The 111,429-nt window shown below is 67.8% G+C and carries 118 protein-coding genes (2 of these 118 only partly in view); 58 read left to right on the top strand and 60 right to left on the bottom strand.

The features are described 5' to 3' along the window. Positions 1-1,017 carry the 5' portion of an acyl-CoA synthetase gene (locus ACFVJ5_RS12390; protein ID WP_379220073.1) on the bottom strand. 627 nt of this gene lie to the left of the window's left edge, so 1,017 of the gene's 1,644 nt are visible here — the first part of the coding sequence; it begins with the start codon at positions 1,015-1,017; its stop codon lies off the left edge, out of view. A gap of 61 nt (positions 1,018-1,078) precedes the next feature. On the opposite strand from ACFVJ5_RS12390, the gene ACFVJ5_RS12385 reads away from it, so the two are divergent. Next, positions 1,079-1,861 carry a crotonase/enoyl-CoA hydratase family protein gene (locus tag ACFVJ5_RS12385; RefSeq protein WP_379220072.1) on the top strand — a complete coding sequence of 261 codons (783 nt, stop codon included), beginning with the start codon at positions 1,079-1,081 and terminating at the stop codon, positions 1,859-1,861. A gap of 52 nt (positions 1,862-1,913) precedes the next feature. Here ACFVJ5_RS12385 and ACFVJ5_RS12380 read toward each other — a convergent pair whose 3' ends face one another. Continuing rightward, the gene (locus ACFVJ5_RS12380) at positions 1,914-2,330 is read right to left on the bottom strand and encodes a VOC family protein (RefSeq protein WP_379220071.1); all 417 of its coding nucleotides are present in this window, start codon (positions 2,328-2,330) and stop codon (positions 1,914-1,916) included. A 149-nt stretch (positions 2,331-2,479) separates the two neighbouring features. On the opposite strand from ACFVJ5_RS12380, the gene ACFVJ5_RS12375 reads away from it, so the two are divergent. Continuing rightward, positions 2,480-3,478, top strand: a complete 999-nt coding sequence (locus ACFVJ5_RS12375) for a sigma-70 family RNA polymerase sigma factor (RefSeq protein ID WP_379220070.1) — start codon at positions 2,480-2,482, stop codon at positions 3,476-3,478. 13 nt (positions 3,479-3,491) lie between these two features. Here the strand turns inward: ACFVJ5_RS12375 and ACFVJ5_RS12370 are convergent, their stop codons facing one another. Both ACFVJ5_RS12370 and ACFVJ5_RS12365 read right to left on the bottom strand, forming a co-directional pair. Further along, positions 3,492-5,024 carry an acyl-CoA synthetase gene (locus ACFVJ5_RS12370; protein ID WP_379220069.1) on the bottom strand — a complete coding sequence of 511 codons (1,533 nt, stop codon included), beginning with the start codon at positions 5,022-5,024 and terminating at the stop codon, positions 3,492-3,494. Positions 5,025-5,045: 21 nt separating this feature from the next. Then, positions 5,046-6,083, bottom strand: coding sequence for an LLM class F420-dependent oxidoreductase (locus ACFVJ5_RS12365; protein WP_379220068.1), 1,038 nt, complete (start codon positions 6,081-6,083; stop codon positions 5,046-5,048). Positions 6,084-6,143: 60 nt separating this feature from the next. Between ACFVJ5_RS12365 and ACFVJ5_RS12360 the strand changes: the two genes are divergently transcribed. Genes ACFVJ5_RS12360 through ACFVJ5_RS12340 form a run of 5 tightly spaced genes read left to right on the top strand, consistent with a single transcriptional unit; the run spans position 6,144 to position 10,617 of the window. Then, positions 6,144-7,109: a Zn-ribbon domain-containing OB-fold protein gene (locus ACFVJ5_RS12360; protein WP_379220067.1), complete on the top strand. Its 966-nt coding sequence runs from the start codon at positions 6,144-6,146 to the stop codon at positions 7,107-7,109. A gap of 46 nt (positions 7,110-7,155) precedes the next feature. Then, complete coding sequence (locus tag ACFVJ5_RS12355; protein WP_379220624.1) at positions 7,156-8,151, top strand: thiolase domain-containing protein; 996 nt, start codon at positions 7,156-7,158, stop codon at positions 8,149-8,151. Next, positions 8,148-9,317, top strand: a complete 1,170-nt coding sequence (locus ACFVJ5_RS12350) for a thiolase domain-containing protein (RefSeq protein WP_379220066.1) — start codon at positions 8,148-8,150, stop codon at positions 9,315-9,317. Before ACFVJ5_RS12355 ends, ACFVJ5_RS12350 begins: the two co-directional genes overlap by 4 nt. After that, a complete protein-coding gene (locus tag ACFVJ5_RS12345) occupies positions 9,314-10,204 on the top strand; it encodes a TIGR03619 family F420-dependent LLM class oxidoreductase (RefSeq protein ID WP_379220065.1) in 891 nt (296 codons plus the stop codon). The genes ACFVJ5_RS12350 and ACFVJ5_RS12345 overlap by 4 nt, the downstream gene beginning before the upstream one ends. Beyond that, complete coding sequence (locus tag ACFVJ5_RS12340) at positions 10,201-10,617, top strand: nuclear transport factor 2 family protein (RefSeq protein ID WP_379220064.1); 417 nt, start codon at positions 10,201-10,203, stop codon at positions 10,615-10,617. The genes ACFVJ5_RS12345 and ACFVJ5_RS12340 overlap by 4 nt, the downstream gene beginning before the upstream one ends. A 61-nt stretch (positions 10,618-10,678) precedes the next feature. Here the strand turns inward: ACFVJ5_RS12340 and ACFVJ5_RS12335 are convergent, their stop codons facing one another. Further along, positions 10,679-11,968: a cytochrome P450 gene (locus ACFVJ5_RS12335; RefSeq protein ID WP_379220063.1), complete on the bottom strand. Its 1,290-nt coding sequence runs from the start codon at positions 11,966-11,968 to the stop codon at positions 10,679-10,681. 132 nt (positions 11,969-12,100) lie between these two features. On the opposite strand from ACFVJ5_RS12335, the gene ACFVJ5_RS12330 reads away from it, so the two are divergent. Next, entirely contained in the window at positions 12,101-13,264 is a 1,164-nt protein-coding gene (locus tag ACFVJ5_RS12330; protein ID WP_379220062.1) for a steroid 3-ketoacyl-CoA thiolase, read from the top strand. A gap of 365 nt (positions 13,265-13,629) precedes the next feature. Then, positions 13,630-14,046 (top strand): helix-turn-helix domain-containing protein, encoded by a 417-nt coding sequence (locus ACFVJ5_RS12325; RefSeq protein ID WP_019044759.1) that lies wholly within the window; start codon positions 13,630-13,632, stop codon positions 14,044-14,046. 129 nt (positions 14,047-14,175) lie between these two features. Here the strand turns inward: ACFVJ5_RS12325 and ACFVJ5_RS12320 are convergent, their stop codons facing one another. The 5 genes from ACFVJ5_RS12320 to ACFVJ5_RS12300 all read right to left on the bottom strand — a co-directional run bounded on the left by ACFVJ5_RS12320 (position 14,176) and on the right by ACFVJ5_RS12300 (position 18,912). Beyond that, positions 14,176-15,210: a hypothetical protein gene (locus tag ACFVJ5_RS12320; protein ID WP_379220061.1), complete on the bottom strand. Its 1,035-nt coding sequence runs from the start codon at positions 15,208-15,210 to the stop codon at positions 14,176-14,178. Continuing rightward, positions 15,207-15,722 carry an ImmA/IrrE family metallo-endopeptidase gene (locus ACFVJ5_RS12315; RefSeq protein WP_379220060.1) on the bottom strand — a complete coding sequence of 172 codons (516 nt, stop codon included), beginning with the start codon at positions 15,720-15,722 and terminating at the stop codon, positions 15,207-15,209. Before ACFVJ5_RS12315 ends, ACFVJ5_RS12320 begins: the two co-directional genes overlap by 4 nt. Before the next feature lie 11 nt (positions 15,723-15,733). Continuing rightward, a complete protein-coding gene (locus tag ACFVJ5_RS12310) occupies positions 15,734-16,966 on the bottom strand; it encodes a hypothetical protein (RefSeq protein WP_379220059.1) in 1,233 nt (410 codons plus the stop codon). A 202-nt stretch (positions 16,967-17,168) separates the two neighbouring features. Further along, positions 17,169-18,080, bottom strand: coding sequence for an SDR family oxidoreductase (locus ACFVJ5_RS12305; protein ID WP_379220058.1), 912 nt, complete (start codon positions 18,078-18,080; stop codon positions 17,169-17,171). A 55-nt stretch (positions 18,081-18,135) separates the two neighbouring features. Beyond that, on the bottom strand, positions 18,136-18,912 hold the full coding sequence (locus ACFVJ5_RS12300; protein WP_379220057.1) for an SDR family oxidoreductase: 777 nt from the start codon (positions 18,910-18,912) through the stop codon (positions 18,136-18,138). Positions 18,913-18,982: 70 nt separating this feature from the next. On the opposite strand from ACFVJ5_RS12300, the gene ACFVJ5_RS12295 reads away from it, so the two are divergent. From ACFVJ5_RS12295 to arcA, 6 genes are all read left to right on the top strand, one after another. Continuing rightward, positions 18,983-19,747, top strand: coding sequence for an enoyl-CoA hydratase family protein (locus tag ACFVJ5_RS12295; RefSeq protein ID WP_056818882.1), 765 nt, complete (start codon positions 18,983-18,985; stop codon positions 19,745-19,747). Further along, positions 19,744-20,634, top strand: a complete 891-nt coding sequence (locus ACFVJ5_RS12290; protein ID WP_266297857.1) for a CoA transferase subunit A — start codon at positions 19,744-19,746, stop codon at positions 20,632-20,634. Before ACFVJ5_RS12295 ends, ACFVJ5_RS12290 begins: the two co-directional genes overlap by 4 nt. Then, positions 20,631-21,377 carry a CoA-transferase subunit beta gene (locus ACFVJ5_RS12285; RefSeq protein WP_062982759.1) on the top strand — a complete coding sequence of 249 codons (747 nt, stop codon included), beginning with the start codon at positions 20,631-20,633 and terminating at the stop codon, positions 21,375-21,377. The genes ACFVJ5_RS12290 and ACFVJ5_RS12285 overlap by 4 nt, the downstream gene beginning before the upstream one ends. Further along, positions 21,374-22,459, top strand: a complete 1,086-nt coding sequence (locus tag ACFVJ5_RS12280) for an NAD(P)H-dependent flavin oxidoreductase (protein WP_379220056.1) — start codon at positions 21,374-21,376, stop codon at positions 22,457-22,459. The genes ACFVJ5_RS12285 and ACFVJ5_RS12280 overlap by 4 nt, the downstream gene beginning before the upstream one ends. A gap of 339 nt (positions 22,460-22,798) precedes the next feature. Next, entirely contained in the window at positions 22,799-24,238 is a 1,440-nt protein-coding gene (locus ACFVJ5_RS12275; RefSeq protein WP_379220055.1) for a basic amino acid/polyamine antiporter, read from the top strand. Positions 24,239-24,265: 27 nt separating this feature from the next. Then, a complete protein-coding gene (gene arcA, locus ACFVJ5_RS12270; RefSeq protein WP_379220054.1) occupies positions 24,266-25,516 on the top strand; it encodes an arginine deiminase in 1,251 nt (416 codons plus the stop codon). Between the two features lie 9 nt (positions 25,517-25,525). On the opposite strand, the gene ACFVJ5_RS12265 is transcribed toward arcA, so the two are convergent. From ACFVJ5_RS12265 to ACFVJ5_RS12245, 5 genes are all read right to left on the bottom strand, one after another. Further along, positions 25,526-27,487, bottom strand: coding sequence for a molybdopterin-dependent oxidoreductase (locus ACFVJ5_RS12265; RefSeq protein ID WP_379220053.1), 1,962 nt, complete (start codon positions 27,485-27,487; stop codon positions 25,526-25,528). Between the two features lie 138 nt (positions 27,488-27,625). After that, a complete protein-coding gene (locus ACFVJ5_RS12260) occupies positions 27,626-28,789 on the bottom strand; it encodes an acetyl-CoA C-acetyltransferase (protein WP_379220622.1) in 1,164 nt (387 codons plus the stop codon). A gap of 46 nt (positions 28,790-28,835) precedes the next feature. After that, complete coding sequence (locus ACFVJ5_RS12255; protein WP_378631645.1) at positions 28,836-29,456, bottom strand: TetR/AcrR family transcriptional regulator; 621 nt, start codon at positions 29,454-29,456, stop codon at positions 28,836-28,838. A 46-nt stretch (positions 29,457-29,502) separates the two neighbouring features. Further along, positions 29,503-30,309 carry an SDR family oxidoreductase gene (locus tag ACFVJ5_RS12250; protein ID WP_379220052.1) on the bottom strand — a complete coding sequence of 269 codons (807 nt, stop codon included), beginning with the start codon at positions 30,307-30,309 and terminating at the stop codon, positions 29,503-29,505. Then, on the bottom strand, positions 30,306-31,493 hold the full coding sequence (locus tag ACFVJ5_RS12245; protein WP_379220051.1) for an acyl-CoA dehydrogenase family protein: 1,188 nt from the start codon (positions 31,491-31,493) through the stop codon (positions 30,306-30,308). Before ACFVJ5_RS12245 ends, ACFVJ5_RS12250 begins: the two co-directional genes overlap by 4 nt. A 79-nt stretch (positions 31,494-31,572) precedes the next feature. Here ACFVJ5_RS12245 and ACFVJ5_RS12240 point away from each other — a divergent pair, with 79 nt between their 5' ends. From ACFVJ5_RS12240 to ACFVJ5_RS12205, 8 genes are all read left to right on the top strand, one after another. Then, positions 31,573-33,138 (top strand): FadD3 family acyl-CoA ligase, encoded by a 1,566-nt coding sequence (locus ACFVJ5_RS12240; protein WP_379220050.1) that lies wholly within the window; start codon positions 31,573-31,575, stop codon positions 33,136-33,138. Further along, a complete protein-coding gene (locus ACFVJ5_RS12235) occupies positions 33,135-34,004 on the top strand; it encodes an enoyl-CoA hydratase (RefSeq protein WP_379220049.1) in 870 nt (289 codons plus the stop codon). The genes ACFVJ5_RS12240 and ACFVJ5_RS12235 overlap by 4 nt, the downstream gene beginning before the upstream one ends. After that, positions 34,005-35,147: an acyl-CoA dehydrogenase family protein gene (locus tag ACFVJ5_RS12230; RefSeq protein WP_379220048.1), complete on the top strand. Its 1,143-nt coding sequence runs from the start codon at positions 34,005-34,007 to the stop codon at positions 35,145-35,147. It abuts the gene before it with no gap. Between the two features lie 49 nt (positions 35,148-35,196). After that, positions 35,197-36,213 carry an acyl-CoA dehydrogenase family protein gene (locus ACFVJ5_RS12225; RefSeq protein ID WP_379220047.1) on the top strand — a complete coding sequence of 339 codons (1,017 nt, stop codon included), beginning with the start codon at positions 35,197-35,199 and terminating at the stop codon, positions 36,211-36,213. A 66-nt stretch (positions 36,214-36,279) separates the two neighbouring features. Next, a complete protein-coding gene (locus tag ACFVJ5_RS12220) occupies positions 36,280-37,329 on the top strand; it encodes an acyl-CoA dehydrogenase family protein (RefSeq protein WP_379220046.1) in 1,050 nt (349 codons plus the stop codon). Between the two features lie 128 nt (positions 37,330-37,457). Then, positions 37,458-37,910, top strand: a complete 453-nt coding sequence (locus ACFVJ5_RS12215; RefSeq protein ID WP_379220045.1) for a MarR family winged helix-turn-helix transcriptional regulator — start codon at positions 37,458-37,460, stop codon at positions 37,908-37,910. A gap of 17 nt (positions 37,911-37,927) precedes the next feature. Then, positions 37,928-39,169 carry an MFS transporter gene (locus ACFVJ5_RS12210; RefSeq protein ID WP_379220044.1) on the top strand — a complete coding sequence of 414 codons (1,242 nt, stop codon included), beginning with the start codon at positions 37,928-37,930 and terminating at the stop codon, positions 39,167-39,169. Positions 39,170-39,253: 84 nt separating this feature from the next. Further along, entirely contained in the window at positions 39,254-40,003 is a 750-nt protein-coding gene (locus tag ACFVJ5_RS12205; protein WP_379220043.1) for a DUF427 domain-containing protein, read from the top strand. Here the strand turns inward: ACFVJ5_RS12205 and ACFVJ5_RS12200 are convergent, their stop codons facing one another. Beyond that, entirely contained in the window at positions 40,004-40,291 is a 288-nt protein-coding gene (locus ACFVJ5_RS12200; protein WP_378631628.1) for a hypothetical protein, read from the bottom strand. 199 nt (positions 40,292-40,490) lie between these two features. Continuing rightward, the gene (locus tag ACFVJ5_RS12195) at positions 40,491-41,666 is read right to left on the bottom strand and encodes a Rieske 2Fe-2S domain-containing protein (protein WP_379220042.1); all 1,176 of its coding nucleotides are present in this window, start codon (positions 41,664-41,666) and stop codon (positions 40,491-40,493) included. Between the two features lie 194 nt (positions 41,667-41,860). Between ACFVJ5_RS12195 and hsaA the strand changes: the two genes are divergently transcribed. The 4 genes from hsaA to hsaB are packed head-to-tail and all read left to right on the top strand — an operon-like array spanning position 41,861 to position 45,396. Beyond that, positions 41,861-43,024: a 3-hydroxy-9,10-secoandrosta-1,3,5(10)-triene-9,17-dione monooxygenase oxygenase subunit gene (gene hsaA, locus ACFVJ5_RS12190; protein WP_379220041.1), complete on the top strand. Its 1,164-nt coding sequence runs from the start codon at positions 41,861-41,863 to the stop codon at positions 43,022-43,024. 3 nt (positions 43,025-43,027) lie between these two features. After that, positions 43,028-43,897 carry a 4,5:9,10-diseco-3-hydroxy-5,9,17-trioxoandrosta-1(10),2-diene-4-oate hydrolase gene (gene hsaD / locus ACFVJ5_RS12185; protein WP_379220040.1) on the top strand — a complete coding sequence of 290 codons (870 nt, stop codon included), beginning with the start codon at positions 43,028-43,030 and terminating at the stop codon, positions 43,895-43,897. Next, a complete protein-coding gene (gene hsaC / locus ACFVJ5_RS12180; protein WP_379220039.1) occupies positions 43,897-44,802 on the top strand; it encodes an iron-dependent extradiol dioxygenase HsaC in 906 nt (301 codons plus the stop codon). Before hsaD ends, hsaC begins: the two co-directional genes overlap by 1 nt. A gap of 18 nt (positions 44,803-44,820) precedes the next feature. Further along, complete coding sequence (gene hsaB, locus ACFVJ5_RS12175; RefSeq protein WP_379220038.1) at positions 44,821-45,396, top strand: 3-hydroxy-9,10-secoandrosta-1,3,5(10)-triene-9,17-dione monooxygenase reductase subunit; 576 nt, start codon at positions 44,821-44,823, stop codon at positions 45,394-45,396. A gap of 66 nt (positions 45,397-45,462) precedes the next feature. On the opposite strand, the gene ACFVJ5_RS12170 is transcribed toward hsaB, so the two are convergent. After that, a complete protein-coding gene (locus ACFVJ5_RS12170; protein WP_379220037.1) occupies positions 45,463-46,659 on the bottom strand; it encodes a saccharopine dehydrogenase family protein in 1,197 nt (398 codons plus the stop codon). 31 nt (positions 46,660-46,690) lie between these two features. Here ACFVJ5_RS12170 and ACFVJ5_RS12165 point away from each other — a divergent pair, with 31 nt between their 5' ends. Both ACFVJ5_RS12165 and ACFVJ5_RS12160 read left to right on the top strand, forming a co-directional pair. Further along, positions 46,691-47,287, top strand: coding sequence for a TetR/AcrR family transcriptional regulator (locus ACFVJ5_RS12165; RefSeq protein WP_379220036.1), 597 nt, complete (start codon positions 46,691-46,693; stop codon positions 47,285-47,287). 48 nt (positions 47,288-47,335) lie between these two features. Next, positions 47,336-47,881 (top strand): YdeI family protein, encoded by a 546-nt coding sequence (locus ACFVJ5_RS12160; RefSeq protein ID WP_379220035.1) that lies wholly within the window; start codon positions 47,336-47,338, stop codon positions 47,879-47,881. Between the two features lie 49 nt (positions 47,882-47,930). On the opposite strand, the gene ACFVJ5_RS12155 is transcribed toward ACFVJ5_RS12160, so the two are convergent. Continuing rightward, positions 47,931-48,791 carry a MaoC/PaaZ C-terminal domain-containing protein gene (locus ACFVJ5_RS12155; protein WP_379220034.1) on the bottom strand — a complete coding sequence of 287 codons (861 nt, stop codon included), beginning with the start codon at positions 48,789-48,791 and terminating at the stop codon, positions 47,931-47,933. Between the two features lie 125 nt (positions 48,792-48,916). Further along, positions 48,917-50,620 carry a 3-oxosteroid 1-dehydrogenase gene (gene kstD, locus ACFVJ5_RS12150; RefSeq protein ID WP_379220033.1) on the bottom strand — a complete coding sequence of 568 codons (1,704 nt, stop codon included), beginning with the start codon at positions 50,618-50,620 and terminating at the stop codon, positions 48,917-48,919. A 172-nt stretch (positions 50,621-50,792) separates the two neighbouring features. Between kstD and ACFVJ5_RS12145 the strand changes: the two genes are divergently transcribed. Genes ACFVJ5_RS12145 through dmpG form a run of 3 tightly spaced genes read left to right on the top strand, consistent with a single transcriptional unit; the run spans position 50,793 to position 53,573 of the window. Next, positions 50,793-51,578: a 2-keto-4-pentenoate hydratase gene (locus ACFVJ5_RS12145; RefSeq protein ID WP_379220032.1), complete on the top strand. Its 786-nt coding sequence runs from the start codon at positions 50,793-50,795 to the stop codon at positions 51,576-51,578. A gap of 19 nt (positions 51,579-51,597) precedes the next feature. Continuing rightward, positions 51,598-52,503, top strand: a complete 906-nt coding sequence (locus ACFVJ5_RS12140; protein WP_194825625.1) for an acetaldehyde dehydrogenase (acetylating) — start codon at positions 51,598-51,600, stop codon at positions 52,501-52,503. Between the two features lie 14 nt (positions 52,504-52,517). Continuing rightward, entirely contained in the window at positions 52,518-53,573 is a 1,056-nt protein-coding gene (gene dmpG, locus ACFVJ5_RS12135) for a 4-hydroxy-2-oxovalerate aldolase (protein ID WP_379220031.1), read from the top strand. Positions 53,574-53,639: 66 nt separating this feature from the next. Here the strand turns inward: dmpG and ACFVJ5_RS12130 are convergent, their stop codons facing one another. After that, positions 53,640-54,407 (bottom strand): SDR family oxidoreductase, encoded by a 768-nt coding sequence (locus ACFVJ5_RS12130; RefSeq protein ID WP_379220030.1) that lies wholly within the window; start codon positions 54,405-54,407, stop codon positions 53,640-53,642. A gap of 70 nt (positions 54,408-54,477) precedes the next feature. Between ACFVJ5_RS12130 and ACFVJ5_RS12125 the strand changes: the two genes are divergently transcribed. Together ACFVJ5_RS12125 and ACFVJ5_RS12120 are read left to right on the top strand one after the other, a co-directional pair. After that, positions 54,478-54,825: a winged helix-turn-helix transcriptional regulator gene (locus ACFVJ5_RS12125; protein WP_379220029.1), complete on the top strand. Its 348-nt coding sequence runs from the start codon at positions 54,478-54,480 to the stop codon at positions 54,823-54,825. Positions 54,826-54,873: 48 nt separating this feature from the next. Beyond that, complete coding sequence (locus tag ACFVJ5_RS12120) at positions 54,874-55,725, top strand: GNAT family N-acetyltransferase (RefSeq protein WP_379220028.1); 852 nt, start codon at positions 54,874-54,876, stop codon at positions 55,723-55,725. Here ACFVJ5_RS12120 and ACFVJ5_RS12115 read toward each other — a convergent pair. From ACFVJ5_RS12115 to zapE, 6 genes are all read right to left on the bottom strand, one after another. Then, positions 55,709-56,185, bottom strand: a complete 477-nt coding sequence (locus ACFVJ5_RS12115; RefSeq protein ID WP_379220027.1) for a hypothetical protein — start codon at positions 56,183-56,185, stop codon at positions 55,709-55,711. The genes ACFVJ5_RS12120 and ACFVJ5_RS12115 overlap by 17 nt on opposite strands. Continuing rightward, complete coding sequence (locus tag ACFVJ5_RS12110; protein WP_379220026.1) at positions 56,182-57,456, bottom strand: DUF58 domain-containing protein; 1,275 nt, start codon at positions 57,454-57,456, stop codon at positions 56,182-56,184. Before ACFVJ5_RS12110 ends, ACFVJ5_RS12115 begins: the two co-directional genes overlap by 4 nt. Beyond that, entirely contained in the window at positions 57,453-58,415 is a 963-nt protein-coding gene (locus ACFVJ5_RS12105; protein WP_056818940.1) for a MoxR family ATPase, read from the bottom strand. The genes ACFVJ5_RS12110 and ACFVJ5_RS12105 overlap by 4 nt, the downstream gene beginning before the upstream one ends. Positions 58,416-58,432: 17 nt before the next feature. Beyond that, positions 58,433-58,927 carry a hypothetical protein gene (locus ACFVJ5_RS12100; protein WP_101464691.1) on the bottom strand — a complete coding sequence of 165 codons (495 nt, stop codon included), beginning with the start codon at positions 58,925-58,927 and terminating at the stop codon, positions 58,433-58,435. 64 nt (positions 58,928-58,991) lie between these two features. Then, entirely contained in the window at positions 58,992-59,921 is a 930-nt protein-coding gene (locus ACFVJ5_RS12095) for a DUF4129 domain-containing protein (protein WP_379220025.1), read from the bottom strand. Between the two features lie 138 nt (positions 59,922-60,059). Further along, on the bottom strand, positions 60,060-61,112 hold the full coding sequence (gene zapE, locus ACFVJ5_RS12090; protein WP_379220024.1) for a cell division protein ZapE: 1,053 nt from the start codon (positions 61,110-61,112) through the stop codon (positions 60,060-60,062). Between the two features lie 65 nt (positions 61,113-61,177). On the opposite strand from zapE, the gene ACFVJ5_RS12085 reads away from it, so the two are divergent. Further along, positions 61,178-61,807, top strand: coding sequence for a TetR/AcrR family transcriptional regulator (locus ACFVJ5_RS12085; RefSeq protein ID WP_379220023.1), 630 nt, complete (start codon positions 61,178-61,180; stop codon positions 61,805-61,807). On the opposite strand, the gene ACFVJ5_RS12080 is transcribed toward ACFVJ5_RS12085, so the two are convergent. The 7 genes from ACFVJ5_RS12080 to ACFVJ5_RS12050 are packed head-to-tail and all read right to left on the bottom strand — an operon-like array spanning position 61,780 to position 69,205. After that, positions 61,780-62,217 carry an NUDIX domain-containing protein gene (locus ACFVJ5_RS12080; protein WP_379220022.1) on the bottom strand — a complete coding sequence of 146 codons (438 nt, stop codon included), beginning with the start codon at positions 62,215-62,217 and terminating at the stop codon, positions 61,780-61,782. The two genes, ACFVJ5_RS12085 and ACFVJ5_RS12080, sit on opposite strands and share 28 nt — an antisense overlap. Before the next feature lie 25 nt (positions 62,218-62,242). Then, the gene (locus tag ACFVJ5_RS12075; protein ID WP_379220021.1) at positions 62,243-63,442 is read right to left on the bottom strand and encodes a lipid-transfer protein; all 1,200 of its coding nucleotides are present in this window, start codon (positions 63,440-63,442) and stop codon (positions 62,243-62,245) included. Then, entirely contained in the window at positions 63,439-63,861 is a 423-nt protein-coding gene (locus ACFVJ5_RS12070) for a MaoC family dehydratase (protein WP_056819362.1), read from the bottom strand. Before ACFVJ5_RS12070 ends, ACFVJ5_RS12075 begins: the two co-directional genes overlap by 4 nt. Before the next feature lie 20 nt (positions 63,862-63,881). Next, complete coding sequence (locus ACFVJ5_RS12065; protein WP_379220020.1) at positions 63,882-64,853, bottom strand: bifunctional MaoC family dehydratase N-terminal/OB-fold nucleic acid binding domain-containing protein; 972 nt, start codon at positions 64,851-64,853, stop codon at positions 63,882-63,884. Then, on the bottom strand, positions 64,850-66,013 hold the full coding sequence (locus ACFVJ5_RS12060; RefSeq protein WP_379220019.1) for an acyl-CoA dehydrogenase family protein: 1,164 nt from the start codon (positions 66,011-66,013) through the stop codon (positions 64,850-64,852). Before ACFVJ5_RS12060 ends, ACFVJ5_RS12065 begins: the two co-directional genes overlap by 4 nt. Beyond that, positions 65,998-67,077, bottom strand: a complete 1,080-nt coding sequence (locus ACFVJ5_RS12055; RefSeq protein WP_379220018.1) for an acyl-CoA dehydrogenase family protein — start codon at positions 67,075-67,077, stop codon at positions 65,998-66,000. Before ACFVJ5_RS12055 ends, ACFVJ5_RS12060 begins: the two co-directional genes overlap by 16 nt. 4 nt (positions 67,078-67,081) lie before the next feature. Then, positions 67,082-69,205, bottom strand: a complete 2,124-nt coding sequence (locus tag ACFVJ5_RS12050; protein WP_379220017.1) for an acyl-CoA dehydrogenase family protein — start codon at positions 69,203-69,205, stop codon at positions 67,082-67,084. Positions 69,206-69,352: 147 nt separating this feature from the next. Here ACFVJ5_RS12050 and kstR point away from each other — a divergent pair, with 147 nt between their 5' ends. The 7 genes from kstR to ACFVJ5_RS12015 all read left to right on the top strand — a co-directional run bounded on the left by kstR (position 69,353) and on the right by ACFVJ5_RS12015 (position 77,691). After that, complete coding sequence (gene kstR, locus ACFVJ5_RS12045) at positions 69,353-69,970, top strand: cholesterol catabolism transcriptional regulator KstR (protein ID WP_379220016.1); 618 nt, start codon at positions 69,353-69,355, stop codon at positions 69,968-69,970. A gap of 343 nt (positions 69,971-70,313) precedes the next feature. Beyond that, positions 70,314-72,884, top strand: a complete 2,571-nt coding sequence (gene otsB, locus ACFVJ5_RS12040) for a trehalose-phosphatase (protein WP_379220015.1) — start codon at positions 70,314-70,316, stop codon at positions 72,882-72,884. Positions 72,885-73,018: 134 nt separating this feature from the next. After that, positions 73,019-73,903: a metal ABC transporter solute-binding protein, Zn/Mn family gene (locus ACFVJ5_RS12035; protein ID WP_379220014.1), complete on the top strand. Its 885-nt coding sequence runs from the start codon at positions 73,019-73,021 to the stop codon at positions 73,901-73,903. A gap of 8 nt (positions 73,904-73,911) precedes the next feature. After that, positions 73,912-74,760 carry a metal ABC transporter ATP-binding protein gene (locus ACFVJ5_RS12030; RefSeq protein WP_379220013.1) on the top strand — a complete coding sequence of 283 codons (849 nt, stop codon included), beginning with the start codon at positions 73,912-73,914 and terminating at the stop codon, positions 74,758-74,760. Then, positions 74,760-75,626: a metal ABC transporter permease gene (locus ACFVJ5_RS12025; RefSeq protein WP_379220012.1), complete on the top strand. Its 867-nt coding sequence runs from the start codon at positions 74,760-74,762 to the stop codon at positions 75,624-75,626. The genes ACFVJ5_RS12030 and ACFVJ5_RS12025 overlap by 1 nt, the downstream gene beginning before the upstream one ends. Before the next feature lie 71 nt (positions 75,627-75,697). Then, positions 75,698-76,873, top strand: a complete 1,176-nt coding sequence (locus ACFVJ5_RS12020) for an acyl-CoA dehydrogenase family protein (protein WP_379220011.1) — start codon at positions 75,698-75,700, stop codon at positions 76,871-76,873. Positions 76,874-76,887: 14 nt separating this feature from the next. After that, a complete protein-coding gene (locus ACFVJ5_RS12015) occupies positions 76,888-77,691 on the top strand; it encodes an enoyl-CoA hydratase/isomerase family protein (protein ID WP_378631577.1) in 804 nt (267 codons plus the stop codon). A gap of 3 nt (positions 77,692-77,694) precedes the next feature. On the opposite strand, the gene ACFVJ5_RS12010 is transcribed toward ACFVJ5_RS12015, so the two are convergent. The 6 genes from ACFVJ5_RS12010 to carD all read right to left on the bottom strand — a co-directional run bounded on the left by ACFVJ5_RS12010 (position 77,695) and on the right by carD (position 82,392). Further along, on the bottom strand, positions 77,695-77,973 hold the full coding sequence (locus tag ACFVJ5_RS12010; protein ID WP_379220010.1) for a DUF4190 domain-containing protein: 279 nt from the start codon (positions 77,971-77,973) through the stop codon (positions 77,695-77,697). Positions 77,974-78,159: 186 nt separating this feature from the next. Beyond that, entirely contained in the window at positions 78,160-79,143 is a 984-nt protein-coding gene (rlmB, locus tag ACFVJ5_RS12005; RefSeq protein WP_378631574.1) for a 23S rRNA (guanosine(2251)-2'-O)-methyltransferase RlmB, read from the bottom strand. Then, entirely contained in the window at positions 79,143-80,546 is a 1,404-nt protein-coding gene (gene cysS, locus ACFVJ5_RS12000; RefSeq protein ID WP_379220009.1) for a cysteine--tRNA ligase, read from the bottom strand. Before cysS ends, rlmB begins: the two co-directional genes overlap by 1 nt. Before the next feature lie 132 nt (positions 80,547-80,678). Beyond that, positions 80,679-81,146, bottom strand: coding sequence for a 2-C-methyl-D-erythritol 2,4-cyclodiphosphate synthase (gene ispF / locus ACFVJ5_RS11995; RefSeq protein ID WP_358181067.1), 468 nt, complete (start codon positions 81,144-81,146; stop codon positions 80,679-80,681). Further along, complete coding sequence (ispD, locus tag ACFVJ5_RS11990; protein WP_379220008.1) at positions 81,143-81,889, bottom strand: 2-C-methyl-D-erythritol 4-phosphate cytidylyltransferase; 747 nt, start codon at positions 81,887-81,889, stop codon at positions 81,143-81,145. Before ispD ends, ispF begins: the two co-directional genes overlap by 4 nt. Before the next feature lie 14 nt (positions 81,890-81,903). Further along, the gene (carD, locus tag ACFVJ5_RS11985) at positions 81,904-82,392 is read right to left on the bottom strand and encodes an RNA polymerase-binding transcription factor CarD (RefSeq protein ID WP_019044685.1); all 489 of its coding nucleotides are present in this window, start codon (positions 82,390-82,392) and stop codon (positions 81,904-81,906) included. A gap of 351 nt (positions 82,393-82,743) precedes the next feature. On the opposite strand from carD, the gene ACFVJ5_RS11980 reads away from it, so the two are divergent. Then, positions 82,744-83,445 (top strand): hypothetical protein, encoded by a 702-nt coding sequence (locus ACFVJ5_RS11980; protein WP_379220007.1) that lies wholly within the window; start codon positions 82,744-82,746, stop codon positions 83,443-83,445. Between the two features lie 81 nt (positions 83,446-83,526). Continuing rightward, positions 83,527-84,927 (top strand): DNA repair protein RadA, encoded by a 1,401-nt coding sequence (gene radA, locus ACFVJ5_RS11975; protein WP_379220006.1) that lies wholly within the window; start codon positions 83,527-83,529, stop codon positions 84,925-84,927. A gap of 154 nt (positions 84,928-85,081) precedes the next feature. Here the strand turns inward: radA and ACFVJ5_RS11970 are convergent, their stop codons facing one another. Continuing rightward, complete coding sequence (locus ACFVJ5_RS11970; RefSeq protein ID WP_379220005.1) at positions 85,082-85,756, bottom strand: hypothetical protein; 675 nt, start codon at positions 85,754-85,756, stop codon at positions 85,082-85,084. Between the two features lie 82 nt (positions 85,757-85,838). Next, entirely contained in the window at positions 85,839-86,462 is a 624-nt protein-coding gene (locus ACFVJ5_RS11965; protein ID WP_379220004.1) for a carbonic anhydrase, read from the bottom strand. Between the two features lie 90 nt (positions 86,463-86,552). Between ACFVJ5_RS11965 and ACFVJ5_RS11960 the strand changes: the two genes are divergently transcribed. Beyond that, on the top strand, positions 86,553-87,431 hold the full coding sequence (locus tag ACFVJ5_RS11960) for an A/G-specific adenine glycosylase (RefSeq protein ID WP_379220003.1): 879 nt from the start codon (positions 86,553-86,555) through the stop codon (positions 87,429-87,431). Positions 87,432-87,479: 48 nt separating this feature from the next. On the opposite strand, the gene ACFVJ5_RS11955 is transcribed toward ACFVJ5_RS11960, so the two are convergent. Next, positions 87,480-88,223: an alpha/beta fold hydrolase gene (locus ACFVJ5_RS11955; RefSeq protein ID WP_379220002.1), complete on the bottom strand. Its 744-nt coding sequence runs from the start codon at positions 88,221-88,223 to the stop codon at positions 87,480-87,482. 166 nt (positions 88,224-88,389) lie between these two features. Between ACFVJ5_RS11955 and ACFVJ5_RS11950 the strand changes: the two genes are divergently transcribed. The 4 genes from ACFVJ5_RS11950 (at position 88,390) to ACFVJ5_RS11935 (ending at position 90,405) form a co-directional block, all read left to right on the top strand. Then, the gene (locus ACFVJ5_RS11950; RefSeq protein WP_378631562.1) at positions 88,390-88,713 is read left to right on the top strand and encodes an antibiotic biosynthesis monooxygenase family protein; all 324 of its coding nucleotides are present in this window, start codon (positions 88,390-88,392) and stop codon (positions 88,711-88,713) included. A gap of 226 nt (positions 88,714-88,939) precedes the next feature. Then, positions 88,940-89,140: a CbtB-domain containing protein gene (locus ACFVJ5_RS11945; protein WP_019044677.1), complete on the top strand. Its 201-nt coding sequence runs from the start codon at positions 88,940-88,942 to the stop codon at positions 89,138-89,140. Beyond that, positions 89,131-89,916: a CbtA family protein gene (locus ACFVJ5_RS11940; RefSeq protein WP_379220001.1), complete on the top strand. Its 786-nt coding sequence runs from the start codon at positions 89,131-89,133 to the stop codon at positions 89,914-89,916. Before ACFVJ5_RS11945 ends, ACFVJ5_RS11940 begins: the two co-directional genes overlap by 10 nt. Before the next feature lie 36 nt (positions 89,917-89,952). Beyond that, a complete protein-coding gene (locus ACFVJ5_RS11935; RefSeq protein WP_379220000.1) occupies positions 89,953-90,405 on the top strand; it encodes a hypothetical protein in 453 nt (150 codons plus the stop codon). A gap of 13 nt (positions 90,406-90,418) precedes the next feature. On the opposite strand, the gene ACFVJ5_RS11930 is transcribed toward ACFVJ5_RS11935, so the two are convergent. The 4 genes from ACFVJ5_RS11930 to ACFVJ5_RS11915 are packed head-to-tail and all read right to left on the bottom strand — an operon-like array spanning position 90,419 to position 92,385. Further along, the gene (locus tag ACFVJ5_RS11930; protein WP_379219999.1) at positions 90,419-90,856 is read right to left on the bottom strand and encodes an OsmC family peroxiredoxin; all 438 of its coding nucleotides are present in this window, start codon (positions 90,854-90,856) and stop codon (positions 90,419-90,421) included. Positions 90,857-90,912: 56 nt separating this feature from the next. Beyond that, positions 90,913-91,359, bottom strand: coding sequence for an SRPBCC domain-containing protein (locus ACFVJ5_RS11925; RefSeq protein ID WP_379219998.1), 447 nt, complete (start codon positions 91,357-91,359; stop codon positions 90,913-90,915). Between the two features lie 55 nt (positions 91,360-91,414). Then, a complete protein-coding gene (locus tag ACFVJ5_RS11920; RefSeq protein ID WP_379219997.1) occupies positions 91,415-91,735 on the bottom strand; it encodes a DMT family transporter in 321 nt (106 codons plus the stop codon). Continuing rightward, a complete protein-coding gene (locus ACFVJ5_RS11915) occupies positions 91,732-92,385 on the bottom strand; it encodes an FMN-dependent NADH-azoreductase (RefSeq protein ID WP_379219996.1) in 654 nt (217 codons plus the stop codon). The genes ACFVJ5_RS11920 and ACFVJ5_RS11915 overlap by 4 nt, the downstream gene beginning before the upstream one ends. A 103-nt stretch (positions 92,386-92,488) precedes the next feature. On the opposite strand from ACFVJ5_RS11915, the gene ACFVJ5_RS11910 reads away from it, so the two are divergent. Together ACFVJ5_RS11910 and ACFVJ5_RS11905 are read left to right on the top strand one after the other, a co-directional pair. Continuing rightward, positions 92,489-93,094 (top strand): TetR/AcrR family transcriptional regulator, encoded by a 606-nt coding sequence (locus tag ACFVJ5_RS11910; protein WP_379219995.1) that lies wholly within the window; start codon positions 92,489-92,491, stop codon positions 93,092-93,094. Between the two features lie 53 nt (positions 93,095-93,147). After that, positions 93,148-93,624 carry a DUF4240 domain-containing protein gene (locus tag ACFVJ5_RS11905; protein WP_379219994.1) on the top strand — a complete coding sequence of 159 codons (477 nt, stop codon included), beginning with the start codon at positions 93,148-93,150 and terminating at the stop codon, positions 93,622-93,624. Positions 93,625-93,696: 72 nt separating this feature from the next. Here the strand turns inward: ACFVJ5_RS11905 and ACFVJ5_RS11900 are convergent, their stop codons facing one another. Beyond that, positions 93,697-94,557, bottom strand: a complete 861-nt coding sequence (locus ACFVJ5_RS11900; protein ID WP_379219993.1) for an ABC transporter permease — start codon at positions 94,555-94,557, stop codon at positions 93,697-93,699. Beyond that, a complete protein-coding gene (locus tag ACFVJ5_RS11895) occupies positions 94,554-95,453 on the bottom strand; it encodes an ABC transporter ATP-binding protein (RefSeq protein ID WP_379219992.1) in 900 nt (299 codons plus the stop codon). The genes ACFVJ5_RS11900 and ACFVJ5_RS11895 overlap by 4 nt, the downstream gene beginning before the upstream one ends. Before the next feature lie 146 nt (positions 95,454-95,599). Here ACFVJ5_RS11895 and ACFVJ5_RS11890 point away from each other — a divergent pair, with 146 nt between their 5' ends. From ACFVJ5_RS11890 to ACFVJ5_RS11875, 4 genes are read left to right on the top strand one after another with little or no spacing between them, the layout of a single operon-like run. After that, positions 95,600-96,883, top strand: coding sequence for a sensor histidine kinase (locus ACFVJ5_RS11890; RefSeq protein ID WP_379219991.1), 1,284 nt, complete (start codon positions 95,600-95,602; stop codon positions 96,881-96,883). Continuing rightward, the gene (locus ACFVJ5_RS11885) at positions 96,880-97,575 is read left to right on the top strand and encodes a response regulator (RefSeq protein ID WP_379219990.1); all 696 of its coding nucleotides are present in this window, start codon (positions 96,880-96,882) and stop codon (positions 97,573-97,575) included. The genes ACFVJ5_RS11890 and ACFVJ5_RS11885 overlap by 4 nt, the downstream gene beginning before the upstream one ends. Positions 97,576-97,620: 45 nt before the next feature. Next, complete coding sequence (locus ACFVJ5_RS11880; RefSeq protein WP_378631542.1) at positions 97,621-97,977, top strand: type II toxin-antitoxin system RelE/ParE family toxin; 357 nt, start codon at positions 97,621-97,623, stop codon at positions 97,975-97,977. Positions 97,978-97,983: 6 nt separating this feature from the next. Then, on the top strand, positions 97,984-98,295 hold the full coding sequence (locus ACFVJ5_RS11875) for a helix-turn-helix domain-containing protein (protein ID WP_378631540.1): 312 nt from the start codon (positions 97,984-97,986) through the stop codon (positions 98,293-98,295). 2 nt (positions 98,296-98,297) lie between these two features. Here the strand turns inward: ACFVJ5_RS11875 and ACFVJ5_RS11870 are convergent, their stop codons facing one another. After that, on the bottom strand, positions 98,298-98,945 hold the full coding sequence (locus ACFVJ5_RS11870; RefSeq protein ID WP_379219989.1) for a VWA domain-containing protein: 648 nt from the start codon (positions 98,943-98,945) through the stop codon (positions 98,298-98,300). A 272-nt stretch (positions 98,946-99,217) separates the two neighbouring features. On the opposite strand from ACFVJ5_RS11870, the gene ACFVJ5_RS11865 reads away from it, so the two are divergent. Continuing rightward, positions 99,218-100,408, top strand: a complete 1,191-nt coding sequence (locus ACFVJ5_RS11865; RefSeq protein ID WP_379219988.1) for an MFS transporter — start codon at positions 99,218-99,220, stop codon at positions 100,406-100,408. On the opposite strand, the gene ACFVJ5_RS11860 is transcribed toward ACFVJ5_RS11865, so the two are convergent. Then, positions 100,385-101,236, bottom strand: coding sequence for a helix-turn-helix domain-containing protein (locus ACFVJ5_RS11860; protein WP_379219987.1), 852 nt, complete (start codon positions 101,234-101,236; stop codon positions 100,385-100,387). The two genes, ACFVJ5_RS11865 and ACFVJ5_RS11860, sit on opposite strands and share 24 nt — an antisense overlap. 130 nt (positions 101,237-101,366) lie before the next feature. Between ACFVJ5_RS11860 and ACFVJ5_RS11855 the strand changes: the two genes are divergently transcribed. Both ACFVJ5_RS11855 and ACFVJ5_RS11850 read left to right on the top strand, forming a co-directional pair. After that, positions 101,367-101,630, top strand: coding sequence for an SHOCT domain-containing protein (locus ACFVJ5_RS11855; protein WP_379219986.1), 264 nt, complete (start codon positions 101,367-101,369; stop codon positions 101,628-101,630). A gap of 2 nt (positions 101,631-101,632) precedes the next feature. Beyond that, positions 101,633-102,424: an LLM class flavin-dependent oxidoreductase gene (locus ACFVJ5_RS11850; RefSeq protein WP_379219985.1), complete on the top strand. Its 792-nt coding sequence runs from the start codon at positions 101,633-101,635 to the stop codon at positions 102,422-102,424. 75 nt (positions 102,425-102,499) lie between these two features. Here ACFVJ5_RS11850 and ACFVJ5_RS11845 read toward each other — a convergent pair whose 3' ends face one another. From ACFVJ5_RS11845 to ACFVJ5_RS11805, 9 genes are all read right to left on the bottom strand, one after another. Next, positions 102,500-105,067: an ATP-dependent Clp protease ATP-binding subunit gene (locus tag ACFVJ5_RS11845; RefSeq protein ID WP_379220620.1), complete on the bottom strand. Its 2,568-nt coding sequence runs from the start codon at positions 105,065-105,067 to the stop codon at positions 102,500-102,502. Positions 105,068-105,341: 274 nt separating this feature from the next. After that, positions 105,342-106,271 (bottom strand): lipase family alpha/beta hydrolase, encoded by a 930-nt coding sequence (locus ACFVJ5_RS11840; protein ID WP_379219984.1) that lies wholly within the window; start codon positions 106,269-106,271, stop codon positions 105,342-105,344. Between the two features lie 63 nt (positions 106,272-106,334). Continuing rightward, entirely contained in the window at positions 106,335-106,892 is a 558-nt protein-coding gene (locus ACFVJ5_RS11835; RefSeq protein WP_379219983.1) for a DUF1772 domain-containing protein, read from the bottom strand. 124 nt (positions 106,893-107,016) lie between these two features. Then, positions 107,017-107,628, bottom strand: a complete 612-nt coding sequence (locus ACFVJ5_RS11830) for an FHA domain-containing protein (protein WP_101464728.1) — start codon at positions 107,626-107,628, stop codon at positions 107,017-107,019. A gap of 290 nt (positions 107,629-107,918) precedes the next feature. Beyond that, positions 107,919-108,281, bottom strand: coding sequence for an Lsr2 family protein (locus ACFVJ5_RS11825; protein WP_067454241.1), 363 nt, complete (start codon positions 108,279-108,281; stop codon positions 107,919-107,921). 115 nt (positions 108,282-108,396) lie between these two features. Continuing rightward, positions 108,397-109,863 carry a lysine--tRNA ligase gene (gene lysS, locus ACFVJ5_RS11820; RefSeq protein ID WP_379220618.1) on the bottom strand — a complete coding sequence of 489 codons (1,467 nt, stop codon included), beginning with the start codon at positions 109,861-109,863 and terminating at the stop codon, positions 108,397-108,399. 272 nt (positions 109,864-110,135) lie between these two features. Further along, positions 110,136-110,558 (bottom strand): rhodanese-like domain-containing protein, encoded by a 423-nt coding sequence (locus tag ACFVJ5_RS11815; protein WP_378632437.1) that lies wholly within the window; start codon positions 110,556-110,558, stop codon positions 110,136-110,138. Between the two features lie 8 nt (positions 110,559-110,566). Then, the gene (locus tag ACFVJ5_RS11810; RefSeq protein ID WP_379219982.1) at positions 110,567-111,163 is read right to left on the bottom strand and encodes a cysteine dioxygenase; all 597 of its coding nucleotides are present in this window, start codon (positions 111,161-111,163) and stop codon (positions 110,567-110,569) included. 128 nt (positions 111,164-111,291) lie between these two features. Continuing rightward, on the bottom strand, positions 111,292-111,429 hold the 3' end of the coding sequence (locus tag ACFVJ5_RS11805) for a type III pantothenate kinase (RefSeq protein ID WP_379219981.1). Its footprint extends 645 nt past the window's final position; 138 of the gene's 783 nt are visible here — the last part of the coding sequence; its start codon lies beyond the right edge, outside the window; it ends in the stop codon at positions 111,292-111,294.

Genomic DNA, 111,429 nt, shown 5'->3' with positions numbered 1-111,429 from the left:
GAAACCGGTCTCCGAGGAGCCGATGGAGTCGGAGATCATCCGGTTGGGCAGCACCTCGAGGAACTTGTCCTTGAGCGACGGCGAGAACAGCGCCGCACTGCTGGCCAGCACGTACAGGGTCGAAAGATCGTAGGGCTCACCGGTTTCCGGGTTGCCTTCGGCGAGGGCGTCGAGCATCGGGCGCGCCATCGCGTCACCGGTGATGAAGATCAGGTTGATGCCGTGCTTGTCGACGGCCTGCCACACACCGTGCCCGCTGAACTCGGGGATCATCACGGCCTTGCCACCGCCGAACAGGCTGTGGAAGGTGGCCCACTGCGAGCCGCCGTGGATCATCGGCGGAATCGGGAAGCGCACCATCTGCGGGTTGGCCGCGCCGATCTTGGCCAGCTCCCATTCGTCCTTGGTGTACTCGCCGGTGACGAAGTTGATGCCGGCGCCGAGTACCCGCCAGACATCCTCGTGCCGCCACATCACGCCCTTGGGCAGTCCGGTGGTGCCGCCGGTGTAGAGCATGTAGATGTCGTCGGGCGAGCGCTCCCCGAAGTCACGTTCACCCGATGCGCCGGCGAGCGCCGTTTCGTACTCCACGGTGTCCGCGCCGGTGGGGCCATCGGTGCCGTCATCGACGACGATCACCGTCTTCAGGGCCGGCACCTTCTCCCGGACCGCCGCCACCTTGTCGGTGTAGCGGCGCTCGTGGATCAGCGCGACCATGTCGGAGTTGTCGAAGATGTGCAGTAACTCGTTCTCGACGTAGCGGAAGTTGACGTTGATCATCACCGCCCGCGCCTTGAAGACGGCCACCATCGCTTCGACGGCCTCGACGGTGTTCCTGGAATAGATTCCGACCTTGTCGCCGGGACGCACACCCTGTTCCAGCAGGTAATGGGCCAACTTGTTGGCCCGCTCCTCCAGTTCGGCGTAGGTCGACTCTCGATGTTCGCCGACCAGCACGATCCGGTCGGGCATCAAGTCGACGGCATGTTCGACGAGATCGGCTATGTTGTAGCTCACAAGAACAAAAATAGAACGTGTTACTGTTTCTGACAAGACTCAACTTGTCAGGAGTATCGAAATGGCCCACTGCCTGGTCGAGAAGCGCGACCATGTCCTCATCGTCACCATGAACCGGCCGGAGGCGCGCAACGCCCTGTCCGGCGAGATGATGGCGATCATGCGCGACGCCTGGGACCAGGTGGACAGCGATCCCGATATCCGCGTCGCGATCCTCACCGGTGCGGGCGGGGCCTTCTGTGCGGGGATGGATCTGAAGGCGATGAGCTCGCAGCATCCGGGGGACACCGCCTCCAGCGGCGCCTGGGACCCGGCCTACCTTCCCGCGCTGCTGAAGGGGCGGCGACTGGCCAAGCCGCTGATCGCGGCAGTCGAGGGCCCTGCCATCGCCGGTGGCACCGAGATCCTGCAGGGCACCGACCTGCGCGTGGCTGGGGAAAGCGCCAAGTTCGGCGTCTCCGAGGCCCGTTGGGGCCTGTTCCCGCTGGGTGGTTCCGCGGTGCGGCTGGCCCGGCAGATCCCGTACACGGTGGCCGCTGATCTGCTGCTGACCGGTCGGCATATCACCGCTGCCGAGGCCAAGGATATCGGCCTGATCGGCCATGTGGTCCCCGACGGAACCGCCCTCGACAAGGCCATGGCGCTGGCCGGCCAGATCGCCGACAACGGCCCGCTCGCCGTCCAGGCGATGCTGCGCACCCTGCGCGAAACCGAGGCCATGCCGGAGAACGAGGCGTTCCCCATCGAGGCGAAGATCGGCATCGAGGTGTTCAAATCGGCCGACGCCAAGGAAGGGCCACGAGCCTTCGCCGAGAAGCGCAAGCCGAATTTCACCGGTTCCTGAACGCCACTAGGGCGCCGGGCTCGAGGCCCCGCGCCCTGGTCGGCTGGGGTGCTTACGCGCCCGGGTAATCCATGTAGAACGGCTCCCACTGGTGGCCGTCGGGGTCGATGAAGGTGCGGCCGTGCATGCCGACCTGGGCCTCCTGGGCCTTCTTGTCGTCGTTGGTCTCCTCGGTGCCGCCCGCCGCCACCGCCGCGTCGGTGAGCACGTCGACCTCGGCCGCGCTCCCCAGCGACAGGGCGTAGGCGGCACCGATCTGGCCCGCCGTGTTCGCGATCGGGCGCTTGCTGAACGTGGTGAAGAAGTCCTTGGTCAGCAGCATCAGGCAGATGTTGTCGTCGACGACGATGCAGGCCGCGTTCTGATCGGTGAAGTCCTCGTTCACCTTCCAGCCGAGCGCCTCGTAGAAGCCTTTGGAGCGGTCGAGGTCGGCGACGGGGAGGTTGATGAAGATCATCTTGTTGCTCATGGGATCAGCCTTTCGGGGCGTCGTTGCGGTCTCGAACATGTAGACGTGGCGGTCGACGCGGATTCATCGCATCGGCGCGAAGTTCGCGAAATCGCGATAGTCCGTTTTCGCCCCTGTCGGCTGTCGGACCCCTGTGGCATCGTGAAACTATGAGCGACGCCACAACCGCCACCACCGGCCCAGATCCCGCTGTACTCGCCGAATTCGAGACGCATCGGCGCGAGTTGTGCGCGTATGCCTACCGCATGCTCGGCTCCTCGTTCGAGGCCGAAGACGCGGTGCAGGAAACCTTCACCCGCGCCTGGCGCTCCTACGATTCCTTCGAGGGCCGTGCGAGTCTGCGCTCGTGGCTCTACAAGATCGCCACCAATATCTGTCTGGACATGCTCGACCGTCCACAGAGTCGCGCCAGACCGATGGATCTCAACGGGCCCGGCCGCCCGGATTCACCGCTGCCCATGCCCCAGCCCGATTACGTGTGGATCGAGCCGATCCCGAACGCGCTGGCCTTCGGCGCCGACCCGGCCGACCACGCCTCCACCAGGGACACGCTGCGCCTGGCCTTCGTCGCGGCCTGCCAGCACCTGCCCGCCACCCAGCGCGCGATCCTGATCATGCGCGAGGTGCTGCGCTTCTCGGCGGGCGAGACCGCCGAGGCGCTGATGATGTCGCCGGCGTCGGTGAACAGCGCGCTCCAGCGAGCCAGGGCCACCATGTCGAAGGTGCAGCCGACCGTGTCCGACAGCTTCGACGAGACCGATCCGGATCAGCGCAAACTGATCGACGATTTCGTCAAGGCGTTCGAGGCCTACGACATGGACGCGCTCACCACCCTGCTCAAAGCCGATGTGGCGCTGTCGATGCCGCCGTTCGATCTGTGGATCTCGGGCCCGGAGAACGTGGCCGCGTTCATGCTCAGCACGGGCAGCGCGTGCCGCGATTCGCGGATGGTGCCGCTGGGCGGCGCCAACGGTTCGCCCGCCTTCGGCCACTACAAGCCGAGCGAGGAGCCCGGCGTCTGGGTGCCGTGGTCGATCACGGTGCTCGAACTCGAGGGCGACACCATCGCCGGCCTCAACTTCTTCCTCGACACCCAGCGCCTGTTCCCGCTCTTCGGGCTCGAGCCGGAGTGGCGCGAGCCCGTCTGAGCGGGAACGGTTTTCACAGCAGGCGACGCTTGTACAGCTTTCCGTTGGGATCGCGAGGCAGCTCCGCGCGGTATTCCACCGTGCGGGGCAGCTTGTACTTCGCGAGCTGACTCGCGGCGAATTCGAGGATGTCGGTGGCGAGTTCGTCGCTGCCCTCGGTGCCGGGCACCGGTTGCACGAACGCCTTCACCTGCTGACCCCAATCCGGGTCGGGCACACCGAGAACCGCCACGTCGGCGATCTTCGGGTGGCTCATCAGCACGCCCTCGATCTCGGCCGGGTAGATGTTCACCCCGCCGGACAGGATCAGGTCGGAGCGACGGTCACACAGGAACAGGTAGCCGTCCTCATCGAAGTAGCCGATGTCGCCGACGGTGAACATCTCACCGACGCGCGACTCCTCGGTCTTCTCCTTGGCCTTGTGATACTCGAAGCTGGACGCGCCCATCTTCATGTAGATCAGGCCCTCTTTGCCCGCGGGCAGTTCGGTGCCGTCCTGCTCGTCGAGCACCTTCACCACCGACCACGGCCACGCCTTGCCCACCGAGCCCGGCTTTTCCAGCCACTCGGCGCCGGTGATCACCGTGCCGCCGCCCTCGGTCGCGGCGTAGTACTCGGTGACGACCGGTCCCCACCACTCGAGCATGCGTCGCTTGGTGTCCGGCGGGCACGGCGCCGCACCGTGGATCATGCTGCGCAGCGAGGACATGTCGTAGCGGGCCCGCACCTCGTCGGGCAGGGCCAGCAGCCGGTTGAACTGCGTGGGCACCATGTGACTGTGGGTGACCTTGTACTTCTCGATCAGCGCGAGCATGCCCTCGGCGTCCCAGCGATCCATCAGCACGAGCTTGTGCCCCATCTGGATCGAGATAGTCGAGTTGTTCAGCACGGCCGTGTGGTAGAGCGGCGAGCCGCAGATGTGCACGTGATCGTCGTAGGGACCGAGGCCGAACAGGCTGAAGTAGGCCTGGTTCGCCGCGGGAACGACATCGGGATCCGCGCCGGTCAGCGGGCGGCGAACGCCCTTGGGCCGACCGGTGGTGCCCGAGGTGTAGAGCATCGGCGCGCCGATGGACCGCTCGTCCGGACGACCGGTGTCGGCGGCACCGAGCCACGACACCGGCCGGAACCCGGGGATCGTGCCCGCCGAGAAGCGGGCATCGGCGGAGAGTTCCGCGAGGTCGGCGGCTTCGGCCGCGGTGTCGGCGAACCTTTCACTGGCCAGGAACGCCGATGCCTCGCTGTCGCCGAGGATGTAGGCGATCTCCGGCGCGGTGAGGTGCCAGTTCACCGCGACGATATAGAAACCGGCTTGGTAGGCGGCGAAGTACGCGGCGATCGCCTCGACCCCGTTGTGCAGCATGCTGACCACCACGTCGCCGGTGCGCAATCCGATGCCGCGTAGCCCGTTGGCGTACCGGTTGGCGAGGGTGGCCAACTCTCGATAGCTGATCTCTCTACCGTCCGGGTCGACGAGGGCGATCCGTTCGGGATCGGCCTCGGCGATATTCCACAGTCCGAGGACTTCCGTTGTCTGCTGGCTCACCCTTCGAATTTAGAACGTGTTCTACATGGTGACAAGAGGTTGGAGCCGACGCATTTGTTCGGCATCCGACACCGAGATCAGCATCATCGTCACGCCCGCGTCCTCCCATTCCTTCAACCGGGAGCGGACATGGGCCTCGTCGCCGAAGATCGCGGTGTCGGTGATCAGCTCGTCGGGCACCGCCGCCGCGGCCTCGGCCTTGCGTCCCGCCTGGAACAGCGCGGAGATCTCGTCGACCTCGGCGCCGTAGCCCATCCGCTTGTACACCTGAGCGTGGAAGTTCAACTCGGGCGCACCCATGCCGCCGATGTAGAGCGCGCTCACCCAGCGCATCCGCTCGATTTCCGCCGCCGGATCGTCGGTGATCACCACCTGCGCGCTCGCCGCGATCTCGAAATCCGCGCGCGAGCGACGGGCGCCTGGGCGCGCGAAGCCCTCGTCGAGCCACTCGTTGTACATCCCGGCCAGTCGGGGTGCGTAGTAGATCGCGAGCCAGCCGTCGGCGATCTCAGCGGTCTGCGCGACGTTCTTCGGACCCTCCGCACCCAGCCAGATCGGCAGATCAGCGCGCAGCGGATGCACGATCGGCTTGAGCGCTTTGCCGAGCCCGGTCGCGGCGGGGCCCGTGTACGGCAGGGTGTAGTGCTTGCCGTCCGACGTCACCGGCGCCTCGCGGGCCAGCACCTTGCGCACGATGTCGACGTACTCCCGTGTGCGCCGCAGCGGCTGCGCGAAGGGCTGTCCGTACCAGCCCTCCACCACCTGCGGACCGGAGACGCCGAGGCCGAGGATGGCCCGGCCACCGCTGAGGTGATCCAGCGTGAGCGCGTGCATCGCGGCCGCCGCGGGGGTGCGGGCCGACATCTGGGCGACCGAGGTGCCCAGCCGCACGCGCTCGGTGGACGAGCCCCACCAGGCCAGTGGGGTGAAGGCGTCCGAGCCCCAGGACTCGGCCGCGAACACCGCGTCGAAGCCGGTTTCCTCGGCCGCGACCACCAGCTCGCCTGCGTTGGCGGGCGGCTGCGCACCCCAGTATCCGAGTTGCAATCCGAATTTCATGATCGGCGCCCTTTCGGCGAATCCTTGCGAGCAGAATAAGAACCTGTTCTACTCGATATCGTGACCCAGGGGAATACCGCAGTGGAAGTATTGAGTGCACCCCTGAGGGTGCGATTCGACTACACCAGGTCCGTCGGACCCATCATCGGCGCTTTTCTGACCGGACTGCGCGAACGCCGGATACTCGGCGCGCGCGGCAGCGACGGGCGAATACTCGTGCCACCGCCCGAATACGATCCACACACCAGCGCGCCGCTGGCCGAACTGGTCGAGGTCGCGGCGACCGGCACCGTCACGTCCTGGACGTGGGTGTCCGAGCCGTTGCCCGGCCAGCCGTTCGACCGTCCGTTCGCGTGGGCGCTGATCCAGCTCGACGGCGCCGACACGGCGTTGCTGCACGCCCTCGATGTGGCCGAACCCGGACAACTCAGCACCGGAATGCGGGTCAGCGCCCGCTGGGCCGACGAGCGCACCGGCCGCATCCAGGACATCGCCTGCTTCGAACCCGGCGAGCGCACCAGCCCCGCCGACTACTCCGAACAAACACCGATCACCATCCTGACCACGCCTGTCGACCTCGACTACAAGCACACAGCCTCTCCCCAGGAGAGCGTCTATCTGCGCGGGCTGGCCGAAGGCAAGCTCATCGGCGGCCGCTCCGAAGCGGGCGGGCGGGTGTACTTCCCGCCGCGCGGGGCCAACCCGACCGACGGCAGGCCCACCGACGACCTGGTCGAGCTGTCCGACAAGGGCACGGTGACCACCTTCTGCATCGTCAATGTGCCGTTCCTCGGCCAGCGGATCAAGCCGCCGTATGTGGCCGCCTATGTGCTCCTCGACGGCGCCGACATCCCGGTCCTGCACCTGATCCTCGGCTGCGAGGCCGATGAGGTGCGGATGGGCATGCAGGTCGAGGCGGTGTGGAAGCCCCGCGAGGAGTGGGGCCACACGCTGGCCAATATCGACCACTTCCGGCCCACCGGGGAGCCCGACGCTCCCTACGAGTCCTACCAGCACCACCTCTAGAGAGGCGACGTTGACCACATCAGCATCCTCCGGCGGCGACGCGAGCCTGCCCGAGATCGCGGTGGTGGGCTTCGCCCACGCACCACACGTACCCGAAACCCACGGCACCACCAACGGCGTCGAGATGCTCGTGCCGTGCTTCCAGCAGCTCTACGCCGACCTCGGCATCACCAAGTCCGATATCGACTTCTGGTGCTCGGGGTCCTCCGATTTCCTTGCCGGACGTGCGTTCTCGTTCATCTCGGCGATCGATGCGATCGGCGCCGTCCCGCCGATCAACGAGTCGCACGTGGAGATGGACGCCGCATGGGCCCTCTACGAAGCGTGGGTGAAGCTGCGTTCCGGACAGGCGCAGACCGCGCTCGTGTACGGCTTCGGCAAGTCGTCGGCCGGCACGCTGCGCCAGGTGCTGACCATGCAGCTCGACCCCTACCTGGTCGCGCCGATGTGGCCCGACGCGGTCTCGATCGCGGGTTTGCAGGCGCGTGCCGGTCTGGATTCCGGCCGGTGGACCGAGCAGGACATGGCGGCGGTCGCGGGCGGTGACCTCGGCGCACCCTATGTGGCCGACCCACTGCGCGCCCACGACATCGCGCCGATCACCGACGGCGCGGCCGCGATCGTGCTCGCGGTCGGCGATCGGGCGCGGGAGCTCTGCGAGCGTCCCGCGTGGATCACCGGAATCGCACATAACATCGACGCCCAGGCACTGGGCGGTCGCGATCTGACCCGCTCTCCCTCCACCACCAAGGCGGCCGCGGTGGCGACCGGCGGCAACACCGCCTTCGACATCGCCGAGCTGCACGCGCCGTTCAGTCACCAGCAGTTGATCCTCGCGGAAGCGATCGGGCTGTCCGCGGACACCCGCATCAACCCCTCCGGTGGCGCCCTCGCCGCCAACCCGATGTTCGCGGCGGGTCTCGAACGAATCGGCAGCGCCGCCCAAGCCATCATGTCCGGCACCGCGAACCGGACCCTCGCTCATGCGACCAGCGGCCCTGCGCTGCAACAGAATCTGGTCGCCGTCATGGAGGTCCAGTGAGCTTCCCCGCAGCGGTGCTCGGCACCGGCCAAACTCATCACGTGACAAAACGTACGGACGTGTCCATGTCGGGCATGTGCCGTGAGGCCATCGATCGCGCACTCGATGACGCGGGTCTGACCATCGCCGACATCGACGCTGTCGTGGTCGGCAAGGCCCCCGACTTCTTCGAGGGCGTCATGATGCCCGAGCTGTACATGGCCGAGGCGCTCGGCGCCGCGGGCAAGCCGTTGATCCGCGTGCACACCGCGGGCTCGGTCGGCGGCTCGACCGGCGTCGTCGCCGCCAACCTGGTGCAGGGTGGGGTGCACAAGCGCGTCCTCGCCGTCGCCTGGGAGAAGCAGTCGGAGTCGAACGCCATGTGGGCGTTGTCCATTCCGGTGCCGTTCACCATGCCGGTCGGCGCGGGCGCCGGCGGCTACTTCGCCCCCCACGTGCGCTCCTACATCCGTCGCTCGAACGCACCACTGCACATCGGTGCGATGGTGGCGGTGAAGGATCGACGCAACGGCGCGAAGAACCCGCTCGCGCACCTGCATCAGCCCGATATCACCCTCGAGTCGGTACTGGCATCCCAAATGCTCTGGGACCCCATCCGTTTCGATGAGACCTGCCCGTCGTCGGACGGCGCGTGCGCCGTGGTGATCGGCGATGCCGAGGCCGCCGCGGTGGTCGAAGCCGAGGGCAAGAAGGTGGCCTGGGTACACGGCACCGCGATGCGCACCGAGCCGACGACCTTCTCCGGTCGCGACCAGGTGAATCCGCAGGCGGGCCGGGACGCGGCCGCCGCGCTGTGGAAGGCGGCCGGGATCACCGATCCCCTGGAAGAGATCGACGTCGCCGAGATCTACGTGCCGTTCTCCTGGTTCGAGCCGATGTGGCTCGAGAATCTCGGCTTCGCGGCCGAGGGCGACGGCTGGAAACTCACCGACAAGGGTGAGACGGAGATCGGCGGACGCATTCCGGTGAACCCGTCGGGCGGCGTCCTCTCGTCCAACCCGATCGGCGCCTCGGGCCTGATCCGGTTCGCCGAAGCGGCCAAGCAGGTGATGGGCCGCGCGGGCGCGTGCCAGGTGCCGAATGCGCGCAAGGCCCTCGGTCACGCGTACGGCGGTGGTTCCCAGTACTTCTCGATGTGGGTCGTGGGAAGCGAGCGTCCGGCATGAAGTTCACCCTCGGTGTCGCACTGAGCCCCTTGGACCAGCTCACCGAGCTGGCCAAGACGGCCGAGGAATGCGGGTTCACCTCCATCGGCCTGCCCGACTCGCTGTTCTACATGAAGTCGCAGGCCGCCGACTACCCGTACACCCCGGACGGCAGCCGCTTCTGGGGCCCGGAGACTCCGTGGGTGGACCCGCTGATCGCCGCCGCGTCCATGGCGGCGGTCACCACGAACCTGCGCTTCTACACCAATGTCCTCAAACTCGGCTCGCGCAATCCGCTGCTGCTGGCCCGACAGGTCGGCTCGATCGCCAACCTGTCGGGCAACCGGTTCGGCTTCGGCATCGGGATCGGTTGGGCGCCTGAGGAATTCGAATGGTGCGGCGTCCCCTACGCGCGCCGCGGCGCGCGGGTCGACGAGATGATCGAGGTCATCCGGCTCGTCCTCGACGGCGGCATGGTCGAATTCCACGGCGAGTTCTTCGATTTCGACCAGCTGCAGATGAGCCCGGCGCCGAGCGAGCGGGTGCCGTTCTACATCGGCGGGCACACCGGTCCGGCGCTGCGCCGGGCCGCCCGCATCGGTGACGGCTGGACCTCGGCGATGATGAAGTTCGACGACCTGGTCACCACCATCGGCACACTGCGCGACCTGCGTGCCGAATACGGCCGGTCCGAGGAGCCGTTCGAGATCCAATCCGTCTGCATCGACAAGTTCGGCCGCGACGGCTATCAGGACCTGGCCGACGCGGGCGTCACCGACAACATCGTGGTGCCGTGGCTGTCCGACGGCATCGGGTTCGACGGCGAGCTGGCGGCCAAGCAGGACTCGCTGCGCAAGTTCGCCGAGAAGTACATCGCCGACCCCATCATCGCGAAGGTGCACCCATGACCACCATCGAACGCACCGCCCGTGCCGCGGGCCTGGCGTCTCAGGCCGCCGTCAAAGCGAAGGACCGGGCGGCCTGGGTCGCCCTGTTCGCCGAGGACGGCATCGTCGAAGATCCGGTCGGTCCTTCGGGTTTCGATCCCGAGGGCGTCGGCCACCGCGGCCACGAGGCCATCGGCGCCTTCTGGGACAAGGCCATCGCCCTCACCGAATCCATCGAATTCCGTTTCGAGGACTCTTTCGCCTGCGGGAACGAAATCGCCTTCACCGGCCTGATCCGCACCACCATGGCAGGCCATGTCATCGACGCCGAGGGCGTGTTCACCTACAAGGTCGACGCCGACGGAAAGATCGCCGCTTTGCGCGCCTTCTGGGAAGTCGACCGCGCGGTCGCGACCACGCGGCCCGTCGGATAGCGGTAAAACGCGAGAACAGCCCGGGACCTTTCGGTCCCGGGCTGTTCTCGTTGTCAGCGACTCAGTGCGCGACGGGGCAGCCGGCGGGCTTGTAATCGACCGGCAGCTCCTTGATCCCATTGAGCCAACCCGAACGCAGACGCTTCGGATCACCGATTTGCGTGATATCGGGCAGATGATCAGCAATCGCGTTGAAGATCAGATCGACCTCGAGCCGAGCCAGGTTCGCGCCGACGCAGAAGTGGGCGCCGGTGCCACCGAAGGCCAGGTGCTGGTTGTCGGCGCGGGTGATGTCGAACGTCTCCGGGTTCTCGAACACGTCCTCATCGAAGTTTGCCGAGCGGTACAGCATCACCAGCCGCTGGCCCTTCTTGATCTGCACGCCGCCGAGTTCGGTGTCCGCGAGTGCGGTGCGCTGGAAGGAGGTCACCGGAGTCGCCCAGCGGATGATCTCGTCGGCCGCGGTGGCGGGGCGCTCCTTCTTGAACAACTCCCACTGATCGGGGTTCTCCATGAAGGCGATCATGCCGTGGGTGATGGCGTTGCGGGTCGTCTCGTTGCCCGCGACAGCCAGGACGATCACGAAGAAGCCGAACTCCTCCGGCGTGAGATGCTCACCGTCGACGTCGGCCTCGATCAGCGTGGTCACCAGGTCGTCGGCCGGACAGGCCTTCCTGGCCTCGGCCATCTGGTAGGCGTAGCCGAGGATCTCCATCGAGGCGGCGACCGGATCGGCAGTGCTGTCCGGATCGTCGTAGCTGGTCATGTCGTTGGACCAGTCGAAGACCTTCATCCGGTCCTCCTGCGGCACACCGATCAGTTCGGCGATCGCCTGCAGCGGCAGCTCACATGCCACCTGGGTGACGAAGTCACCGCTGCCGGACTCGAGGGCTCGCTTCACAATGCCTTCGGCACGTGCCGAGAGTTCGGCGCGCAGGCCGTTGATCGCGCGCGGGGTGAAGCCCTTGGCGATCAGCTTGCGCAGCTTGGTGTGTTCGGGGGCGTCCTTGTTCAACAGGACGAAGCGCTGCAGTTCGATCTGCTCGCGCTGAATGTCGTCGTTGAAGCGCGGGATGGCGGTGTTCTCGAAGGTCGAGAACACATCGCTGCGGCGCGACACCTCTTTGACGTCGGCGTGCTTGCTCACCACCCAGAAGCCATCGTCATGGAACCCGCCCACCTCGGGCGACTGCTCGTTCCACCAGATCGGGGCCGTACGACGCAGCTCGGCAAACTCCTCGGCCGGAATTCGCTCGGCGTAGATAGCTGGGTCGGTAACGTCGAACCCGTCCGGCAGGTTCGGCCGGGCACCCGTCACAGGGCCGGCGTGTTCGGTGCTCGGGTTTACCACCAGATGTCTCCTTCGACAAACTGAAACACGTTCTATAATCATTCAAGCATAGCGGTCGCCGCGACGGAAGAACCTCGCGGTTTTACCCTGAGCTCAAGATCGGAACCTGTTGCAGTTATGAGGGAGAATCACATGGGCAAACCCGTGATCGTCGAGGCCGTGCGGACCCCGATCGGCAAACGTCGAGGGCAACTTTCGGGACTGCACGCCGCCGAATTGCTCGGCCTGGCCCAGCGCGGCCTACTCGACCGGGCGGGCCTCGACCCGGCCGAGGTCGAGCAGGTGATCGGCGGCTGTGTCACCCAGGCGGGCGAGCAGTCCAACAACGTCACCCGCGTCGCCTGGCTGCACGCGGGCCTGCCGTGGCAGACCGGCGCGACCACGATCGACGCCCAGTGCGGCTCGGCCCAGCAGGCCAACCACCTCATCGCGGGCCTCATCGCCACCGGTGCGATCGACGTCGGCGTCGCGTGCGGCGTCGAGGCGATGAGCCGGGTACCGCTCGGCGCCAATGTCGGCACCGAGGCGGGGCCGCGACGGCCCGCGTCGTGGTCGATCGATCTGCCCGACCAGTTCGGCGCCGCCGAGCGCATCGCCCGCAGGCGCGGGATCACCCGGTCCGATATCGACGAATTCGGTCTGCGCTCCCAGCAATTGGCGGCCAAGGCGTGGGCCGAGGGCCGCTACGACCGCGAGGTGCTTCCGGTCTCGGCGCCGGTCCTCGACAGTGAGGGCGTGGCCACCGGGGAAAAGGTGGAGGTCGCCCGCGATCAGGGTCTGCGCGCGACCACCCGCGAAGGACTGGCGGCGCTGAAGCCGGTCGTGGCCGACGGCATCCACACCGCGGGCACGTCGTCGCAGATCTCCGACGGCGCCGCCGCCGTGCTGCTGATGGACGAAACCGTAGCGCGCCGAAAGGGTTTGCGTCCGCGCGCCCGGATTCACACCCAGGTACTCGTCGGCGCCGAACCGGAGTTCCATCTGGACGGTCCGGTACAGGCGTGCACCCGACTGCTCGAGCGCTCCGGAATGAGGATTGGCGATATCGATCTATTCGAGATCAACGAAGCATTCGCGTCGGTTGCACTTTCGTGGGCTGCCGTACATCAACCTGACATGGAACGGGTAAATGTCAACGGCGGCGCGATCGCAATCGGGCATCCGGTGGGCTCTACCGGCTCCCGATTGATCACGACCGCGTTACACGAACTCGAACGCACAGGTCAGAGCACTGCCATGGTGCTCATGTGCGCCGGCGGCGCACTGGCGACGGGCACCATCATCGAGCGCCTGTAGACTGACCCATACCGAAACCGGGCGCCCAGGTTGAACATTCATCCCAGGGCGCCCGGAACGTGTCGTACGCCACAAAGTCACGGGGGGCAGGGGGATCATGAGATGTCAGCTATCTTCAAGCTATCATGGAGCTAGGGTGGAAGAACCCTGCGACGGGCACGAACCCGGGGACCCCGACGCTCCACAAGAGTCGTTGGCGCGACCCGCAAACGCGACCACCGCCGCCCCTGCACGCAGGTGAGCGTCGGAAATCGTAGAGAAATCCCCAATCAGGCGTAGGTTTTCAGTTACTGAGCCGCTAATATCAATGATACGTATCCGAGATAACGACTGTTAGTACAGTGAAGGGAATTGGGCGGCTCACAATGGCTGATTTCGCGGCGCGGCTGAACAAGCTGTTCGAAACCGTGCATCCCCCGGGGCGCAAGCCGCACACCAACGCAGAGGTTGCGGCTGCGCTGACTGCCTCCGGGCATCCGATCTCGAAGCCGTATCTCTCGCAGTTGCGGTCGGGACAACGAACGAATCCGTCCGATGAGACGGTGGCCGCCCTGGCGAAGTTCTTCAAGGTCAAGCCTGACTACTTCTTCAACGATATCTACGCGGCCAAGATCGATCACGACCTGGAGCTGCTCGCGCAGCTGCAGGGTTATGGACTTCGTCGACTGTCGAGTAGGGCATTCGATCTGTCCGAAGAATCACAGAATCTGCTCACCTCGATGGCGGAGAAGCTACGGGCCAGCGAAGGCTTGCCCGAAATTCCTCCGGACGGAACAGAATAGGATCCACACAGCGGCCGGCCTGACGCACCTGATGGTGTCCTGGGTACGGCCGTAAACACGTCGGATACGCAGACAACGGGCCTGAGACGGTGTAAACCACCAGCTCAGGCCCGTTTTCTGCGTATCGGCCTAGGTCGAGGAAGCGGCGTTCTGCGGTGCCGTCTTCGCGTCCGCCACCGCGTACTCGTACTGATTCGCGAGCGCCAGCACCCAGCCGCGGGGGCTGATGCCGGGCGGCGGTGCGATCCAGCGCGCGTCGACGAACAAGTCCCCCAATGGATTTCGCGCCCACTCGGCCACCACCGCGGCCCGCTGCGGCACCGAATTCGGCGGCTCACCGGCCGCCGGGATCACGATGCCGCTGCCCGAGAGCAGATACAGCGCGTCCATCACCTGGGCCATGTGATCGGAAGCCTTGAGCTGCGCCGAGGTGGCGTTCTGTTCGGGCGCGACCACCTCGGGGAACCGGCCGACCATCAACTGGTGCAGCGGACGGATCTTGCGCAGCAGGAGCTTGGCCCGCCACCACAGCTCGATCACGATCGACACGGCGCCGAGCGCGATCAGCAGCGCCGCGATCTCCCACGCGGCCCAGCCCCACAGCGGTTCGTTGGGCGGCGTCGGTGCGGCGTTCTGCAACGCGCGGCCCACATTGGCGACCGCGAGCACCGCGACCAGAGCGGTGCCCGTGATGTAGATGGCGATGCCGCGACCGAGGATGGTCCAGTCCAGGTTGCGCAGACCGGTGGTCACGATGAACACCGCGCCGAGCGCGACCGTGATCCAGCCGAAGGTGAACGACCACGCCAGGGTGATCGCGATCGCCACCGCACCGATGCCGTAGACGACCATCGCGACCTGGCGCAGATTGCGCCGCGAGACCACCGGCCACGCGGCCGAGGCCACCACCGAGGTGGCCGTGGTGAACAGGATCCAGGCGGAGATCACGAGGCCGGTGGACAGCCAGCCGCTGTGCACACCGCCCTTCATCAGATTGTCGATGGCGACAGCCATCTCGGGAATGGCGACGGTGACCGCGAGCGCCACGGCGGCGACCGCGACGACGATGGCCACGCGGGCGGTCGTCGCGGGCTTCACCAGCACGCGACCCACTCGCGCACCCGCGGCAACCCAGACCAGCAGGGCTGTCAACCAGAGTGTCATCCGAGTGCCTCATCGAATCGAAGGACCGAGACGCCTGCGCCCCGGTTGCTGAATACGCGCAGACGCGTCATGAGCATGGCCGCGAAGGTCTCGGCTTCCCATTCGGCGAGATCGTCGGCGCCGTCGTCGACGATCTGCGCGTGGGCGCGCTGGCTGAGCATGTAGGCGATCAGATCGTCGCTGACCTCGAGGGTGGTCTCCACCGCGGGCACGCCCTCGTGATCGAAGACGATGTGGCCCAGTTCGTGCGCGAGGGTGTGATCGCGGCTCGGGAGAGCGTCGGCGAGCACGATGATGTCGCGTTCGGGATAGAACCGGCGCTGACCGCACACGCCGGGGCCGAGGTTCGCGCTGGTGATCTCGATTTCGCGTTTCCGCTCCAGCGAGATGGCATGGACCACCTCGTCGAGACTGGTGGCGTCGGAGTCGGCGGCCACCGCGCACACCGCGTCGACGGCGGCGGCGACGCGGCGATAGGACCGGGAGGTGCTCTGGGTCTTGCTCTTACTCATCGAAGATCCCCTCACGACCTCGGTCCGAAGAACTCGGCACGCGCCGCGTTCACCCGTGCTTGGGCTGCCGCGGCACCTTGGAAACTCACTGCGCCCGAACCGGTTCCGGCCAGTGTGAGCGCGATCAGGCCGCCGATCACCGACAGGAGTTCGGGTTCGGGCAGGCCGCTGTTGTCACTGGTCGGCTTGAACTCGTGGTTCGGCTTGGCCGCCGGTGCCGGTGCTGCCGCGGCGGGCGGCGGCGCGGCAGGGGCCGGAGCCTCGGCGGCGGGTGGCGCCGGAATAGGCACTGCTACAGCAATATTCGGGACGCCAGGCACGGCAGGCGTGGGCGGGATCGCGATCGACGGCAGAGCCGGTGCGGCCGGGACCGAAGGGATCGGGATCAGCAGCAACAGCAGGGGCGAGGCCGAGCCGACCGCCGCCGAACCGACAGCGGCGGAACCGACAGCGGCCGAGCCCGCGCCCGCGGAACCTACCGCGGCGGAACCGGCGGCAGCGGAACCCACTGCGGCAGAACCTGTTCCGAGGACAGCCGAGCCCGCGCCGAGTGCGGCCGAACCGGTTCCCGCGGCGGCCGAGCCGACCGCGGCCGAACCGGTACCGAGGACCGCTGCGGCACCGGCCGAACCGGTACCGAGAACTGCTGCGGCACCGGCCGAACCGGTACCGAGAACTGCGGCCGCGCCTGCCGAGCCGGTGCCCAGAATGGCGGCCGCGCCCGCGGAACCGGTGCCGAGGACTACCCCGAGGCCTGCCGAACCGGTACCGAGCAGCACTCCGAGGCCTGCCGAGCCGGTGCCGAGGACCACGCCCGCGGCGGCCGAACCCGCGCCCGCCGCGGCGGAGCCTACGGCGGCTGATCCGGAGAGAGGGCCCGCGACGTCTTTCTTGGGGACGTCAGCGCTGGACTGGCCGGGGATGGTGAGCGGGGTCCATTCGCCTTCGTCGGCGACCGGGGCGCCCGACTGCGGGGAAACCGGGTCGGTACCGGGAGCCGGGTTGGTCGCCTGACCATTGCCCTGACCGGGCAGGCTCAGCTCACCGGGCTTGGGAGTCGGAGTGCTCTGACCGCCGTTACCGCCGCTGCCGTTGCCCTGCCCGGCGCTTCCGCTGCCGGGGGCCTGCGCGGCAGGCGTCGGCGGCTTTTCCGGGGCGGCCATGGCGACCGCGGGCCCTAACAGCGCACAGCCGGCCAGCACACTCGCAGCGGCAAACACGCGCAACATGCGACCAATGGCCATGCGCTAGATCATCCCCTTAGTTATTCAGCGCAGAATTACCCCCGGTCGCGACACATTCCGGGATCGACGAACAGTAGCCCATAGTAAACCCACGGTCACCTGACCGCAGAAGAGAGCAAGAGTCGTCCAGCCCCCTGGACGTGTGTGACATGCCATAAGCGCAGGCCGGGGAGTTTTCCCCGGCCGCACGCCTCAAAGTTTGCTATGCACCGTAAACAGGCTCCGGCGGGGTGCTCTTCTCGATCAGTTCCTTGACGACCGGACCCAGCTCGGCGGGGTTCCAGCGCGCGCCGCGATCGACCGGAGTGCCGTGCAGCCAGCCCTGCGCCAGCGCCACCTTTCCGCCCTCTACCTCGAACATCCGGCCGGTCACCCCGGCGGATTCGGTGCTGCCGAGCCACACGACCAGCGGCGAGACGTTCTCCGGCGCCATCGCGTCGAAGCCCGCGTCGGGAGCGGACATGGTGTCGGCGAAGACCGTCTCGGTCATCCGGGTGCGGGCGGCGGGGGCGATCGCGTTCACGGTCACGCCGTAGCGCCCGAACTCGGCCGACGCGGTCAGTGTGAGACCCGCGATACCGGCCTTCGCGGCGCCGTAATTGCCCTGGCCGACACTGCCCTGCAAACCGGCGCCGGAGCTGGTGTTGATCACGCGGGCGTCCACCGGGCGGCCCGCCTTCGACTCGCCCCGCCAGTACTCGGCCGCGTGCCGCATGGTGGCGAAGTGGCCCTTGAGGTGCACGCGGACCACGGCGTCCCACTCGTCCTCGCCGAGGTTCACCAGCATGCGGTCGCGCACGAAGCCCGCGTTGTTGACCAGCACGTCGAGGCCGCCGAAGGTGTCGACGGCCTGACGGATCAGCCGACGGGCGCCTTCCCAATCGGCGACGTCGTCGTAGTTGGCCACGGCCTCACCACCGGCCGCGACGATCTCGTCGACGACCTGCTGAGCGGGGGTTTCCGTGGTCGCGGCGCCGTCCAGCGCGGTGCCGACATCGTTGACCACCACGCGGGCGCCCGCGGCGGCGAAGGCGAGCGCGTGCGCGCGACCGATCCCCCGGCCTGCGCCGGTCACGATCACCGTGCGTCCGGCGCAGATCAACTGGTCATCCATTTCGAGCTCCTGTAGTTATCGGCAGCTGACGCCGCGGGGTTGGGCAGGTCATGAGTCAGTTGTCGGCGTTGGCCGCGTCGAGGAAGGCCGGGCGTTCGCCGCCGCCGTGGACGACCAGGGCAGCGCCGCTGATGTGGGCGGCCAGGGGTGAAGCCAGGAAGAGGGCGGCGTTGCCGACGTCGGCGGGATCGGCGAGGCGACCGAGCGGGACGGTCTTCGCTACGGCGGCCACGCCGTCGGCGTCGCCGTAGTGCAGGTGGCTGAGTTCGGTTTCCACGGGGCCGACCACTACTGAGTTGAGCCGGACCTTGGGGGCCCACTCGACGGCCAGCGAGGAGACCAGGTTGTCCAGGCCCGCCTTGGCCGCGCCGTAGGCGGCGGTGCCGGGCGAGGGACGGTGCCCGCTGACGCTGGTGATCATCACGATCGAGCCGCCCGCGTCCTGCTTCTGCATCAGCGCGTTCGCCTGCTGCGAGATCAGCAGCGGCGCGAGCAGATTCAGCTCCACGATCTTGGCGTGGAACTTGGGGCTCGCGGCGTCGGCCATCGCGAACGGTGCGCCACCGGCGTTGTTCACCACATGGTCGATCCGGCCGTGCCTGGCGACGATCTCGGCGAACATGGCCGACACCGCGTCGACATCGCGCACATCGCAGGTGAGGTGTTCGGTGCCGCGGTCCCCCACCGTGATCGGTTCGTCGGCCGGTCTGCGCGCGCAGGTCAGCACCGTCGCGCCCGCGGCGAGGAAGGCCCGGCTGATGCCGGCGCCGACGCCTCGTACGCCGCCCGTCACCAGAACGATCTGCTCGGAAAGGTCGATTTCTACAGCCACCGTGTTAACCTACCAAGCAATTGCTTGCTTTGTCTCGGGTTCGCCGGGGCGCGCACGAGGAGACATCGCGATGGGGATAAACCGTCACACCGAAGCCGACGGGGTAGAGGTCGTCACAGTCGACTATCCGCCGGTCAACGCCCTGCCCTCGGACGGCTGGTTCGCACTGGCCGACGCCGTCAGGGCAGCGGGCCGCAATCAGGAGACCCGAGTGGTCGTCCTGCGCGCGGAAGGCCGCGGGTTCAACGCGGGCGTCGACATCAAGGAGATGAACGCCGACGTCGGCCATACCGCGCTGATCCGCGCCAACCACGGCTGTTTCGACGCCTTCGCCGCGGTCTACGACTGTGAGGTGCCCGTGGTCACCGCCGTGAACGGCTTCTGCCTCGGCGGCGGCATCGGCCTGGTCGGTAACTCCGACGTCATCGTCGCCTCCGACGACGCCACCTTCGGGCTGCCCGAAGTCGACCGTGGCGCGCTCGGCGCCGCGACGCATCTGTCCCGGCTGGTCCCCCAGCACCTGATGCGCACCATGTTCTACACCGCGGGCAAGCTCACCGCCCAGCAGCTGCACCACTTCGGCTCGGTGTACAAGGTGGTGCCGCGCGCCGAACTCGACGCCGCCGCGATGGACGTCGCGAAGAACATCGCGAACAAGGACGGCCGCGTGATCCGCGCCGCCAAACGCGCGCTCAACGGCATCGACGTGCAGGACGTGCACCGTTCCTACCGCTACGAACAGGGCTTCACGATGGAGCTCAACCTCGCCGGGGTCGCCGACGAGATCAGGGCGCGCTTCGACGACGATCTCGCCGCGCAGAAGAAGGAGAGCTGAAAGCCATGCGCGACAAGAGAATGACCCTCGACGAGGTGGTCGGCGAGCTGCGCAGCGGCATGACCATCGGCATCGGCGGCTGGGGTTCACGGCGCAAGCCGATGGCGCTGGTGCGCGCGCTGCTGCGCTCCGATGTCACCGACCTGACGGTGGTCACCTACGGCGGCCCCGACCTGGGTCTGCTGTGTTCGGCGGGCAAGGTCCGCAAGGCGTACTACGGGTTCGTCTCGCTGGATTCGGCGCCGTTCTACGACCCGTGGTTCGCGAAGGCGCGCACCGAGGGCGCGATCACCGTGCGCGAGATGGACGAGGGGATGGTGAAGTGCGGGCTGCAAGCGGCCGCGGCACGACTACCGTTCCTGCCGATCCGGGCCGGGCTCGGATCCGCCGTGCTCGACTTCTGGGAGGGCGAGCTGAAGACCGTCGCCTCGCCGTATCCCGCCGCCGACGGCCGCGTCGAGACCCTGGTCGCGATGCCGGCGCTGAATCTCGACGCGTCGTTCGTGCATCTGGATCTGGCCGACAAGCACGGCAACGCCGCCTACACGGGCGTCGACCCGTACTTCGACGATCTGTACTGCCTCGCGGCCGAGCGTCGCTACGTCTCGGTGGATCGCATCGTCGAGACCGAGGAACTGGTCAAAGCCGTTCCGCAGCAGTCGATCATCCTCAACCGCATGCTCGTCGACGGTGTGGTGGAGTCGCCCGGTGGCGCGCACTTCACCTTCTCGGGCAGCTACGGGCGTGACGAGAAGTTTCAGAAGCACTATGTGGCGGCCGCGAAGACGCCGGAGTCGTGGGCCGAGTTCAAGGCTCGCTACCTGGATGTCTCCGAAGAGGAATACCAGTCCGCCGTGGCCGCGTTCGCTGAGGAGCAGAAGCTATGACTATTACTCGTGCTGAGGTCTGCGTCGTCGCCGCCGCGGAGATCTTCCGCGGGGCCGGTGAGATCATGGCCAGTCCGATGTCGACGGTCACCACCATCGGCGCCCGGCTGGCCCGGCTCACCTTCGAACCCGACCTGCTGCTCTCCGACGGCGAGGCGCTGTTCTTCGCCGAGGTACCGGCGATCGGCGCCAAAGCCCCTGTCGAGGGCTGGATTCCGTTCTCCCGGGTGTTCGACGTGGTCGCCTCGGGCCGTCGCCATGTGGTGATGGGCGCCAACCAGATCGACCGGTTCGGCAACCAGAACCTGTCGGCCTTCGGACCGCTCCAGCAGCCGACGCGCCAGATGTTCGGTGTGCGTGGCGCGCCCGGCAACACCATCAACCACGCGACGAGCTACTTCGTGCCCCGGCACAACAATCGGGTGTTCGTCGACAAAGTCGACATCATCTCCGGAATCGGTTACGACAGAATCGATCCCGAGAACCCGGCGTACCGCTTCCACCACCTGCACCGCGTGGTGACCAACCTGGGCGTGTTCGACTTCAACGGCCCCGACCACACCCTGCGCGCGCTGTCGCTGCACCCGGGCGTGAGCCCGGCCGAGGTCGCGGAGAACACCTCCTTCGAGATCGCCGAGCTGGGTTCGGCGGGCGAGACCAGGCTGCCGACCGAGGAAGAGCTGCGGATCATCCGAACCGTGCTCGATCCCAAGGGTTTCCGGGAGAAGGAAGTAGCGGCATGAGCGCGCGCTTGCGGACCCCACTGACCGAGTTGGTCGGGATCGAGCATCCCATCGTGCAGACCGGGATGGGCTGGGTCGCCGGTCCCCGCCTGGTCGCAGCCACCGCCAACGCGGGCGGACTCGGCATTCTCGCCTCGGCGACGATGACTTTCGAGGAGCTCGAAGCGGCGGTCGCCAAGACCAAGTCGCTCACCGACAAGCCCTTCGGCGTGAACATCCGCGCCGACGCCACCGACGCTCCCGAACGCATCGAACTGCTCATTCGTGAGCAGGTGCGGGTCGCGTCCTTCGCGCTCGCGCCGAAGAAGGAGCTCATCGCCCGGCTCAAAGACGCCGGTGTCGTGGTCGTTCCGTCGATCGGTGCGGCCAAGCACGCGGTGAAGGTGGCGTCCTGGGGCGCCGACGCGGTGATCGTGCAGGGCGGTGAGGGCGGTGGTCACACCGGCCCGGTCGCCACCACGCTACTGCTGCCGTCGGTGCTCGACGCGGTCGATATCCCGGTGATCGCGGCGGGTGGCTTCTTCGACGGTCGCGGCCTGGCCGCCGCGCTGTCCTACGGCGCGGCCGGTGTCGCGATGGGCACCCGCTTCCTGCTCACCCAGGAGAGCACCGTCCCCGAGGCCGTGAAGCAGGAGTACCTGGCGCGCGGCCTGCAGGACACGGTGGTGTCGGTGAAGGTCGACGGCATGCCGCATCGGATGCTCAACACCGAACTGGTGACCAAGCTCGAGCACTCCGGCGGCTGGCGCGGTCTGTCGGCGGCGGTGTCGAACGCGGCCAAGTTCAAGAGCATGACCGGCATGAAATGGTCGACGCTGATGCGTGACGGGCTGGCCATGCGAAAGACCAAGGACCTCAGCTGGTCTCAGGTCGTGATGGCGGCGAACTCGGCGATGCTGACCAAGGCCGGTCTCGTCGAGGGTCGCACCGACGCGGGCGTGCTGCCCGCGGGCCAGGTCACCGGCATCATCGACAGCTTGCCGACCGTGGCCGAACTGATCGACGAGATCGTCACCGACGCGGTCGCCCGCATCGAGGCGATCTCGGCGCTGACCACCGAACCCGCCACCGAGACCCACTGACCCGGAGCCGCCACCCGGCTCCCTTCACGAACTCGCCCCGACCGACGGCCTGAGCCGACCGTCGGCTCCTCGGGGCGATCGAGCACTGGACCCGATGCCGCACTCACGAGGTGCGCATCGGGTCCAGTGCTCTTTTCGGCTCGAGGGCGTCTCGTGGCGCGACACGCGCTCGAAGCCGACGACGACGACGTCCGGTCGCCTAAAATTTGCCGGACATCGACATCGCAGCGGGAGGTCGCGTGGACGCCGAGCACCAACGACAGGTCCAGGGCTCACCGATGCTGGTATGCGCGATGATTGCCGAACTCATCGCCAGCACCGAGCCGGAGGAGTAGCGCGATGACAGCCTCGGAACAGACCGCGACCAAGAAGATGCCGTTGCTGACCTTGTCGGCGATGGTGGTCGGCTCCATGGTCGGTGCGGGCGTGTTCTCGCTACCGCGCAATTTCGGCCAGGCCACCGGCGGATTCGGCGCGATCATCGCCTGGACGATCGCCGGCACCGGAATGCTGATGCTGGCGTTCGTCTTCCAGACGCTGGCCGTGCGCAAACCAGACCTCGACGCCGGCGTCTACGCCTACGCGAAGGCCGGCTTCGGTGAGTACCTCGGCTTCTTCTCCGCGTTCGGGTACTGGGCGAGCGCCTGTGTCGGCAACGTCAGCTACTGGGTGCTGATCAAGTCCACCCTCGGGCAGGTGCTACCCATCTTCGGTGAGGGCAACACCGTTCCCGCGGTGCTGCTGTCGACGGTGTGCATCTGGGCGTTCCATTTCATGGTGCTGCGCGGGATCCAGGAAGCCGCCACCATCAACCAGATCGTCACCGTGGCCAAGCTGGTGCCGATCCTGGTGTTCATCGTGGTGCTGCTGTTCTACTTCGACCCCGGTGTCTTCGCGGACAACTTCTGGGGCGGCGACGCGTATTCCGAATCGCTCGTCGAACAGGTGCGTTCGACCATGTTGGTGACAGTCTTCGTGTTCCTCGGCATCGAGGGTGCGAGCGTGTACTCCAGGTACGCGCGCAAGCGCGAGGACATCGGTCGCGCCACCGTGCTCGGATTCCTCAGCGTGCTGGCTATTTTCGCGTCGGTGACCATGGTGTCGTTCGGCATCATGCCGCGTGACGAACTCGCCGTGGCGCAGCAGCCGTCGATGTCACCGGTCTTCGAATCCGCCGTCGGTACCTGGGGCGCCTGGTTCATCAGCATCGGACTGATCATCTCGGTCCTCGGCGCCTACCTGGCCTGGACGCTGATGGCCGCGGAGGTGCTGTTCGTGGCGGCGCAGGACCGGGACATGCCGTCGTTCCTGGCTCGGGTCAACGCCGCGAATGTGCCGGTGGTGGCGCTGATCTTCACCACCGTGCTGATCCAGATCGTGCTGGTCACGACGCTGTTCTCCGACGACGCGTTCACCTTCACCCTCAAGCTGTGCAGTTCGCTGTCGCTGGTGCCCTACCTGCTGGCCGCGGCCTACGCGCTCAAACTCGCCTACACCAGGGAGACCTACGAGCGGATCCAGCCGGGCGACCGCACCAAAGAGCTCGTCATCGCCTTCGTCGCCACCTTCTACACCGCGTTCATGCTCGTCGCGGCCGGACTCGAATTCCTGCTGTTGTCGTGCATCATCTACGCGCCCGGCACCATCCTGTTCGCCCTCACCCGTCGTGAGGCGGGCAAGCGGATCTTCTCGCTCTGGGAGGCGATCCTGTTCGGCGCCGTCGCCCTCGGCGCCGTCATCGGCATCATCGGCTTGGCGACCGGCGCCATCTCGATCTGAATCCGCCCGATCTTTCGAGGAGCAGAAATGACCGGAACTCCCGCCACCGCGTTCGGCGTCCATTCCGAAGTCGGCACGCTGCGCAAGGTCCTGGTCTGCGCACCCGGCCTGGCCCACGAGCGGCTCACTCCGACCAATTGCGATGACCTGCTCTTCGACGACGTGCTGTGGGTGCAGAACGCCAAACGTGACCACTTCGACTTCATGACGAAGATGCGCGATCGGGGCGTCGAGGTGGTCGAACTCCACAATCTGCTCGCCGAAACCCTCGCCGTGCCCGGCGCGAAGGACTGGATTCTCGACCGCAAGATTGTGGCCAACGAAGTCGGGCTCGGGCTGATCGACGACACCAGGGCCTACCTGGACTCGGTGGACGACCGCACCCTGGCGACCTACCTGATCGGCGGACTCGCGACCGCGGACCTGCCCGCCGAATTCCGTTCCGGTTACCTGGCGTTGGCGCGCGAACAGGCCGGGGTCCGCGAGTATCTGATGCCGCCGCTGCCGAACACCCTCTACACCCGCGACACCACCTGCTGGCTCTACGGGGGCGTCACGCTCAATCCGCTGTACTGGCCCGCCCGGCACGACGAGACGCTGCTGATGGCCGCGATCTACGCCTTCCATCCCGACTTCACCAGCGCGAAGATCTGGTGGGGCGATCCCGAACAGGATTGGGGGCTGGCCACTTTCGAGGGTGGCGACGTGATGCCGGTCGGCAACGGGGTGGTCCTGGTCGGGATGAGCGAACGGACCTCCCGGCAGGCGATCACCCAGGTCGCCGCGTCGCTGTTCGCCGCCGGTGCCGCCGAGCGAGTGATCGTGGCCGGGATGCCGAAGCTGCGCTCGGCCATGCACCTCGACACCGTGTTCACCTTCGCCGACCGCGACCTGGTCACGGTGTACCCCGACATCGTCTACAACATCCACCCGTTCTCCCTGCGGCCCAGCGACCGCGCACCCGGTGTCGAGGTGACCGAGGAGACCGCGCCGTTCCTCGACGTGGTGGCCGCAGCACTGAACCTGCCGAAGCTGCGGGTGGTGGAGACCGGCGGCGGCTACTACGCCAACGAACGCCAGCAGTGGGACAGCGGCAACAACCTCGTCGCTGTCGAGCCCGGCGTCGTGTTCGCCTACGACCGCAACACCCACACCAACGCGGCCCTGCGCAAGGAAGGCGTCGAGGTGATCACCATCGTCGGCGCCGAACTCGGTCGCGGCCGCGGCGGCGGCCACTGCATGACCTGTCCGCTGATCCGCGACGCCGTCGAGTTCTGAGCGCGGCGATCAGCGGGGACGCACCTCGACCCGGTTGTCGTGGAAGACCGCGCCGCCGCCGTAGTCCGAATCTCGTTCGGCGACTGTGGCATTCACGGTGGCACCGCCGGTGAACTTGGCCCAGCGGCCCTTGGTGGTGCCTGCGACCCCGGTCCGTACCCGGTCCGATACCTCGGCGACGGCTTCGAAGGAGCCGCGGTCGTTGGAGACGACCACCGCGGCGCCATCGGCGATGCCCCGCGCGGCGGCGTCTTCGGGGTGCAGGGTGATGCTGGATTCACCGGCGCGACGCCGCAATTCAGGGTTGGAGCCGAAGGAGCTGTTCAGGAAGTAGTGCGAGGCCGCGGAGATCAGCACCAGGCCGTCGCCGGAATCGGCGGGGGGCGTGTAGTCCGGCAGCGGGTCGTGGCCAGCCGATTCCGCTCTGGTGGACACGAACTGGAGCTTGCCCGCGGGCACCGGGCCCGCCTGCACCTTCAGGAATCCGTCGGCCCTGAGCCGGTCGAGGTCGTAGCCCTTCAGCAGCTGCCTGGCCAATTCTTCGTCGGAGTCGTACAGCGCCGGTTCGGTCAGCCCCAGCCGACGCGAGAGCCTGCGGAAAGTCTCTGTCGTGGACAGGCATTCGCCCAGCGGCTCGACGGCGGGCTCGTTCCAGATCAGGTAGAGGTGGCCGTAGCCGGCGAGCACGTCGAGGTGTTCGGGCTGCATCGTGGCGGGGAGCACGATGTCGGCGTAGTCGACGGTGTCGGTGCCGAAGTGTTCGAGAACCACGGTGAACAGGTCCTCGCGGGACAGCCCCTCGATCACGCGACGCTGGTCGGGATTCGAGCCGACCGGATTGGCCCCGATCACGAACAGCGCCTTCACCGGCGGCTCATCGGTCTCGAGCAGGGCTTCGCCGAGTCTGGTCATCGAGAGCGTGCGGACCGGGTGCGGCAGCAGGTCGTCACGGGTCAGCGCGGCGTCGTCGAGCCGGAAATGCCCGCTGGTCGAATAGTGCAGTCCCCCACCGGGTATCGCCCAGTCACCGGTGACACCGGGCAGGCAGGCGAGCACGCGCAGGGCCATCCCGCCGCCCGCGTGGCGCTGCATGCCCTGGGAGGCGCGGATCGCGGTGGGCCTGGTGCGCGCGATCCGCTCACCGAGCGCGACGATCCGATCGCGGGGAACGCCCGTGATCGCCGCGGTGCGTTCCGGCGTGAATTCGGCGATGCGGTCCCGGAATTCGGGCCAGCCCTCGGTGTGTTCGGCGATGAACTGCTCGTCCTGCGCGCCGAGCGAGACGATCACGTGCAGCAGGCCGAGCGCCAGCGCCGCGTCGGTGCCGGGCAGCGGGGCGATGTGCTCGTCGCAGCGTTCGGAGGTCTTGGTGCGCACCGGGTCGATCGACACCAGGTACGCGCCGCTGTCCTGCACGAACTTCCACAGATGATGGCCGGAGGTGAGCGGGTTGGTGCCCCACAGCAGGATCAGCTTCGACTGCGCGAAGTCCTCGGGGTCCATCCCGCCGGAGGTCCCGAGCGTGTAGCGCAGACCGACCCCGCCCGCGACCGAGCAGATGGTCGGCGCGTGGTGCGACGCCCCGAGCAGGTTGAACATCCGGCGTCCCGGAAAGCCTTCCAGCCCTTGGATATAGCCCAGGCTGCCGGTGCCGTGGAACGGCCAGACGGCCTCACCACCGAATTCGTCGATGATGCCGGTGACGCGTGTGGCGATCTCGTCGAGCGCGGCGTCCCAGCTGATCCGCTCGAACTGCCCCGACCCCTTCGGCCCCACCCGGCGCATCGGATACCGGAGCCGGCCCGGCGCACCGACCTGCTCGAGATACCGGTTCACCTTCACGCACAGCGCACCGCGCGTGACCGGATGTTCCTTGTTCCCGCGTAGCCCCGTGGCCACGCCGTCCTCGACGGTCACCACCCACGAGCACGCGTCGGGGCAGTCGAGCGGGCATGCGCCGAGCACCTTCACCAGGCCATCGTAGGCCGGATGAATCACCCCCGCCCGGACCGGACGCCGCAACGCCGGGATGTGGTGACCTATCGGTGATGAACGAGAAGTGGCCCCCGGCGAAAACCGCCGAGGACCACCACTTTTCGTAGTGCGGAGCTACTTCTTGTCGGCGTCCAGTCGCTCGATGATCGTCACGTTGGCCGTGCCGCCACCCTCACAGATGGTGAGCAGGCCGTAGCGGCCGTTCACCCGCTCGAGCTCGTTGAGCAGCGTGGCGAACAGCTTGGCGCCGGTCGCGCCGAGCGGGTGGCCGAGCGCGATGGCCCCACCGTTGACGTTCACCTTCGCGGGATCGGCGCCGATCTCCTTGATCCAGGCCAGCACCACCGGGGCGAAGGCCTCGTTGATCTCGATCACGTCGATGTCGTCGATGGTCAGACCGACCTTCTCCAGCGCCCACTGGGTGGCCGGGATCGGCGCGCTGAGCATGAAGATCGGGTCGGCGCCGCGCGCGCTGACGTGATGGATGCGGGCACGCGGGGTCAGGCCGTACTCCTTGACCGCCCATTCCGAGGCGAGCAGGGTGGCGCTGGCGCCGTCGGAGATCTGGCTGGCGACGGCCGCGGTGAGCGGGCTGCCCTCCGACAGCGGCTGCAGCGACGCCATCTTCTCCAGGCTGGTCTCGCGCGGACCCTGATCGACGGTGAAGTCACCGACCGGCACGATCTCGTTGTCGAAGCGGCCCTCGGCGATGGCGGTCTTGGCGCGCTGATGGCTCTGCAGCGCCCAGCGCTCCATGTCCTCGCGGCTGATGCCCCACTTCTCGGCGATCATCTCGGCGCCCTTGAACTGGGAGACCTCACCGGTGCCGTAGCGCGAGTCCCAGCCCTTCGCGCCGATGAACGAGGACTCGAAGCCGTAGGGCTTGCCCGCGATCATCGCCGCGCCGATCGGGATGGCGCTCATGTTCTGCACGCCGCCGGCCACGATGACCTCGGCGGTGCCGCTCATGATGGCCTGCGCGCCGAAGTTGATCGCCTGCTGGCTCGAACCGCACTGCCGGTCGACGGTGACGCCGGGGACCTCCTCGGGGTATCCCGCGACCAGCCACATGGTGCGGCCGATGTTGCCCGCCTGCGGGCCGAGGTTGTCGACGCAGCCGACGATCACGTCGTCGACGACGGCCGGGTCGATGCCGGTGCGCTCGACGAGCCCGCGCAGCGCGGCCGCGCCGAGATCGGCGGAATGTACCTCGGCCAGCGCGCCACCGCGCTTGCCGACCGCGGTGCGCACCGCATCGATCACATAGGCCTCCCGCAACGGGGTATAGGGGCGGCGCTCGGCGGATGCGGTCATGATGGAACTCCTATTTCGCGGTGCTCCCGGGCAGGGTCAGCCCGTCGAGCACGATGGTGAGATATTGCTGGGCAAGGTTTTGCACGGTGATCGGGCCACCGGGGGTGTACCAGCGGACCGCGACCCACACGGTGTCGCGCAGGAAGCGGAAGGCCAGTTCCACGTCGAGTTCGGGCCGGAAGCTGCCGTCGGCCACGCCCGCGGCGAGCACGCGGTGCCACAGGTCGCGGAACTCGGTGTTGAAGTCACGGATGTAACCGAACCGCTCGGCGTCGCGCAGGTTCTTGGCCTCGGCCTGGTAGATCGCGACGGCGGCGTGATGGCGGTCGAACGACTCGTAGGACGCGATCACCAAGGACTCCAAGGTGTCTCGCGAGCTCATGCCCGCGCCCGCGATCTCGCGGTAGCGGCCGAACAGGTCGTCGAGGAATCCGCGCAGGATCTCGTCGACCATCGATTCCTTGGAGTCGAAATGGTGATACAGACTGCCCGAGAGGATGCCCGCCGAGTCGGCGATGTCGCGCACCGTCGTGGCACGCAGTCCACGTTCGGCGAACAGATCGGCGGCGAGGTCGAGGAGTTCGGCGCGGCGGGTGCGTTTCACGGTGTCGGGTGCGGTCACACCCGTCATCGTACAACCAAGCACTTGCTTGGTTTCGGAGAACCCGCCACGGCGATCATGCGCGCTGGCTGCTCACCGAGACAACCTCGCCGGTCAGGTACGAGGTGTAGTCACTGGCCAGCATGGCGATCGTTGCCGCCACTTCCCACGGTTCGGCGGCGCGACCGAAGGCCTCGCGCTCGCTGAGCGAGTCGAGCAGCTCGGTCGAGCTCACCTTGTCCAGGAACGGGTGGCGGGCGATGCTCGGCGCGACGGCGTTGATCCGCACCCCGAATTCGGCGGCTTCGACCGCACTGCACCTGGTCAGCGCCATCACACCCGCCTTGGCGGCGGCGTAGTGCGCCTGGCCGTGCTGGGCACGCCAGCCGAGGACGGAGGCATTGTTCACGATCACGCCGCCGTGGCCCGCGCCGCGGAAGTACCCCAGCGCCGCACGGGTGCAGCGGAAGGTGCCGGTGAGGGTGATGTCGAGAACCTGGTCCCACTGCTCGTCGGTCATGTCGACCACCGGGGTCTCACCGCCCAGGCCCGCGTTGTTGACCATGATGTCGATCCGGCCGAGTTCGGCGGCGGCCGCGCTGATCAGCTGGTTGACCTGCCCGGTGTCGCGGACGTCGCACACCACGGCACCCACCGTTCGCTCCGGGAATTCCTTCGAGAGCAGCTCGGCGGTTTCGGTCAAACGCCGTTCGTGCCAATCGGAGACGACGACATCGGCGCCTTCTTGAAGAAGCCTGCGCGCGGTGGACGAACCGATACCGGTGCCCGCCGCCGCGGTGATCACGGCCTTACGGCCGGTCAGCAGGCCGTGCCCGGGAATCGGCGCCGGAGCGACCGACAGCGGGGAATTCTGCTCGCTCACGGGCGTGCCTCTCGCGGGAGACCGAGCACACGCTCGGCGATGATGTTGCGCTGCACTTCGTTCGAACCTCCATAGATCGTGTCGGCGCGGCTGAACAGGTACAGCCGCTGCCAGGCGGTCATGTCGTCGGGGCCGGTGATCAGGCCCGCCGCGCCTTGCACGGCCATCGCCAGTTCACCGAGGTCGCGATGCCAGTTGGCCCACAACAACTTCGACACCGAGGCGCCGCCCGCGTCGTCGTGGTCCTCGCTCATGGTGCGCAGCGCGTGCGCGCGCAGCACCCGCAGTCCCACCCAGGCGCGATCGAGGCGATCGGCGACCAGCGGGTCGTCGGCGGCGCCGGTGCGCCGGGCCAGGTCCTCGATGTCGGAGAGCTCGCGAGCGAAGCGGATCTGCTGGCCGAGCGTGGAGATGCCGCGCTCGAAGGTGAGCGTGCCCATCGCGATTCGCCAGCCGTCGCCCGGCGCGCCGACCACCAGGTCGGCGTCGGTGACGGCATCGTCGAAGAAGACCTCGTTGAATTCGGAGGTGCCGGTGAGCTGTTCGATCGGCCGCACTTCGATGCCCGGCTGGTTCATCGGGACCAGCAGATAGGACAGGCCCTTGTGACGGCTGGAGCCGCGCTCGGTGCGGGCGATGACGAAGCACCAGTCGGCGACGTGCGCGAGCGAGGTCCAGATCTTCTGGCCGTTGATCACCCACTTGTCGCCGTCGAGGCGCGCGGTGGTCGCGACGGCGGCCAGGTCGGAACCGGCGCCGGGCTCGGAGTAGCCCTGGCACCACAGTTCGCCGACCGAGCGCACGCCCGGCAGGAAGCGCTTCTTCTGCTCCTCGGTGCCGAAGGCCAGCACGGTGGGGCCGAGCAGTTCCTCGCCCACGTGCGAGACCCGCGCGGGCGCGTCGGCCTTGGCGTATTCCTCGTGGAAGATCACCTGCTGACGCACGGTGGCGCCGCGACCGCCGTATTCGACCGGCCAGCCGAGGCAGGTCCAGCCCGCCGCGGCGAGGTGGCGGTCCCAGGCCAATCGCTCGTCGAAGAATTCGTGTTCGCGGCCGGGTCCACCGGTGCCGCGCAGGTCAGCGAACTCGCCCGAAAGATTTTCGGCGAGCCAATCGCGTATTTCCGCGCGGAACTCCGCGTCGGAAGTCGCGGTATCGGAATCTGAGGTCTGGATCACGCCCACCTCGGTAGGATAACCTACCAAGCACTTGCTTTGTTAGCTGCTTCGGAAGAACAGCGAACCGCACAACGGTGAGGACCCCGTGACACCCCCTGCACAAACCACTCCGCAGGCGCTGCGACACATCGCAGCGGCGCATCCGCACGAGCCTGCCCTGATCGACGGCGCGATCCGCCTGGACTGGACCGAGCTACTCGACCAGGTCCGGGTGGCCGCCCGCGCCCTGATCGCCCGTGGCATCGCCCCCGGCGACCGGGTCGCGATGTGGGCGCCGAACACCTATCACTGGGTGATCGCCGCCCTGGCCGCGCATTCCGTCGGGGCCGCGCTGGTTCCGCTGAACACGCGCTACGTGGCGGCCGAGGCTGTCGACGTGCTGGCCCGCGTCGACGCCAAGGCCCTGTTCGTAGCCGGTCCGTTCCTCGGCCGCGATCGGGCGACCGAACTCGCGGCGGCGGCGCCGGAACTGGGTATCGGGACCGTCGTCGTCATCCCGATCGAGCAGGAACCGACCCCCGCCGCGGTCGACCCCACACACACGACGGTGACGTGGGACCAGTTGCTCGCACAGGCCACGACGGTGTCCGAAGCGGTCGGCGAGGAGCGGGCGGCCCAGGTCTCCCCCGACGACATCTCCGACATCCTGTTCACCTCCGGCACCACCGGCCGCAGCAAGGGCACCCTCGTCGCGCACCGGCAGGCGCTGGGCGTGGTGCGCGGCTGGGTCGAGTGCTCGACGCTGCGCGCGGGCGACCGCTACCTGGTGATCCCGCCGTTCTTCCACAACTTCGGTTACAAGGCGGGCATTCTCGCGTGCCTGGTCACCGGGGCCACGATCGTGCCGCAGGCCACCTTCGACGTGCCCGCCGCGCTGGCGCTCATCGAGTCCGAGCAGATCACCGTGCTCACCGGGCCACCGACGATCTACCAGACCATCCTCGAGCATCCCCAGCGCACCGAGCGTGACCTGAGCTCGCTGCGGGTGGCGGTGACCGGCGCGGCGACCGTACCGGTGGTGCTGATCGAGCGGATGCGCGACGACCTCGCCTTCGAGGTGGTGATCACCGCCTACGGCCTGTCCGAGACGGCCGGTTTCGGCACCATGTGCCGACCCTCCGACGACGCGGCCACGATCGCCAACACCTGCGGCGGGCCGATCGCCGACTTCGAACTGCGCCTGTCCGACGCCGGTGAGGTGCTGCTGCGCGGACCGAACGTGATGCTCGGCTACCTCGACGATCCAGCGGCCACCGCCGAGGCCATCGACACCGACGGCTGGCTGCACACCGGCGACATCGGCATCGTCGACGAGCGCGGCTATCTGAAGATCACCGACCGGCTCAAGGACATGTACATCACCGGCGGGTTCAACGTGTACCCCGCCGAGATCGAACAGACCCTGGCCCGGCTCGACGGCGTCGCCGAGTCGGCGGTGATCGGCGTGCCCGACGAGCGGATGGGCGAGGTCGGCAAGGCCGTCGTCGTCCGCAAGGCCGGGTCCACGCTGACCGCCGACGAGGTCATCGCCTTCGCCGCAGGCAAATTGGCGAACTTCAAAGTGCCCAGGCTTGTCGAGTTCCGCGACCAGCTGCCCTACAGCGCCGCGGGCAAAGTGCTCAAGCGTGAGCTACGTGAGGAGAAGTCGTGAGTTCCGAAACCGAGACCGAGGTCGTCACCTATGAGGTGCGCGGATCGGTCGCCGTCGTCACCATGAACCGGCCCGATTTCCGCAACGCGCAGAACTCGAAGATGACCTACGCCCTCGATGCCGCCTTCGTGCGGGCCGTCGAGGACCCCGAGGTCAAGGTGATCGTGCTGGCGGGCAACGGAAAACACTTCAGCGCAGGCCACGACATCGGCACGCCGGGGCGCGACCACGACGTGCACTACGAGAACAAGGCCGCGCTGTGGTGGGACCACCTCGATCGCTCCGGTGGTGATCAGCGGTTCGCGCGCGAGTCCGAGGTGTATCTCGGCATGTGCAGGCGCTGGCGGGAGATCCCCAAGCCGATGGTGGCGATGGTGCAGGGCGCGTGCATCGCGGGCGGGCTGATGCTGGCCTGGGTGTGCGACCTGATCGTCTGCTCCGACGACGCGTTCTTCTCCGATCCGGTGGTCCGGATGGGCATTCCGGGTGTGGAGTACTTCGCGCATCCATGGGTGATGGGTCCGCGCGCGGCCAAGGAGTTCCTGTTCACCGGCGACCGGTTCGGGGCGGCCCAGGCCAAGGAGTGGGGCATGGTCAACCGGGTCGTACCGCGCGAGCAGCTGGCGGCCGAGGTGATGGGTCTGGCCGAGAAGATCTCCGCCATGCCGCAATTCGGGCTCGCGCTCACCAAGAAGGCCGTCAACCAGGCCGAGGATCTGATGGGCATGCGCTCCGGCATGGACTCGGTCTTCGGGCTGCATCATTTCGCACACGCGCACAACGCCGAGGTCGGCGCCGATTCGCTCGGCGGGATGAACGCCCGCTCGATGAAGGCCACCTCCACCGAACAGAACGGGACGAAGTAAGTGGATCTCGAGATCGACCCGGCAGCCCGGGAATTCCAGCTGGAGGTGCGCGAGTTCCTCGCCGCCAATGTCCCGGCCGAGCCGTTGCCGTCGATGGATACCGCGGCAGGCTTCGCCGCGCACCGGGAATGGGAAGCGAAGCTGGCGCAGGCGCGGCTGTCCGCGGTCTCGTGGCCGCGCGAGTTCGGCGGGCGTGACGCGTCGATCCTCGAGTGGGTGCTGTTCGAGCAGGAGTACTACGCCGCGGGCGCACCGGGCCGGGTCGCGCAGAACGGCATCTTCCTGCTCGCGCCGACGCTGTTCGAGCACGGCACCCCCGAACAGCTCGCGCGGATCCTGCCGCGCATGGCGCGCGGTGACGACATCTGGGCGCAGGCCTGGTCGGAACCCGAGTCGGGCAGCGACCTCGCGAGCCTGCGCTCGACCGCTCGGCGCACCGAAGGCGGCTGGCTGCTCAACGGCCAGAAGACCTGGAGTTCCCGTGCGTCCTTCGCCGATTGGGCATTCGGCCTGTTCCGCAGCGATCCCGAGGCGCAGCGCCACCACGGACTCACCTACGTGATGTTCCCGCTCACCGCCGAGGGCGTGAGCGTGCGGCCGATCCCCCAGCTCGACGGCGAACCCGGCTTCGCCGAGATCTTCCTCGACGACGTCTTCGTACCCGACCACGATGTGATCGGCGGGGTGAACGAGGGCTGGCGGGTCGCGATGGCGACCTCGTCCAACGAACGTGGCCTCTCGCTGCGCAGCCCCGGCCGGTTCAGCGCCACCGCGCAGCGGCTCATCGACCTGTGGCGCGAGACCGCCGACCCGAGCGATACCGCGGCCAGGAACTCGGTGGTCGACGCCTGGCTCGGCGCCGAGTCCTACCGCCTGCACACCTTCGGCACCGTCACCCGCCTCACCGACGGCGGCCAGCTCGGCGCGGAATCGTCGATCACCAAGGTGTACTGGTCCGAGCTCGACATCGCGATGCACGAGACGGCGCTGGACCTGCTCGGCTCGGCCGCCGAGCAGCGCAGCACCTGGACCGACGGCTATCTGTTCTCGCTCTCGGGGCCGATCTACGCGGGCACCAACGAGATCCAGCGCAACATCATCGCCGAACGCATCCTCGGACTGCCCCGCGAGAGCAAGCGATGAACGTCAATCATTCGGGCCGAATCGCCCTTCCGAACACAGGAGGTCTGCGATGAGATTCGCGCTCAGTACCGAACAGCTCGACTTCGCCGCCGAGCTGCGCAAGATTCTCGATGCCGGACACGTGCCCGCGGCGGTGCGGGCCTGGTCGGACGGTGAAACCACCAAGGGGCGCGCACTGCTGCGGCAGATCGCCGACATGGGCGTGTTCGGTCTGATCGTCGACGAGAAGTACGACGGGGCGGACGCCACCACTGTCGATCTCGTCGTCGCGCTGATCGAACTGGGCCGCGGCGCCGCGCCCGGTCCCGTGATCGAGTCCGCCGCCGTGATTCCCGCGCTGCTGCAACGTCTTCCGGATGACGCGCCGGCCCAGCGCTGGTTAGCCGCGCTCGCGAGCGGCGAAGCGCTCGGCACCATCACCTTCGAGGCGCAGCGCGGCATCGTCCTCGACGCCGATATCGCCGAGCCGGTCCTCGTGGCCGCCGACGGTCGACTGGCACTCGGCGGTGTGCCGACGGATTCGGTGACCTCGATCGACCCCGCCCGCAAGCTCTTCCGCGCGCAGGCCGACGAGCTGGTCGCCGAGGGTCCCGAGGTCGAAGCCGCCATCGACTACGCCTTCGACATCGGCGTTCTCGCCTGTGCCGCACAGCTCCTCGGCGCGGGTCGCTCGATTCTCGAGCAGACCACCTCTTACGCCAAGCAACGCAAGCAGTTCGGTCGCGCGATCGGTGAATTCCAGGCGGTGAAACAGCAGCTCGCCGATGTGCTGATCGCCTTGGATCTGGCCGAGCCGCTGGTGTACCGCGCGGCGCTCACCCTGGAATCGAACGACCGCGCCCGCGATGTCTCCGCGGCCCTGGTGGTCTGCGGCGACGCGGCCCACCGCGCCGCACGGGCGGGGCTCCAGGTGCACGGAGCCATCGGTTACACCGCGGAGTTCGACCTGTCGCTGTGGCTCACCAAGGTCGCCGCCCTGCGAACCGCTTGGGGCACAGCCGATTTCCATCGGGGCAGGATCGCCGACGCTCTACGCGCCGCCGAACCCGCCGCCGCCACGAGCTGAGACCCGCCATGCCACCGCCGACCCAGGCCGAACGCCGCGCAATCACCGAGCCTTACGAGGAACCCCATGTCATCGAATGAACTACTCGAATTCCGGACCTCCGTGCGGGCCCTGCTCGGCAAGCACGCGACGTCGGCCGCACTGCGCACCGCAATGGACACCGACCTCGGGTACGACCCGAAGTTGTGGCGGATGCTGTGCGAGCAGGTCGGCGTGGCCGCGCTCGCGGTGCCGGAGGAGTGGGGTGGCGCGGGGGCAGGCCTCGTCGAATCACTCATGGTCGTCGGCGAGTTGGGACGGACGCTGAGTGGGGTGCCGATGCTCGGGTCGGCGGTGCTCGGGGTACAGGCGATCTTGCTGGCCGGCGACGAGCAGTCCTGCGCCCGGCTGTTGCCCGATCTGGCGGACGGGTCGCGCACGGCGGCCCTGTGCTGGGCCGACGCCGCGGGCTGGGATTCGGCCGGGGTCAGCGTGGCGGCCGGGAAGCTCAGTGGCGCGGCCCATTACGTGCTGCACGGCGCGCAGGCCGACCTGCTGTTGGTACTGACCGAGGAAGGGCTGTTCGAGACCACCGCGGACGCCCCTGGCGTGACTGTCGCCGCGACCCCCGCGCTCGATCCCACGCGCAAGCTCGCCACCATCACCTTCACCGACGCCCCCGCCACCCGGATCGGCACCGGCGACCCCGCCGCGCTGCGCCGCAGGCTGCGCGAGATCGCCTGGGCGGCGCTGGCTGCCGAGCAGGTCGGCGCGGCCAGGCACTGCCTCGAGATGACGGTGGAGTACACGGCCTCGCGCGTGCAGTTCGGTCGTCCGATCGGCAGCTTCCAGGCGCTCAAGCACCGGATGGCCGATATGTACGTGCTGGTCGAGTCGGCCGAATCGGCGGCGCTGGCCGCTGCCCTCGCGGTGGCCGAGGACAGCCCGTCGGCCGCACAGGACGTGTGGGTCGCGCGCAAGCACTGCACCGAGACCTTCTCGACGGTGGCGGCCGAGACCATCCAGTTGCACGGCGGCATCGCCATCACCTGGGAACACGACGCCCACCTCTATTTCAAGCGGGCCCACGCCACCGCCGAGCTGTTCGGCACCGGCCGACGTCCGGTCGCGGCCTAGCCGAGGTCACCGAAAGCCCAGGTCGCAGCCCCGCGGCCAGGGCTTTCGGCGTTCTGTGCGCCATTTCACCGGGGCTAGGGGCCGACCGGGCTAGTTTTAGATAGTTAGCTTATGTAATATAATCTCCTGTGAATCAGACAGCGCAGCCATCGGCAGACGACATCGTGGTCGACCTGTTGGTCACTGCGGGTCGACTCACCCGACTGGCCGGGGCGATCAGCGACGACGACCTGCCCCGCGCGGTCCTGCGGGCCCTTGCCGTGCTCGACGAGCACGGCGGGCTGCGGGTCAGCGATTTCGCCCGGATCGACAGATGTTCCCAACCGGCGGCAACGGCGCTGATCGGCCGACTCGTCACCGACGGCTTCGCGTCCCGCACCAAAGACCCGCACGACTCCCGGGCAGTGCTCATCGAGCTCACCCCGGCCGGCCGGTCCCGCCTCATCGAGGCCAGACGCGCGTTCGCCGCCGCCATGGCACCCGGGCTCGCCGATTTCGATCTCGACCGGCTGATCCGCCTCGATACCGACATGAACGACCTGCTGACAGCCCTCCGCTCGGTTGCCCGCGGTCATCAGTGATGCAACCAGGAGCGCCAGTGAGCACCCCCCAGCTGACTCGCGACGACAACGCCGCAACCACCAACTCCCAACCCAAGGCCGTGTGGGCCGTCGCCTTCGCGAGCGTCATCGCGTTCATGGGCATCGGCCTCGTCGATCCCATTCTCAAGCCGATCGGCGAACAGCTGAACGCCACGCCGTCCCAGGTGTCGTTGCTGTTCACCAGCTACATGGCCGTCACCGGCGTCGCCATGCTGGTCACCGGCGTGATCTCGAGCCGCTTCGGCGCGAAGAAGACGCTGCTGTCCGGGCTGGCGATCATCATCGTGTTCGCCGCGCTGGCAGGCATGTCCGGCAGCATCGGCGAGATCATCGGGTTCCGCGCGGGCTGGGGTCTGGGCAACGCCCTGTTCATCGCGACGGCGCTGGCCACCATCGTCGGCGCGGCCACCGGCGGCGTCGCCAAGGCGATCATTCTCTACGAGGCCGCCCTCGGCATCGGCATCGCGACCGGCCCGCTGCTGGGTGGCGTGCTCGGTGGAATCAGCTGGCGTGGACCGTTCTTCGGCGTCTCGGTGCTGATGGCCGTCGCCTTCATCGCGATCGTCGTGCTGCTGCCCGAAACGCCGAAGGCCGCACATCCGACCTCGATCACCGCGCCGTTCAAAGCCTTGCGGCACAGGGGATTGCTCACCGTCAGCATCACCGCGCTGCTCTACAACTTCGGCTTCTTCACCCTGCTCGCGTTCACCCCGTTCCCGCTGGACATGGGCACCTACGCGATCGGCTTCATCTTCTGCGGCTGGGGCATCCTGCTCGCCTTGTCCTCGGTGTTCCTCGCCCCGAAACTCCAGGCGCGCTTCGGTTCGCTGCCGATGATGGCCCTGTCGCTGGCCCTGTTCGCGATCGACCTGGCGGTGATGGGGATGTTCACCGAACACAAGATCGTGCTGATCGTCGGCGTCGTGATCGCCGGCGCGTTCCTCGGGGTGAACAACACGCTGATCACCGAGGCCGTGATGATCTCGGCGCCGGTCGAGCGGTCGACCGCGTCGGCGGCGTACAGCTTCGTCCGGTTCGGCGGCGGTGCGGCCGCGCCGTGGGTGGCGGGCAAGCTCGGCGAGCACAACATGTCGCTGCCGTTCTGGCTCGGCGCGGTCTGCACGGCCGCCGCGGTCGCGGTCCTCTACATCGGCCGCACCGCGCTCGCCCACATCGACGACCACGACCCGGCCCCGCACTCGATCGAGGAGGCTCAGGCCATCACCGTCGCCGATTGACCCATCCCCGCCGGTGCGGCCGAATCGCTCCTGGTACCACGAGTGCCAGGGGCGATTCGCTGTCTCGGGCGTAGCGTCGATGACATGACCGAGGACCGACGCGGGCGCGTCAAGGTGGAAACGGGACAGAAGCGAGTACGGGTCTACTTGCGCGGGAAGCTGGTGGCCGACACGCTCCGGCCGCTGCTGGTCTGGGAGATCCCGTACTACCCGACCTACTACGTGCCACTCACCGACGTGCGCGCCGACCTCGATCCGAACGGGATCACCGAGCACTCCCCCAGCCGCGGCGACGCGACGGGTTACGACGTGATGGTCGAGGGTCTGCGCGCCGACGGTGCGGCGCTGCGCTATCTCGACTCACCGCTGTCGGAACTGAAAGACGCTGTGCGGCTCGACATCGCCGCGTTCGATTGGTTCGAGGAAGACGAGCAGGTCTTCGTCCATCCGCGCGACCCGTATTCGCGCGTGGACATTCTCGGCAGCTCCCGGCACGTGCGGGTGGAGATCGACGGAGTCACCGTCGCGGACTCGCATTCGCCGCGCATTCTGTTCGAAACCGGCTTGCCCGCACGGTATTACCTGCCGCTGACCGACGTCCGGATGGATCTGCTGACCGCGTCGGACACCCACACCAGCTGCCCGTACAAGGGCACCGCCGACTACTGGAATGTGCGCGTCGGCGACACCGAGCACGCCGACATCGTCTGGATCTATCGCACGCCGCTGCCCGAGAGCCAGAAGGTCGCCGGCCTGGCGTGCTTCTACAACGAGAAGGTCGACATCTACCTAGACGGTGTGCGCCAGGATCGCCCGCACACACCGTTCGGCTGACTACTCGGGGATTTCGAGCACGCCCTCGTCGACGGCCCATTTGATCGACTTCTCCAGTGACGGACAGGATTCCGGCCTGCCCGGCCGCGCACCATGTGCGGCCAACTGCGCGAAAACCGGGCAGTGCGCGTCGGGACGTTCGGTCCACTGCACCGAAGTCTGGTGTGCGCTCGACTTGCGCACCATGACCTGCGCCGAGCAGGTCTGACACCGCAGTGGCGTCAGACCGGTATCGAGATAGTGCTGTTTGTCGACCACGGTTTGCGCCCGCACCGCCGCTTGCCGCACGGGCTGATCAGCGAAATCAGGTGCCTTGGCCCAAGTCGGGCGAGACCCCGCACGCTGCGGGGAATCGCCCGACCCGGGCTCCGCCGAAGCGAGCTGCGACGGATCGCCGGACCTTTGCGGCTCGCTAGGACGGGTCGATGCGCGCTGCGACGGACCGTCAGACCTCCGTGGCTCGCTAGACATCGACCTCGGACTCATCTCAGACGCCTGCTTCCTCGGACTCGGCCTTGCGGCGCAGGTTCTCCGCCACCTCGGCCTCCCACGCCTGATTCGCCTTGGTCGTATCGACCTCGAACTCGAAGCGCTGGGTCATCTTCTCGGTCACCTCGGCGACGTCGACGTAGAACTGCTCGTACCAGCGGCGCAGCTGGTAGACCGGCCCGTCTTCCTCGCAGAGCAGCGGGTTCTCGACCTTGGACTTGTGCTTCCAGATCTCCACGTCCTGCAGGAAGCCGTCGCCGAAGAACTTGGCCATCGTGTCGGCCAGCTTCTTCGCGGCGTCGTCGGGCAGACCCTTGGGCTTCTCGACGCTCAGGCCCCACTGCAGCACGAACGAATCCTGGTCGACCGGGTAGTGGCAGTTGATCAGCTGAACCTTGATCTCGTACCCGCTGTAGATGTTCACCAGCGGATTGATCATGTAAGACGGCCCGAAGTAGGACGCCTCCGATTTCAGCAGCGTGTCACCGCCGTGCTTGGCGGCCATGCCGACGTCGGGACGGCCCTTGGTCTCCAGGAACTGCGTCGCCACATGCCCTTCGAAGACGTTCTTGAAGAACGTCGGGAAGGCGTAGTGGATGTAGAAGAAGTGCGCCATGTCCACGACGTTGTCGATGATCTCGCGGCAGTTGGCGCCCTGAATCAGCAACGAGTCCCACGTCCAGTCGGTCCAGCCGCTGTTGTGGGTCTCGGTCGGATTGCCCTGTTCGTCGGTGTACGGACCCTCGATATACGGGATCGTGACCTCCGAGGGCGGTTCGTTGCCTTCGTGATCGTGCCAGACGTACAGCTGACCGTTGCGCTCGAGCGTGGTCCACTTCCGGGTGCGGGCCAGCGGTGGAACGCGGCGCGCGTACGGAATCGCGGTGCACTTTCCGCTGGCGCCCCAGCGCCAGTCGTGGAACGGGCAGGCGATGTCGTCGCCCTTCACCGTTCCCATGCTCAGGTCGCCGCCCATATGCCTGCAGTAGGCGTCGAGCACGCGGATCTGGTCGTCGGTATCAGTCCACACGACGAGCTTGGTACCGAAGACCTCTACCGCGTGCGGTTTACCGTCGCGGAAGGTCGACGCCAGGCCGACACAGTGCCAGCCGCGCGCGAACCTCGTCGGCGGTGCACCGACATCGAGTTCCCTCACCTTGGGGTTGATCGCCATCCCGAACCCTCCTCGTTCACTAGAACACGTTACAAAACTGAGCCACTTCACGCCAGTTATCCAGCGAACTTCTCTGTTGACTCCTGTTATATCCGAGGTAGGGCGATCTTCTCGACAGAAACGAGAACCTGTTCTAATCTCAGAGACGAAAAGAACCGGTTGTCGATCCGACACAGGCAGGAGCGGGCTCCGAAATGACGCAAGAAGTGACCGAACGGGTCGAGGCACTGCTGCCGACGCTGCGTGAGCGCGCGCAGGAGGCCGAGGACCTGCGCCGCATCCCCGAAGAATCCATGAAGGCGCTGCAGGAGACCGGTTTCTTCCGGCTGCTCCAGCCCAAGCAGTGGGGCGGCCACGCCGCCGACCCGGTGGTCTTCTACGACACCGTGCGCAAGATCGCCAGCGCGTGCGGCTCCACCGGCTGGGTCGCGGGCATCATCGGGGTGCACAACTGGCACCTCGCGCTGTTCGATCAGCAGGCCCAGCAGGACGTGTGGGGCGAGGACACCGATGTGCGCATCTCGTCCTCGTACGCGCCGATGGGAGCGGGACAGGCCGTCGACGGTGGTTACATCGTGCGTGGCTCGTGGGCTTGGTCTTCGGGCTCCGATCACGCCACCTGGGCGGTGCTGGGCGGTCCGGTGATCAAGAACGGCAAGCCGGTCGACTTCGGCAGCTTCCTGATCCCGCGCTCGGACTACCGCATCGATGACGTCTGGAACGTCGTCGGCCTGCGCGGCACCGGCTCCAACACCGTCGTCGTCGAGGACGTCTTCGTCCCGTCGCACCGGTTCCTGAGCTTCCGCGCGATGAGCGAGGGCCGCGCGCCGGGCCTCGAGCAGAACACCGACGCGGTCTTCAAGATGCCGTGGGGCACCATCCACCCCACCACCATCTCCACGCCGATCGTCGGCATGGGCTACGGCGCCTACGAGGCGCACGTCGAGCACCAGGGCAAGCGCGTGCGCGCGGCCTTCGCCGGCGAGAACGCCAAGGACGATCCGTTCGCCAAGGTGCGCGTCGCCGAGGCGGCCAGCGATATCGACGCCGCGTGGCGTCAGCTCTCGGGCAATGTCGCCGAGGAGTACGCGCTGCTGCAGGCGGGCCAGGAAGTGCCGTTCGATCTGCGCGTACGCGCCCGCCGCGACCAGGTCCGCGCGACCGGCCGGGTGATCGCCTCGATCGACAAGCTCTTCGAGTCCTCCGGCGCCACCGCGCTGGCCAACGGCACTCCGCTGCAGCGCTTCTGGCGTGACGCGCATGCCGGGCGAGTGCACGCGGCCAACGATCCCGAGCGTGCCTACGTCATGTACGGCACGCACGAGTTCGGGCTGCCCGTCACCGACGCCATGGTGTAGCCGATGACCCGGACCGCTGAACTGACCTACGAATCGACCTCACGCTTCGCGCAGGTCACCCCCGATCTGAAGCTGCACTACCACGAAGCCGGAGTGGGCAACGGGCCGACGATCGTGCTGCTGCACGGTGGTGGACCCGGCGCCTCGGCGTGGTCGAACTTCGCCCGCAACATCCCGGTACTGGCCGAGCACTATCACGTGATCGCGCCCGATCAGCCGGGCTACGGCAAGTCGGACAAGCCGATCGACCACCCGCAGTACTTCGTGCACAGTTCGAACGCACTGCTCGCGCTGCTCGATCACCTGGAGATCACCGACCGGGTGCACCTGCTCGGCAACTCCCTCGGCGGCGGCGCCTCGGTGCGGTTCGCGCTCGACCACCCCACCCGCGCGGGCAAGCTCGTGCTGATGGGTCCGGGTGGACTGAGCACCAACCTGTTCGCGCCCGACCCCACCGAGGGCGTGAAGCTGCTCTCGCGGTTCACCTACGAACCGACCAGGGACAACCTGGAGAAGTTCCTGCGGATCATGGTCTTCGACCAGTCCCTGGTGACCGAGGAGCTCATCGACGAGCGGTTCGCCCTCGCCAACACCCCCGAATCGCTGGCCGCGATGAAGGCGATGGGCAAGTCCTTCGCCGGCGCCGACTTCGAGAAGGGCATGCTGTGGCGTGACGCGTACAAGCTGCGTCAGCCGGTGCTGTTGATCTGGGGTCGCGAGGATCGGGTGAACCCCCTTGACGGCGCGCTCGTAGCCACCAAGGTGATCCCGCGCGTCCAGCTGCACGTGTTCGGTGGCTGTGGGCACTGGGCACAGCTGGAGAAGTTCGACGAGTTCAACCGGCTCACGGTCGATTTCCTCGGGGAGAAGTAATGAGCATTCGCGCCCTTGGCTACATGCGCATCGAGGCCACCGACATGGCGGCCTGGCGCGAGTACGGCCTCAAGGTTCTCGGCATGATGGAGGGCACCGGGCTCAACCCCGACGCGCTCTACCTGCGCATGGACGATTTCGCCGCGCGTCTGGTGATCGTTCCCGGCGAGCAGGACCGGCTGCTGGTCTCGGGCTGGGAGGTCACCGACGGTCCCGGCCTGCAGCAGCTGCGGGAGACCCTGGGCAAGGCCGGAGTCGCCTTCACCGAGGGCACCAAGGAAGAGCTGGGTGAGCGTCGCGTCGAGGGCCTGATCCGGTTCCAGGATCCGTCCGGGAACACCCTCGAGGCGTTCTACGGCGCGCAGTACCTGGGCCGCCGCTTCGTGAGCCCCTACGGCCACAAGTTCGTCACCGCCGAGCAGGGTCTGGGCCACGTGGTTCTCACCTGCACCGACGATGCCGCGGCGCAGGCGTTCTACCAGGACATCCTGGGCTTCCGGCTGCGCGACTCCATGCGGCTGCCGCCGCAGATGGTCGGCCGTCCCGCCGACGGCGACCCGGCCTGGCTGCGCTTCTACGGCTGCAACCCGCGCCACCACGCGCTGGCGTTCCTGCCGCTGCCGAATCCGACCGGCATCGTGCACCTGATGGTCGAGGTGGAGAACTCCGACGACGTCGGCCTCTGCCTCGACCGCGCCTATCGCAAGAAGGTGAAGATGTCGGCCACTCTCGGCCGGCACATCAACGACAAGATGCTGTCCTTCTACATGAAGACTCCCGGCGGATTCGACATCGAATTCGGCTGTGAAGGACTGGAAGTCGACGACCACGACTGGATCGCCCGCGAATCGACCGCGGTCAGCCTGTGGGGTCACGACTTCACCGTCGGATTCAAGCAGCAATAGGAACGGGCGGCGAAGGACATGACTGAACAGACACCGGCGATCGACGGCCGACAGTTCCGCACCGTGCTGGGGCAGTTCTGCACCGGCATCACCGTGATCACCGCGCTCGATCCGGACGGCGCACCCATCGGGTTCGCCTGCCAGTCCTTCGCCGCGCTCTCCCTCGACCCGCCCCTTGTGCTGTTCTGCCCCACCAAGGGGTCGCGGTCGTGGGCGGCGATCGAGGCGGCGGGCAGGTTCTGCGTGAACGTGCTCTCCGAGGAACAGCAGCCCACGTGCGCGCGTTTCGGCTCGCGGGAGACCGACAAGTTCGCCGGAGTCGCCTGGCACACCTCCGAACTCGGTGTTCCGGTGATCGATGATTCGCTGGCCACCATCGAATGCACGGTCGACTCCGTCGTCGACGGCGGCGACCACTACATCGTGATCGGCCGGGTCCACGCGCTCTCGGAATCGGCCACCACCGGCGGCCGTCCGCTGCTGTTCTACCGCGGCCAGTACACCGGCATCGAGCCGGACAAGACCACTCCCGCCCCCTGGCGCGCCGACCTGGACCATTTCCTCACCACCACCAGCCTCGACACCTGGCTGTGAATCGACCGGCCTGAGCGGGCGGTCACAGCCACGGTCGGCGCCGTGGCGTGAACTGCTGTCGGCAGCTCATCTCGCGGTGAGCAGTGCGGTCAGCAGCGCGGACGACAGTGCCGCGGCGTTGTCCTCCTCGGTGTCCCAGCTGCGCGTGGTGACCGTCATCGCGGCCGGGCGTGGTGCGCCGAGACAGTGCGGGGCGAACGCGGTGAAGAATTCGTGCGGATCGAGCAGGGTCTCCGGCGTGTGGACGCCGGGGCTCTTCGCCCGCAGCAGCGCCGCGACCGCCAACGGCACGCCGGTGTTGTCGGCCATCGTCAGACCGGGGACCTGACACAGCGCGGTGGCGGCGGTCGCGGCGACTCCAGCCCGCAGGCCCGTCGCGACGGCGAACAGCGGTGGCAGGCCACCGGCGGTGATCAGTTTCGCCGGATCTGCGGGGAGGAGTCGTTCGACGCGGGCTGCCACCGCCGCCGCCTGATCGAGCGTCAACAGGCGAGCGCCCATCACCCAGCGCAGTGCCAGCAGCGCAGCCGAGGTCGAGCGGTCGCCGACGACCACGGTGGTCGCGTCGCGGAGTTCGGGGAAGGCTCGCGCCACGGTGATCGCTTCCGGGTGACCGAAGCTGCGGCCTTCGCCGGTGCCGAGGCCCGGGTAGTCGATGCGCATCCGTTCCAGGGCCGGGCGCTGGGCGCGCACGCCGTCGCGGATGACCGGAATGTCACCGGCGATCTGCCGCATGCCGTGCACCACGGCCGCGGTCGCCCCCGGACCGGCCGGTTCGGTGTGCGCGGAGTGAATGTTCCAGCCGGTGACCACGGAGTCGACCCGGTCGAGTTCCCGGCCCGCCAGCACGGCGAGCAGATTGGCGATACCAGGGCTGGCGCCCATGCCGACCAGCGCTGTCACCCCGGCCGCGCGCGCCGCCGCGTCCAGTTCCAGCATGTCCATCGTCGGCTGGGGATCGTCGCAGATGTCGATGTAGTCGCAGCGCGCGGCGATCGCCGCCGCCAGGATCGGTGGGCCGAAGCGGAAATACGGGCCGACGGTATTCACCACCAGGTCGAAATCCCGCATCACCGCGGTCAGCGCCGGGCCGTCGGTGGCGTCCAGCCGACACGCGGTGACGCCCAGTTCGGCGGCGAGCGCGCGCGCCGCGGCTTCGTCCCGGTCGGCGATCGTCAATGCCGTCACGCTGTCGTCGCCGCGCATGATGCGGGCGGCGACCCTGCCCATCTCCCCTGCCCCACCCAGTGCCAGAACTCGCATGACTGCCTCCCCATCGAATATGTTGACTAACATGACAGTAAATAAAGTCGGGCGGCCGAGCAAGGCCAAGGAGCGAATCGGTCAGATCCTGCGGGCCGCCCATTCCGTCGTGGCGACCGACGGCTTCGCCGACACGACGCTGTCGCGAGTGGCCGCGGCGGCCGGGGTCCAGCGCACGCTGGTGCTGCACTATTTCGGCAGTAGAGACGGGCTGATGCGGGCCTTCGTCACCGAAGCCGTCGCCGCGTACGGTGACGCGCAACTGCGGCTGGGCGCCGAGGGGCCGATCGAGGATCGCGTGGCACGAATGTTCGCACCGGGCGCTTACGGCAACCGCGACGACCTGGTGGTGTGGAGCGAACTGGTGAATCTCGCAGCACGCGACGAAGTGGTCCGCGACAGCCTCCGGGAGTTGTGGACCGAGCGGTGGCTACCCGAACTGGAGCGACAGCTCGCCGCCGCGTACCCGGCCGCCCCGGCGGATCGCGTCGCGACCAGCGCCTACGGGCTCGCGTGTCTGTTCGAGGCGCACTGGGCATTTCACCTGCAAGGAGTTGTCGATTCCCTACGGACCGAGCAGGCCACCCGAGCCGCCGACGCCCTACTGGCGACACTCGAACCGGAGTGAATTCAAAGTGCTCATTCGGTGAGCACTTTGAGTCGGAGGATAGATGGCATGGACATCGAATTCATCACCTGCCCCGACGCCGAAGCCTGGGACACGTGGCTGGCGGCGAACCACGCCGACGCCCGCGACGTGTGGGTGCTGATCTCGAAGAAGAAGGCCCCCGAGAAATCCGTGACGATCAGCGAAACCCTGGACGGCGCGCTCTGCTACGGCTGGATCGACAGCCATCGCCGCAGCCTCGACGCCCACCACTACCTGCAGCGATACTCGCCGCGGCGAGCACGGAGCCCCTGGTCGCAGGTCAACGTCGCCAAGGCCGAAGCTCTCATCGCCGCGGGGCGGATGCGCCCGGCCGGGTTCGCGGCCATCGAAGCGGCGTGCGCCGACGGCCGTTGGGCGGGCGCGTACGAACCTCAGCGCACCGCCGAACCGCCCGCCGACTTCCTCGCCGCGCTCACCCCTGAGGCCGACGCCGCCTACCGAGCCCTCACCCGCACCGAGCGGTACCTGCTGTTTCTCCCCGTCCTCAAAGCGAGCACCCCCACCGATCGCGCCGGCCGCATCGCCCAAGCGATCACCGCGCTCGAAAAATGATCACCAGGCCACCGGAGTTCTCCGGCGACCTGGTGATCAGTGGTCCAGATCAGGCGATACGCAAGACGACGTCGCTGAGGACGGGGGCATCGTCTCGTTCGACCACGGTGACGACCGCGAGCAGCTGGTCGCCCTCGCGCCACACCTTGGTGCGCAGGGTCTCGCCCGGGTAGAGCACGCCGGCGAACTTGGCCCGGAAACCGCCGACCCGGCCCGCGTCACTGTCGAGCAGGGCGTCGGTGAGGGCTTTGCAGACGGTGCCGTAGGTGGACAGGCCGTGCAGGATCGGGGCGGGAAAGCCTGCGCCACGGGCGAATTCGGGATCCGAGTGCAGCGGGTTGCGGTCGCCGGAGAGGCGGTACAGCAGGGCCTGCTGCGGCAAGGTCGGGGTGAGCAGTTCCGCGTCGGGGGCCCGATCCGGCAGTTCGGTACGGGCGCTCGGACCGCGCTCGCCGCCGAAGCCGCCCTCGCCCTTGGCGAAGATGGAGGACCGCACAGTCCACAGCGGTTCACCGTCGGACCCGGTGACGGTGTGCTCCTGCACGATCACCGCGTTGGCGCCCTTGTCCCAGATCTCGGCGATCCGGCCGACCGAGACCGCCTTGCCGGTGGCGGGAATCGGCTTGTGCACCTCCACTTCCTGGTGACCGTGCACGACCTTGGCCAGGTCGATCTCGATACCGGGGAAGCTCACGCGCGGCGGCTCGGTCTCACCGAGAGTCGGCGCCACCGTCGCGAACGTCGGCAGCACCTGGGGTGCGCGATCGTCGAGGTAGGCCAGCTCGGCCGGGTCGGTCGGACGCGCACCCGCGCCCAGACCCAGGTGATAGAGCTGCACGTCGGTGGGCGTCCAACTGAACTCGCGTGCGGGCAGTGTCGCGCCGAGCGCGGTCGCCAGATCAATGGGCATGGGTTACTCCTGCATGTCTGCTGAACAGTACGAATGGCTCGTTCATCCGTCGACCTCGTCCGCCGACCCGGTCGTCGAGACGTCGATGACCGCCAGATAGCCGAGCGTGATCGTCGGGCTGACGCTCATGCTGTCGCCTTCGTCGAGTCGCTCGACTTCTTGGCGACGATGTCTAGCACCGCCAGGTAGGCGAAGGTGATCGCGGGGCCGATGGTGGCGCCGGGGCCCGCGTAGGTGTGGCCCATCACCGGCGAGCTGGTGTTGCCCGCGGCGTAGAGGCCGTCGATGACGGAATCGTCCTCGCGCAGCACGCGTGCGGCGGTATCGGTGACGAGGCCGCCCTTGGTGCCGAGGTCGCCGGGCACCATCTTCGCCGCGTAGAACGGGCCCTGCGACAGTTCGGCCAGGCACGGGTTCGGCTTCACGGTCGGGTCGCCGTAGTAGCGGTCGTAGTGGCTGTTGCCGCGACCGAAGTCCTCGTCCTTGCCCGCGGCGGCGAAGCCGTTGAAACGCTCGATCGTCGAGGTCAGGTTGTCGACGGGCACGCCGATGCGCTCGGCCAGCTCCTGGATCGTGTCGGCCTTGACGATGTTGTCGTTCTCCATCCAGCGCGACGGAAAACGCTGTCCCGGTTGCAGGCCCGCGAAGATGTAGCGGTTGCGGTAGCGCTGGTCGAACACCAGCCAGGACGGCACGTTCTCGCCGGGGCCCGCGCCCTGGCCGTACTCACCGCCGTACATGGTGTGCACCGCCTCGACGTAGGGGGCGGACTCGTTGCCGAACCGCTCGCCCCGGTCGTTGACCATGATGGTGCCGGGCAGGTTGCGCTCGGCCAGCGCGAACCAGGGCTTGCCGCCCTTGAAGATCGTCGGACCCCACCAGGCGTCCTCCATGAAACCGACCGTCGCACCCGCTGCCATACCCGCGACGATGCCATCGCCGGTGTTGGCCGCGGCACCGGTTGTCCACTCAGTGGTTATCGGCTGACGCTGGTACTTGGCCCGCATGTCGGCATTGTGTTCGAACCCGCCGGCGCCGAGCACCACGCCGTAGCGCGCGGTGAAGGTGACCGGTTCGCCGTCGACGGTGGCCTTGACCCCGGTGACCTTGCCGTCGGTGACCACCAGGTCGGTGAGTGGGGTGTTGAGCAGCACCGGCACGCCCGCGTCGAGCAGGCCCTTGCGCATGGCGGCGATGATGGCCTGCCCCATGCCGAGCAGATGCTTGCCGGTCCACTTGGCCAGGTAGGTGCGCGCGCCGACGCGCAGCGCCCGCATCGCGCCCTTGGGATGACGGCGGATCAGATTGAGCCGCACGAAGTCGGCCTGCATGACGACCACGTTCAGCGGTGCCTTGGCGTACGGAGGTTCCAGATTGACCAGTTCCGCGCCGAGCACCTTGCCGTTGAACGGCGTCGGTTCACACGAACGCCCTTGACCGAGCCCGCCCGGCGCCTCGGGGTAGTAGTCGGAGTAGCCGGGAACCCACTTCATCTTCAGCGGGGTGTGGTCGAGGACGAAGTCGAACGCCTCGGCGCCACGATCGAGGTAGGTATCGATCTTCTCGGCGGGCACCACGTCGCCGATGATGCTGTGCAGGTAGGTGCGCGCGTCCTCGCGGTCGTCGGGGCGGCCTGCGGCGAGCAACGCCTTGTTGCCCGGAATCCAGACGCCACCGCCGGATCGGGCCGTCGACCCACCGTAGTGCGCGGCCTTCTCCAGCAGCACAACGCTCAGTCCCTTGTGCGCCGCCGCGAGGGCGGCGGTCATCCCGGCGGCGCCGCTACCGACGACCACGACATCGTATTCCCGATCACTCATGTAGAACACGTTATAGAAGGGTCCGGTCGTTGGACAGATAAAAACAGAACTCAGTAGAACATGTTGCAGAAATCACCAGATGTAGCGTTGTATTGTCAGGTGAACGGCTGATGCTGGACTGGAAAACCGGTTACAGTTTTGGCGTCTAGATCCTTCCGACCGTGCTGCCAAGGAGGTCCGCGTGCTGCCTGACGCGGTACGAACCCATCTCGCCGACGAACTGGCCCGCGCCGAAGACGAGCGTGTCGCCGTGTTGCCGCTCGTCGACCGGTTCCCCGATATCGATGTGGTCGACGCCTACGAGATCCAGCTGCTCAACATCCAGCGTCGGCTCCGGTCCGGCGCGAAGGTCGTCGGGCACAAGGTGGGGCTGTCGTCGAAGGCGATGCAGGAGATGATGGGCGTCGACGAGCCCGACTACGGTCACCTGCTCGCCGACATGGAGGTCTTCGAGGACGTTCCCGTCGACACCTCGAAGTTCCTGCTGCCGCGCGTGGAGGTCGAGGTCGGATTCGTGCTCGGTGCCGACCTGCCCGGCGAGGACTGCACCGAGGCCGACGTGCTGGCCGCGACCGTCGCGTACGCGCCCTCGATCGAACTCATCGACTCGCGCATCAACGACTGGAAGATCGGCCTGACCGACACCATCGCCGACAACGCCTCCTCGGCCGGGTGGGTGCTCGGCAAGGAACGCGTCGCACCCGGCGACATCGACATCAAGGCCATCGACGCCGTGCTCACCCGCAACGGCGAGGTCATCGCCGAGGGCCGCAGCGACGCGGTGCTGGGCGATCCGGTGATCGCCGTCGCGTGGCTGGCGCGCAAGGTCGCGACCTTCGGGGTGCGGTTGAAGAAGGGCGACATCGTGCTCCCCGGTTCCTGCACCCGCGCCATCGACGCCCGCCCCGGTGACGACTTCCTCGCCGAGTTCACCGGACTCGGTTCCGTCCGTTTGCGTTTCAGCTGAGACTTCCTAGGAGTACACCGTGACCAGCAAAGTCACCGCCGCGATCGTGGGGTCCGGCAACATCAGCACCGATCTGCTCTACAAGCTGCTGCGCTCGGACAAGATCGAGCCGCGCTGGATGATCGGCATCGACCCGGATTCGGAGGGGCTGAAGCGGGCAAGCGGGCTGGGTCTGGAAACCTCCGCCGAGGGCGCGGACTGGCTGCTCGCCCTCGACGAGAAGCCGGATCTGCTGTTCGAGGCCACCTCCGCCTACGTGCACCGCGCGTACGCGCCGAAATACGAGGCAGCGGGTATCCGCGCCGTCGACCTCACCCCGGCCGCCGTCGGCCCGGCCGTGATCCCCCCGGTGAACCTGGATTCGCTGCGGGACGCGGCGAACGTCAACATGATCACCTGCGGTGGCCAGGCCACGATTCCGATGGTCAACGCGGTCTCGCGGGTTGTCCCGGTGTCCTACGCCGAGATCGTGGCCTCGGTGTCCTCGGTGTCGGCCGGGCCGGGTACCCGCGCGAACATCGACGAGTTCACCAAGACCACCTCCAAGGGTGTGGAGACCATCGGTGGCGCCGAACGCGGTAAGGCCATCATCATCCTGAACCCGGCCGAGCCGCCGATGATCATGCGCGACACCATCTTCTGCGCCATCCCCGAGGATGCCGATCGCGACGCGATCTCCGAGTCGATCTTCCGGATGGAGAAGTCCATTCAGGAGTACGTGCCCGGCTACCGACTGCTCAACGACCCGCAGTTCGACGAACCGTCGCTGGTATCCGGCGGCTTGGCGAAGGTGTCGATCTTCGTCGAGGTCGAGGGCGCAGGCGACTTCCTGCCGCCGTACGCGGGCAACCTCGACATCATGACGGCCGCGGCCACCAAGGTCGGCGATGTGCTGGCCGATCAAATCCTCTCGGCTCGGGCGTAAGGGAGAACTCAACCATGAGCAATGTGCGCAAGCCCTACTCGGGCGAACTCGATGTGCGTGTCACCGATACCTCGCTGCGCGACGGCTCGCATCACAAGCGTCACCAGTTCACCGTGACCGAGGTCCGCGACATCGTGGGCGCGCTCGACGCGTCCGGTGTCCCGGTCATCGAGGTCACCCACGGTGACGGCCTGGCCGGATCCTCCTTCAACTACGGGTTCTCCAAGACCCCGGAGCAGGAGCTGATCAAGGCCGCCGCGGAGACCGCCAAGCAGGCCAAGATCGCCTTCCTGATGCTGCCCGGCGTGGGCATCAAGGAGGACATCAAGATCTCGCAGGACAACGGCGCGTCCATCTGCCGCATCGCCACCCACTGCACCGAAGCCGATGTGTCCATTCAGCACTTCGGCTACGCGCGGGACCTGGGCCTGGAGACCGTCGGCTTCCTGATGATGGCGCACAGCACCACCCCGGAGCTGCTGGCCGAGCAGGCGCGCATCATGGCTGACGCGGGCTGCCAGTGCGTGTACGTCGTCGACTCGGCGGGCGCGCTCGTGCTGGAGCAGGTTTCGGACCGCGTCTCGGCGCTGGTCGCCGAACTCGGCGATGACGCGCAGGTCGGCTTCCACGGCCACGAGAACCTCGGCCTGGCCGTGGCGAACTCGGTGTACGCGGTGCGCGCGGGCGCGACCCAGATCGACGGCTCCGCACGGCGTTTCGGCGCGGGCGCGGGCAACCTGCCGGTCGAGGCCTTCATCGGCGTGTGCGACAAGCTCGGGGTCAAGACCGGCGTCGACTTCTTCGCCGTCACCGATGCCGCCGAGGACGTGGTCCGCCCGGCCATGCCGTCGGAATGCCTGCTCGACCGTCAGGCGCTGATGATGGGCTACGCGGGCGTCTACTCCAGCTTCCTGCGCCATGCCGAGCGGCAGGCCGAGCGCTACGGCGTCTCCGCCGCGGAGATGCTGGTGCGCGCGGGCAAGCGCAAGCTGGTCGGCGGCCAGGAAGACCAACTCATCGACATCGCCCTGGAACTCCAGCGCGAAGCTTCGGTTACCGCCTCGGCCTGATGCGGACCCTCCGAACGGCGTGACCCCCGGGTCACGCCGTTCGGCGTTGCGGGCCCACCACGTTTTTCACCGCGTGAGCGCACCGGCGGCAAGATAGTCGTCGCCGCCGACGAAGTACGTGTGCCCGTCGGCGACCGCTTCGGTGCCTGCCCGAACAATCACGCGCGCGAAGTCCTCGACAGTGGGCAACGGGCCTGCCGCGCGGCGGGACTCGACACTGCCCGGATCGCGCCGTTCCAGCAGGCGGACGATGATCGTCCCGTCGATCATGTCGCCGGATACCACCGTGAAACCGACTCCGCGCTCCCGGAATTCGGGAATCAGCGCTCGTAGCGCGTCCTCGCCGGCCCGCTTGCTGCGCGCTATCGGCGTGTAACCCTGTGGCACGTTGTCGTTCTCGTGGATGAAGTGCGCCTGATGGCTGGTGACGAACACGATCCGGCCGCCCTCGGACATCAGCGGCAGCATCGCCGTCGCCAGGTTCACCTGCGCGTCCCGGTTGAGCCGGAGTGCGTACCCGGGATCGGCATCCCGCTCGAGCCCGCCGGACGCGTTGAGCACCAGGGTGTCCAGCCGCCCGAACGTCCGGCCGACCTCCTCGACCATCCTCTCGACAGCCGCCGGATCGGAGACATCGGCGCCGAGCACCGAAGCGCTGCCACCCGTGGCCGCGATCGCGTCCACGACATCCTGGGCCCGCTTACGCTTCTCCCGAAAATTCACGACGACATGCGCCCCGGCCGCGCCGAACTGCGCGGCCGCTTCAGCCCCGATCCCCCGTGAAGCGCCGGTGACCAGCACGATCCGCTGATCCTGTCGCACTGTCGAATCCATCGTCGATCTCCTCGTCCATCCCCGACCGGCCGTCATGCTTCTGATTCAGAAGCAACTATCGTGCTTCTGAATGAGAAGCGCAACCGGCGACGAGCCCTCGCAAGCGATCCTGGCCGCAATCGACCTACTCGGTCAGCGCTGGATGCTGCGCGTGATCTGGGAACTGGAGCCCGGCCCCCTCGGCTTCCTCGACATCCGCCGACGCATGGGCAACTGCTCGTCGAGCATGCTCTCGGACCGACTCCAGCAACTCCAGTCCGCGGCGCTGATCCACAAGAACGGCCAACGCGGCGCCTACGAGCTCACCACCGAGGGCGCCCTCCTCGCCGAATCCCTCCAGCCCCTGTGGGACTGGTCCGAGAACCGGACCCCCACCGGCGACGGCAACGGCCGAATCCCGTGGCGTCCCGACCGCTAGTCCACTGATCGCCGGAAAACCGCTGGACAGCGGCGATATAACTGGCTGATGAGCGAGGATGCGGCGACATTGTTCTGCGATACCGGCATGGCTGCCCGGATCGAGCGGATGGAGACCGATGCCATCACCGGCGGAGTGAGCACGGGGCTTCGCAGGGGGAAGGTGGAGTTCACCGGGTTCGCTCACGAGATCGCCGGGGGCGCGGCATGTTTCGCGGGCCCCGGTTCTCCGCTGAACAAGGTGGTCGGAGTCGGCTTCGCCGGGGTGCCGACGGCGGCGCAGTGGGAGGCCGTCGAACAGGCTTATGCCGAGGTGGGGACACCGGTCCAGGTGGAATTGGCACATCTCGCCGACCCACGGATCGGAGCCGACCTCACCGCCCGCGGGTATCGGTTGGCGTCGTTCGAGAACGTGCTCGGCCTGCGTCCGAGGGGCCGCTCGTGGCCGACATCGCAGTCGGTCGAGGTACGTCGCGATGACGAGAACGGGCTCGATACCTGGCTCGATACGGTCGTCGACGGCTTCGCCCACCCCGACGACGGTCTATCCACCCACGAAGAGTTCCCTCGCGACATCCTCGCCGCTGTCATACGAGACCTCGCCGCCACCGGCGACACTCACCGCTACCTCGCCTACCGAGACAGCATTCCCGCAGGCGGCGCGAGCCTCCGGATATCCGACGGCATCGCCGCGCTCGCCGGGGCGGCGACCCTGCCCGCGCACCGTCGACACGGCGTCCAAACAGCGCTGCTCTCGGCCCGCCTCGGTGCCGCGGCCGCGGCCGACTGCGACCTCGCGGTCGTCACCACCGAGCCCGGATCGAAATCCCAGAAGAACTCCCAGGCCCAGGGCTTCGCGCTGCTCTACACCCGAGCGGTGCTGGTCAAAGACCCCGCTTGAGGCCCGAGTCCTCGTCGACGCGGATCTCTTCGACGGTCGGTCCCTTGGCCGACAGGCCGCTCACCAGCAGGGCGTAGATCGCGACGATGAGGATGGGCGCGGCCAAGGGGGCCCAGATCAGTTGGACGGGGACCCAGGCCGCGGTGGCGGCGGCGATGGTGAACAGGACCGCGCCGCCCACCGAGGGAATGGTGGTGGGGACCACGCCTTCGGGGGCGTGCAGGACGGCAGCGTTGAGCAGATAGGTGGTGGCGACCAAACCTGTTGCCGCCGCGGCTATTACGCCGACGTCGGCGAAGGCAAGAGCCGCGATGGTGATCAGCACCGCGCCCACCGAGGCCGGGCGCCACCACCAGCTCGCGATCACCAGCGCCAGCGCGGGCACGCCGGCGAGGGGATTGATCAGCGCGACCGCGGCGACCAGGAGCAGACCGGCCAGCAGGGCAAGGAATCTCGTCATCGGCGTACCCGTACTGCTCGGCGATGTTCGGGCAGCAGGCGCATGGCCTGGTCGAGGCGGGTGCCTTCGGGCCAGGCGATGATGTCGACGCCGACGGTGCCCATGTCCCGATACATCGAGGCGCGTTCGAGCTGCCACATCTTGGCCATGGTCGGGTCGAGGCCGTCCTCGAAGGGGGTGCCGCGCAGGACGTCGACCGCGACCACCACGTGGCCGCGTTTGCGCAGGTCGATCAGGGACAGCGCGAACTGGGTGTCGAGCAGAGTGGAGAAGGCCACCACGATCGCGCCGATCGGGACGGCGGCGTGCGGTGCGAGAGTGCCGGTGGTCTCGACGTGTTCGTCACCGACGCCCAGGACGGTGTCGACGATGCGATAGAACTGTCTGCGGCCGATGTCGGGGCGCAGCCAGCGGGGCGATTCACCGAGGCAGACCACGGCGGTGCGGTCGCCGGACTGCAGGGTCGACTGCACCACCTGGGCCGCGCCGCGCACCGACAGTTCCAGCGACGCGCTGGCGGGGCCGGGCGCCTGCAAGGACGTGTCGACCATGACCACCACATCGGCGGAGCGGTTGGTGAACCGCTGGGTGACGTAGAGCCTGCCGCGCCGCGCGCTCACCGGCCAGTTGACGGCGCGCAATTGATCGCCCGGCGTGTAGGCGCGGATGTCGGCGTATTCGACGCCGGGACCGTGCCTGCGGGTCAGGTGGGTGCCGATGCGGTCGGGAAGTTCGGTGCGCGGCATGCGCATTCGCTGCGGATCGGCGATGGGGTACACGTAGAGCTTGGCCGCGGGCAGCTCGGTGGTCGCGACCGCGAGACCGGCCGGGCTCAGCGCCGACACCTTCACCTGCACCGGATACCGGCCCCAGCGGGTGGCCGAGAGCCCGAGTCGCATGCCCGCGGGCGCACCGCCGGAATCGTGGGCTTCCTCGACCTCGAGTTCCAGGCCGGGCATCGGCAGGGCGGTCATCCGCAGCAGGGCGTGCCCGCTCTCGACGAAAGCGACCGCGCTACACCCGATCACCTCGTTCTCGAAACAACGCACGGTGCCGCTGCCGTCGACCTGGACCCTGGTCGGCGCCTGCTGCCACGGCGCGGTGGCGAGCACGCCGAGCATCGGCGCCGCGAAGACGACCAGCTGCCACTGCCCCAGCAGCACCGCGACGACCAGTGCGGCTGCCGCGCACCCGGCCAGGATGAACACCAGCGGGGCGGGCCGCCACCGGAGGTCGACCTCGACCGTTCTGGATTCGTCGCGATGCTTCATGTGCTCGTGGCGCGGGGCACCGGTAGCCGGCGGAGTAGTTCGGTGATGACGTCCTCGCCGCGGATACGACGCACCCACATTTCGGGGCGCAAAGTGATGCGATGCGACATCGCCGCCACCGCGAGGGCTTTCACATCTTCGGGGATCACGTAGTCGCGCCCGAGGAGCAACGCCCTCGCCCGCGACATCTGCACCAGGTCGAGTTCGGCACGTGGGCTGGCGCCGACTTCCACCTGCGGATGACTGCGGGTGGCCGAGGCCAGCGCGACGACGTAGCTCACCACGTCGGGGTGCACGGTGACGAACTCGACCGACTGCCGCATCTCCATCAGCCCCTGCGCGTCGACCACCTGGCCCACTTGCGGTGCGGTGGAACCGCGTTCGAGCCTGCGCCGGATCATCTGCGTCTCGTCGGCCTCGGAGAGGTAACCGAGACGCAGCTGGATGGCGAAGCGGTCGAGCTGGGCCTCGGGCAGCGGGTAGGTGCCCTCGTACTCGATCGGGTTGTCGGTGGCCAGCACCACGAACGGCTGTGGGAGCAGGAAGGTTTCGCCGTCGATACTCACCTGACCCTCCGCCATCGCCTCCAGCAGCGCGGCCTGAGTCTTGGGCGGAGTGCGGTTGATCTCGTCGGCGAGCAGCACATTGGTGAAGACCGGACCGCGACGGAAGTTGAACCGGCCCGACGCCATGTCATAGATCGTCGAACCCAGCAGGTCGGCGGGCAGTAGATCGGGCGTGAACTGCACGCGGGTGAAGTCCAGGCCGAGCGCGGCCGCGAAGGACCGCGCGATCAGGGTCTTTCCGAGGCCCGGCAGGTCCTCGATGAGTACGTGGCCTCCGGCCAGCACGGCAATCATGATGAGCTGCATCTCATCTCGCTTGCCGACTACGACACGGCCCAGCTCACGCAGTACGGCATCGGAGCGCTGGACGGTCACGTTCAACGGCATTGTCATCGGTGGCCTCTAACCCCTCACATCGTCTGCAAACGGCGCAGGATCTCATCCAGCGCCTCTCTACCCGGTGCGCGACCGGTGTGATCGCGCAGCGCGGAGTTCGCCGGATCCACCCAGCGCCACAGTTCGGGTCCGAACTGCAGCTGACCGGCGGCCTCGGTGGCCCGGCGATTCTTGGAAACCCTCAGCCCGGTGGACAGCTCGAATTCCTTGGCGAGCAGCGGCCGCAGGTGGCGGTCCCAGTCGGCGCGGGTGCCGTCGGCGCGGGCGGTGAGCATCTCGGCGCGCGCGTGCCAGCGACCGAGCATCTCCGCCGGACCGTTGTCGATGTACTCGGTGAGCGGTTCCTCGCGGATCACGCGGTGCCGCAGCGACCAGACCAGCATCGCGAGCGCCGCGGCCACCGGCACGGCGACCGCGAGCAGCACCGAGTCACGATCAAGACGTACCAACGTCACTTCGATCACCGCGACCGCGAGCACGGCCGTCACAATCACCGAAGTCCGGTTCACGCTGCGCCCTCCTGGCATGCTCGGGCGCCCTGCGTGGTGACGCGAGCTACCGCCTCCGGTCCGCTCATGCCGTCACCAACCTGCGCTGCAGGTCCGTGAGCACGATGCGCAGCAGTTGTTCGGCGCGCATGCGCTGCCATTCGAGCATCGAGTGCGGGCTGAACCGCGCCTCCTCGAACAGCGCGACCAGCTCGCGGGCCGAAGCATCGTGCAGCACACCGCTTTCGAAGGCCCTGGCCAGTACCTCCATCGGAGTGTCCGAGGCCAGCGGGCGGGCGGCGCGGTCGCTGGACAGACCACGCTCCATCGCCACATAGCAGGCGATGATGGCGGTGCGCGGGTCCTGGCCCGGGGCGTTCATCGCGGCGAGGCCCATTTCGGCGGCGCGCGTGAGGGAGTCGACTTCGCTGGAGGTCGGTTCGTCCTCGACGGGCGCGACAGGGGCCGGTTCACGCCGCGCGGCGACAGCCACGACGACCAGGCCGACCAGCGCGACCACGATCAGCACGATCGCTAGGATCGCCGCGATCACCAGCGCGGTGCCGGTGAGTTCGGTGGGTCCGGTGGTGGGGTCCGCGGCATGGGTGTCGGTCGTGGGGACGGGGCCGGAGCCCTCGGTCAGCGTCTCGGAGGCCGGGCGCATCGGGCGCGCGCCGGGCAGCAGGAACAGCGCGGTGACCCCGCCTGCGAAGATCAGCGCCACCGCGGCGACGGCGATCGGGACCAGCAGCGCCATCCTGCGCCACTGGATGCGCGGCATGGCGTCGCGTTCGGCTTCCGGCATCGCCAGGGGCAGTCGATGCTGGCTGGCGATCACGCCCGCGACCAGGATGACGATCGAGACCAGCAGCAATACCGGCATCACGGCGATGAGCAGGGCAGAAGGGGCTCCGGTCGAGGTCGCGCCGGAGCCGGGCAGCGTGCCCTGCAACGCGATCGTCGAAGCGACGACCAGTGCGATCACGACAATCGCCCGCGTAATGGGCTGATTCACCCCGATCACAGCTGTACCACCAAACCCCAGAGACTGCACAAAACAGCCACATAGTTACATGCCGAGTGGTCCGCTCGAGAGGAAATCGATGCTTTTGGACCCCTCCCCTCTCATTGTCCCCCCGTGATCAAGGGCTTGCTACGCAGTGCGAACGTCCGACACGCCAGTTAATGGCAACTCACCGAGACGGCTGGCGGTGCGAGCGAGATCGGGAATCGCGGGGACCCCCGCGGTCAGGTCGTGTGGGCGCTGCGGGGCGTGGACGGTGAACGGGAGATCGGCGTCGTAGAGGACATCGACGAGATTCACCAGGCGCATCGACCAGTCCGGCGGGACCTCGCGCAGTGGCGGGACCTCGCGCAGGGTCCAGTGGCGGTAGCGCTCGGTGAGGCGGAGGTAGTCGGCGGCGCTGGTGGGGGCGGCGCAGATGTCGCGGAAGTCGAGGGTGATGGCGTCGGTGGCGGCGTGGGCACGGATGGTTCGGCCGTTGCCGAGGGGCACGTCGACGGGGCCGGCACCCATCAGGGGTCCGGCACCCACCGTGAGCACGTAGCGACCCGCGAGGAAGCCGGTGTCGCGGTGTGGCGTGCGGGTGCGGTAGTCGAGTGGTCCATCGACAACGACCGTGTCGAGGTTGGCCAGGATCAACTCGATGGTGGGCACGAATGCGTCATGGAACAGCGGGTTGGGCAGGAGATCCTGGGGCCGGTAGTTCGAGGTGACCACGAGGGTGCGGTGGTCGGCGAAGAGGGCTTCGAGCATGCGGGCGATGAGCATGGCGTCGCCGATGTCGGTGACGTGGAATTCGTCGAAGCAGACCAGGTCGGCGTCGCCGAGGAGTTCGTCGATGGCACGTTCGATCGAGCCAAGGGCGTGCGTGGCCGCGTGGAGGGCGGCGAAGAAGGTGTGGAAGTGGAAGCGGCGCTTGTGCTGTGTCTCGACCGCGCCGAAGAACCGGTCCATCACCATGGTCTTGCCACGACCAGGTCGGCCGTGCAGGTAGATGCCGGCGCGATCGGCCCGCCGATCGCCCCTTTCAGCGAGGCGCGGGAGCGGGATGCCGAACGGGCCGGTGCGTCGAGTGGGGTGCCCACCGTGCGCTAGGTGCCCGTCGACCGGATCGAGCAGTGATTCGAGCGCGTGTAGGGCCGCTTGCTGTGTGGGGTCGAGCACCACGGTGTCGGGTTTCATGCGAGCCTCCTCAGTCCTCTACAGTTGTAGAGGACGGGCGTCGTCGACGGCCAGGAGAGGTGACGATGTCCACAGACCGGCGGGCACAGATCGTGGCGGGGGCCATCGAACTCATCGCGACCCGGGGAATCCGCGCGCTCACCCACCGCGCGCTGGACACCCAGCTGGCCCTGCCCCCGGGTTCGACCTCGTACTACTTCCGCACGCGACGAGCCCTGATCGAGGCGGTCGCCGACGGGATCACCACTCGCTCACGCGCGGATTTCGTTGCCGCACAGTACGAATCAGCGACCCACCCGGAAGAGGTCGCGCGCGAAGAATCAGTCGGTCGGCCGATGGATCCCGTGCAGGTCGCGCACGACATCGCGGCCTGGCTCGATCACCTACTCGCAGCTCGCCGTAACGAGCTGATCGCCCGGCACGCCCTGATCATCGAGGTCATGTCCGACCCGGAACTACACGCCCGTCTGGCAGGCAGCCTGTTCTCGCTGGACCGCGCAACAGACCTGTTCGGCGCCCTCGGTGCCGCCGATCCCCGCGAATCGGCCCACGACTTCCTCGCACTGCTGGAAGGGCTCGTGTTCGATCGGTTCGCGGGACTGCGGGCAGGATCGGCGGGCACCGTCGACCAGCTCGCCCGCCCGCTGACCGATTCCCTGACGAGCGGTCAGTCCCGCCAGCCGAATTCGGAATAGGTGGCGGCCGAATTCAGCGCGGTCAATCCGAGCGCGGAATACTCGATCAGGTCGGCGGGCAACTCGTTCAGCGGAAACCATCGCAATGCATAGCATTTATCGGGCTCCCGATTGAAAGGCTCACCGCGCCAAGTTTCGACGCGGAAGAACAGTCCGAGGCGGGAGTCGCGACCGGGGGCGGTGACGTGGGCGACGTGAAAGAGCCGCAGGGCGGTGGGATCGATGTCGACCCCGACCTCCTCCGCGGCCTCACGGACCGCTGCCGCCGCCACCGACTCGTCGGCTTCGAGCTTTCCCGACGGCAGGTGCCAGCGGTGATCGAACGCGTCACCGCTGCGGCGCAGGCTCAGCAGGACCTCGTCACCGCGGATCAGCAGGATGTGCACGTCGACCAGGTGGCGGGGAGTCACCCGGTCGAGCGTACGAGAGCCGAAGCTACGACGTCAGGACGAGTCCGGAGGTGGGGACGCCGGTGCCCGCGGTGACCAGGATGCGTTCCAGGGCGTCGACCTGGTTGACCGAGGTGCCGCGGATCTGGCGCACCGCTTCGGCGATGCCGTTCATCCCGTGGATATAGGCCTCACCGAGCTGGCCGCCATGGGTGTTGAGCGGAAGGCGGCCGCCGAGCTCGATGGCGCCGTCGGCGATGAAGTTCTTGGCTTCGCCACGGGGGCAGAAGCCCAGTTCCTCGAGCTGCATGAGGACGAACGGGGTGAAGTGGTCGTAGAGGATCGCGGCCTGCATGTCGGCGGCGGTCAGGCCGCTCTGTGCCCACAGCTGGTCGCCGACGAGACCCATTTCCGGCAGGCCGGTCATGGCGTCGCGGTAGTAGCTGGTCATCACGTACTGATCGGCGCCGCTGCCCTGTGCGGCGGCCGCGATGATCGCGGGGCGCTGCGGGAGGTCGCGGGCGCGTTCGACGCTGGTGACCACGATGGCGACGCCGCCATCGGACTCCTGGCAGCAGTCGAGCAGGTGCAGCGGTTCGGCGATCCAGCGCGAATCCTGGTGCTGTTCCAGGGTGATCGGCTTGCCGTAGAAGAAGGCGTTGGGGTTCACCGCGGCGTGCTTGCGGTCGGCGACCGCCACCGCGCCGAAATCGGCACTGGTCGCGCCGGTGACGTGCATGTACCGGCGGGCCACCATCGCGACCTGCGCGGCGGGCGTGCCGAGACCCTGCGGGTAGGCCCAGCCCGCGTCGATCCCCGAGGACGTGGGCGCGGCGGCCAGCGCGGGCGAGAACTGACCGAATCGGGCGCCGGACCGCTCGTTGAACGCGCGATAGGCCACCACCACATCGGCGACCCCGGTGGCCACGGCCATCGCGGCCTGCTGCACGGTCGCGCAGGCCGCGCCGCCGCCGTATCCGATGTGGCTGAAGAACTTCAGGCTCGGAATGCCGACCGCCCTGGCCACCGCGGCCTGGGTGTTGGTGTCCATGGTGAAGGTGGTGAGGCCGTCGACGTCGGCGGGGGTGAGACCGGCGTCGGCCAGCGCCGCGCTGACAGCCTCCGCGGCCAACCGCAATTCGCTGCGACCGGAGTCCTTGGAGAAGTCGGTGGCACCGATGCCGACGATGGCGGCTCGGCCGGAAAGACCGGCGCGGTCGGCGGATTCGGCTGAGGTGGTGCTCATTTCGGCTCCAGATCGGGAAGGGCGATAACGGCCGTGGCGGTGATGTGCTCGCCGAGGCTGTCTTTGCCGTGCACGTCGATGGTGACCTGGGTGCCGTCGATCTCGGTGACCGTGCCGGAAAGGGTCAGGGTGTCACCGGCGTACAGCGGCACGCCGAGACGAAGCGCGATGCGCTTGACCAGCGCACGCGGACCGGCCCAGTCGGTGACGAAGCGCTGCACCAGACCGGTGTCGGTGAGAATGTTGACGAAGATGTCGCTCGACCCGCGCTCGACCGCCTTGTCGCGGTCGTGGTGCACATCCTGGAAGTCCCTGGTGGCCAGGGCGGTGCTGATCACGAAGGTGGGATCGGCGTGAATCGCCAACTCCGGCAGCACAGTTCCCACCGCGAGGGTGGCGAGTTCGACCGTGGGGGTCATCGAGGCGTCCTTTGCGGTCATCACACGGCCTGCCAGTACGGCAGCACGGTTCCGTCGGCGAGCTTTTCGAAGGCGACGCGGACGGGCACGTCGATGGCGACCTCGGCCGGGTCGATGCCCCGCAGTTCGCCGAGCACGCGCACGCCTTCGTCGAGTTCCACCAGGGCCACGACGAAGGGCAGGTCGCGACCGGGCACCTTCGGCGCGTGGTGCACGACAAAGCTGAACACGGTGCCGGTGCCCGCCGCCACGACGTAGTCGGTGGGCTCCGCCTTGTCCTGCCAGAGGGCGGGAATCGGCGGGTGCCGCAGCGAACCGTCGGGCAGGCGCTGGATCCGCAGCTCGCCGATTTCGGTACCGGCCCAGAAGAATTCGGTGTCACGCGAGATCACCGGACCGACCCGGCCCTCGGGCGCGGTCTCGATCCCGTCCGTCGCGGGCTGCGCGGCCGCGGTGCCGGGTGCGAACTTCAGCAGCCGGAACAGCATTTCGGTGACCACCTCGTCGCCGACCGACCAGGTGGTGGCGTAGGTGAGGAACCAGCCGTCGCCCAGCCCGGTTCGCTTGGGGCCCTTGACTTCGGCCAGCTTGCTGGTGACCTGCACCTGTTCGCCGGGCCGCACGTAACGGTGGTAGGTCTGCTCGCAGTTGGTGGCGACGACCGAGGTGTAGCCCGCCGCGTCGAACAGCTCGTTGGCGAGGTTCATCGGGTCGTCGGCGGCACGGACACCGTGCAGACCCTGCATGGTCCACACCTGGGCCATCGCGGGCGGCGCGACGATGCCGGGATGGCCCGCTGCCCTGGCGGCTTCGTCGTCGACGTAGATCGGGTTGGCGTCGCCGAGTGCCTCGACCCAGTTGTGGATCATCGGCTGGTTCACCGGATCACGACCGGCGCGCGGCGCCGACTCCCCCGCCGCGACGATCTTCGCCGCGCCCTCTGCGAGTTCTTCTGCGGTGACCGATTCCGGCACGCGCCGCTCCTTGTTCATCGGGGTACGCGCGGGAGGTCGAGGCCGGCCGTGGCGACCAGTTCGCGCATGATCTCGTTCACGCCGCCGCCGAAGGTGACGACGAGGTTCTGTTTGGTGCGCCGATCCAGCCAGCCGAGCAATTCGGCGGTGCCGGGCTCGGCCGGGTCGCCGTAGCGGCCGATGATCTCCTCGACCACGCGGCCCGCTTCCTGCAGCGACTCGGTGGAGAAGATCTTGGTGGCCGAGGCATCGGCGATCACCGCGTTCTGTGCCGCCGCGGTGTCGGCCGCCGCGACCTGCCAGTTCAGCAATTCGTTGAGCCGCACCATGGTTCGCACCCGGCCGAGCGCGCGACGAACCTCGGGCTCGCCGAGCAACCCGTGCTGGGCCGACCAGTCGCGCAGGCGGTCGTAGAGCTGTTCGATCTTGCCCGACGGGCCGAGGCTGACACGCTCGTGGTTGAGCTGGGTGGTGATCAGCCGCCAGCCGCGGTTCTCCTCGCCGACCAGCATGTCCGCGGGCACCCGCACGTCGTCGAAGTAGGTGGCGTTGGTGTGGTGGGCGCCGTCGCAGGTGATGATCGGCGTCCAGGAGTAGCCGGGGTCCTTGGTATCGACGATGAGGATCGTGATGCCGCGGTGGCGGGACTCGACCGTGCCGGTGCGGCACGCCGTCCAGACGTAGTCGGCCTCGTGGGCGCCGGTGGTGAAGATCTTCTGCCCGTTGACGATCCAGTCCCCGTCGCCGTCGCGAACCGCGGTGGTGCGCAGCGCGGCGAGGTCGGTGCCCGCCGACGGCTCGGAGTAGCCGATGGCGAAATGGATGTCGCCGGACAGGATTCCGGGCAGGAACTTCTTCTTCTGCGCGTCGGTGCCGTACTTCTGCAAGGTCGGTCCCACGGTCAGCAGGGTGACCAGCGGCAGCGGGACATCGGCGCGGACAGCCTCGTTGAAGAAGATCTGCTGTTCCATCGGGCCGAAGCCCTGGCCGCCGAACTCCTTGGGCCAGCCGACACCGAGCCAGCCGTCGCGGCCCATCCGGCGCACCACCTCACGGTAGGTGTCGCCGTGCCGGTCCACCGCCATCGCCTCGGCCTCGGCCGGGCTGATGAGATCGGCGAAATAGGAACGCAATTCTTCGCGCAACCGCCGCTGTTCGGCGGTCAGATCGATGAACATCTTGCTCCCAGAAGGTCGAGCCGCAGACCCGCACCGCCGAGGAGCCGGGCGAGGTCTTTGGCCTGCGAGTAGTAGCGGTGCATCGGGTGGGTGATATCCACACCCAGTCCACCGTGCAGGTGGTGACATTTCTGCATGGCGCGCGGAACTTCGGCCGCGGCCCAGTAGGCGAGCACGTCGAGGTCCTCGTCGATGCGGTACCGGTGCTGAGGCGAGGAGTCCGCCTGCGCCAGCGCCCAGCACGCCGACTCCGCGGCCACGTGCAGCGTGCGCGAGACGACGTACAGGTCCGCGATCTGCTGCGCCACGGCCTGGAATTCGGCCAGCGGCCTGCCGAACTGTTCCCTGGTGCGCACATGCTCGGCGGTGAGCGTGAGCGCGCCCTTCAACAGGCCGTCGGCGACCGCGCCGATACAGGCCAGCGCGTGGCGGTGCAGGACGGGCAGCGCGTCGGGCAGCAGCTGGTCGGCCGGGATCTCGACGTCGTCGAGGACCAGCGTCGCCTCCGGGATGCCCGCCGAGCCCGCCACCGGGATGATCTCGAGCCCGGGCGCGACCGAATCGACCAGTGCCACACCGGCATCGGTGGGCACCAGAATCCACCGTGCCTGCTCGGCGTAGATCACGCCGGACTTGCGGCCGGTGATCCGCACCGTGTCGCCCGCGCGCACGGCCTTGGTGGTCGGCGCGGTGGTGAACGGCGCGCCCGGTTCGTTGAGCGCGGCGGTGAGCACGGTGCCCTTGCCGACCTCGGCGAGCACCCGCTCGGCCAGTTCGTCCGACAGCACACCGAGCAGCGGCAGCACCCCGAACCCGAAGGTCGGCAGTGCCGGGACCGCCGCGGCATCGGTGGCCAGCTCCATGAGCAGGGCCGATACCTCGAGCAGTCCCATACCGTCGCCGCCGAACCGTTCCGGCACCGGCACGGCCAGCAGACCGGAGTCGACCAGGCTCGGCCACAGGGCCATGTCCCTGGCCGGCTCACGTTCGAGCAGGCTTACCACTACCTCGGCTACGGCGTCGGCGCTTTCGTCGCGGGTGAAATCCACGGCGTCCTCCCTCATCGAGCTAACTGTCCGCATCGCGCGGCAGGCCGAGAATCCGTTCGGCGGCCACGGTCAACAGGATCTGCTCGGTACCGCCCGCAATCGAGAGACACCGCGTAAGCAGGAATTCTTTCAGAGCATCACTGTCCAGGGAACCTTCTTGGCCGACAAGTTCCAGCGCGTATTCCGCCAGCTCCTGCCGATGCCGGACACCCACCAGCTTGCGGACGCCGGCTTGGGCGCCCGCGTCGACGCCCGCCATCGTCGCTACCGCGATCCGCTGTTCCAGCAATGATCCAGCAACCGAAGACGTGATCAGTGCGCCGAAACGGTCCTCACGCAGTTCCGTTCCCCATCCGCCGACCGGAAACCGGTCGAGCAGGGCTTCGAGCGCGCCACCGATACCGCCGCCGCCCATGGCGACCCGTTCGGCCGACAGCGTGGTGCGCGCGATCTTCCAGCCGTTGTTCAGCGCGCCGACCAAGCAGTCGTCGGGCACGAACACGTCATCGAGGAAGACCTCGCTGAACTTCTCCTCGCCGGTGATCTGCACCAGCGGGCGCACCTGCACGCCCGCGGCGCGCATATCGACGAGGAAGTAGCTGATGCCGCGATGCTTGGCCGCGGCCGGATCGGTGCGGGCCAGGCAGATGCCCCAGTTCGCGGTGGAGCCGAGCGAGGTCCACACCTTCTGCCCGCGCAGCACCCAGCCGCCGTCGACCTTCTCGGCAGTGGTGCGCAGGGCGGCGAGATCGGAACCCGCGCCGGGCTCGCTGAACAGCTGACACCAGATGACCTCACCGTGCAGGGTCGGCCAGACGTAGCGTTCGATCTGCTCCTCGGTGCCGAAGCGCAACAGCGTCGGCACCGCCCAGCCCGCGACGGCGAGGTCGGGGGTCGTCAGCTCGGCGCGACGTAACTGTTCGGCGATCTGGAGGCAGGTCATCGGATCGGCGGCACGGCCGTAGGGCCGCGGCCAATGCGGCATCACCATGCCCGCTTCCACCAGCGCGCGGGCCTGGTCAGCGGGCTCGAGGGCGACGATCGCGGCGACCTCGTCCGCCAGCGCGGTGTCGACGGCGGCGTCACCGAGCACCCGTTCGGCGCCGGTGGTGCGGCGCCGACCAGCCCTGGTGAGCTCGGCGACCCGGGCGCGCCAGCGCGCCGAACCGCCGAGGAGCTGACGCAGCGAGCTCGCCCGGCGCAGGTAGAAGTGCGCGTCGTGTTCCCAGGTGAAGCCGATGCCGCCGAGCACCTGGATGGCGTCCTTGGCGTTGTCGACGGCGGCGTCGAGGGCCACCGAGGCGGCCACGGCGGCGGCGATCGCAAGCTCGTCGCCGCCCTCGTCGATCGCGGCGGCGGCGTCGGCGGCGACCGCGCGGATCAGCTCGGTGCGGCACAGCATCCAGGCGCACAGGTGCTTGATCGCCTGGAAGCTGCCGATCGGCTTGCCGAATTGTTCACGGACACGGGCATATTCGACCGCGGTACGCAGAGTCCACCCGGCGATGCCCGCCAGTTCCGCCACCGCGAGCGCTACGAACAGATCGGTGACATCGGCCGTCGGCGCGAAGCCGTGATCGGCCGGGACGATCACCTCAGCGGCGCTGACCCGCGCCAGCGGCACGGTGTGGTCGCCGTGCGCCAGCGACGTCACCGTCAGCGCCTCGGCGGGCAGCAGCAGCCAGCGGGTGCCGTCGATGGTGTCGGCGGGCACGAGAACTCGGGTCAGCTCATCGGCGCCGTAGACGAAATCCCAAGTGCCGGAGACACTCCAGCCCGCATCGGTGGCGACCGCCTTCGCGGACTGCTCGTCGCCGGGCACCGCGACCGCGCACGGTGTGCCGTCGGCGAACGCGCCCTCGGTGATCAGCCCGGCCAGCGCGGTGGCCAGCACCGGACCGCCGACCAGATCGTCGCCGGTCTGCTCGAGCATGACCGCGAGGTCGGCGACCGTGCCGCCGAGACCGCCATTGTCCTCGGGCAGCGCGACCTCGAACAGCCCGAACTCGCTCAGCCCGGTCCAGTACCCGCGCCAGGCGGTCGAGCCGCCGGTTCGCATTGTTTCAATCGGCGCGACCGTGCTCGCCCAGCCTCGCAGCGATGCCGCGACGGCTTTGTGCTCGTCAGTGGTGGCGATGGTCACAAGAAGATCCGCCCTTCCGGCGTGGTTCGCACTTCTAGAACATGTTCTAATATCTAAGCCGGGTATAAGTCAAGAGACCTACACTCGCACTAAGCTCCGGGCACGGCTCGGCCGATGAATTGCCACTGAAGCGAAAGGGTTTCCACGATGGACAGTCCCGCACCAACGCCCACCGTGACCACGCTGTCCGAGGACGAGCTCAGCTCCAGCGCACAGCGCGACCGGCGCAAGCGCATCCTCGACGCGACCCTCGCGCTCGCTTCCAAGGGCGGCTACGACGCTGTGCAGATGCGCGCGGTCGCCGAGCGTGCCGACGTGGCCGTCGGCACGCTGTACCGCTACTTCCCCTCCAAGGTTCACCTGCTCGTTTCGGCGCTGGCCAGGGAATTCGAGATGTTCGAGGGCAAGCGCAAGCCACTACCCGACGGCGACGGCCCGTCCGAGCGCATGCACGTCCTACTCACCCAGATCACCCGGATGATGCAGCGCGACCCACTACTCACCGAGGCGATGACGCGGGCGTTCATGTTCGCCGACGCCTCGGCCGCCGCGGAAGTGGATCGGGTCGGCAAGGTGATGGACCGGGTCTTCGCCCGCGCGATGAGCGACGGCGAACCCGACGACCGCCAGCTCGCCATCGCCCGCGTCATCTCCGATGTGTGGCTGTCGAACCTGGTGGCGTGGCTCACCCGGCGCGCGTCCGCCACCGATGTCACGGAACGACTCGAGCTCACCGTCGACCTGTTGCTGGGCGATCGCGGATAGCCCAGCAACCCGGCAAAGCTCACTACCGCAACATCACAAATCGCCCATCGCTGTTGACACCCGTCGGCTGTGCGACTTCCAGTAGGAAGATGCATAGCCGACGTCGCATATGCGAAACAGCGCATCTACCGGGCCCGCGTGCCTCACCGAGGCTTCACATGCCCGGTGAGCTCGACGAATCCCGCAGCAGGCGGTGGGCCGCCGGTGCGAAATTTGCCGTAAGGTCGCGAGCAAACGACCGGGGGTCGTGCGCACAACCCGCCGCGCCGCTCGCGCGGCAAAATTGACGCAGTATTGTTTTTCGCGCCCCCTGATCAACTCCTCCCATCACTAGGTTGGATGCGTGAGCGCACAGGAACTGCCCTTGGATGTCCGCCGTGCACTGGCGTCGGTTGCGCGCGTGCCACGGCTCTTGGTTGCCTCGGACTACGACGGGACCATCGCCCCGATCGTGTCCGACCCGTCGAAAGCGTTTCCCCAGCGGGAATCGGTGAGCGCGCTACGCGCGCTGGCGGGGTTGGCGAACACTACTGCGGCGGTGATTTCCGGTAGAGCGCTACGAGATCTGGCAGCGCTGTCGCGCCTGCCGGTCGAGGTGCAGCTGATCGGTAGTCACGGCTCGGAGTTCGACGTCGGCTTCGTGCACGCGATCGACAACGACGCCAAACAGCTACTGACAGAGATCAATTCCGCGTTCTCGAAGATCGCCGCCGAGAACCCGGGCGTGACCGTCGAGATGAAGCCGGCCAGCGCCGCGCTGCACGTGCGCAACGCCAGCCCCGAAATCGCCAGGCGCGCACTCACTTCCGCGCGTCAAGGCCCGGCCTGCTGGGTGGGCGTGCAGGTGACCGAGGGCAAGGCGGTGATCGAGCTCGCGGTGATCCCCACCGACAAGGGCACCGCGCTCGACACCATCCGCCATCAGGAAAGCGCCTCCGCCGCAGTGTTCTTCGGCGACGACGTGACCGACGAGAAGGCGTTCCGGGTGCTCTCGGGACCCGACGTCGGCATCAAGGTCGGCGAGGGCGAGAGCATCGCCAAACTGCACGTGGACTCCACCGAGGACGTGGCCCGCGCGCTGGCGTTCCTCGTCGAGGAGCGGCGCACCTGGCTGGCAGGCGCGAGCGCCCCCCGGATCGAGCGGCTGAGCATGCTGGCCAGCCCGCGCTCGGTCGCGCTGCTCACCCCCGACGCGACGGTGACCTGGCTCTGCCACCCCGAGCCGGATTCGGCGGCGGTGTTCGCGCACCTGCTCGGCGGCGCGGCGGCCGGACACTTCACGGTGGCGCCGGAGCGGACGAGCCTGCCGCTGTCGCAGCGGTATGTCGACGGCACGATGACGGTCGAAACACGGTGGGCCAGTTTGCAAGTGGCCGACTACCTGCCGCACGATGTCGCTCCCGATCGCACCGATCTGACCAGGGTGATCACCGGCACCGCGAAGGCCGTGGTCATCTTCGCGCCGCAGCCGGAGTTCGGCCAGGTTCCGGTGCGAATGCAGGCTGTGCGCAACGGAATTCAGGTCAGCGGCACCAATGATCCGATGGTACTTCGCTCCCCGGGCGTGGAGTGGGAGATCCTGTCCGACGGCACCAACGAGCAGGCGCGCGCGGTAGTCGACCCGTCACTCGGGCCGGTCGTGCTCGAATTGCGGTGCGGAACAGCGGATCTCACACCCTCGATGACGCCGGAGCCGCAGCGCCGCCAGCTCGCCGAACAGTACTGGTCGCAGTGGGCAGCCGAATTGCACCTGCCGCCGCTCAAGCCGGATCTGATGAAGCGTTCGGCGCTGACACTGCGCGGACTGGTCCATCGCCCGTCGGGGTCGATCCTCGCCGCGGCCACCACCTCGCTGCCCGAGGACATCGGCGGCGTGCGCAACTGGGACTACCGCTACTGCTGGCTGCGTGACGCGTCGCTGACCGCGCAGGCACTGGTGACCCTCGGCTCGCTGACCGAGGCCGAGGAGTTCCTCGGCTGGGTCCACAAGGTGCTCGACACCCTGCCTGGGCCGGAGCGCCTGCACCCGCTGTACACGATCTACGGCGAGACCCTGCCGCCCGAGGCCGTGATCGACCTGCTGCCCGGTTACGCCGGGTCGCGGCCGGTACGAGTGGGCAACGCGGCCAATATGCAGGTGCAGCTCGACGTGTTCGGACCGATCGTCGACCTGATCACCTCGATGGCGCACGAGCGCGAGCGTCAGGGCATCACCGCCCCGGCCAAGGCACTGCCGGACGCCGACTGGGAACTGGTGCACGCGATGGTGTCGGCGGTGCAGCGCCGCTGGACCGAACCCGACCACGGCATCTGGGAGATCCGCGGGAATCCGCGCCACCACGTGTACTCGAAGGTGATGGGCTGGCTCACCATCGACCGCGCCCTGACCCTGGCCGACCGTTTCGATCGCACCCCCGATCCCGACTGGGTGAGCTTGCGCGACACGATCGCCGACGAGGTGAAGGCGAAGGGCTGGAACGACGAGGTCCAGTCCTACACCGCCGCCTACGATGGCACCGATCTGGACGCGGCCACCCTGCACATCGGCTTGAGTGGCCTGATCGACCCCGCCGACCCGCGCTTCGCCGCGACGGTGGTGGCCACCGAGGCCGAACTGCGCAGCGGCGCCACGGTGTATCGGTACCACCACGACGACGGGCTGCCCGGCGGCGAAGGTGGCTTCCACCTGTGTGCCGCCTGGCTGGTGGAGGCGTACCTGCTGATCGGCAGGCGCTCCGACGCGGAGGCGCTGTTCGCCCAGCTCGTCGCCGCCGCGGGCCCCACCGGCCTGCTCAGCGAGGAATACGACCCGGTCGCCGAGCGTTCCCTCGGTAACCACCCCCAGGCGTACAGCCACCTGGGTTTGCTCCGCTGCGCCCAACTGCTCAGCCAGCCGGTCAACGCCCTGGTCTGACAACGCTCGACAAAGCCGGGTTCGAATTTCGAGCCCGGCTTTTCGATGCGGTTCGTACTGGGTATTCGTAGCTGCTAATCTAAAACGGTAACGATTTCCATTACGATCTAGAGCTTGCTCGCCAGGAGTGCCGCGTGAACCCTCGATTCGCCCGCTTGTTTGCCGGTCTCACGGCGGGGGTGGCGGCCGTGGTCGTCCTCAGCGCCTGCGGTACCAGCTCCAGCGATTCCGATACCCCCCAGATCGTCGCCTCCACCAATGTGTGGGGTTCGGTGGCGTCTGCCGTCGCCGGGCCGGACGCCCAGGTGACCTCGATCATCAGCGATCCAGCCGCCGATCCGCATTCGTTCGAGACCTCGGCCACCGACACCGCCGAGATCAGCGACGCGGATCTCGTCGTGTTCAACGGTGGGCACTACGACGAGTTCATCGAGAAGGCCATCTCGGGCAAGGACAAGCGGACCGTCGAGGCGTTCGAGCAGCGCGCGGACAAGAGCGACGACAACGAGCACGTCTGGTACGACGTGAGCACCGTCGCCGCCGTCGCCGACCGGATCGCGGCCGAGCTCGGCCAGGTCGACGCCGCGCACGCGGACGCCTACACCGAGCGCGCGGTCGCTTTCAAGAATCAGCTGATCGGCGTCAGCACCATCACCGGCACCATCGCCACCCAGACGCCGAACGCGCCGGTCGCCCAGTCCGAGCCGCTCGCGCACTACCTGCTGACGGCCGCGACCGCGCAGGACAAGACCCCGCACGAGTTCCAGGAAGCGATCGAGCAGGAGACCGATCCGGCTCCGGCCGCCGTCGCCGCCACCCGCGACCTGATCACCGCCAAGCAGGTCAAGGCGCTGATCTACAACACCCAGACCGAGGGCAAGATCACCCAGGACCTGCGGGCCACCGCGCAGTCCGCGGGCATCGCCGTTGTCGAGGTCACCGAAACCCTGCCCGCCGGAATGGATTACATCCAGTGGCAGACCGCCAACGCCAAGGCGCTCGCCGCGGCCCTGCGCTGAGGACCCCCATGACCGAGGCAACCGCACTGTCGGAAACCACCGCCGCACCGGACATCGAGACCGCCGACGCGGCGATCCGGCTGCGCGGGGCGAGGATGGCCTTCGGCGACCGCACCCTCTGGCGTGACCTCGACCTCGACGTGCGGCCGGGTGAGTTCATCGCCGTACTCGGACCCAACGGCTCGGGCAAGACCTCGCTGCTGCGCGCTCTGCTCGGCACCCTTGACCTGAGCGCGGGCAGCGCGGAGATCGCGGGCCGACGGGCCGGAGTCGGCAATCCGGGCATCGGCTACATCCCTCAGCAGAAGACCATCGACGCGGGCGTGCAGCTGCGCGGCGTCGACCTGGTCGGCCTCGGTGTGGACGGACACCGGTGGGGGCTCGGCTGGCGTGGTCGTCGCAGCCGGGCCGAGAAGGTCGAGCGGGCCATCGCCGCGGTGGGCGCCGGGTCGTTCGCGCACGCGTCGCTGGAGACGATGTCCGGTGGTGAGCAGCAGCGCTTGCGGGTCGCGCAGGCCCTGGTCGGCGATCCGTCGGTCCTGCTGTGCGACGAACCGCTGCTGAGCCTGGACATGGCGAACCAACGGCTGGTCGCCGAACTGGTCGACAAGCGCCGCCGCGAACACGACACCGCGGTACTGTTCGTGACCCACGAGATCAACCCGATCCTGCCGCTGGTGGACCGGGTGCTGTACCTGGTGGACGGTGGCTTCCGAATCGGCACCCCGGATGAGGTGATGACCTCGCGGACACTGTCGGAGCTCTACGGCACCGAGGTCGAGGTACTGCGGGTGCGCGGCCGCCTGGTGGTCGTCGGAACCGGTGACGATATGGACGCCCTGGGCGGTACCGCCTGATGGACAAGCTCACCAAGGTGTTCCAGCAGATGTTCGACTTCGGCACCACCGCGAACCTGATGGGTTACGACTTCGTGCAGCAGGCGCTGCTGGCCAGTGCCCTGCTCGGGTTGCTGGCGGGCTTGATCGGACCACTGATCGTCGCCAGGCAGATGTCGTTCGCCGTGCACGGAACCAGCGAGCTCTCGCTGACCGGTGCGTCGGCGGCGCTGCTCGTCGGAGTCGGGGTCGGATTCGGGGCGATCGCCGGTTCGGTGGTCGCGGCCGTGCTGTTCGGGTGGCTGGGTTCTCGTGCGCGCGAACGCGATTCGGTGATCGCGGTGGTGCTGTCGTTCGGGCTCGGGTTGTCGGTGCTGTTCCTGTGGCTCGCGCCGGAGCGGGCCGGGTCGAAGTTCTCGCTGCTCACCGGGCAGGTCGCCGGAGTCGGCTACGACGGGCTCGCGCTGCTGGTCACCTGTACCGCGGGCGTGCTCGCCGTGCTGGCCGTGGTGTATCGGCCGCTGTTGTTCGCCAGCTCCGATCCCGAGGTCGCGATCGCGCGCGGGGTGCCGGTGCGCGCGCTGTCGGTGGTGTTCGCGGTCCTGCTCGGCATCACCGCCGCGTTCGGCGTGCAGATCGTCGGCGCGCTGCTGGTGCTCGCCTTGCTGATCACGCCCGCCGCCGCGGCCGCGCAGGTGACGTCGAGCCCGATGCGGGCAACCGTGCTGTCGGTGATCTTCGCCGAGGTCGCCGCGGTCGGCGGGCTGCTGCTGTCGCTGGCGCCCGGTGTTCCGGTCTCGACCTTCGTCACCGCGATCTCGTTCAGCATCTACCTGGTGTGCCGGGTCGTCGGACATCGCAATCGGCAACTCGCGCACGCGCGCTGAACCCGCGCCGAATCCCGCTCCGATGCCCGAACGGCCGCGAGCCACGTAGGTCGGCGCGCAGAATGGCCACCATGATCGACTTCACCGTTCCGGATGATCTGGCCGCACTGCGCGATCGGGTTCGCGCCTTCGTCGTCGAGCAGATCGTGCCGTTCGAGCGCGATCCCCGCCTCACCGCGCACGGCCCGAACGACGACCTGCGGGCCGAACTCGTCGAACTGGCCCGCGCCGAGAAGCTGCTGACCGTGCAGGCGCCGGTGGAATACGGCGGGCTCGGACTCAGCCACGTCGAGCAGGCGCTGGTGTACGAAGCGGCGGGATGGTCCACGCTCGGGCCGGTCGCCATGAACTGCGCCGCGCCCGACGAGGGAAACATGTTTCTGCTCGGCAAGATCGCCGATCCGGAGCAGATCGACCAGTATCTGATGCCGGTGATCCGCGGTGAACAGCGCTCGGTGTTCGCGATGACCGAACCCGGCGGCGCCGGCTCGGATCCCGGACAGCTCAGCACCGAGGCGGTATTCGACGGCGAGAACTTCGTGATCAACGGTCTCAAGTGGTTGATCACCGGCGCCGACGGCGCCAAGACCTGGATCATCATGGCCCTGCTCGCCGAGAACCCCCACCTGCCCGCCGGGCCGACACTGTTCCTCGCCGACGGTGACGCGCCGGGCATCGTGATCGAGCGCATCATGAACACGATGGACCGCAACTACGTCGGCGGGCACGCGGTCGTCCGGTTCGACAATCTCACGCTGCCGCCGACGGCGGTGCTCGGGCGCACCGGACAAGCCCTGCGGTACGCGCAATTGCGGCTCGCCCCCGCCCGGCTCACGCACTGCATGCGCTGGCTCGGCGCGGCCGCTCGCGCCCAGTCCATCGCGCTGGACTACGCGCGTACCCGCACCGCGTTCGGCAAGCCGATCGGCGAACACGAGGGCGTGTCGTTCATGCTCGCCGACAACGAGGTGGCGCTGCACCAGTGCAGGCTCACCATCTGGCACGCCTGCTGGCTGATGGATCAGGGGCAGCAGGCCAGGCACGAATCGTCGATGGCCAAGTCGTATGTGTCCGAGGAACTGTTCAAGGTCACCGATCGCTGCGTGCAGGTTCTCGGCGGGATCGGGATCAGCGACGAGACGGTGGTGGAGATGTTGTTCCGGGACATGCGCGCGTTCCGTCTCTACGATGGGCCGACGGAAGTGCACAAGTACGCGATCGGCAGACACTTGCTGGCCGGTCGCTAGTACGATTCCATCCCATGAGTTCGGAATTGCTCGTCGATGTCGAAGGCGGCGTCGCGCTACTGACGCTCAACCGACCAGCCAAGCAGAACGCCGTCACCCCGACGATGGCGGCCGAGCTGAGCGCCGCCCTTCGCCGGTGCGATACCGAGGACGCGATCCGCGCCGTCGTGATCACCGGCACGCCCCCGGCCTTCTGCGCGGGCGCCGACCTGGCCGCGCGCGGCGGCGACGTGAGCGCCACGCTCGATCCGCCCCCCTGGCAGGTCCGTAAACCGGTGATCGCCGCGGTGAACGGGCACGCGGTCGGTATCGGGCTGGCGCTGGCTCTGCAGTGTGACCTGCGCTACTTCGCTCGCGACGCGGTGTACGGGCTGAACCAGGTGCGTCGCGGGGTGCTCGCCGACGGGTTCGCGCACTGGACGGTGCCGCGCCTGGCCGGCCTGGCCAATGCCGCCGACATCATGCTCACCGGGCGCACCTTCGACGGCGACGAAGCCAAGTCACTCGGACTGGCCAATGCCGCACTGCCCGCCGACGAGGTGCTGATGACCGCGATGGCGGTGGCCCACGATATCGCCACCGGGACCGCTCCCCTGCCGGTCGCGCTCACCAAGCGGCTGATCTGGGAGAGCCTCGGCATGACGCCCGCGGTGGTCGGGCAGCTCGAATCCGAGCTCAACGCGCAGGTTGCCAAGAGTGTCGACGGTGGCGAGGCGATGGTGGCGTTCAAGGAGCGTCGCCCGCCGAACTGGACCGGCAGCGTCAGCGGCGAATGGCCCGCCTGGGACGCGCCCGGCGTGCGCCCGAGCCTGGACTGAGCCTCAGAAGTTCCCGTTGCAGGAACCGGCCAGGTACAGCATCGCGAACAGCAGCATGCAGATGGTGCCGAAGATGCCCGCGATATAGCCGATCAACACCTGAGACCGGCCGCTGAGCGCACCGTAGGACGCATCGATGTCGTTGAGTGCCCGCTTGCCGAGCACCCACGCGACCGGCCCGAAGATCCCACAGCAGAACGGACTGAGCAGCCCGAGCACAAGGATCAGGTTGGCCTGCGGGTGCTCGACCGTTTCGCCGATCGGCTGATTAGGGATCGCCACCCGTCGAATCTTACTGTGCCGGAGGGCCGCTGACCTGAACTACACGGCCTGGCACCGAAGTCCGCTGCCATGACCGCACTCCCAGCCCCGAACCCCGACCCCTAGGGAGGCGCCGGACGCGCAGCGGCCGGGTTCGCGACCGTCCCGTCGATGCCGCGAACTCGAGCGCGCCAGCGCTCCAACACCTCAGCCCAGACGGCGCTGCCTGGCGATGTCGGCGAGGACGACGCCCGCGGCGACCGAGGCGTTGAGCGACTCGACCGGGCCCGCCATCGGGATGCTCAGGATCGAGTCACAGTTCTCGCGCACGAGCCGCGACAGGCCCTTGCCCTCGGAACCGACCACGACAACCGTCGGGACACTGCCGTCGAAGTCGTCGAGGGTGGTGTCGCCGTCGGCGTCGAGGCCGACGATCTGGATGCCGTTCGAAGCCCAATCCTTCAGCGTGCGAGTCAGATTGGTCGCCCGCGCGACGGGCAGCCGGGCGGCGGCACCGGCGCTGGTACGCCATGCCACGGCGGTGACGCTCGCACTACGACGCTGCGGGATCACCACACCCTGGCCGCCGAACGCGGACACCGAGCGGATGACGGCGCCGAGATTGCGCGGGTCGGTGATGTTGTCGAGCGCGACCAGCAGGGCGGGTTCGGCGGTGGCCTTCACCCGGTCCATCAGATCGTCGGGGTGGGCGTAGCGGTACGGCGGCACCTGCAGGGCCACGCCCTGGTGCATTCCGTTGGCGCTGAGCCGATCCAGATCGGTGCGGGGCACCTCGAGGATGGAGATGCCCATATCGGCGGCGCGCTGCACGCTCTCCGAGAGCCGGTCGTCGTTCTCGGTGCCGACCGCCACGTACAGAGCGGTCGCAGGCACGTCGGCGCGCAGACACTCGAGCACGGGGTTGCGGCCGAGCACCAACTCGGGACCCTCGTCGGACTTGCGGCCCGCGCGCGGCACACCGGATTTACCGGTCGGACGACCCTGTGCCGCATTGGCTTTGGCCGCCGCTCTGGCCCGCTTGGCGGCGGGGTGCTTGGTGCGCTCGGACGCGGGCGGGGTCGCGCCCCTGCCCTCGAGACCGCGGCGATGCTTCCCGCCGGAACCGGCGACGGCACCCTTCTTGGTGCCGCTCTTCCTGACTGCTCCGCGTCGCTGTGAATTGCCTGCCATCAGTTCGCCTTTCCGCTCGATGCGCCCAGCGACCATTCCGGCCCCTGCGGGGTATCGGTTACCTCGATACCCGCGGCGATGAGCCGATCCCGTGCGGCATCGGCTTCTGCCCAGTTCTTGTCGGCCCGCGCGGTCGCGCGGCGATCCAGCTCCGTGCGGACGAGCACGTCGAGCGCGTCGATCGCCGCCGAATTGTCGGCGGGGGTGTACCACTGTTCGTCGAGCGGGTCGACGCCGAGAATTCCCAGCATCGCCCGCACCTGACCGGCCAGTTCGACCGCGGTCTCCACCGCACCCGCTTCCAGCGCGCGATTGCCCTCGTGCACCACGTGGTGAATTTCGGCGAGCGCCTTCGGAACGGCCAGATCGTCGTCGATCGCGGCGGCGAATCCGTCGGTCCATTTACCGACGGGCACCTCGCCCGCTCGGTCCAGCACTCGCTGCACGAAGGCTTCGATGCGCTGATACGAGGCGACCGCGTCGTCGAGTGCCTTGTCGGAGTATTCGAGCATCGAGCGGTAATGCGCGCTGCCCAAGTAGAAACGCAATTCTACCGGGCGCACCCGGGTGAGCACATTCGGGACCGAGAGCACGTTGCCGAGTGACTTCGACATTTTCTCCCCGCCCATCGTCACCCAGCCGTTGTGCAGCCAGTAACGCGCGAAACCGTCGCCCGCGGCTTTGGACTGGGCGATCTCGTTCTCGTGGTGCGGGAAAATCAAATCCATTCCACCGCAGTGGATATCGAATTCCGGGCCCAGATAGAACTCGGCCATCGCGGAGCATTCCAGATGCCAGCCGGGGCGACCGGGACCCCACGGCGACGGCCAGCTCGGCTCGCCGGGCTTGGCGGCCTTCCACAGCGTGAAGTCGCGGGGGTCGCGTTTGCCGCGGGTCGGGGTCTCACCCTGGTGCACATCGTCGAGTTTGTGGCCCGACAGCTCACCGTAATTCGGCCAACTCACCACATCGAAATAGACATCGCCGTCGGCGGCATAGGCGTGGCCGCGCTCGATCAGGCGCTGCATCAGATCGATCATCTGGGTGATATGACCGGTGGCGCGCGGTTCGGCCGACGGCGGCAGCACGCCGAGGGTCTCGTAGGCCTTGTCGAACGCGCGCTCGTGGGTCGCGGCCCATTCCCACCACGGCCTGCCCGCTTCGGCGGCCTTGTTCAGGATCTTGTCGTCGATATCGGTGACATTGCGGATGAACTGCACGTCGTAGTCGTGCGCGAGCAGCCATCGACGCAGCACGTCGAAGGCCACGCCACTGCGCACGTGACCGATATGGGGCTGGCCCTGCACGGTGGCCCCACACAGATACACCGAGGCACGGCCGGGGACCAGCGGGGTGAATTCCCGCATGGTCCGCGTGTCGGTGTCAAAAAGGCGCAAGGTCACGGCATTCGATCCTAGTCGGTGGGATTGTGGTGGGGTTGACCGGCCGGTTCGTGGCGCCGTGGTGAACGAAACGGCTGATCGAATCGGCGAAAAAGCAATACGCGGAAAGAAAGGTTCAGTGGCCCGTTGGGGCTACGAACATGCTGCGATCAGACAGGTGGCGATGGCGGCGATACCCTCGCCGCGACCGGTCAGACCGAGACCGTCCGTCGTGGTGCCCGACACAGAAACGGGGGCGTCGAGGAGTTCGCCGAGTACTTTTTGCGCTTCGGCGCGGCGCGGGCCGATCTTCGGGCGATTACCGATGACCTGCACCGCGGCGTTCACGACCGCGAAGCCCTCGTCGGCCAGCAGCCTGCGGACCTCGGTGAGCATGGCGGCGCCGGTGACACCGGCCCATTCGGGGCGGCCGACACCGAAGACAGCGCCCACGTCGCCGAGGCCCGCGGCGGAGAGCAGGGCGTCGCAGAGCGCGTGGGCGGCGACGTCACCATCGGAGTGGCCCGCGCAGCCGTCGGCGTCCGGGAACAACAGCCCGGCCATCCAGCAGGGGCGTCCCGGCTCGATGGGGTGCACGTCGCTGCCGATACCGACTCTCATCGGGCAACCGCCTGCTCGACGCCGGGGCGCCCGACGGCCGGCGAACGAGCGCCGTCGGCGAGCAGCGCCTCGGCCAGGCGTAGGTCGAGGGGGGTGGTGATCTTGAATGCCAGTGGGTCACCGGGGACTGTGTGCACAGCGACACCGAGGCGTTCGACCAGGCCCGCGTCGTCGGTGGCGCCGACGTCGGTGGCGTAGGCGCGGCGGAGCAGGTCGGCGGCGAAGCCCTGGGGGGTTTGGATTGCGCGCAGGTGGGCGCGATCGGGGGTCCCGGTGACGATGCCCGCGTCGTCGACCGATTTCACGGTGTCCACGACGGGCAACGCGGGAACCACGGCCTGGCTGCCTGCCTGGAGCTCGACGGCCACCCGCGCGATCAGTTCCGGTGGGGTGAGCGCCCGTGCGGCGTCGTGCACGAGATAGAACGCGGCGTCGGGCGCGGCGGAGATGCCCGCGCGCACCGAATCGGTGCGCTCGGCGCCGCCGACCACCACCTGCACCGGCACAGGGGGCATCGAACCGCCGGTCAGCGAGGTGGTGGTGGACAGCAGGGCGGATGCGGCCTCGACCAGTTCGGCGGGCACGACCACGACAACCCGGTGCACCGCACCGGACGCGATCAGACCGTCGACGGCCAACCGGACCATAGGTGTGCCGCCGACCGCGACGAACGCCTTCGGGGTGGGTTCACCCAGGCGCACGCCACGACCGGCGGCAGGGACCAGTGCTACGACAGGTCGCACTTGTTTGTTTGTTTCTAGGAAGCCGCGGCGAGGACCTCGTCGAGCAGCGATTCGGCCTTGCCGTCGTCGGTGCCCTCGGCGAGCGCGAGCTCACCGACGAGGATCTGACGAGCCTTGGCAAGCATTCGCTTCTCACCGGCGGACAAGCCGCGGTCCTGCTCACGACGCCACAGGTCACGCACCACTTCGGCCACCTTGTTCACATCGCCGGAGGCGAGTTTCTCGAGGTTGGCCTTGTAACGGCGGGACCAGTTGGTCGGCTCCTCCGTGTGTGGCGCGCGCAGCACCTGGAAGACGCGGTCGAGACCTTCCTGGCCGACGACGTCACGGACGCCGACGTATTCAGCGTTCTCTGCGGGAACCCGAACGGTCAGGTCGCCTTGCGCAACCTTCAGGACCAGATACTCTTTCTGCACACCCTTGATGGTGCGGGTCTCGATTGCTTCGATCAGCGCCGCTCCGTGGTGGGGGTAAACGACGGTGTCTCCGACCTTAAAAATCATGTGTCCCGTGCCCCTTTCGATGTTCACAGTTTAACATGCGACTCGATAACGGCGCGATCAACTGTGCAGGTCAGGGCCACAACGAGGCCATCGCAGGGGTTGACAATCCAGAATTGTTGTGCATTGTGTTGTGCCAGAACGGGTTAACCACCAGCACAGCGACAGGTTATCGCACAGCACGATCCCGGCATCGATCCGGCAAACCCCCTCGAGACACCGAACTGTTACTTCCGCACCCGCGCGTCGCGAGCCCGAACGTCACCCGCGCGAAGTGAACTACTACGCTGCCTAGTTACTACCCTCCGATCCCCGTGTGGACGGAGTGAGCCCGGTCGACATGGAGGACAAACCGTGACTGCCCTGAAAGCTGTGACCGCCCACTCGGCGCGACGTCGCATGGTGACGGTTGCCGCGCTCGCCGCTGCCGCGGGCATCGCCCTGACCGGCTGCAGTGCCGGCCAGCACACCCAGACCTCGACGCAGGCCGCCGCGATCAACGGCAACCACGCCAACGTCGGCGCCATCGCCCTGCGCAACGTGCACATCGTGTACCCCGAGGCCGCCGCCGAGCACGACAAGGGCGGCAAGGCGGTGATCGCGATGTCGATCATCAACAACAGCGAGACCGTCACCGACGAGCTGACCAGCGTGAGCACCGACCTGGGCCAGGTCAAGATCACCGGGCCCGCGGGCGACCCCAAGTTCGTGCTGAAGCCCCAGCAGACCGTGGTCGTGGGACCGGGCGAGACCAAGCCCGCCGCGGCCGACGATCACCACGGCGCCACCTCGGCGGCGCCGACCACCACCTCGGCCGCGCCGACCAGCGCCGCCGCGGGCGTCGACATCCCATCGAAGGATCCGGTGAAGACCCCGGCCACGATCGAGATCACCGGCCTGGCCAAGGACATCGTCCCCGGCCTGACCTACAACGTCACCTTCAACTTCAAGGACGCGGGCACCGTGCAGGTGTCGGTCCCGGTCGATGCCGCGGCCGTCCCGCGCATCGAGAACGAGAAGTCCGGCCCGGCGCCCGAGGGCGCGGGCGGTCACTGACACCAGCCGTAGGGAAGAGCCGTCGCGAACTTCGCGGCGGCTCTTCCTTTTTGTGTCGGTCCGGGTCCGTAGGGTGCGCGTGTGGCCAAGACCAAAGCAGTCTTCCGGTGCTCCGCGTGCACGCACGAGGTGTCCAAGTGGGTGGGCAAGTGCCCTGATTGCGGTGCCTGGGGAACGGTGAACGAGGTGGCCGTTTCGGCGTCCACCGCGGCCCCGGGGCGGCGGGCGATGCTGCCGAGTACCGCGGCGGCGCCGTTGTCACAGATCGACGCCAAGGTCACGCAGGCGCGGTCCACGGGGGTCAGCGAGCTCGATCGGGTGCTCGGGGGCGGCGTGGTGCCCGGGTCGGTGGTGCTGCTGTCCGGCGAGCCGGGGGTCGGCAAGTCGACGCTGTTGCTCGAGGTCGCGTTCCGGTGGGCGGCGGCGCGCGAGGAGACCGCGCTGTACGTGACCGCCGAGGAGTCCGCCGGGCAGGTGCGGCTGCGAGCCGATCGCACGGGTGCGGTGCACGACCGGGTGTACCTGGCGGCCGAATCGGATCTGTCGATCGTGCTGGGCCATGTGGAGCAGGTGCGGCCGTCGCTGCTGGTGGTCGACTCCGTGCAGACCATGCTGGCGCCGGAGGTGGACGGGGTGATCGGCGGTGTCACCCAGGTGCGCGCGGTCACCGCGGCGCTGACCTCGCTGGCCAAGGCGACCGGGATCGCGGTGCTGCTGGTCGGGCACGTCACCAAGGACGGGAACGTGGCGGGCCCGCGCACACTCGAGCACCTGGTGGACGTGGTGTTGCAGTTCGAAGGCGACAAGAATTCGTCGCTGCGGATGGTTCGCGGCATCAAGAACCGGTTCGGCAGCGCCGACGAGGTGGGCTGCTTCGAACTGCACGACGACGGCATCGCCTGCGTCGACGATCCGTCCGGGTTGTTCCTGCACCATCGCACCGACACCGTTTCCGGCACGGCGGTGACGGTCGCGATGGACGGCAAACGGCCGCTGGTGGCCGAGGTGCAGGGGCTGACCGTCAAGACCGAGATCCCGCAGCCACGCCGGGCGGTGAGCGGGCTGGACTACAACCGCGTCGCCATGGTGCTCGCGGTGCTGCAGAGCCGAGGCCGGGTCTTCCTCGGCAAACATGATGTGTACGCGGCCACCGTCGGCGGAATGCGCTTGCTCGAGCCGACCGCCGACCTGGCCATCGCCTTGGCCATCGCGTCCGCCGAGGCCGATATCGCCCTGCCCGCGGGGTGGGTGATCCTCGGCGAGGTCGGGCTGGCGGGCGAGGTTCGCAAGGTCACCGGGCTCGGCAGGCGCCTGGCCGAAGCCGAACGGCTGGGGTTCACCACCGCGCTCGTTCCGCCCGGTTCGGAGAAAACCAAGACCGGCACGATGCGTATCCACGAGGTCGGGGATCTGCGATCGGCACTGCGATTGGCCGAACTCCGCAAATCCCGCGCACCCCGCGAAGTGATAGCAGTGGAATAACTCCGGCAACCGCCCGATTCAGCGCCGGTTCGCCATTGCTGCGCCAATGTCCATTGACGGCACGGTCGATCCTGCGAACACTGCAAATCAACCCATCTTGAACATGTGACCTACGGCGCACCCGCACAATGCCCCGACATACGGGAGCGCGGCATCAAGAAGCGAGGTTGAACGGCTCCGCGGCACTGCGAACGGCACCGAGCTGGGCCACGACCATGTACGCGCCCGCGGGCACCTGGAGGCGGTCGCCCGCGCACTGCGGCTGTGAGGTGGTGCCGAACCAGGTGCCCTTGTACGAGAGTTGTTCACCGGCCTTGAGCGTCTTCATCTCCGCCGGGTCGTCCTGGTTGCAGTCGTTGCTCGCCCAGAGCCTGCGCTGGCCGTCCAAGGTGTAGACGAGGAACTGTGGGCCCGCGCCGAGATCGCGCGCGCAGGCCGCGGACGAGATGTTGGTGATCACGGTGCCGAAGGCGGGCTGGTCGCCGACCCGGTAGGTCGGCTGGCCGACCGTCACCTTCAGCGCCAGCGACTGATCCGAGCACGGCTGTGCCGCCGGCTGGTCGGCGGCGGAGGTCGTCGCGCTCGGCGTGGCCGACGCACTGCTCGACGAGCTACTCGGCGTCGAACTCGTCGCGGACGCGCTCGGGCTCGACTCCGCCGACGTGGTGGTACTCGCTGCCGCACTGCCCGCACCGGACGAGTCCCCACCGCGCGCGACCATGGTGACGAGCCAGATCACGATCGCGAGCGCGACGACGATGACGCCGATCGCGAGTGCACGGCGGCGCCAGTAGATCTCCGGTGACAGCGGTCCATTCGGTTCCAGCACGCCTCAACGGTAAGCGCAGCGCGCAGGGGCGCGCTCGATGACCTCGGCGTGTCGGGGGCCGAACCGGGGAGAAGTCGGCGGTTCAGACCACCTCGCCGATATTGCCGACGGTGCGCCGCAGGTGCACGCGACCGTCTTCGAGCTTGTAGGTGACGCTCGCGATAGCGCACTGACCAGTGGCAACGCGCTGGGAGATGATCATCGAGCGCTGCATGAGCAGCTTGCTGGTCTCCACCACGTGGCGCGCCTCGAGTTCGTCGAGCGTGTTGAGGCCTTCGCGGCGTCCCACCAGGATCGACGGCGTCACCCGCTCGACCACACTGCGAATGAACCCACCGGGCACCTCGCCGCCGTCGAGCGCGTCGATGGTGGCTTTCACGGCGCCGCAGCTGTCGTGCCCGAGGACGACGATCAGGGGCACATTGAGCACCTCGACGCCGTATTCGATCGAGCCGAGCACCGAACTGTCCACGACGTGGCCCGCTGTGCGCACCACGAACATGTCGCCGAGCCCCTGGTCGAAGATCAGTTCGGCAGCGACGCGGGAATCACCGCAGCCGAACAGGATCGCGTGGGGGTTTTGGCCCTTGACGAGTTTGGCTCGGTCCGCGGCACCCTGGCTAGGATGCTGCAGGGTGTCGTTGACGAAGCGCTCATTGCCTTCGCGCAACGACTTCCAGGCGCTTATCGGATTGGAACCAGGCATACCGACCATTGTGCACAGACCCTTGGTTACCAGCGAGTCCGCCACGTTACGCGTCGGCAAAGAGAGACTGGCTCAGAGGAAACGGGAACAGTGAGCATCGACGCGCAGGCCCTGCTCGACTGGTTCGACGACACGGCGCGCGCGCTGCCGTGGCGCGAGCCGGACGCGACCGCATGGCACATCCTGATGAGCGAGATCATGCTCCAGCAGACGCCGGTGGTGCGGGTGGAGCCGATCTGGCGCGAATGGGTGGCGCGCTGGCCGGTGCCGTCGGCGATGGCGGCGTCCTCGCAAGCGGAGGTGCTGCGGGCGTGGGGCAAGCTGGGATATCCGCGGCGGGCGTTGCGGCTGCACGAGTGCGCGCGGGTACTGGCGGCCGAACACGGTGACGTGGTGCCCGTCGACGTCGACGTGCTGCTGAGCCTGCCCGGCATCGGCGCGTATACCGCTCGCGCGGTGGCCTGTTTCGCCTACGGGCAGCGAGTTCCCGTGGTGGACACGAACGTTCGACGCGTGGTAGCTCGGGCGGTCCACGGCAGGGAGCCCGGCAACCCGTCCTCGCGCGATCTCGCCGAAACCGAAGCGCTGCTCCCTGTTCCGGTGCCGCGAGCCGCGAGGTTCTCGGCCGCCCTGATGGAACTGGGCGCGCTGGTGTGTACGGCCCGCAACCCCGACTGCGCCCGCTGCCCGCTGCCGACCTGCGCGTGGGTCACGGCGGGCAAACCGGCCGCCGACGTGGTGCGCAAGGTGCAGAAGTACGAGGGCACCGACCGTCAGGCCCGTGGGCGGCTACTCGATGTGCTGCGCGACGCGTCGGGCCCGGTCGAGCGGATTCGCCTCGACCTGGCGTGGACCCGCGACCCGGGTCAGCGTGCGCGGGCGTTGGATTCGCTGCTGGTCGACGGGCTGATCGAGCAGACAGACGATGGGCTGTTCGCACTCGCGGGCGAAGGAAGCCCCACCGGGTGACGTCGGATCTCGGCACGTGCCGAGGGATCGGGGCGACCGCCGGCCCGCTCACCTCGTGACGCGCGCCAGGAACCGGCCGACATGTTCGCGGTATGCCTCGGGTTGTTCGTCGTGCACGAGATGCCCTGCCTCGGCGATGCGCACATACTCCGCGTCGGGGTGCACCTCGGCCATCGTCCGCATCTGCCCCGGCGGGGTGATGGTGTGCTCGCCTTCGATGAGCAGTGTGGGAACCCGCAGCGACTTCCATTCGGTCCAGAAGTCGCGGGTGCCCCATTCCTCGGAGATCGCGCGGAAGGTGTCCACCTCGCCGTGGAGCCGGTACCCGTCGGGTGCGGCGGTGAACGCGCGCAGGAAGTACGCGCCCGCGACCGGGCCGAAATAGTCGAGCACCGCCTGCTCGTCGGCGAACGGTTGCGGCCAGGAGTGGATCAGCTCGGCCCAGTGGGCGGCGGTGCGGCCGGTGAAATCGGGAGCGATGTCCTCGACGACGATCGCGCGCACCCGCTCGGGACAGGTCGCCGCGAAGACCCACCCGTGGATCGCGCCCATCGAATGCCCGACGATCACCATCGGTTCGGTGATCGCGGCGGTGCGCTCGGCCAGGTCGGCCACGAAGGCCTCCGTCGTGAGCTCGGCGGGCGTCGGCCGACCGTGCCCGGCGGCGTCGACCGCATAGACATGCCCGAACTCCCGCAACCACGGCACCTGATCGGCCCAGGTCCGCGCGCTCCCCATCAACCCGTGCAACAGCAGAATCGGAACCCCCGACCCACCTTCGTCATACAACACACCTCCGATACTGCCCCAGCTACGTCACGTCGCCGAAGGCGAGTTCGCGGCCCGCCTCGATCTGGACCGAGTGGAGGGTGCGACGAAGGAGTACCCGGAGGGAGGGAAGATCGAGGCCCGCCAGGGCCGCGAACACCCGGCGCCAGCCGGCAGAGATACTGTCTCCATGGCTGTTGTGAAGATCAATGCGATCGAAGTTCCCGAGGGCGCGGGCCCCGAGCTGGAGAAGCGGTTCGCCGCGCGGGCCGGAGCGGTGGAGAACTCCCCCGGTTTCCTCGGGTTCCAGTTGCTGCGCCCCGTCGCCGGCGACAACCGGTATTTCGTGGTGACGCAATGGGATTCGGAGGATTCGTTCGCCGCGTGGCGTGACGGTCCGGCCCGTGCGGCGCACGCCGGAAACGGTGGCGACGGCGAGCGTCCCAAGCCGGTGTCGACGGGTGCCTCGCTGCTCGAGTTCGAGGTCGTCCTCGACGTGCCCGCGAAGGCCTGACAGCGGCGTTTCCGCTGGACATGCGGTTACCTGTATTGACGTGGGTGGCTCGCGGCTGTCACAGTTCGAGGGAACATCCGCGAGGGTGCGCGGTAATTCCGGTGTAAATCCGGAGCGGTCGCGCCACTGTATCCAAGTACCGGGTCCCCGGTGCCGGAGAGCCAGACACCGGCACCTTCGCACCACACTTCAACCGTGGGACGCGTATCCCCAGAGGAGGACCCGAATGGCTATCGCGCATTCACCCAGCCGGTCTACCGGTCTCGACACCCTCGCAACCGTGCTCGTCACGGTCGGTGTCGTCCTGCTTGCACTGCTCGCCCTGTACCTGGTCGGTTTCGACCAGGGGGCCGTCTCGCGTAGCGGGATGTTCCTGCACGAGCTGATGCACGACGGACGTCACCTGCTGGGTGTTCCGTGCCACTGATCGGATCACTCAAGACCCTGCTGTTGCGCGGCCTGCTGGCCGGCTTGATCGCCGGCCTGCTGGCCGCGACAGTGGGCTACTTCGTCGGCGAGCCCCAGGTGGACGCCGCGATCGCTATCGAAGAGGCCGCGGCCGCTCCGGCCGAGCACGGCCACGAAGCCGCGCAGCCGCAGGGACACTCCCACGGCGACGAGGAAGAACCGCTGGTCAGCCGGTCGGGCCAGAAGGCGGGACAGTTCCTCGCGCTGGGTTTGGCGGGCATGGCGTTCGGCGCGTTGTTCGCGTCGGCGGTGAACGTGGCTCGCCGGTTCACGAATCTGTCGGGGCCCCAATTGTCGCTGACCTCGGCGGTTCTCGCGTGGGCGGCGATCGTCGCGGTGCCGTTCTTCAAATATCCGGCCAACCCGCCCGCGGTGGGTGATCCGGACACCATCAACGAGCGCACCTGGCTGTGGGTCGCGGCCGTCGTCCTCGGCCTGCTCGCCGTCGCGGCCGCCGTCGCGGCCTACCGCGCGCTCGCCGCGTCGGACACGCTGCGACTCATCGCCGGGGTGGGTGCGTTCGTCGTGGTCACCACGGTCGGTTACGCGCTGCTCCCCGGCGTGAACGAGGTGGCCGACGACTTCCCCGCCACCCTGCTGTGGAACTTCCGGGTGGCCTCGCTGGCCGAAACCACCACGCTGTGGGTGAGTTTGGGGCTGGCGTTCGCCGCGCTCACGGAATTCGCCTCGCGGCGTAGCACTCCGGTAGTGGACAAGGTTCCTACCGCAGGGTGATCCTCGCGAGCAGCTGAGAACGGCAGTGTCGGTGTCATGACCGGCACTGCCTTTCTTGTTTCCAGCACTCGCCCCCGCGCCGTGAATGTCGCGTTCGGCGGACTCGTCACCGCCCTCGCCGCCGGGGTCGCCGAAGGACTGTTGCGCGCCGTTCGTGGTGGCGATGAATTCGGCGCCACCGCAACGGGTCTGCTACCCCGGCTCGCCATCTACCTGGCCGTCGCCGGGGTCGCTCTGTACATGCTGAACGGCAGCCGGGTGGCCCGTGCGCTGCTCACCGTCGGCATCGGCGTGGTGGGCCTGGTCTCGCTGATCATCGAGCCGCTGGCCGTGGTGTTGTCGACCGACGACTACACGACCCTGTTCGACGGCATGTCCCCCAGCTCGACCGTGTTGGCAGGCTGCCGGACCGTGCACGTCCTGGCCGTCGTCATCGCGATCCCGGCCATGTACACCCCCGCCGCGCACCGCTGGTTCACCCAGCGGTGACGGCGGGCGCCGCTCAGGCCGGTGCCGCGTCCAGCTCGATCTCGGCCACACCGGTGAGGGCCTTGCTGACCGGGCAACCGTTCTTGGCCGCGAGGGCGGCCGCGGCGAACCCGTCGGCATCCAGCCCCGAGGCACGCCCGCGCACGGTGAGCTTGATCTTGCTGATCCGGAACCCACCGGCCGGGTCCGGCGCGAGGGTGACATCGGCATTGACGTCGAGGCTTTCCGGCGTCCCACCGGCATTGGCGATCTCCGCCGAGAGCGCCATCGAATAGCACGACGAATGCGCCGCCGCGATCAGTTCCTCCGGGCTGGTGCCCTCGGCCGTGTCGGCCGCCCGGCGCGGGAAGCTCACATCGAACTTGCCCACCCCCGAGCTGACCAGTTCGACCTGCCCGGACCCGTCCTGCAGTCCGCCTGACCAGAGTGTGCGTGCGCTGCGAGTCGGCATTGCGATCCTTTCGGTTCGAGTTGTCTTGCGTGGCGATGACGAACCTACTCGGATGCTCAGACGGTGGCGCTGGTGATTTCGTCGAGACGCTCGAGTTTGTCCGGCCAGACCTGCTGATGCAGATCCCGGATCGCCGCGGTGGGGAATCCGGAGTGGCGTAGGCGCAGGCGGATGCCGCGTGGTTGTTTGAGGAATTCGGCGGCGACCACCGTTTCCACGCCGTCGGTGGCGGCGGTGACCCAGGTGAATTCGATCCGCCGATTCGGCTCGAGCAGCAGAACGCGGCCGTAATGGGGGTTGCGCTTTTCGGGCGAACCGGTGTCGAAGTAGAGGGGCTCGTTGACGGCGGGGCGCATCAGCACCGATCCGGGAACGGCCAGCCATAAATCCAAGCCTTGGGTCCAGGCCGCGTAGAGCAGGCTGGGCTGGGCTTTCATCACGCGCTCGACCGTGAGCTCGTGTGGCCGCGTGGACAGGTCCGGGGGGCGAACTGGCTGGTCCATCAGCCGACCTTACCGGTCATGACCGGCCGATCCTCGCATCGGGTGTGCGACAGAGTTACTCAGGATTCGTCACACGCGCGAGCACGATGCCGCCGAGGATCAGTGACAGCGCCAGCGCGCGGCCCGCGCTCAGCGGATCCTTGTGCACGAGCACCCCGAGACCGATCGCGCCGAGCGCGCCGATTCCGGTGAAAACCGCGTAGGCGGTGCCCACCGGGAGGGTCTGCATGGCGCGCGAGAGCAGATATACGGCCAGCGAGCCGAGCGCGACGCAGAGCAGGGTCGGACCGAGTCTGGTGAAATTCTCGGTCGGTTTGATGGTTTGCGACCAGACGATTTCGACGAGCCCGGCCAGGCCGAGCAACATCCAGCTCATCGCACGTAATCCTTTGCGAGCAAACGCACTTCGGCCTGCGCGGCGGCGAGCGAGGCTGCGTGCGCGTCGCGCAGATGGGCCAGGTTCGGATCCTGCACGGCATTGGCCAGTTCCGCGTTGACGAATACCGTGTCGGTGACCGCGAAGTGGCCGGCGAAGAAGTCGCGCAGAAAGCGTTCCTGATAGTCGAACGCCGCTTTGGGCGCACCGGGCGAGTACGCACCGCCGCGGGCGGTCACCACGACGAACCTGCGTTCCCCCAGCGACATTCGCGGAAAGGTGACCTGGTCGAGCCATGCCTTGAGCGCAGCGGGGACGGAGTAGTTGTACATCGGTGTGCCGATCAGGATCACGTCGGCGGCCAGCACCTGCGCCAGCAGCGGTTCGACCACCCGCCACGCGGCCTTCGCCCCGGGAGTGACGGCGAGTTCCGCGAGCCGGTCGAGGTCGGTGACCCCGGCGGCGAGGACGGCGTCACACAGTTCGGTCCAGCCCTCGTCGATGAACGGCGTCGGCTCGGCGGCGAGGTCACGATAGGTGTAGGTGCCGCCGGGTTCGGCGTCGCGCCAGGCCCGGACGAATTCGGCGCCCAGCTTGCGGCTCAGGGAGTTCGTCCGAGCGCTGGCGTCGAGGTGCAGCAGGTGAGTCATGACATCTTCCTAACTGGACATGCTGTCCACTTGTTGATTTCTCGACGATAGAGCACAAGTGGACATGTTGTCCAGATATTCGTTGTCGGGCTACAGTCGACCCATGGAGCCACGATCCGACCTGATCACCGGCTTGGCGCTCGACGCGCAGCCACCCACCGAGCGCACCGACGCGGCCCGCAATCGCGCGAAAGTACTGACAGCGGCTGCCGAGCTCTTCGCCACTCGCGACCCACGCACGGTCACCATGGACGACATCGCCAAGGCCGCCGGCGTGGGCCGCGGCACCCTCTACCGCCGCTACCCCGACCGCAACGCGATCGCCGTCGCCCTGCTCGACGAGCACGAACGCGCCCTCCAGGAACAGCTCCTACGCGGCGCACCCCCGCTCGGCCCCGGTGCTCCCCCGGCCGATCGCCTGGCCGCCTTCTACGCGGCGATGATCGAACTACTCACCGCCCACGCCCATCTGGTACTCGGCGCGGAGACCGGCGGCGCCCGCTTCGCCACCGGCGCCTACGGGTTCTGGTCGGTGCACGTACGGTCGCTGCTGGTCGAAGCCGGTGTGTCACAGCCGGATTCGCTGGTCGATACGGTCCTCGCGCCACTCGCCGCCGAGGTCTACCTCCAGCAACGCGAACGCGGGTTGTCGCCCGAGCAGATCACCGCCGGTCTGTCCACACTCGCCCAGCGGCTCCTGCGTGCCTGATCGATGACCTCGGACCCCGCTGCGTGTCGGACCCGAGCAGTACCGTCCGGCAGGTGACGAGCACCCCCGAAGACATCTCCCGATTCTGGAATCTGATCGCGTCGGCCTGGACGGCCACCGGTACCGAACCGTCCGCCGCCCTGCGGTCGGCAGCAGGCGACCTCGACAGCCGGCTCGACGCCTTCCTCGCCCAGCTGAGCACCCTGTCAACAGATTTCAGCAGCGCGGAACTGACCGCGCTCGACCGCGTCGCCGAACGCGCGCTCTACGACATCGACCGCGCCGACCTCCAGGCGATCACCGACGGCTCCGACGACGGCTTCCTCTACGCCCGCGGATTCATCGTGGCCATGGGCCGCGACTACTACGACGCCGTCAGCTCCGACCCCGAGGCCGCGACCACCGACGCCGAATGCGAGCAGATGTGCTATTTCTTCGCCCACCTGCACCATGAGCGGTTCGGCGCCTTCCCCGATACGGGCTCGGGCATCTCCCGCGAGTCGGCGTCGAACCCGGCCGGCTGGTCCTGACCCGACGCGCAGGTAGCGGCAGTCCGTTTCGGACTGCCGCTACCTGCTGCCGGGTTCGGCGATCTCAGCGCGTCAGGTGAGATCGCGGCGGGTCATCAACCAGATGGTGCCACCGGCGAAGGCCATCACGTACACGGCCAGAAGAGCGAAAGATTCACCGCGGGTGAGGATGTCGAGAACTCCGGGGTTGGCCGGTCCCTCCACGGTGCGCATCGCCCCGGCCAGCGAGCCCGCGGCGGTGCCGGGGAGCAGATCGGTGACGGCTTCGATCGGGCCGAAGATCCCCGCCACACCGCGAAGCAGGTTCTCCACCACCAGGACCCAGACCAGACCGAGGCCGACGGCAAGTGCCGGACCGCGGGCGACGGCGCCGATGAGGGCTCCCGCGAGCATCCACATGCCGAGAATCGCTGTACCGGTGACGATTCCGATCAGAGAGTCGTCGAGGGCGGGCATCGTGACCGGCTGGGATTCACCGACCGCGATCACCGAGGCGATGCCGACGTCGACGGCGAAGGCCGCCAGGACGAGGGCGAGGACCACTACCAGCAGGGTCGACAGCAGTCCCGCTACCGCCGCACCTCGGCTCGGGCCCTGGGTGAACACGGTTTTCCACGTGCCCCAGCCATATCCGCTGCCGACCGCGAGAGCGCCGAGGATCAGCACCAGCGCGCCGCCGAACATCGACATGCCCTGCGTGAACACCTCGGGGACCGCGGCGGGCATGAGTTGGCCGAGCAGGACATCGCGCGGCAGCCCGTCCGACATCGCACTGCTTTCGCCCGAGGTGTAGGCGAGGTAGTTGAAGAGATAGGCGAAGGTCAGGTTGAGCAGGATCCAGGTGCCCAGGACGATCCAGAAGGCGGGCCAGCGGCCCAGGCGTAGCGCTTCCGCGCGGATGCTCGCGGTGAGATCCCTTGTCATGGCGTTCATTTCGCGACCTCCACAGCCGTCATCTCGAAGAACACTTCTTCCAGCGATTTCTCGTCCACTCGCAGTTCGAGCAGGTCCGCGCCTGCCGACACGACGGCCCGCGCCACCTCGGGGGCCAGCGCGGCACTGGTGTCGACTCTGATGCCGTCCGCGCCGGCTCGAGCGGGGGCATCGGTAACGGCGCGTACGGCGTCCAGAGCCACGTCCACGGGCTCGGCGCGCACCAGCAGTGTCGCGGTGCCGCGCAATTCGGCCACCGTCGATTCCGCGAGCAGGCGTCCACCGGAGATCACGCCGACGCGGTGGCAGATCTCCTGCACCTCGGTGAGCTGGTGGCTCGACAGCAGCACAGTGTGTCCGTAGGCCGCGAGATCGGTGATGAGCGTGCGCATTTCGGCCAGGCCCGCCGGATCGAGGCCGTTGGTCGGTTCGTCGAGGATGAGCAGGTCCGGGTCGCCGAGCATGGCCGCGCCGACGCCGAGACGTTGTTTCATACCGAGCGAATAGGTCCGGAAGCGGTCGCCTGCCCGGTCGGCCAGGCCGACGCGTTCCAGTGCCTTGTCGACCTCGGCATTGCCGTGGCCGCGATAGCGGGCCAATACCCGCAGGTTGTCGCGGCCGGAGAGGTACGGGTAGAAGCCGGGGCCCTCGATGAGTACACCGATTCGGCGCAGCACCTCTGGATCGCCCGGCGACAGGCCCTGCACGGTCGCGGTGCCGGCGCTGGGCCGGATGAGACCGGCCAGCATGCGCAACGTGGTGGTTTTGCCCGCGCCGTTGGGCCCGAGGAATCCGTAGATCTCCCCGGCCGCGACCCGCATGCTCACCCCGTCCACCGCCAGGTGCTCGCCATAGCGTTTGGTCAACTCGGTGGTGACCACGATCGATTCGTTCATGGAAAACAGAATCCGCGCTCAGGGGGTGCCGGGACATCCGTCCTGCGGCGTGCACGGCCCTACGCCGCGCGGACTACGCGGTCTCCCGCGGGAAATACGTGCGCAGGCCGACGCGGTGGGTGAGCGCACACAATAGGGTTGGGCACGTGGGAGCGTCTGCGAAGTGGGAGCGTGGCTCAGTCGTTCAGGACTGGGGCCTGGCAGTGGTGGTCGCGGTGATCCAGCTGGCCGGTAGTTCCGGTGCGAATTCGCATCAAACCGGAGTGCGGTCACTGGACGCGTTCGCGTATCTGCTGCTGCTCGCCGGGCCGGTGGCGCTCGGTTTCCGGCGGGTAGTGCCCGAAGCGGTGCTGGCGGTGTCGCTGATCGCCACGGTGACCTATGTACTGCGTGACTACGGGTACGGGCCGATCTTCCTGTCGCTGGTGATCGCCTTCCTGTCGGCCGCCGTCACCGGATCGCGATGGCGCACCTACCCGGTGGTCGCGATCGGCTATCTGACGATGGTGTGGCCGCTGCCCGCCCTGCTCGGGCGGCACTCCGACGCGTGGCAGATATTCGGCCTGCTGGCCTGGATGGGTGTGCTGGTCGCGATCGCCGAGGGCGTGCGGCAGCGCCGCGCGGTGGTGCTCGCGCGCAGGCAGCGGGCCGAGGCGGCACAACGCGACGAGCAAGCTCAGCAGGCCAGGGCGGCCTCCGAGGAGCGGTTGGCGATCGCTCGGGAACTGCACGATGTGCTGGCACACAGTCTTTCGCTGATCAATGTGCAGTCGTCGGTGGCGCTGGAGTTGTTCGATCGCAAGCCGCAGCAGGCGGCCGCGGCGCTGGCGACCATCAAGACGACGTCGAAAGAGGCACTGACCGAGGTGCACACGCTGCTGCACGCGATTCGCAGTGGCGCGACGGTGGTGCCGGAGTACCCGGAACACAGTGGTGTCGTGGAGGATTCGCCCCCGCCGCCGCCGCGTCCCGCGCCGCGGGCGCCCGCACCGACCCTCGACGACCTCGACACACTGCTCGAGCGCACCCGCGCGACCGGGCTCGACGTCGATACCAAGATCATCGGCACGCCCAAGAAACTGCCGAGCGTGATCGATGTGGCGGCGGCCAGGATCGTGCAGGAATCGCTGACCAACGTGGTGCGCCACGCGCCCGGCGCGACGGCTCTGATCACCCTGCGATACACCCCGGAATCGGTCGACATCACCGTCGACAACACCCGGCCGACCGGAACCGCTGTCCGAACCGGGATCGGCGGCAACGGGATCATCGGGATGCGCGAGCGGGCGCACGCGCTCGGCGGGGCGCTCACCGCGGGGCCGCGACCGTCCGGCGGGTTCCGGGTGGCAGCCCGATTGCCCGCTCGACCAGCGACTTCGGCCACGTCCGCGCGATCGTCGGATGCAGCGGGCAAGGAGGCGGGCGCATGACCGAACTGCCACCGATCGGTGCGGCGCCTGCCAAGATCCGGCTCCTCGTCGCCGACGATCAAGCGCTGGTGCGCGGCGGTTTCGTCGCCCTGCTGGACGCCCAGGACGACATCGAAGTCATCGGCGAGGCCGAGAACGGCGAGCAGGCGGTCCGGATGACCCGCGCGCTGGTCCCCGACGTGGTGCTGATGGACATCCGCATGCCGATCCTCGACGGCCTCGCCGCCACCCGCATGATCGCCGACGACCCCCAGCTCGCAGCGGTTCGCGTCGTCGTCCTCACCACCTTCGAACTCGACGAGTACGTCTTCGAGGCGATCCGCGCGGGCGCCGCGGGCTTCCTGGTCAAACACACCGAACCCGCCGACCTGCTCCGCGCCGTGCGCGTCGTCGCCGCGGGCGACGCCCTCCTCTCCCCCGGCGTCACCCGCCGCCTCCTCGCCGAATTCTCCACCCACGCCAAACAACCACCCCCCGCCGCCTTCGCCGAACTCACCGACCGCGAACGCGAGGTGATGACCCTGGTAGCCGAAGGCCTCACCAACGCCGAAATCGGCGCCCGCCTCTACATGTCCCCCGCCACCGCCCGCACCCACGTCAGCCGAATCCTCACCAAACTCGACGCCAGAGACCGCACCCAACTCGTAGTCCTCGCCTACGAATCAGGCCTGGTCCGCCCGGGCTGGCAATAGCGCCACCATTGCTACATAGGATTGATCCTATATAGGATCAATCCTATGCACCTGTACCTGGTGGAACTCGAACCCGAGGTAGCCCGATGGCTGCGCTCACTGACTACACGCGAGTACGGCCAGGTAGACGTGTATGTGGGCATGCTGGCCGAACGTGCAACCACTCTGAGCGAACCGTGGTCGCGCAATCTTGGCGATGGGGTACGTGAACTCCGCTTTCACCTTCACCCGCGAGAAATGCGAATCACCTACTGGCTCGCTCCGGGTCGTCGCATCGTGCTGCTGACAGTTTTCCGCAAGACTCGCATGCGGGAGACCGACGAGGTGGCGCGAGCCAAGGCACTACGCAAGGTATGCGAATCGGAACATGGTTGTGCCCACACAGATTTCGACAGGAGGTAACCGATCATGACTGAGCACCCATCGATGGACGACCTGCGCCGTGAACGGATGAGCAGCCCCGGGTTCGACGCGGGCGAGTACGAGGCCGGGCGGGCCGAGGCGATTCTGGCGATCGAGCTGGCCGAAGCCATTCGCGAACGGCGGCTGGAACTCGGGCTGACACAGACACAGCTGGCCGAACGGGCTGGGCTGCGTCAACCCGAGGTCTCACGGATCGAATCCGGGGGCGGGACACCGACAATCGGCATGCTCGAACGTTTGGCGTATGCGCTCGAGGTTCGGTTCGTCGCTCGGTTCGAGAAGGTCGACGCGGCGTAGGACTACTTGCCCTGGTCGGCTTGGCGGCGTTCGGAGGCGGAGAAGCGGGCGCGGCGGGCGGCGCCCGCGGGGGCGGCTTGGGCTCGGGCGGAGTAGGCGGAGAGGGCGTCGAAGGCTCCTCGGACGCCGCCGGCGACCGGGGCGTAGGTGATGGCCGAGCCGGGGTCGAAGCCCAGGTTGGAGCCTACTTCGACGGCGTCCATGTTGGCGCCGAGGAAGACGAAGGTCCAGTTGTACACGTCTTGCTGCTGGGTGATGAGGGACTTCACCGCGGCATGGGTCCATTCGCGGCTGGAATTCTCGTGGCCGTCGGTGAGGACGACGACGATCACGGTGCCGGGACGCTCGTGTTCGGGGCGCTCGGCCAGTTCGCTGCCCACACTGGTGACGAGCTTGCCGAGCGCGTCGTAGAGCGCGGTCCCACCACGCGGCTGCAAGCTCGGCGCAGGCACCTGAGCCAGCGGCACATTCGCGTAGACCACGTCATAGGTGGTGTCGAACTGCGCGAGCGTGACTTCGATCTTCTTCGGCACACTGCGTTGCTGTTCGAAATAGGCGGCCAACCCACCTTCGGTATCGGCCTTGATCGTCTGCATCGACCCCGAACGGTCGAGCAGAACGGCGATCAGTGTGCGGTCGGAATCAGTCATGTGTGCGAACACCCCCGTGTCGGTGTGGATAGGCAATTCCCACCGTACGCCGCGAAATAGGACCGTCTGACCGGCGAAAAGAAAGCGCCAAGGTATCGCCAAGCCCGAGTCCCGGGCAGGGGACCAGCGCTCGCGTTCCGCAGACCCCGCGTTCGAACCGATGCTCGGTCGAAACCGGTGGCGCCCCGGTCATCACCGGGAACGCGGCGTTTGAGTCGGATGCGGTGGCGTTTCGGGCGAGTGCGGGGCCGACAGTCGATGTTGCACCTGGCATGACAACGACTTCGACGGCCGACGCGGCGGTGCAGAGCACCGATCGCCGGGTCCGGCCCGCCCTGCTGACCATGTTCCTCGGCAGCTTCACGCTGGTGACCGCCGAATTCCTGCCGCCCGGTGTACTCACCGCGCTGGCGACCGATCTGAATGTGCCGGAGGGCGTGGTCGGGCTCTCGGTGAGCGCGACGGCGCTGACCGCGCTGGTGGCCGCGCTCGGATCGGGCGCGCTGTTCCCCCGCCTGGATCGGCGCACCCTGCTGATCTGGCTGACCATCGGCGCGGCGGTGTCGAACGTGGTGGTCGCCCTCGCCCCGAACATCGTGCTGTTGCTGATCGCGCGGCTGCTGCTCGGCCTGGCTGTCGGCGGCTACTGGTCGATGGCGCTGGTGATCGCCGCGAAGCTCGTCCCCGCCGAACGGCTCGGCAAGGCGATGATGATCGTGAACGCGGGAACCACGGTCGCGACGGTGGCCGGGGTGCCGCTGGGCGTGCTGCTGAGCACCTACGCCGGGTGGCGCACGACCTTCCTGATCGCGGCCGCGCTGACCGCGGCCACCGCCGTCGCCGTGCGGCTGATGCTGCCGCCGATCGCGCCGAGCAAGGGCATCGGGTTCGCCGCACTCGGCACCGCCCTGCGGGCCCCGGGCGTGACGCTCGGGCTGGTCAGCATGGTCGCCGTCGTCGGCGGGCACTTCGCCGGATACACCTACATCCGCCCGGCCCTGGCCGAACTGCTCGGCGCGGGCCCGGCGGTGATCCCGGTGCTGCTCGCCCTCTTCGGTGTCGGTGGCCTGCTCGGCAACTTCGTCCTCGGCGCACTCGCCGACCGCCACCTCGGGGCCCTACTGCTGGCGGTGCCGACGGCCGTCGGCCTGTCACTGCTCGCGATCATCGCCTCGGCGGCGTTCGCTCCACTCGCCTACCTGGCGGTGGTCGTCTGGGGCGCCGCGTTCGGCGGCATCCTCAATCTCGTTCAGGTGTGGGTATCGCGGGTGCTGCCCGATCGCATGGAAGCGGGCAGCGGATTGATCGTCGCCGGTTTCCAGCTGGCGATCATCCTCGGCTCGGCGATCGGCGGCCGCGGGGTGGACAGCATCGGCCTGGCCCCGACCTACGCGCTCGGTGCCGTCGCCGCGGTCCTCGGCGGGGTACTGATCCGACGCTCACTCACCCGAGCGGGGCACTGAGATCCGCCGTGCCCTGGCCGCACGCCGCCACTCCGACGGCGTGCGGCCGGTCTGCCGCCGGAACGCCCGGCCGAATGCCGTCTCCGAGCGATAGCCGAGGCGGCGGGCCACCGTGCCGACCGGCACAGCGTGATCGACCAACAGCAGTTGCGCCCGCTCGATCCGCAGTTTCGTCAGGTACCGGCCCGGTGTGAGGCCGGTCGCCGCCTGAAACCGGGCCGCGAACCCGGACCGCGAGGCCAGCGCGATCTTGGCCAGCCCCTCGACGGTCCACTCCTGCCCCGGGTCGGCATGCATCGCGGCCACCGCCTGCGCCACCCCGGGCTCGTTCACCTTCAGCAGCCACCGTTGCGGCGCGCAACCACGGGCATGCCAGGACTCGATCGCCATCGAGGTGAGCAAGGTGGCCACCCGATCGCCCTGGACGCCGAACGGGTCGGGGCATTGTTCGACCAAGTGGCGGAACATGGTCGCGGCCAGGGGCGTGTGGTCGACGAAACCGGTCAGCAGCAACCGTTGTGGCAGCGCGGTCATGGCGCTGCCGGTCCCGACGGGTTCCAGACGCACCCGCAGTACCCGGCCTGCCGACAGCGCGTTGATCGCGAATCGATCTGTGCCGGGCACGAACAGGAAGTCCCCACTCGCCAGGTCTTCTGTCTTGCTGAGCCCTTCGACCCGGACCAGCCCGTCCAGCACCACCAGCGCGCTCGGCTCGGTCATGAACTCCCACTGACCCGCCGTCAGCGCGAACTCGTCGCGCCCCGCGAACCGCCACTGCACACCGGCCAGCACATCATCGAGGCTGTGCGCACCATCGGTCTGCGTCACTGTGCACCCCTCCTGATGGAACTCCGATGCACTGCACGGTACCGGTCGGCGGGTTGTACGCGCGGTGACGTACGCCGGATCGGGTCTCGCGGCCGATGTCGTCGGCCGTTCGCGCGAGCAGGGTTGAGACATGAACATTTTCGACAGCGCGACGACGCTGACCCTGCTGGCCGACCACTACGACGGAGGGTGGCATCCATGGCCGTTCTTCTGGATCTTCCCGGTGATCTTCTGGATCACCGTGATCGCACTGGTGTTCTTCACCCGCCGGCGGTGCGCGGGACGCGGCGGCGCGGTGGGCGCGCTGCGCGAAGGCTTCGCTCGCGGCGAGATCACCGAGGACGAATACCGCGGCAGGCTCGCGGTACTGAGCGAACCGCGCGGGAAGAAGTAGCGATGCGATTCGGAATCGTGCTCATGCCCCGGTCCGGGGCGGAGTGGACACGGGCGGTGACCGGGGCACAGGCGCGGGGGTACGGCACGCTGATGCTGCCGGACACGCTGTACACGCCGTCCCCGCTCATCGCCCTGGCAGCGGCCGCCGCCGTGACGGAGGACCTGCGATTGCGGCCCAATGTCCTGGCCGCACCCTTCCGGTCCGCCGCTACGACCGTCCGGGAAACGGCCGCGCTGCAACTACTTTCGGACGGCCGATTCGAACTGGGGATCGGCACCGGCAGACCGGACGCGCGAGCGGAGGCCGAAAAGCTCGGCATGCCATGGGGTTCGGCGGGTGCACGCCGCAACCAGCTGATCGACACCATCACCGCGGTGCGCGCCCAGGTCGACCCGCCACCACCGGTGGTCATCGCGGCGAGCGGGCCTCGAATGCTCATCACCGCGGCGGAATACGCCGACCGAATCCTGCTGGCGGCGGCACCGGACGCGACCGAAGACGACCTCGCCACCATGGTCAGCACCGTCACCGCCCACACCGACCGCGACGTCCGATTCACCCTCCAGCTGGTCGGCATCGGCGACCAGTTGCCCACCTGGCTGAGTACCCGCCTCGGCCACACCCCCGACAAGCTCCGCGCCGCAGGAGCCGCCGGACTTCTCCCCAGCGATCCACAGGCCGCTGTGGAGATCCTCGAATCCCGCAGCGAGCGTTATGGAATCGACGAACTGATCGTCCCGGGCGAGCTGTCGACCGCCTTCGCCCCGGTTCTCGAACGCGCACGTCAGTAGTCGATGCGCGCGCTGATCCGCGACGCGAAAAGCCCGCCCCCTGATCCAGGGGGCGGGCTTTTTCGGTTCAGCTGGTTACTCGCCGGAGGCGGCGGCCTCGGGCGCGGTGCCCTCGGCTGCGCCGGTGAGAACCACCTCGGGCTTGTCGTCGGACGCGGAGGCCTTGGTCAGCTTCGTCTTGCCTTCGAAGGTGAACTTAGCGTCCTCGCCGAGACCCTCGCCGTTCCAGCCTTCGACGTCGACCAGAATGGTCTGGCCTGCGCCGATCTCGCCGAAGAGGATCTTCTCCGAGAGCTGGTCCTCGATCTCGCGCTGGATCGTGCGACGCAGCGGACGAGCGCCGAGGACCGGGTCGAAGCCACGCTTGGCGAGCAGGCTCTTGGCCTGATCGGTCAGCTCCATGGCCATGTCCTTGTTCTTCAGCTGCTTCGAGACGCGGGCGATCATCAGGTCCACCATCATCACGATCTGTTCGCTCGTGAGCTGGTGGAAGACGATCACGTCGTCGATGCGGTTGAGGAACTCGGGGCGGAAGTGCTTCTTCAGCTCGTCGTTGACCTTGAGCTTCATCCGCTCGTAGTTCGAGCCCTCGGCGTTGGACTGGGTGAAGCCCAGGCCGACAGCCTTGGAGATGTCGGAGGTGCCCAGGTTCGAGGTGAAGATCAGCACGGTGTTCTTGAAGTCGACCGTACGACCCTGACCGTCGGTGAGACGGCCGTCCTCGAGCACCTGCAGGAGCGTGTTGTAGATCTCCTGGTGCGCCTTCTCGATCTCGTCGAACAGCACCACCGAGAACGGCTTGCGACGCACCTTCTCGGTGAGCTGGCCGCCCTCCTCGTAGCCCACGTACCCGGGAGGGGCACCGAACAGACGAGAAGCGGTGAAGCGGTCGTGGAACTCGCCCATGTCGATCTGGATGAGCGCGTCGTCGTCGCCGAACAGGAAGTTCGCCAGCGACTTGGCGAGCTCGGTCTTACCGACACCCGAGGGGCCGGCGAAGATGAACGAGCCCGACGGACGCTTGGGGTCCTTCAGACCGGCGCGAGTGCGGCGAATCGCCTTGGAGACGGCCTTGACGGCATCCTCCTGGCCGATGATCCGCTTGTGCAGCTCGTCTTCCATGCGGAGCAGACGGGTGGTCTCCTCCTCGGTGAGCTTGAAGACGGGAATGCCGGTCCAGTTGGCCAGCACCTCCGCGATCTGCTCGTCGTCGACCTCGGCCACGACGTCCAGATCACCGGAACGCCACTGCTTTTCCCGCTCGGCACGCTTGGCGACGAGCTGCTTCTCCTTGTCGCGCAGACGCGCGGCCTTCTCGAAGTCCTGCGCGTCGATAGCGCTTTCCTTCTCCCGACGAGCATCGGCGATCTTGTCGTCGAAGTCGCGCAGGTCCGGCGGAGCGGTCATCCGGCGGATGCGCATGCGCGCGCCCGCTTCGTCGATCAGGTCGATCGCCTTGTCCGGCAGGAACCGGTCGTTGATGTAGCGGTCGGCCAGGGTGGCGGCGGCGACGAGAGCGCCATCGGTGATGGAGACCCGGTGGTGCGCCTCGTAGCGGTCGCGCAGACCCTTGAGGATGTTGATGGTGTGCTCGACGGTCGGCTCGCCCACCTGCACCGGCTGGAAACGGCGTTCCAGCGCGGCGTCCTTCTCGATGTACTTGCGGTACTCGTCGAGGGTGGTGGCACCGATGGTCTGCAGCTCGCCACGGGCCAGCTTCGGCTTCAGGATCGAGGCCGCGTCGATGGCGCCTTCGGCAGCACCCGCGCCGACGAGCGTGTGCAGCTCGTCGATGAACAGGATGATGTCGCCGCGGGTGTTGATCTCCTTGAGCACCTTCTTGAGGCGCTCTTCGAAGTCACCGCGGTAACGGCTGCCCGCGACCAGGGAGCCCAGGTCGAGGGTGTAGAGCTGCTTGTCCTTGAGGGTCTCGGGGACCTCGCCGTTGACGATGGCCTGTGCCAGGCCCTCGACGACCGCGGTCTTACCGACACCGGGCTCACCGATCAGCACCGGGTTGTTCTTGGTGCGGCGCGAGAGCACCTGCATCACGCGCTCGATTTCCTTCGAGCGCCCGATGACGGGATCGAGTTTGCCTTCCAGGGCCGCCTGAGTGAGGTTGCGACCGAACTGGTCGAGCACCAGCGACGTGGACGGGGTGCCCGCCTCGCCGCGCGGACCGGCGCCCTCGACGGGCTCCTTGCCCTGGTACCCGGACAGCAGCTGGATGACCTGCTGACGGACACGGTTGAGGTCGGCGCCGAGCTTGACCAGCACCTGGGCCGCGACGCCCTCGCCCTCGCGGATGAGGCCGAGCAGGATGTGCTCGGTACCGATGTAGTTGTGGCCGAGCTGCAGCGCTTCGCGCAGGCTCAGCTCCAGCACCTTCTTGGCACGCGGGGTGAAGGGGATGTGACCGGACGGCGCCTGCTGGCCCTGCCCGATGATCTCCTCGACCTGGCTACGCACACCCTCCAGCGAGATTCCAAGGGACTCCAGCGACTTCGCCGCCACGCCCTCGCCCTCGTGGATCAACCCAAGCAGGATGTGCTCGGTGCCGATGTAGTTGTGGTTGAGCATCCGGGCCTCTTCTTGGGCCAGGACAACGACACGCCTCGCGCGGTCGGTGAACCTCTCGAACATCGCTCCCTCACTCTCCTGCTCCGACATTCTGGCAACAGACGCCGCAGTATGCTCGATACAACCTAGGGCGTCGGACCGACAACTTTCGCCGTCAGCCTGCCATGAAGCCCGGGGGTTGCGGCCCCCGCCATCCACTCTAGTTGGCAGGGGATTCCGCCGCCGCCGGTCCACCCTATTGGGGACCGGCGACAACATGGTCACTCACTGACAACGCGCACGTCGGGGCATTCGTTTCCAGTTCAGTTGTGCCTACAGCGAAATTGCGCCATGCGGCTCAACCGGTGAAGGGTGGGACGAATTCGCACGGCACCGCGGCCTGTCGGGCGGGATCGAGGGCGTTGAGGACGTGGCCTGCCGCGCGCGGGCTGCCCGCGATGGCCAGGTGTTCGGAGTAGTCCTGCGCGCACCCGTCCTGCACCACGATCGAGGTGGCGTTCGGCCCCGGGACCAGGCCCGATGTGTGCGGGACGACCAGTTCGTCGAAGGCGGAGACGATGTTGGTGTAGGTCACCCGCGAGTCGTACACACCGTCGGCGTTGAGCGCGGTCATGAAGGGCGAGCCGGTGAACATCTGCCCGCAGGCCTGACACAGCGACGAGCTGACCGCGTCGAAGGCGGGACCCGCACCGAGCGCCCGGCTGAAGTGGGCGATATCGCCCGCCCCGAAGGCGTTGGTGCCGAGCCAGGGCGGCGCGATGCCGACCAGCTTGCCGACCTTGTCGCCGCCGCCCAGCTGCTTGAGGTAGTAGTTGCCGACGATATTGCCCTGTGAATGGGCGATCAGATCGACGCGCTCGGCGCCGGTGCCGGCCAGCACGCTGTCGACGAAGGCCGAGACCTCGGCGGCGCTCTGCTCGATCGGACGCATGCCGCCGATCGCCGAGACAGGCCAGGGAAGGGCGTAGGCGCCGTAGGTGAGGGAGAAGACGCAATAGCCCTCGTTGGCCAGCAGCGGGGCGTACAAGCCCCAGTTCGTCTGCCCTCCGCCGCCGGTGCCGTGCAGCAGGACCACCGGGTCGGGATGTTCGGGCGAGGGGACGCAGGCCGGATCGTTCGCGCCGGGTAGTGAGCCGCCGGGGTTGGTGAGTTCCGGCGGGATGCCCGCGAAGAAGTTGTAGTCGACCGGGAGGGGCTGGGCCGACGCGGTGGCGGGCAGGCAGGCGAACAGTGCCGCGGCCAGCACCAGAAGCGAACTACGTCGCATGGACGACTCCTCACTAGAACGTGTTCCACTCATCATGGAACACGTTCTAGTGATCGCGTGGCACTACCGGCCGTAAACCATCGCCACCGGCGCCGCGGCCACCTCGGTGGTCGAACTCGACTTACCCTGCTGCACGCCGGCGGCGAACAGCGCGCCACACAGCACCAGGAACGCGGCCGTGTGCAGCACCGCGCGGACGATATTCCAGCGAACCCAGGTCGCCTCGAAATCCGCACGGACGGTGGCAGTGTCGGCGATCGACGCCGGATCACCCGCCGCGGCGAGCGCGTCGTTGAGCGGCACGTTCAGCCCCGCGGTGACGGCGAACGCGATCACGTTGAGCGCCAACGCGATTCCGATCCAGATCAGCGTCGAGCGCTGTTCCTTACCGAGGTGCAGAGCGGCCGCCAGCGCGGTGAAACCGACCGTGCCCATGAAGCCGAACATGAACCAGGGGTTGATGATCACGACGTTGATCTTCTGCATCACGTCGATCAGCGTGCGGTCGTCGGTGCGGGCCAGCGCCGGCATCACCGAGATCGCGTAGGCGTAGAACACGCCGGCGATGAGTCCGGTACTGAGCAGGGCCAGCACCATGGTGGCCATCCGAACTGCGAACATGCGATGTCTCCTGACTCGTGGTCCGGAGCTTCGATCCCGTGCTCCGGTGATACGAGTAAGTCAACCGCCCAGACCGGATCCGCGACATAGTTCAGACGCTCACCGACCTACGCGAACGTCGCGCTCACAAATCGTGGTCGGAGATCAGACCGCTCTGCATCGCCAGCGCGGCCAATCGGGTGCGCTTCTGGTTCTGCGGCAGGTTTTCCACCCCGAACTTCGCGAACAAGGCGCGCAGGTGGGTTTTGATGGCATCGATCGAGAGGAACAATTCCTCGGCGATCTGCTGATTCGACGCGGGCGTCGCGAATCCGGTGCCGTGTTTGTACGGACGGCACAGCGCGACCAGCACCGCGCGCTGGGTCTCGGTCAGTGAGCGCATCGTGGGGATGGACCCGGACGCGGTATGCGTCGCGTCATCCACCACACCGCCGAAATCGAAGAAATGCACGAGCGTGGTCCCGACCCGAATCCGGTCGCCGGGACTCAGCCGACGCCGCCCGACCAGCCGCTCGCCGTTGACGAAGGTGCCGTTGCGCGACAGTCCGTCATCGATGATGGTCCAGTGCGCACCGAGATGTTCGACCGCCGCGTGCAGCCGGGAAACCTCGGCGTCCCACGCGAGCACCAGGTCGGCCTGCACATTGCGCCCGATGGTGACACGCTGCTGCCCGGCCTCCAGGGCCAATTCATGCTGCTTACCGGTGTCGTCGGTATACCGCAGGAAGGAACTCACTGCGCGACACCGCCGGATACTCGAAACACCTTGTGCACGGCCAACAGTCTACTTCCCTACCACCCCGAACCCGCACGACCCGGACGCGAAAACCCGACCCGACATCGGCCGACCCCCGATCCCAGCCCCGTACGCCCCGACCTCGAGGAGGGGCAGGCAGGCTCAGCCTGCCGTTCGCGGCCGTCCCGCTGTTGAGGTGCCGTTGCGTACGCGACGAAGGAGCAAGCAACGGCTCCTCAACAGCGGGACCGCCGGGGCCGCGAACACGCGGCGCCCGCGCCGCCGATATCTCAGCTCTTGCCGACCTCTTTGTTGTATGCCTCGGTGATTTCCGCCGAGATACGGCCACGGGCCGAGACCTTGTGACCCTTACGGCGTGCCCATTCGCGAATTGCGGCGCTCTGTTCGCGGTCCATGGAAACGCGGCTCTTGCCCTGCGGCGCGGGCGCACCGGCAGCCTTCACCCGACGACGGCCACTCACACGGCGGGCGTTGGCGACCCACTCGTCCAGGCCTTCGCGCAGGCGCGCCGCATTTGCGTCCGACAGATCGATCTCGTACGACACCCCATCGATAGCGAACTCGATGGTCTCGTCCGCGATGGACTCACCGTCGACATCGTCGATCAGGCTAACGGTGACCTTCTTTGCCATGAGATGAACGTCCTCTCGAAATCGTCAAGCCTGCCTCCAGGCCGAATACCCGAGGCAAGAATACCCCGAAATGCGAAATTTCCAACACGGGGTCTTCACCCCGTGAATTCACTGGTCAGCGACTAGTGGGCCGCACAATCGGGAACAGGATCGTTTCCCGGATTCCAGAACCCGTGAGTGCCATCAACAAGCGATCGATTCCCATACCGGTTCCGGTGGTCGGCGGCATACCGTGTTCCATCGCGGCGAGGAAGTCTTCATCGAGCACCATGGCCTCGTCATCGCCTGCCGCGGCCAACCTGGCCTGGTCGACGAAGCGTTCCCGCTGGATCACCGGGTCCACCAGTTCCGAATAGCCCGTTGCCAACTCGAAGCCGCGAACATAGAGGTCCCACTTCTCGGTGACGCCGGACTTGCTGCGATGCTGACGAGTCAGCGGTGAAGTCTCGACCGGGAAGTCACGAACGAAAGTCGGCGCGTAGAGCTTGTCGCCATACGCGTGTTCCCATAGTTCTTCGACCAGTTTCCCGTGACCGTAGCCCTTGTCCGAAGGAATTTCCAGACCCACCCGATCGGCGAGCGCGAGCAATTCCTCGACAGTGGTTTCCGGAGTGACCTCGACACCGATCGACTCCGACAGCGAGGGATACATCTCGACGGTGGTCCACTCGCCTCCGAGATCATATTCAGTGCCGTCGGCAAGCGTCACCAGAAGGGTGCCGAATGCCTCGTGCGCGACTTCCTGGATCAATTCTCGGGTCATCGTCGCCGAGTCGTCATAGGTGCCGTAGGCCTCGTAGGTTTCCAGCATCGCGAACTCGGGCGAATGGGTCGAGTCGGCGCCTTCGTTGCGGAAGTTCCGGTTGATCTCGAAGACCTTCTCCAGGCCACCGACCACGCAACGCTTGAGGAACAGCTCCGGCGCGATGCGCAGGAAAAGATCCATGTCGAGCGCGTTGGAACGGGTGACGAACGGACGCGCGGCGGCGCCACCGTGGATGGTCTGCAGCATCGGGGTCTCGACCTCGAGGAACCCGCGGCGCTCCAGCGCGTTGCGCAGCGCACGGACCACGTTCACGCGGGTACGGGCCATTTCCCTGGCCTCTGGACGCACGATCAGGTCGACATAGCGCTGACGAACGCGCGACTCCTCGTTCATCTCCTTGTGCGCCACCGGCAGCGGGCGCAGCGACTTGGCCGCCATCGACCAGGAATCGGCCATCACGCTCAATTCGCCGGTCCGCGACGAGATGACCTCGCCGTGCACGAACACGAAGTCACCGAGGTCGACATCGGCCTTCCATGCCGCCAGCGCGTCGGCGCCGACACCGTTGAGGCTGATCATCGCCTGCAACTTGGTGCCGTCGCCTTCCTGCAGCGTGGCGAAGCACAGCTTGCCGGTATTACGAACGAAAATGACGCGACCCGCGATACCGGCCTGCAGGCCGGTCTGGGTGTCGGCTTCCAGATCCGGGTAGGCGGCACGGATTTCGGCCAGCGTGTGGGTGCGTGGCACCACCACCGGATAGGCCTCACCACCCTCGGTGAGCAGCCGTTCGCGCTTGTCCCGGCGAATCCGCATCTGCTCGGGAACATCGATGTCCACAGCGGAAGTGGCGGCGCGGCCGGGTGCGGCGGGGTTAGGAGTGCTCACGTTCGACAACATTAGCGGTCCCCGGAAATGGATTTGCCGCTCCCCCGCTCCCCCGCCCCTCCGTGTATTCAGCGGACCGTCCGGAAGCACGGCCGTCAGCTCTCGGCCTCACGTTATGCGTACGAGGGCCCGGAGGTGGCTAGCGAGTTACCCATGCGCTCGCGAAATCAGTGAGGCACTTCACAATTCGTGCGGCGCAGTTACAGCGAGGCCAGCGCGTCCACCTCGCGGGCGAAATGCGGGACGCCGATGCCGACCGTCAACAGCCCCGCCGATTTCAACGCCTGGTATCCACCGATCACATCGGTGGCCCGATGCAACCCCAGCTCCTGCAACGCGGCCGCCGCCAAACTCGACGTGTACCCCTCCGAGCAGAAGATGACCCATTCCACGTCGTGATCAACAGCGAGGGACAACCGGGCCGACGAGGTCGGATCCAGCCGCCATTCCAGGACATTTCGCTCGATCACCAGCGCGCCGGGCAGCGAACCTTCGCGTACCCGCTGGGCGGCCGGTCGGATGTCGACCAGAATCGCGCCACGCTCCAGCGCGGCGGCCACGTCGTACACATACACCCGGTGCAATCGCGCGCGAGCGTTCTCGAGCATCTGATCAATCGTCAATCGGCTCATCACAGATCACCTTCGGGCTGGTCGGTGAGGACGGTTTTGGTTCGGCGCAACGTTCCGTGGCCGGTCACTTCGTAATACGACATCGCCGACAGCGGCGGGGAATAGGCGTGCACGCTCAAGGTGGGATCGAGCGGACCGACGGATTCGGCGACGGCGGGCGCGCGCACCACGTCGTGCACCCAGCCGATCGGGAACGACGCCTGATCACCCGCGGCGAGCGTGCGCCTGCGTAACTCCTTGCCATTCCAGCGGTATTCCGAAAGCGCGCCGCTCAGCACGGTCAGGGCGCCGAGCGAGCCGGCGTGATCGTGCAAATCGGTGAATTTGCCCGGCGTCCAGCTGATCAGCCAGACATCGACCTCGTCGTCTTGCGAAAGGCGGGTCGCCCAGCGCTCGTCGGCCGGCCAGATACCGTCGGCCGGCAGGAGGTGGTCGTAGCGACCGGAGAGGACGTCTTCGGCGCCTTCGTCGGTGAGTCGCAGCAGGTCAGCGGGCCGCAACCGAGTCGGCAACGCCGAGGCGATCGCCCGGTCGAGTGGGGGCGTCGCGGAGTACTCGTCGCGTGCGGACGGAAGGGAAAGGACAGAAGAACGCATGAGCGCATCTCCAGGAGGTGAGAAAACGGTCGAGGGAAAACGTCAGCCTCGAACGGTCGAGGCAGATTAGCCTCGACAACACTCCTGGGTGCTCACACGGAAGATCACGAGCGATAGTTTAGCAGACACTACTTTTTGTTGCGCTCGTAGACGTGACGCAGGCCGGTCAGCGTGAGATGCGGGACGTGCTGGTCGATGGTTTCCGACTCGGGCACGATCAGCGGCGCGCCCGCCCCCGTCGCGACGACGGTGACATCGGTGCCCGC

The organism is Nocardia sp. NPDC127606 (assembly GCF_042671725.1).
In the GTDB taxonomy this organism is placed as follows: Bacteria; Actinomycetota; Actinomycetes; order Mycobacteriales; family Mycobacteriaceae; genus Nocardia.
This window is presented reverse-complemented; position numbering and strand designations above follow the sequence as displayed.

Coding starts and splice junctions, on each gene's coding strand:
- ACFVJ5_RS12385 (WP_379220072.1), top strand. CDS start 1,079: ATGGCCCACTGCCTGGTCGAGAAGCGCGACCATGTCCTCATCGTCACC.
- ACFVJ5_RS12380 (WP_379220071.1), bottom strand. CDS start 2,330: ATGAGCAACAAGATGATCTTCATCAACCTCCCCGTCGCCGACCTCGAC.
- ACFVJ5_RS12375 (WP_379220070.1), top strand. CDS start 2,480: ATGAGCGACGCCACAACCGCCACCACCGGCCCAGATCCCGCTGTACTC.
- ACFVJ5_RS12365 (WP_379220068.1), bottom strand. CDS start 6,083: ATGAAATTCGGATTGCAACTCGGATACTGGGGTGCGCAGCCGCCCGCC.
- ACFVJ5_RS12345 (WP_379220065.1), top strand. CDS start 9,314: ATGAAGTTCACCCTCGGTGTCGCACTGAGCCCCTTGGACCAGCTCACC.
- ACFVJ5_RS12340 (WP_379220064.1), top strand. CDS start 10,201: ATGACCACCATCGAACGCACCGCCCGTGCCGCGGGCCTGGCGTCTCAG.
- ACFVJ5_RS12330 (WP_379220062.1), top strand. CDS start 12,101: ATGGGCAAACCCGTGATCGTCGAGGCCGTGCGGACCCCGATCGGCAAA.
- ACFVJ5_RS12325 (WP_019044759.1), top strand. CDS start 13,630: ATGGCTGATTTCGCGGCGCGGCTGAACAAGCTGTTCGAAACCGTGCAT.
- ACFVJ5_RS12320 (WP_379220061.1), bottom strand. CDS start 15,210: ATGACACTCTGGTTGACAGCCCTGCTGGTCTGGGTTGCCGCGGGTGCG.
- ACFVJ5_RS12315 (WP_379220060.1), bottom strand. CDS start 15,722: ATGAGTAAGAGCAAGACCCAGAGCACCTCCCGGTCCTATCGCCGCGTC.
- ACFVJ5_RS12310 (WP_379220059.1), bottom strand. CDS start 16,966: ATGGCCATTGGTCGCATGTTGCGCGTGTTTGCCGCTGCGAGTGTGCTG.
- ACFVJ5_RS12305 (WP_379220058.1), bottom strand. CDS start 18,080: ATGGATGACCAGTTGATCTGCGCCGGACGCACGGTGATCGTGACCGGC.
- ACFVJ5_RS12295 (WP_056818882.1), top strand. CDS start 18,983: ATGGGGATAAACCGTCACACCGAAGCCGACGGGGTAGAGGTCGTCACA.
- ACFVJ5_RS12285 (WP_062982759.1), top strand. CDS start 20,631: ATGACTATTACTCGTGCTGAGGTCTGCGTCGTCGCCGCCGCGGAGATC.
- ACFVJ5_RS12280 (WP_379220056.1), top strand. CDS start 21,374: ATGAGCGCGCGCTTGCGGACCCCACTGACCGAGTTGGTCGGGATCGAG.
- ACFVJ5_RS12275 (WP_379220055.1), top strand. CDS start 22,799: ATGACAGCCTCGGAACAGACCGCGACCAAGAAGATGCCGTTGCTGACC.
- arcA (WP_379220054.1), top strand. CDS start 24,266: ATGACCGGAACTCCCGCCACCGCGTTCGGCGTCCATTCCGAAGTCGGC.
- ACFVJ5_RS12255 (WP_378631645.1), bottom strand. CDS start 29,456: ATGACGGGTGTGACCGCACCCGACACCGTGAAACGCACCCGCCGCGCC.
- ACFVJ5_RS12225 (WP_379220047.1), top strand. CDS start 35,197: ATGAGATTCGCGCTCAGTACCGAACAGCTCGACTTCGCCGCCGAGCTG.
- ACFVJ5_RS12220 (WP_379220046.1), top strand. CDS start 36,280: ATGTCATCGAATGAACTACTCGAATTCCGGACCTCCGTGCGGGCCCTG.
- ACFVJ5_RS12205 (WP_379220043.1), top strand. CDS start 39,254: ATGACCGAGGACCGACGCGGGCGCGTCAAGGTGGAAACGGGACAGAAG.
- ACFVJ5_RS12195 (WP_379220042.1), bottom strand. CDS start 41,666: ATGGCGATCAACCCCAAGGTGAGGGAACTCGATGTCGGTGCACCGCCG.
- hsaA (WP_379220041.1), top strand. CDS start 41,861: ATGACGCAAGAAGTGACCGAACGGGTCGAGGCACTGCTGCCGACGCTG.
- hsaD (WP_379220040.1), top strand. CDS start 43,028: ATGACCCGGACCGCTGAACTGACCTACGAATCGACCTCACGCTTCGCG.
- hsaC (WP_379220039.1), top strand. CDS start 43,897: ATGAGCATTCGCGCCCTTGGCTACATGCGCATCGAGGCCACCGACATG.
- hsaB (WP_379220038.1), top strand. CDS start 44,821: ATGACTGAACAGACACCGGCGATCGACGGCCGACAGTTCCGCACCGTG.
- ACFVJ5_RS12170 (WP_379220037.1), bottom strand. CDS start 46,659: ATGCGAGTTCTGGCACTGGGTGGGGCAGGGGAGATGGGCAGGGTCGCC.
- ACFVJ5_RS12165 (WP_379220036.1), top strand. CDS start 46,691: ATGACAGTAAATAAAGTCGGGCGGCCGAGCAAGGCCAAGGAGCGAATC.
- ACFVJ5_RS12160 (WP_379220035.1), top strand. CDS start 47,336: ATGGACATCGAATTCATCACCTGCCCCGACGCCGAAGCCTGGGACACG.
- ACFVJ5_RS12155 (WP_379220034.1), bottom strand. CDS start 48,791: ATGCCCATTGATCTGGCGACCGCGCTCGGCGCGACACTGCCCGCACGC.
- dmpG (WP_379220031.1), top strand. CDS start 52,518: ATGAGCAATGTGCGCAAGCCCTACTCGGGCGAACTCGATGTGCGTGTC.
- ACFVJ5_RS12130 (WP_379220030.1), bottom strand. CDS start 54,407: ATGGATTCGACAGTGCGACAGGATCAGCGGATCGTGCTGGTCACCGGC.
- ACFVJ5_RS12125 (WP_379220029.1), top strand. CDS start 54,478: ATGAGAAGCGCAACCGGCGACGAGCCCTCGCAAGCGATCCTGGCCGCA.
- ACFVJ5_RS12120 (WP_379220028.1), top strand. CDS start 54,874: ATGAGCGAGGATGCGGCGACATTGTTCTGCGATACCGGCATGGCTGCC.
- ACFVJ5_RS12115 (WP_379220027.1), bottom strand. CDS start 56,185: ATGACGAGATTCCTTGCCCTGCTGGCCGGTCTGCTCCTGGTCGCCGCG.
- ACFVJ5_RS12110 (WP_379220026.1), bottom strand. CDS start 57,456: ATGAAGCATCGCGACGAATCCAGAACGGTCGAGGTCGACCTCCGGTGG.
- ACFVJ5_RS12105 (WP_056818940.1), bottom strand. CDS start 58,415: ATGACAATGCCGTTGAACGTGACCGTCCAGCGCTCCGATGCCGTACTG.
- zapE (WP_379220024.1), bottom strand. CDS start 61,112: ATGAAACCCGACACCGTGGTGCTCGACCCCACACAGCAAGCGGCCCTA.
- ACFVJ5_RS12085 (WP_379220023.1), top strand. CDS start 61,178: ATGTCCACAGACCGGCGGGCACAGATCGTGGCGGGGGCCATCGAACTC.
- ACFVJ5_RS12075 (WP_379220021.1), bottom strand. CDS start 63,442: ATGAGCACCACCTCAGCCGAATCCGCCGACCGCGCCGGTCTTTCCGGC.
- ACFVJ5_RS12070 (WP_056819362.1), bottom strand. CDS start 63,861: ATGACCCCCACGGTCGAACTCGCCACCCTCGCGGTGGGAACTGTGCTG.
- ACFVJ5_RS12065 (WP_379220020.1), bottom strand. CDS start 64,853: ATGAACAAGGAGCGGCGCGTGCCGGAATCGGTCACCGCAGAAGAACTC.
- ACFVJ5_RS12060 (WP_379220019.1), bottom strand. CDS start 66,013: ATGTTCATCGATCTGACCGCCGAACAGCGGCGGTTGCGCGAAGAATTG.
- ACFVJ5_RS12055 (WP_379220018.1), bottom strand. CDS start 67,077: ATGAGGGAGGACGCCGTGGATTTCACCCGCGACGAAAGCGCCGACGCC.
- kstR (WP_379220016.1), top strand. CDS start 69,353: ATGGACAGTCCCGCACCAACGCCCACCGTGACCACGCTGTCCGAGGAC.
- ACFVJ5_RS12030 (WP_379220013.1), top strand. CDS start 73,912: ATGACCGAGGCAACCGCACTGTCGGAAACCACCGCCGCACCGGACATC.
- ACFVJ5_RS12025 (WP_379220012.1), top strand. CDS start 74,760: ATGGACAAGCTCACCAAGGTGTTCCAGCAGATGTTCGACTTCGGCACC.
- ACFVJ5_RS12020 (WP_379220011.1), top strand. CDS start 75,698: ATGATCGACTTCACCGTTCCGGATGATCTGGCCGCACTGCGCGATCGG.
- ACFVJ5_RS12015 (WP_378631577.1), top strand. CDS start 76,888: ATGAGTTCGGAATTGCTCGTCGATGTCGAAGGCGGCGTCGCGCTACTG.
- rlmB (WP_378631574.1), bottom strand. CDS start 79,143: ATGGCAGGCAATTCACAGCGACGCGGAGCAGTCAGGAAGAGCGGCACC.
- ispF (WP_358181067.1), bottom strand. CDS start 81,146: ATGAGAGTCGGTATCGGCAGCGACGTGCACCCCATCGAGCCGGGACGC.
- carD (WP_019044685.1), bottom strand. CDS start 82,392: ATGATTTTTAAGGTCGGAGACACCGTCGTTTACCCCCACCACGGAGCG.
- ACFVJ5_RS11965 (WP_379220004.1), bottom strand. CDS start 86,462: ATGCCTGGTTCCAATCCGATAAGCGCCTGGAAGTCGTTGCGCGAAGGC.
- ACFVJ5_RS11950 (WP_378631562.1), top strand. CDS start 88,390: ATGGCTGTTGTGAAGATCAATGCGATCGAAGTTCCCGAGGGCGCGGGC.
- ACFVJ5_RS11945 (WP_019044677.1), top strand. CDS start 88,940: ATGGCTATCGCGCATTCACCCAGCCGGTCTACCGGTCTCGACACCCTC.
- ACFVJ5_RS11935 (WP_379220000.1), top strand. CDS start 89,953: ATGACCGGCACTGCCTTTCTTGTTTCCAGCACTCGCCCCCGCGCCGTG.
- ACFVJ5_RS11930 (WP_379219999.1), bottom strand. CDS start 90,856: ATGCCGACTCGCAGCGCACGCACACTCTGGTCAGGCGGACTGCAGGAC.
- ACFVJ5_RS11925 (WP_379219998.1), bottom strand. CDS start 91,359: ATGGACCAGCCAGTTCGCCCCCCGGACCTGTCCACGCGGCCACACGAG.
- ACFVJ5_RS11920 (WP_379219997.1), bottom strand. CDS start 91,735: ATGAGCTGGATGTTGCTCGGCCTGGCCGGGCTCGTCGAAATCGTCTGG.
- ACFVJ5_RS11915 (WP_379219996.1), bottom strand. CDS start 92,385: ATGACTCACCTGCTGCACCTCGACGCCAGCGCTCGGACGAACTCCCTG.
- ACFVJ5_RS11910 (WP_379219995.1), top strand. CDS start 92,489: ATGGAGCCACGATCCGACCTGATCACCGGCTTGGCGCTCGACGCGCAG.
- ACFVJ5_RS11900 (WP_379219993.1), bottom strand. CDS start 94,557: ATGAACGCCATGACAAGGGATCTCACCGCGAGCATCCGCGCGGAAGCG.
- ACFVJ5_RS11895 (WP_379219992.1), bottom strand. CDS start 95,453: ATGAACGAATCGATCGTGGTCACCACCGAGTTGACCAAACGCTATGGC.
- ACFVJ5_RS11885 (WP_379219990.1), top strand. CDS start 96,880: ATGACCGAACTGCCACCGATCGGTGCGGCGCCTGCCAAGATCCGGCTC.
- ACFVJ5_RS11880 (WP_378631542.1), top strand. CDS start 97,621: ATGCACCTGTACCTGGTGGAACTCGAACCCGAGGTAGCCCGATGGCTG.
- ACFVJ5_RS11875 (WP_378631540.1), top strand. CDS start 97,984: ATGACTGAGCACCCATCGATGGACGACCTGCGCCGTGAACGGATGAGC.
- ACFVJ5_RS11870 (WP_379219989.1), bottom strand. CDS start 98,945: ATGACTGATTCCGACCGCACACTGATCGCCGTTCTGCTCGACCGTTCG.
- ACFVJ5_RS11865 (WP_379219988.1), top strand. CDS start 99,218: ATGACAACGACTTCGACGGCCGACGCGGCGGTGCAGAGCACCGATCGC.
- ACFVJ5_RS11855 (WP_379219986.1), top strand. CDS start 101,367: ATGAACATTTTCGACAGCGCGACGACGCTGACCCTGCTGGCCGACCAC.
- ACFVJ5_RS11850 (WP_379219985.1), top strand. CDS start 101,633: ATGCGATTCGGAATCGTGCTCATGCCCCGGTCCGGGGCGGAGTGGACA.
- ACFVJ5_RS11845 (WP_379220620.1), bottom strand. CDS start 105,067: ATGTTCGAGAGGTTCACCGACCGCGCGAGGCGTGTCGTTGTCCTGGCC.
- ACFVJ5_RS11840 (WP_379219984.1), bottom strand. CDS start 106,271: ATGCGACGTAGTTCGCTTCTGGTGCTGGCCGCGGCACTGTTCGCCTGC.
- ACFVJ5_RS11835 (WP_379219983.1), bottom strand. CDS start 106,892: ATGTTCGCAGTTCGGATGGCCACCATGGTGCTGGCCCTGCTCAGTACC.
- ACFVJ5_RS11825 (WP_067454241.1), bottom strand. CDS start 108,281: ATGGCAAAGAAGGTCACCGTTAGCCTGATCGACGATGTCGACGGTGAG.
- lysS (WP_379220618.1), bottom strand. CDS start 109,863: ATGCGGATTCGCCGGGACAAGCGCGAACGGCTGCTCACCGAGGGTGGT.
- ACFVJ5_RS11810 (WP_379219982.1), bottom strand. CDS start 111,163: ATGCGTTCTTCTGTCCTTTCCCTTCCGTCCGCACGCGACGAGTACTCC.